Source organism: Nocardioides sp. NPDC127503 (genome assembly GCF_040302165.1).
Classification (GTDB): Bacteria; Actinomycetota; Actinomycetes; order Propionibacteriales; family Nocardioidaceae; genus Nocardioides.
The window spans coordinates 1-84,413 of record NZ_JBEORH010000018.1 but is presented as its reverse complement, the minus strand read 5'-3'; the positions used below and the strand labels follow the sequence as shown (position 1 = coordinate 84,413).

Below are 84,413 nucleotides of genomic sequence, written 5' to 3'. Positions count from 1 at the left end.
GCCGAGTGGGCACAATGATGCCCACTCGGCCGACGTACCTGACGCCTCGGCCGACGCGGGTGACGCCTCGGCGGTGGCTAGGCTTCGCGGGGTGAAGCTTCGTGTCCATCAGCAGCGTGCGCTCTCCGCACTGAGCGCGGCCTGGGACGCGGGGCGCTCCCGGGCGTGGGTGGTGCTGCCGCCGGGGGCCGGGAAGACGCTCGTCGGACTGGAGACGGCACGCGATGCGATATCGGATGGGGCGAAGGTCGTCGTACTCAGCCCCAACACGGCCATCCAAGGGCAGTGGCTGCGGCAGGCGGCCGCGCTGGGTCTCACGGCGTCCTCGTCGCGAGATCTGGACGCGCCGCTGACCTCGCTGACCTACCAGTCGGTCGCGGTCTTCGGCGACCCCGACAACGAGGCGGAGACCGGCGAGAGCCACCTGGCCAGGCTGCACGACAACGGCCGGGCGCTGGTCTCGGCGCTGCGTACGTCCGGACCGCTGCTGCTCGTGCTGGACGAGTGCCACCACCTGCTCGAGGTCTGGGGTGAGCTGCTGGGCGAGATCCTGCTGTTGCTGCCGGACGCGCGGGTGCTGGGACTGACCGCGACTCCGCCCGAAGCGCTGACCAAGGAGGAGTCCGCGCTGGTCGGGCTGCTGTTCGGGGAGATCGTCTTCTCGACCTCGATCCCGGCGGTGGTGCGCGAGGGCGACCTGGCGCCGTTCGCGGACCTGGTCTGGCTGACCGCGCCGACGCCGAGCGAGCGGGAGTGGCTGCGGGGGAGCGCGGAGCGGTTCGAGGAGCTGCTCACCGCACTGACCTCGGCCGATCTGGGCAGCGTGCCGTTCTTGACCTGGCTGGACCGGCGGTACGTGTCGCGGCCGGCCGGAGCTCCGTCCTGGGCCGAGCTCGCGAAGGCGTGGCCCGACCTGGCCACGGCGGCCCTGCGTGCGCACCATCGCGGGCTGCTCGCCCTGCCCGAGGGGGCGACCCTGACCGAGGCGCACCGTCGCGACCCGTCGGCCGAGGACTGGGTGACGCTGATCGGCGACTGGGTACGCGGACACCTGGCCGTCTCCGAGTCGGAGGCCGACCAGGAGGCGCTGGCCGCGATCAAGCAGGCGCTGCCGGCGGTCGGCTACTCGCTGACCCGACGCGGCATCCGGGCCGGGCGCTCACCCGTCGACCGGGTGCTGGCGCGCTCGGAGGCGAAGACGACGGCGACCGCGGCCATCGTGGACCACGAGCGACTGGCGCACGGCGATTCGCTGCGGCTGCTGGTCGTCACCGACCACGAGCGGGCCTCGGCAACCCTGCCGGTCGACCTGCGTGGGGTGATCGCCGAGCAGTCCGGCTCCGCTCGTGCGGTGCTCGCGACTCTGTGCGGGTCCCACGAGGACGTCGTGCTGGTCACGGGCGCCACAGTCGCCGGGCCGGCGGCGACCCTCGCCGCGCTGGTCGCGCACATCGCCGAGACCGACCCCGCTCTGGCCGAGGGTCTGGTGGTCGAGCCCGGGGAGGCGTACGCCACGCTCGTCGGGCGCTGGGGCAGCCGGCAGTGGGTGGGGCACGTGACCCGGTTCTTCGAGGCCGGCGGCTGCCGGGTGCTGGTCGGCACGCGCGGGCTGCTCGGGGAGGGCTGGGACGCCCGGTCGGTCACCGGGATCGTCGACCTCACCGCGGCCACGACCACGACGGCGGTCGTGCAGCTGCGCGGGCGCTCGCTGCGTACGGATCCCGCTCGGCCCGACAAGGTCGCGGTCAACTGGACGGTCGTCTGCGTCGAGGAGGAGCACCCGCGCGGCGACAACGACTGGAAGCGCCTGGTCCGCAAGCACACCGGCTTCTTCGGCGCCGACGAGGACGGCTCGGTCGTCGACGGCGTCGGCCACATCGACGAGTCCTTCTCCCGTACGCCGCGCCGCCGGAGTCCGACTTCGACACGGTCAACGCCCGCATGGTCGCGCGTTCGGAGGACCGCGCCGCGATCCGGGAGCGGTGGCGGATCGGGGAGCCGTACGCCGACGTCGCCGGCCGCACGGTCAGGATCCGGCTGCGGCGGGCGGGTGCGTTGCGCGTGCCGTCGGGGGTCGTGCTAGCTCCCCGGCCACCGGGGTTCCGGCTGCTGGAGGGACGGGTGCCGGAGTGGCGACTGCCGGCCAAACCCGTCCTCGCGCCCGCGGTGCTGCTGAGCATCGCGCTGCTCTTGACGCTCGTCCTCGGCGCCGGGATCGCGGGAGCGGTCGGCGGCGTGGTCGGTGGGTTGTGGGCGCTGTGGGCCGCGTACGTCTATCGCGACGGAACCCGGATCGCCTCCCAGCTGCGCCGGCGCCCGACCGTCGGAGCGGTCGGTGCGGCCGTCGCCGACGCGCTGCACACGACCGGACAGACCTCGGTCGGCGCCGATGGGCTCGAGATCGCGGTGGACACCGACGGCAGCTACCGCGTCCATCTCGCCGGGGTGCCCGAGGAGGAGTCGACGCTCTTCGCCACCTCGCTCGAGGAGTCGCTGGCGCCCATCGCCGCACCCCGCTACCTGGTCTCGCGTCCGGTCGTAGGTGACCTGGACGCACTCCAGAGGCTGTGGCTCGGGGTCTCGGGCAGGCACACCGCGAACGCCGAGGCCTGGCACACCGTCCCCGCCGCCCTCGGCCGTCGAGCCGCCGACGCGAAGTCGTACCTCGCCGCCTGGGAGCACTGGGTCGGCGGCTCCGGCCTGCTCTACACCGGCTCACCCGAGGGCGCCGGCGTCCTAACCGCCCAACGCGGCGCCGACCCCTTCGACGTCACCGCCGTCATCCGCCGCCACTGGTCCTGAACCCGAGAAGGCACCTACGTCGGCCGAGACGGCACCCGCGTCGGCCGAGACGGCAGTTGCGTCGGCCGAGATGGCAGTTGCGTCGGCCGAGATGGCAGTTGCGTCGGCCGAGATGGCAGTTGCGTCGGCCGAGATGGCAGTTGCGTCGGCCGAGATGGCAGTTGTGGCGACGTACGAAGGGTATGAGGACCCGTGAACGTCATCTCGTTCCCTACTACTGACGTCTCGGCCGACCTAACTGACGTCTCGGCCGACATAGGTGCCGTCTCGGCCGACCTAACTGACGTCTCGACCGACCTAACCGACGTCTCGGCCGCCATAGGTGCCGTCTCGGCTGGGGTCAGCTGGTGATCGCGGTCCAGGTGGGGAACTTGGCGGTGCGGCCGTCGCCGGAGGAGCGGCCGGTGAGGCGGCGGTGGATCCACGGGCCGACGAACTCGCGGTAGTAGGCCAGACCCTTCTTGCCCGCCGCGGCCTCGAAGTCGAGGTCCCACCAGCCCTCGGGGACCTCGACGCCGAGCGAGTCGAGGACGCGGGCGGCGACGCGGTGGTGGCCGCGGGCGTTCATGTGGAGGCGGTCCTCGGACCAGAATCGGCCATCGGTCAGGGTCGTGTCGGGCCAGTTGTAGGCCCGCACGACGTCGTCGCGGTGGGCGATCCGCTGCTCGACCAGGCCGACGAGCTCGTCGCCGCGACGCTGGAAGACCTTGCCGAGCGGGAGCCGGGCCGAGGGGTTGGCGCCGGAGAGCAGGATCAGCGTGATGCCGTTGGCGTCGCAGGCCTCGATCACGGGCCGGAGGTGGTCGGCGATCGCGTTCGCGTCGGCCTTCGGGCGGAGCATGTCGTTGCCGCCGCCGTTGAAGGAGAGGTGGGTCGGCTTCAGCGCCAGCGCGGCGGGGAGCTGCTCCTCGACGATCGGGCGGATCAGACGCCCCCGGATGGCGAGGTTGGCGTACTCCACCGGGACGCCTGAAGCGGCCCAGCCCTGGGCGACCAGATCGGCCCAGCCGCGTACATGACCGTCAGGAGTCTCGTCGCCGACTCCTTCCGTGAACGAGTCACCGATCGCGACGTAGCGCACTGCCTCCACGAGCCCTCCCAAGCACCATTCAAATCGGCGAAGATCCATCGCCAGCCTCTGGATTCTAGTCCGCCCAGGGTCTGAGGAGCACATCCGTCCCCGGGCTGACGTCGTGGGCGCCTCGGCTCCTCTACGGTGGGGGCGTGGAGGAGTTGGTACGGCCCTGGCGGCTCGGCCCGCGGGGGCGATGGTGGTTCGACGCCCTGCTCGCCGGCACCCTGTTCCTGATCATCCCGTTCTACGCGATCCAGGCCCTGCTGAACGGCGACGCGGCGCAGGACGTCTCCAGCACCAGCCACGTCGCCGACCTGGTGCTCGTGGTCCTCCAGCTGGTGCCGCTGCTGTGGCGCCGCCGGCATCCGGTGATCGTCTACGCCGTCGTGGCCTCCGCGTGCGCGCTGCAGGTGCTCCTCCTCGACTACCCGCTCGTCTCGCAGGTCTCGTTCCCGATCGCCGTCTACTCGGTGGCGCGCTACGCCCGGCCACGCTGGGGCCTGGCGGCGCTCGCCGTGGGCCTTTTCGGGTCCGTCCTCGGCGCCTACGACTGGCTGGGCGCCGTCGATGCCGCCTCGAACGGCACGGGCCAGGACGAGATCAACTGGAGCACCTACGTTCCGGTCGTGCTCTCGCTCGCCACCTTCCCGGTGGCCGCCTGGGCGCTCGGCGCACTGGCGCGCACCCGGACGGCGTACGTCGACTCGCTGATCCAGCGCAACGAGCAGCTGCGCCGCGAGGCCGAGCAGCGTGCCGAGCTCGGGGCGACCCAGGAGCGGGCGCGGATCGCGCGCGAGATGCATGACGTCGTGGCCCACGGGCTGAGCGTGATCGTGGTCCAGGCCGACGGCGCGCGCTACGCCGCCGAGCAGGATCCGGCCCTCGCCCCGAAGGCACTGGAAACCGTCGCGCAGACCGCCCGCGAGGCGCTGGCCGAGATGCGGCAGCTGCTCGGCCTGCTGCGCGACGGCGACACGCTGACCCGTCCGCAGCCACGGCTGGGCGACATCGCGACGCTCGTCGAGGAGACCCGGGCCGGCGGCATGGAGCTGGCCGCGAACCTGCCCGAGCCCGGCCTCGCCGTGCCCGAGGGCGTCGCGCTGACCGCCTTCCGGGTGGTGCAGGAGTCTCTCAGCAACGTACGCAAGCACGCCGGTCCGGGCGCCGCGGCCAGAGTCACCGTGACGGCCGATGACGGCAGCCTCGCGATCGAGGTCACCGACGACGGCCGCGGCGCGGCCGCGGACACCACCGCGCAGTCGGGCGGCCTCGGGCTCGTCGGTATGCAGGAGCGCATTTCCGCCCACAATGGAACGCTCGAGACCGGCCCGGCATCCGGCGGCGGCTTCCGCGTCTACGCCAGGATGCCCCTGTGACGATCAGAGTCTTTCTCGTGGACGACCAAGAGCTCGTCCGGGCCGGCTTCCGCATGCTCATCGACTCCCAGCCCGACCTGAGCGTGGTCGGCGAGGCCGGCGACGGCCAGGAGGCCGTCGCCGCGCTGGGCAGGATCGAGGCCGACGTGGTCCTGATGGACGTACGCATGCCGCGCATGGACGGCGTCGAGGCGACCGGTCTGATCGCCGGCCGCGCGGGTGCACCCCGGGTGATCGTGCTGACCACCTTCGACCTCGATGAGTACGCCTTCGCCGCGATCCGGGCGGGCGCCGCGGCGTTCCTGCTCAAGGACGCCCGCCCCGAGGACCTGCTCACTGCGATCCGCACCGTGCACGCCGGTGACTCGGTCGTGGCGCCGAGCACCACCCGGCGCCTGCTGGAGCACTTCGCCGCCTCCGCGCCCGCGACCGCCGGGCCGGCGATCGAGGGGCGGCTGGAGGCGCTGACCGAGCGTGAGCGCGAGGTGCTCACGCTGGTCGGCCGCGGTCTGTCCAACACCGAGATCGCCGAGACCTTCGTGGTCGCCGAGGCGACCGTGAAGACCCACGTCGGCCGTCTGCTGGCCAAGACCGGCTCTCGTGACCGCGTCCAGCTGGTGGTGCTGGCCTACGAGACCGGCCTGGTCGGCCGCTGACCCCGGAAGGCCCCTAGGCGAGATGATGCACCGGCGCCAGGTTGTAGACCGGTGTCTCGATCCCCTCGAACCGGGCCTTGAGCTGCAGCGCGAGATAGAGCGAGTAGTGGCGCGATTGGTGCAGGTTGCCGCCGTGGAACCACAGCGCCTCCTGCTGGGTCGGCTTCCACATGTTGCGCTGCTCGCCCTCCCACGGGCCGGGGTCCTTGGTCGTCTCGGAGCCGAGACCCCAGCACTTGCCGACGCGGTCGGCGACCTCCTGGCTGATCAGGTCGGCGGCCCAGCCGTTCATGGAGCCGTAGCCGGTGGCGTACACGACCAGGTCGGCGGGGAGCTCGGTGCCGTCCTCGAGCACGACGGCCGACGAGGTCAGGTGGGAGACCTGTCCCTGGGCGAGCTTGACGTCGCCGTTGGCGACCAGCTCGGCCGAGCCCACGTCGATGTAGTAGCCCGAGCCACGGCGGAGGTACTTCATGAACAGCCCGGAGCCGTCGTCGCCCCAGTCGTGCCGGAACCCGGCCTTCTCCAGGCGCTGATAGAAGTCGGCGTCGCGCTCGGCCATCTGCTGGTAGAGCGGGATCTGGAACTCGTGCATGATCCGGTAGGGGAGCGAGGCGAAGACCAGGTCGGCCTTCTCCGTGGTCATCCCGGAGGCGAGCGCGCGCTCGGAGTAGAGGTCGCCGAGGCCGATGTCCATCAGCGTGTCGCTCTTCACGATGTGGGTCGAGGACCGCTGCACCATCGTGACGTCGGCGCCGTGCTCGAACAGCGCCCCGCAGATGTCGAAGGCGGAGTTGTTGGACCCGATCACGACGACCCGCTTGCCCTCGTACGCATCCGGCCCCGGGTGCTTGGAGGAGTGGTGCTGCTCGCCCTCGAAGATGTCCATGCCGGGCAGGTCGGGGATGTTCGGCTTGCCGGACATCCCGGTGGCCATGATCAGCTGCTTCGGGTGCAGCGTGATCTCCTCCCCGCCGCGCGAGACGGTGACCGTCCACTCGCCGGCCGCCTCGTCGTAGGAGGCGTTGGTGGCCGTGGTCGAGGACCAGTAGGGCACCTCCATCACCTTGACGTAGGACTCCAGCCAGTCGCCGATCTTGTCCTTCGGCGCGAAGACGGGCCAGTTGTCGGGGAACTTCAGGTAGGGCAGGTGGTCGTACCAGACCGGGTCGTGCAGGCACAGCGACTTGTAGCGGCCGCGCCACTGGTCCCCGGGCCGCTCGTAGCGGTCGATGACGAGAGACGGCACCCCGAGCTGGCGCAGCCGCGCGCCGAGCGCGATCCCGCCCTGCCCACCACCGATGACCACCGCGTACGGCTGCTCGGTCAGGCCCAGCGTCTCGGCCTCCGCCTGCCGCTTCTCCGCCCAGGTCACCCGGTCACGGTTGACGCCGTGCTCGGCACCCTTCGGGCGACGTACGCCGCGGGGCTCCTCGTGTCCCTTGAGCTCGTAGAGCGTGGTCAGGAACGTCCACGCCTTCGGTCGGTCGTCCTCGACCTTGAGGCGCAGCAGTCCGCGGCCGCGACCGATCGCGGTCTCGAAGGTGAACCACGCCGTGGTCACCCCGTCCGCGGTCGCCTCGGGCTCCTCGAGGGCGAAGCCGGAGGGGTCGACGCGGTTCAGGGTGCTCTCGAGCAGGTCGGTGACCCCGGACGGGTCCTCGACCGTGGTGAGGTTCCAGGAGAAGGCGACCAGGTCGCGCCAGTAGCTCTTCGTGGCGAACAGGCCGACGGCCCGGGGGATGTCGCGTTCCTTCAGGGCGGCCTCGAAGTCGGCGAGCCAGGTCTGCGCCGGGCCGCTCTGGACGGCGCCTGGGGGAGTGGGTTCGAGTGTCTGCGTCATGCCTCCAGCACACCGCCGCGCGGGCGCCGGAGAAAGGGTTGCAGCCGATTGCATGTGGCGCGGGTCACAGCGAGGACCTACCCTCGGAGTCGGAGGTGGACGCCAGATGACAGCGACCGGAGCAGTCCCGGCGGGAGCCGACCTGCCACGCCTCGCCCGTGATCTCGTACGTGTCCACGACGCCGTCCTGTCCGGCGGCCGCCCACCGAGCACACCCCGGATCCTGGTCGAGCGCTCCTGGCGCCGCGTGATGAGCATGGGCCTGGAGCCCGGGAGCAGCAACGGCAGGCGTACGCCGTCGGCAGCCGAGTGCGCGACAAGGAGAGCCCGCTCGCCGCTGGGGATGGTGATCGACGACCTGCGGGCGGTGCTGACCTCGGCGGCGGACGCGGCGACGTACCTGATGGTGGTCACCGACGACGAGGGCGTGGTGCTGTGGCGGGCGGGGTCCGCGCGGGTCCTCAAGATCGCAGACCAACTCGGCTTCGTCGAGGGCGCCCTGTGGACCGAGCGCGCAGTCGGCACCAACGCCATCGGCACCGCGCTTGCCGAGGCGGCGCCGGTCGAGCTCTTCTCCGCGGAGCACTTCGAGCAGGCCCAGCATCCCTGGTACTGCACGGCCGCCCCGATCCACGACCCCCGCACGGGAGCCCTGCTCGGCGTCGTCGACGTCAGCGGGCCGGCCCTGACCCTGCACCCGGCGATCGGTGCCCTGGTCGAGAGCGCGGTGCGGCTGGCCGAGATGTCGCTGTGGCGCCGCCACCAGGAGTGGCTCGAGCGGCTGCGCCGCGAGACCGACCACGTCGTCTCCGGCGTCGAGGGTCCGCTGCTGGTCGTCGACGACGACGGCTGGGTCGCCCACCATGCCGGGATTGCCGCCCGCGACCGGATCGCGGCGCCCCGGCAGGACAAGATGCTGACCGTCCCGGGCCTGGGGCTGTGCCTCCCCGAGCGGGTCGGCGAGCGCGGCTGGCTGGTCCGGCCGACCTCCTCCGACTCCTCGGGCAGCCTGGTGGCCCGGCTCGATCCCGACGGCACCTTGGAGGTGGTCTCGGAGTCGGGTCGCTGGCGCACCACCCTGACCCGGCGGCACGTCGAGATCCTCACCCTCGTCGACCGGGCCGGCCCCGCCGGACTCACCGCGCGCGGGCTCAGCGAGGCCGTCTTCGGCGACGCCGAGCACATCGTCACCGTGCGGGCCGAGGTCTCCCGGCTGCGCCGCTCGATCGGCGCCCTGGTCGCCACGAACCCCTACCGGCTGGCCGACGGAGTGAGCCTCACCCGGGGATGACCCTGAGCCGACCCTTGCCGATCCACCCCAGGTCGTACGCCGGGATCAGCCCCCAGCCCGATGCGGGCTGACGCCTCGCGACGAGAGGCTCGGTGGCATGACACAGACCTCTGTTCCCACGATGACGGCCGCCGCCCGAGCGGTGGGCCTGACCAAGACCTACGGCAAGGGTGCGACCGAGGTGCACGCCCTGCGCGGGGTCGACCTGGAGATCCGCAGCGGCGCCTTCACCGCGATCATGGGCCCGAGCGGCTCGGGCAAGTCGACGCTGATGCACTGCCTGGCCGGCCTCGACCGACCCACCAGCGGTGAGGTGACGGTCGCCGGCCAGCCGCTCCAGAACCTCAACGACGACCAGCTGACCATCTTCCGGCGGGAGAACATCGGCTTCGTCTTCCAGGCGTTCAACCTGCTGCCGATGCTCACCGCCGGGCAGAACATCCAGCTGCCGCTGGAGCTGGCCGGCAGGCGGGTGACCGACGAGACCCGCTCGCGGGCGCAGATGATCGCCGACACCCTCGGCATCGGCCAGCGCCTGGGCCACAAGCCCTCCGAGCTCTCCGGGGGCCAGCAGCAGCGCGTGGCCATCGCCCGTGCGCTGGTCACCCAGCCCGCGATCCTCTTCGCCGACGAGCCCACCGGAAACCTCGACTCCGAGACCTCGGCCGAGGTGCTCGACCACCTCCGTCGCAGCGTCCGCGAGCTCGGTCAGACCGTGGTCATGGTGACCCACGAGGCCTCCGCCGCGGCGTACGCCGACGAGATCGTCATGGTCAAGGACGGACACATCGAAGGGGTGACGCGCTGATGCGGACGGTGCTGTTCGCATCTCTGCGGACATACGCCCGCCGGTACGCCGCGGCTGTCGTCGCGGTCGTCGCCGCGGTCGCGCTGATCGTGGTGGTCAACGCACTCACGTCGGCGACGAAGTCGGGTCTCTTCGCCGGCATCGACGCGCCGTTCCGCAACGCCGTCGGCGCGGTCGACCTCCCGTCCGACGAGATCACCGACAAGTACGTCGAGAAGGGCGGCTGGGCGCTGGCCCTCTCGATGCAGCCGGTCCGCACCGACGAGACCATGCTCGGCCAGGACATCACGGTCGGCGCGGTCTCCACCGAGAAGCGCTGGCAGTGGCAGGACCTGGAGGAGGGCCGGTTCCCGACCCGCGCCGGTGAGGCCGTGGTCGACGCCAACGCCGCCAAGACCAACAAGGTCGCGATCGGCGACACGCTGAAGGTCGGCAGCGGCAAGACCGCGATCGAGACGACCGTCGTCGGTCTGGTGGATGCCCCGTCGATGTGGTCCTCGCCGATCTACGTCACCTGGCCCGAGATGCAGGGCTGGGAGAACCAGTACGTCCAAGCCGTCATGACCGCAGGGACCGGTGCCGAGGCCGACAACTGGCTGAACACCGACGACTACCTCGTCGAGCTGCAGACCCAGCTCAACAAGGAGGTCAACATCGTGGCGTACATGATCCTGATCTTCGCCTTCATCGCGCTGTTCGTCTCCGTGCTGGTCATCACCAACACCTTCTCGATCCTGTTCGCCCAGCGGATGCGCGACTTCGCGCTGCTGCGCGCGATGGGCGCGACGAAGCGTCAGGTCCTGAGATCGGTACGCCGCGAGGCGCTCGCCCTCGGGCTCCTGGCCTCGTTGCTCGGCCTGGTGGTCGGTGTCCTGCTCGGCTGGGGGATCGTCGCGCTGGTGCGCCAGTTCGCCGAGACCGCGCCGCTGGGTGACGTCTCCTTCGAGTGGCCGTGGCTCGTGGGCGCGTTCGTCCTCGGGGTGCTCACCACGCTGGTCGCCTCGTGGCTGCCGACCCGCCGGCTGATGCGGCTGAGCCCGCTGGCCGCGCTGCGGCCGCAGGAGGGCTTCGACGTACGCGGCGCCGGGCTGTTCCGGATCGGCCTCGGCCTGGTCGTGGCACTCGCCGGAATCGCGACGATCTTCGTGGCGGTGGGCTGGGACGACGCGCAGACCGGGATGCTGATCGTGCTGTTCGGCTGTGGGGTCACCTTCATCGGCGTGATGCTCCTCGGTCCCGCGCTCGTGCCGGGCCTGGTGCGCCTGGCCGGGTCGGCGCTGGCCGTCGTCGCCGGCTCTCCGGCGAAGCTCGCTGCGGCCAACGCCGGACGCAACCCGAAGCGCACCGCCGCCACCGCGGCGTCGCTGCTCGTCGGCGTCACCCTCACCACCGGCGTGCTCACTGGGATGGCGACCATCCGCGGCGCCACCCTGGACGAGATGGCGAAGCAGCACCCGATCGACATCGCGCTCCAGTCCGAGTCGAAGCCGCTGGAGGACTCGGTCGTCGGGGACGCGAAGTCGGTCCCGGGGGTCGCGGACGCGGTCGCCGTGCCGGGAGCCATGGCGTCGGTGAAGACCGACGGCAAGCCGGTGTCACTGCCGGTCGTGGCGCCCCCGGCAGGCGACGTCGCGCTCATGGACCTCACCGTGAAGCCCGGCACCATGGTGATCTCCCCGGCGGCCGCCGCGGCCTTCGTGGAGGACGAGTTCGAGGCTTCGGGGGAGAAGGTCGCGCTGCTCGTCGGTGACCGGAGCGTGACGGTGACCCTGGACGTACGCGAGATCGACGGAGCCCCGCAGATCTCCGCGGCCACGCTGGAGAAGCTGACCGGTGACCCGCAGACGTACGCCGTCTGGGTCCGTGCCGATGCCGGCGCCGACCCGGAGGACCTGGCCGGTGCACTGGGGGCGATCGCTCCGGACGCCGAGCTCACCAACGGCAAGAGCCAGCGCGCCTGGGTCGAGCTTCAGCTGGACGTGTTCACCTGGGCGGTGATCGGGCTGCTGGCGATCTCGGTGCTGATCGCGCTGGCCGGCATCGCCAACACGCTGGGCCTCTCGGTGCTCGAGCGCGGTCGTGAGCACGCGCTGCTGCGGGCGCTGGGTCTGACCCGGCGTCAGCTGCGGCGGACGCTGGCCGCCGAGGCGGTGCTGCTCTCGGCCGTGGCGGCTCTCGTCGGCACCGCGCTGGGCGTCTTCTTCGCCTGGGGCGGCAGCGAGATCCTGGTCGGCGACATCATGCCCGACGCCACCTTCCAGCTGCCGGTGCTGCAGCTGGTGGCGGTGGTCGCGGCCGCAGGCCTGGCCGGCCTGGTCTCCTGCGTGGCGCCGTCCAAGCGGGCGACCAAGGTCAGCCCGGCGGAGGGACTCGCGCTGGACTGACCGCGGGTAGGAATGTGTTGGTCTCGACACGGACTCGTTCGTTCCTCACGAGTCCGGCTCGACCGACGGGGCAACCCGTCGGTCGAGCCGCCGGTCCCTCCGCTGGTCGAGCCGCGAGGCCGCCCGCGGCCGAGCGTGTCGAGACCAACACGGTCGCTTACGCGTTCGTCTCCTCCAAGGCCTCGTTCTCCTCACGGGCCTGCGTACGCGCGGAGGCGATCAGGCTGGTGGTGACGGTGACGGCGAGGATGCCGACGATGATCACCAGGGAGAGCCAGGTCGGGACGACCGGGACGCTGTCCCAGAGGCCGTGGGCCCAGTGCAGGCCGAGCTTGACGCCGATGAAGGCGAGGATCGCGGCCAGACCGTAGGAGAGGTGGACCAGCTTGGACAGGGCACCCTCGAGCACGAAGTAGAGGGCCCGCAGGCCGAGCAGCGCGAACGCGTTGGTGGCGAAGACGAGGTAGGGGTCGCCGGTGATGCCGTAGACCGCCGGCACCGAGTCGACGGCGAAGACGATGTCGGTGGCGAAGATGGCGAGCACCACGATGGCCATCGGCTTCAGGCCGATCTTGCGGCCGATACGTACGGCCAGCATCTCCTCGGGATCGACCTTCTGGTCGTGGCCCTGGAGCGCCTCGGTGAAGATCTTCGCGGCGGTGACCAGCAGGATCACGCCGAAGATCAGGAAGACGATGTCCCACTGGGAGAGCGCCGCGGCGCCGAGCGCGATGAAGATGCCGCGCAGCACGAGCGCGCCGACGATGCCGAAGAGCAGGACCTTCTGCTGCAGGTGCCGTGGCACCGCGAAGGCCGCGAGCAGCAGCATGAAGACGAACAGGTTGTCGACGCTGAGCGACTTCTCGACGATGTAGCCGGTGTAGTACTCGAAGCCGGTCTGGCTGCCGTGGGCGTTCCAGACCCAGACACCGAAGGCGAGCGGAAGCGCGATGTAGAAGGCAGACCAGCCCACCGCCTCCTTCATGGAGACGTCGTGGGGCTTGCGGGTCAGGACGAAGTCGAGGGCGATCAGCACCACGACGGCGGCGATGGTCACGGCCCACAGGGTGGGCGTGGCAATGGTATCGAGCATGCAGGTTCCTCAGGCGTGTCGATGAACGTCTGAGGTCTCCCTCACCCCGGATCGGGGTGTCATTCCGGGACGGTGTCGGCACCGACGTACTGACCGGAATGAGCTTGGTGAGGTACTCCCCTCGAGGTAAAGCGTATCGGTATCGTCGAAGGGGTTCGCAATCGGCTGTCTCACGAGAGAATGTCAGGATGACGACGGAGTCACAGCTTTCCCTGGTCGATGACCTCGCCGCCGGCGTCTCCGAGGTGCTGACCGACGAGCTCTCGCTGCTGGCGGCCTCGACCGACCGGTCCGGATCGGTTGCCGCCGGCCTGCCGCTGGCGGTGGTACGGGCCCACAGCATCGCGGACGTCCAAGCGGCGATGCGCGTCGCCTCGGCGCACCGGGTGCCGGTGGTCCCGCGGGGTGCGGGCACCGGGCTGGCCGGGGGAGCGGTGGCCGGTACGGGCCATCTCGTCGTCGACCTCTCCGCGATGGACCGGATCCTCGAGCTCGACCCGGTCGACGAGATCGCGGTCGTCGAGCCCGGCGTGCTCAACGCGCGGCTGGACGCGGCGGCGGCCGAGGTGGGGCTGCGGTACGCACCCGATCCGGCCTCGGCGGCGATCTGCTCGATCGGCGGCAACGTAGCGACCAACGCCGGCGGGCTGCGGTGCGTGAAGTACGGAGTCACCCGGGAGGCGGTCCTCGGCCTCGATGTCGTCCTTGCCGACGGCACCCTGATCCACACCGGCCGCCGCACCATGAAGGGCGTCGCCGGGCTCGATCTCACCGCCCTCTTCGTCGGTTCCGAGGGCACCCTGGGAATCGTCGTCGGCGCGACCCTGCGGCTCAAGCCGCGCCCGGTCTCCACGTTGACGGCGTCGGCTGCGTACGCCTCGGTCGCGGCGGCCGCTCGGGCCTGCGCCGAGATCGCCGCCGCCCGGCGGCTGCCGTCCATGCTGGAATTCATCGACCGGCAGTGCCTCGAGGCGGTCGACCGGTTCGCGGGCACCACCTACGCCGCCCGCGGCGACGCGCTGGTGATCGCCCAGACCGACGGACCCGCGGCGGAAACGGAGATCGAGGCCATCGCGGCCATCCTCGGCAAGGAGGCGACCTGGATCGAGCAGGGCGTCGATGAGGAGTCCTCCGACCGGCTGGTGGAGACCCGTCGCCAGATCCTGCCCGCGATCGAGGCGGAGGGTTCCTGGTTCATCGAGGACATCTGCGTGCCCCGGTCCCGGCTCGCCGAGGCGGTCGACCGGATCTCCGAGATCTCGGAACGGCACGGCGTACGCACCTACACGCTCGCCCACGCCGGCGACGGCAACCTCCACCCGGTCATCGGCTGGGACCCGTCGCCGGACGACGTTCCGGGCGTGATGCCGCCGGCGGAGACCCTCGCCGGTGACGAGATCTTCGCGCTCGCCATCGAGCTCGGTGGCACCACCACCGGCGAGCACGGTGTCGGCCGGCTCAAGCGCAAGTGGCTCGAGCCCGAGATCGGCGCCGACTCCATCGACCTGCAGCATCGGATCAAGGCGGCCCTGGACCCGCTGGGGATTCTCAATCCGGGTGTCGGGTTCTGACCGACGACATGGCACCCTTGGCCCGTGCGTGTCGGAATTGCTGCTGTCGTCCTGACCCTCGGCCTCGCGATCACCCTGATCGCCTGCGGCGGTGAACCGGAGGCGGCCGACCCCACCTCGAACCCCGGCGGATCGACCAACGTGGCGACGGTCGTGACCGCCATCAAGGGCGCCGACGGCACCTCCGCGACCGCGGGCGGCTACACGCTCGGCGACGTCAGCCTGCCCGCCGAGGCCGGCACCCCGGGGAAGGTGAGCTTCACGATCACCAAGGACGCCGGCGATCAAGGGAACAGTCCCGTGACCGACTACATCGAGGAGCAGACCAAGGACCTCCACCTCTACGTCGTACGCGACGACCTGGAGGTCTTCCGTCACCTGCACCCGACCCAGGGCGAGCCCGGGGAATGGTCCGGCGACCTGACGCTGCCCGCGGGCGGCAACTACCGGGTGGTCGTCGAGTTCGCCGCCCGGACGCCCGACGGCAAGGGGGAGCAGGCGATGCTCGGCGCGACGGCGAAGGTCGCGGGGGCTTCCGAGGTCGACGTACCGGGCTCCGACGACGGCACCGTGATCGCTGCCCTGGAGGAGACCCCGAAGCCGGGGATCGACCAGGAGATCGGCGTCCTGATCTCCGACCTGGCCGGCAAGCCGGTCAACCTCGGCACCTACCTCGGGGTCTACGCGCACGTGACCGCGTTCAGCCGCGAGACGGGCGAGGTGATCCACCTGCACCCGCTCGGCGGCCCCGAGAACGGTGAGGACGGCACCCGCCTCGGCATCCACGTGAAGCCGCCGAAGGCGGGTGACTACGTCTTCTTCGTGCAGGTGCGTGTCGACGGGATGATCCACACGCTCCGGCTCCCGGTCACCGTCTGAGCGTCACTGTCTGACGGGGAATTTCACGAGCCCCAGCGGGCTCTCGAACTCGCCCAAGCGCAGCCCGACGGTCGCCTCCCAGACACCGCCCTTGGGGAGTACGACGTCTGCCTCCCAGGTGCCGGCGCCGACCGTCTTCAGGGTCAGACTGCCCAGGTCGACATCGCCGGACCTCAGCTTGGCGGTCGGGACCGCCGCCGCCTCGACGGGCTCGCCGGCCGCGTCCTGGATCTGCAGCCTGAGCACGTTCGGCCCCGGACCCGCCGGCGTCAGCGTCGCGTAGACCCGGTGGTCGTCGCCCAGTTCCGCGGCCTGGGTGTTGGTCTGCGCGACCGTGGCCGAGCCCGTTCCGGTCGAGCCGGCCCCTGCCTGCGGCGGCTGGTCGACCAGGAAGCCGGTGACGCCGAGGACGACGACGAGCACGCCCGCCTCCATCAGCACGGCCCGGCGCAGCATCGAGCCGGCCTCGACGGTGTCGTCGTGGCCGGCCGCCTGACGTACGCGGGGGAGGACCAGCAGCCGATTGCCGGCCGCCATCACCGCCACCGCGACGACCAGCGCGATCTTGGTCATCAGCAGGGTGCCGTACGTGCTGTTGAGCAGGTTGTCCCAGGAGCCGAGGATCCGCCAGCCCATCAGCACGCCCGAGACCGCCAGGGCGGCCAGGGAGGCGGCGGCGAGGGTCGAGAACCGGGTGACGATCTCGGCGGCCACCGTGCCGCGCCGGGTGATCAGCGGCAGGGTCAGCGCGAGACCGACCAGGCCGCCGAGCCAGAGCGCGCCGGCGACGAGGTGGATGACGTCGGTGGCGGTGACCAGCCAGGCGGGTACGACCGCTCGAGAGTGGCCCACCAGGGCCGGGGAGCAGATCGCAATCAGTGCCGCAGCCGCGGCCAGACGCGGGCGCTCGCGCAGCGCGAGCGCGGCCGCGATGCCGATGATCCCCACCAGCGCGCTGAGCCACTCCTTGCCGACCGAGGCCGGCGACCAGGCGTCGAAGGTCAGGATCGCCCCGGGTCCGCTCTCGCTCTGCAGCGCGCCGCTGGCCGGGGCCAGGAGCACCAGCGCGAACACGGCGACCATGCCGGCGAGGACCTCGACCCGCTGCACCCGCGCCGTGGCGCGGTCCGGGATGCGGTGCTCACCAACGATCACGGCGCGGAACCAGACCAGGCCCACGACCAGCAGCAGTGCTGCGTACTGGAGGAACTGGAGCGCCCCGTGGATCACCGCCGTCGCCCTGGACGGCTCGGTGGACGGAGGCGGGGCGACGCTGAGGCTCGGGGCGCCGACCGCGAAGGTCAGCGAGCCCGAGATCGGGTGTCCGTCGGCCGAGACCGCTCGCCAGGCGACGACGTAGGTGCCGTCGCCGAGGCTGCTCGCGTCCGCGAGCGCGACCTGCATCTCGGTGCCGCTCGCGGTCGCCTCGGAGGTGACCTCCTTGCCCTTCGCGTCGTAGACCGTCACGCCCGCCGGAGGCAGCGACACCGCCTCGTCGAAGGTGAAGGTGATCGTCTCCGGCGCCACCTCCAGCACCGCCCCCTCCTCGGGGTCGGTGCCGATCAGCGTCGCGTGCGCCTGGGCGGGGGAGATGCTGAGCAGGACGGCGTACGCAGCGGCAGCAAGCACCACCAGCAACCGCCCCAGGGCGCGCCGGCCCGGGCCCCGGTAGTCGAGGCCGGGCTGGCGCGTCAGGGGAGCAATCACGCCTTACGACGCCCCAGCGCGAGGGCGGTCGCGCCCGCGATCAGGCCGAGGATGCCGGCGCCGGCACCGACAGGACCCCATAGGTTGCTGCTGTCGCCGTCCTCGATATCCGCGGCGACCGGCTCGGCCTTCTCGACGGACTCCTCAGCACCGTGGCCGTGACCGTCCTCGGACTCGGCGGCGGTGACCTCGAAGGACGGAGCCGGGTTCTCCGGCTCCTCGGTGGCGCCCTCGGGAGCCTCCTCGACCCAGGCGGTCTCGCCCTTCACGCAGGTCTGGATGACCGGGAAGGCGAGCGTGCCCTCCTCCTCGGGCAGCTGCAGGGAGACCTCGAAGGCGTCCCGCTGACCGTCGGGCAGCGGCGTCTTCGCGGTGTAGACGACCCTGGCGTCGCGCTCGGTGAGCTTGTTGCCGTGGGCGTCCTCGATCGGCTCGTCGAGCTTCTCGGAGACGACCTTGACGTCGTAGAACGGCTGCCGCGTGGGCGTCACGTCGTTGATCCCCTCGGGGACCTGGATCGTGACCTGCTTGGTCGGCGAGCCTTCGCAGCCGTGGCCGTTGCTGAAGGTCAGCACGGTGTAGGCGCCGGCCGCCGTCTCGGTCGGGGTGACCGTGACGTGCGCGGAGGCCGGAGCGGCGACGAGGAAGGTGACGACCGCGGCAGCGGCAGCGGGCGCGCCGAGGCGCGTGAGGGTACGTCGAGACATGGTTGTTGCTTTCTGTGGAGTGTCTGCTGATGGGCGATGCCCAGTAGTCGGGGTCGGGTCCTCAGGCGAGGACCGGCGGACCCCGGCCGGCAGCGACGTACGTCCACAGTCCGTTGCGCGGCACGACCGGCTGCGCCTGGACCGGCAGGCGGAACGGGATCGGGTTCCAGGGCGTCGTGAGCGCCCGGGAGATGACCTGCCAGGCCCGGCGGTGCAGCAGCCACACGACGACGGTGAGCACCGCGGCCGCGGTGTGCGCGACCAGCATCGAGGTGTCGCCCGAGCCTGCGTTGTGCATATGGGCAGCCGGTGCTGCGTACGCCTCGAAGGCCTCGTGCATCCCCAGCTGCGCCGCTCCGGCGAGCACCGCGCCGAGGACGATCCCGACCCGTCGTTGCAGCACCACGACCCCGGCGCCGAAGGCGGCGAACCCGGTCGCGACCAGCCACAACGCGTCCGGCAGCTCCCCGCCGCCGGCCAGGTGGGCCAAGCTGGACCCGGTGGTGATCTCGATGGCCGCGAGCAACGCCAGCCACACGCTCCCACGCGTAGGCCGCACCACCCTCAAATCCACGCCGCACATTGTCGCAGATGCCGAGAAGGCCCGTACGTCGGCCGAGAAGTCACCCCCGTCGGCCGAGGCGTCACGCACGTCGGCCGAGAGGTCACACCCGTGACATCTCGGCCGACGCAGCTGACGTCTCGGCGATCAGCGGAGGATGGGCGGCTCGGTCTTCTCTTCGACCTCACCGAGCGTGACCCCCGGGGCGAGCTCGACGAGGCGCAGGCCCTCGGGGGTGATGTCGAGGACGCAGAGGTCGGTGATGATGCGCTGCACGACGCCGAGGCCGGTGTAGGGCAGCGAGCACTCGTTCACGATCTTGTAGGAGCCGTCGCGGGCGACGTGCTCCATCAGTACGACGACCTTCTTGGCGCCGTGGACGAGGTCCATCGCGCCGCCCATGCCCTTGACCATCTTGCCGGGGATCATCCAGTTCGCCAGGTCGCCCGACGAGGAGACCTGCATGGCGCCGAGGATGGCGGCGTCGATCTTGCCGGAGCGGATCATGCCGAAGCTCATGGCGGAGTCGAAGAAGCTCGCGCCCTTGCGTACGGTGACCGTCTCCTTGCCGGCGTTGATCAGGTCCGGGTCGACGGCGTCCTCGGTGGGGTAGGCGCCGGTGCCCAGGATGCCGTTCTCGCTCTGCAGCACCAGCTCGACGTCGTCGGGGACGTAGTTGGGCACCAGTGTCGGCAGCCCGATGCCGAGGTTGACGTAGTCGCCGTCGGACAGCTCCGCGGCGGCGCGGGCGGCCATCTCTTCACGTGTCCATGCCATGTCAGCGGACCGTCCTCTTCTCGATGCGCTTGTCGGCGGCCTGTTCGGGGGTCAGTGGAACCACGCGGTGGACGTAGACCCCGGGGAGGTGGATGTCGTTCGGCGCGAGGTCGCCGGGCTCGACGAGCTCCTCGACCTCCGCGATCGTGATCTGCCCGGCCATCGCGGCCAGCGGGTTGAAGTTGCGGGCGGAGTCCTTGAAGACGAGGTTGCCGTGGCGGTCACCCTTCCACGCGCGGATGATGCCGAAGTCGGCGACGATGGCCTCCTCCAGGACGAACTCCTTCTCGCCGTCAGGCGTCTCGAAGGTCATCACCGGCTTCTCGGGCGAGGTCTTGATGACATTGCCGGCGTCGTCGTACTTCCACGGCAGCCCGCCCTGCGCCACCTGCGTGCCGACGCCGGTGCGGGTGTAGAACGCGGCGATGCCGGAGCCGCCGGCGCGCATCCGCTCGGCCAGCGTGCCCTGCGGGGTCAGCTCGACCTCGAGATCGCCGGAGAGGTACTGCCGCGCGAACTCCTTGTTCTCACCGACGTACGAGGCGACGACCCGCCGCAGGCGTCCGGCGCCGAGCAGCAGGCCCAGACCCCAGTCGTCGACGCCGGCGTTGTTGGAGACCACCTCGAGGTCGGTGACGCCGGCCTCGAGCAGAGCATTGATGAGCACCGAAGGGATGCCGCACAGCCCGAAACCGCCGACCGTGAGGGTCGCTCCGTTCGGGATGTCCGCGACCGCCTCGGCAGCTGAGGAGATGACCTTGTCCATGATGATCAGTCAAGGGTGGGCCGGCGGTTCGGTCAATAGATGAGCGCGAGTTCACGCTCGATCTTTCGTTGACCGACCCTGCTGCCGCAGATGCGTTCACTGAGTGGACGTCGCCTATCGTACGTCCCATGGAACCCGGTCCTGGAGCGCAACAGCCCAGCATTCAGCCCAGCGTGATCCGCCGCAGTGCGCACCTGCTGCGGTTGCTCGCCGCGCGCGAGCCGGAGGGTGCAACGACCACCCATCTGGCGACGACCGCTGCCATCCCGCGCCCGACCGCCCACCGCCTGCTCAGTGCCCTCCAGGAAGAGGGGCTGGTCGAGCGCGACAACGACACCGGCACCTGGCACCTGGGCCCGGAGTGCTTCCTGCTCGGCGCCGCCGCGACCACCCGCCACGACATCACCCCGGCGGCCCGGGCGGCCGTGCTGCGCATCGCCCGGGAGACGGGGGAGAGCGCCTTCTTCTCGATCCGGCGCGGCGACGAGACGGTCTGCGTACTGCGCGAGGACGGCAGCTTCCCGATCCGCTCCCACGTGCTCCACGAGGGGATCCGGTTTCCGCTCGGCGTCGCCTCGGCCGGCCTGGCGATCCTCGCCTTCCTGCCGGAGTCGCGGCGCGAGGCCTACCTGGCCCGTACCGACCTCGTCGGCGCCTACGGCGCGCAGCACTCCGCCGAGGCCCTGCGCGAGCGCGTCGCCGCGACCCGCGAGCTCGGTTTCGCGGTCAACCCGGGCCTCATCGTGGTCGGCAGCTGGGGCCTCGGCGCCGCCGTCTTCGACGCCCACGGCCAGCCATACGGAGCGCTGAGCATCACCGGCATCGAGGCCCGCCTCGGACCCCCGCGCCAGCACGAGCTCGGCCGTCTCCTCCTGGAGGCTGCCCACACTCTGACGACTAGCTCCGGGTCGACAGCTGCGGGCGCCCGGTCATGATCCGGGCGAGCGCGGCGTCGGAGGCGAGCTGGGCGTCGCGGTCGTAGGTGGAGGTGAAGGCGAGGAGCTCGTCGGCTCCGGTGGCCTCGGCGAGCTGGTCGAGACGACGCCGGACGGTCTCGGCGGATCCCGCGGTCGTACGCGCCAGGTGCGCCTCGACGCGTTCGCGCAGCTGGTTCGACCATGCTTGGTCGCGGATCGCCGCGACCGGCTCGAGCGGGCCGAACTCGCCGGTCTGCCGTGACCTGGCCATCGCCCAGGCCTCCGGCAGGGCGAGCTCGGCGGCCTCGGCGTCGGTGTCGGCGACCAAGACGTCGACGGAGATCATCACCGAAGGCTCGGCTGCTCGAGAGGAGGGCCGGAAGTCGTTCCGGTACGCCCCCAGCAGCTCGTCCAGCCGAGGGCTGTCGAGCACCGGACCACCCACGACGACCGGCAGCCCGAGCCGAGAAGCGAGCGCGACGCCCTTCCCTGTCGCGAGCACGAACATCGGGATCTGGTGAGCCGCCGCTGGCCGGGCCGTGACCGCCGCGGTGCGGTCGAGATAACCACGGAGCTCCTCGATGTCCTCGGCGAACGTGTCCGGGTCGTCGAGATCCTGCCGCAGGGCGCGGCGTACGGGTGCGGTGAAGCCCAACGTACGTCCCAGACCGAGGTCGATCCGGCCGGGATAGAGCGCGTCGAGCATGAGGAACTGCTCGGCTACGACCAGCGGCTGGTGGTGCGGCAGCATCACCCCGCCCGACCCGAGCCGAATCGTGGAGGTGTGTGCGCCGAGCGCACCGATCAGCACCGGCGGCGACCCCGAGGCGATCCCGGGTACCGCGTGGTGCTCGGCGACCCAGAACCGGTGGTAGCCGAGCCGCTCGGCGGAGACCGCGCGATCGATCGTGTGGGTCAGCGCAGCGCCCTCGGCGTACCCCACCCGCGTGCGGGACCGGTCCAGCATGGAGAGCTTCACGAGAGGTTCAACGACGCAGAGGCCTCGAGGCTTCCCGCAGTGTCCGGTGTGGCGAAGAACGCACTCGACAACGGTGCGATGCGGGACACACATCCGCTGTCGAAGCCCCGGATCTGGCTAGGCTGATGTCTTCGGTAAAAGGATGACAGGAGCGGCTGGGTAATGGATCAAGACGTGCTTCGGCACGCACCGCTTTTCAGCGAGCTGGACGACGAGTCGATGACGGCGATGCTCGCGATGATGGGTCAGGCCCGCCTCAGGCGGGGCGAGGTGTTGTTCCACGAGGACGACGCCGCCGACCGGCTCTACGCCGTCGTGGCCGGCAAGGTGAAGCTGAGCCGTGCCTCGGCCGGCGGTCAGGACAGCCTGCTGGCGATCCTGGGGCCGGGTCAGGTGTTCGGTGAGCTGTCGCTCTTCGACCCCGGCCGGCGCTCCTCGACGGTCACGGCCGTCACCGACGAGGTGGAGCTCGCCTCGCTGTCCCACGACGACCTGCTGCGCCTGCTCGACGGGCGGCCGGGCGTCACCCGTGGGCTGCTCGCCCTGCTGTCGGGTCGCCTGCGCCGGGCCAACGACGTGATCGGCGACCTGGTCTTCGCCGACGCTCCCCGCCGGGTGGCGAAGGCTCTGCTCGACCTCGCCGAGAGGTTCGGCCAGGAGACCGAGGAGGGCGTCCACGTACGCCACGACCTGACCCAGGAGGAGCTCGCGCAGCTCGTGGGCGCGGCTCGGGAGACGGTCAACAAGGCGCTCGCCGACTTCGCGGCCAAGGGCTGGGTCCGGCTGGAGTCGCGTTCGGTGATCATCACCGACATGGAACGGATCGTCCGCCGCGCGGGCTGATTCCGCTGGTCAGAGGCTGACCCGCACCAGCTGGCGGAGCCGGCGAAGGCCCTCGGTGCTCGGCCGTTCGGCCGGGGCCAGGGCCTCCGCGAGGCGCTCCCGGACCGGGTCGGTCTCGAGCTCCAGGCCGATGGCCACGAGCTCGCTCGTCGGCTCGGGCCTACGCGTCGCCGCCACGTGAGCGCTGCGTCCGACCAGGTTCACGTGGTAGCTGCGCGGTCCCTGGCCGGTCGCGACGGCGATGGTCCCCTTGACCCGGTACGCCGTCGCCGGCGGCTCCTCGAGCAGGTCGACCAGTCGAGCCGGCTCGATGGTGCCCGGGGTGGTCACGGTGACCGCTCGGGCGTGCTGATGGGCCTCGTGCGAAGCGGCCGCCTCGCGCAGCAGCGCGGCGATCGGCAGCTCGTCGGGCGGGTCCTCGGGCACCGCGGCGTCGTAGACCAGCCGCGGGTCGATGCGGCCACCCACCGCGTACGCCACATGGACCTCGGGGTTGTGCTCTCGCACGCGCTGCTCGATCCGGGCCAGGACCTCGTCCCGCTCATGAGCCGGCACCAGGTCCGTCTTGTTGACCACGACCAGGGACGCGGCCGCGAAGCGCACCGGCGCCGGGCCACGCCCGTCGTCGAGGGTGTCGAAGTACGCCGAGGCGTCGACGACCTCGATGAGCCCACCGCGGCGTACCCGCTCGACGCCGCTGAACCGGACCAGCCGGGCCAGCGTGCCGGGCTCGGCGATCCCGCTGGCCTCGACGATGACGACGTCGAGCGCGAACCGCGGGTGGGTCAGCTTCTCCAGGGCGTCGTCGAGGCCACCGGCGTCGGGCAGGCAGCACAGGCAGCCGTCGGCGATCGAGGCCGGCTCGTCGACCTGGCCTGTCACTAGGCCGGCGTCGACGTTGATGTCGCCGAAGTCGTTGACGACCACGCCCACCCGCGCGCCGGGCTGGCGCAGCAGATGGTTGAGCAGCGTGGTCTTGCCCGACCCGAGATGGCCGGTGAGGATGACCACGGGGACCCGGGTGCTGGTGGACGGCATCGGGCCATCGTAGGTCGTCAGATCTTGACGGCCGAGGTGGGCAGACCTAGGTTTGCCGCACAACTTCACATCCGCCACTTGAACCGCAGCGGGAGAGTCCTCGCCCATCCGGGGCGAGGCGCCGAAGGAGCAAACCTCCCCAGAATCTCTCAGGCCCAATGACCGCTGTGGTGAGGCGACCTCTGGAAAGACAGGATCCGCTGGATCCTGCACCCACGGTGCAAATCGCCCCTTCCGGGCGGTGAAGCTCTCAGGTAGCGATGACAGAGCGGGGAGGTCACCCGTCCACGGGTGCCGCGATTGACGGCACCCATCAGCAGGGAGCCTCCCGCACATGACCTCACCCGTCCCTACCCCTCTGCACGAGATCCACCAGGCGCTCGGTGCCTCGTTCACCGACTTCGCCGGCTGGAACATGCCGGTCCGCTACGGCTCGGAGACCGCCGAGCACAATGCGGTACGCACCACCGCAGGCCTCTTCGACCTGTCCCACATGGGCGAGATCGAGGTGACCGGCCCCGAGGCGGGACGCGCCCTCGACCGCGCCCTGGTCGGTCGGCCGTCGAAGATCGGCATCGGCCGCGCCCGCTACTCGATGGTCTGCGCCGAGGACGGCGGCATCATCGACGACCTCGTCGTCTACCGGCTTGAGCAGGAGCGCTACCTGGTCGTCGCCAACGCGAGCAACGTCCACGTGGTCGCGCCCGCTCTGGTCGAGCGGGCCGACGGGTACGACGCCGTGGTCCGCGACGCCTCCACGGAGTGGGCGCTGATCGCGGTCCAGGGTCCCGCCTCGGCGGCGATCGTCGCAGCCCTGACCGATCTGGACGTCCCGTCCCTGAAGTACTACGCCATCGACGCCGGCACGGTCGCCGGGATCGACGTCCTACTCGCCCGCACCGGCTACACCGGCGAGGACGGCTTCGAGATCTACTGCGCACCCTCGTCGGCCGCCGCTGTCTGGGAGGCCATCACCGAGGCAGGTACGCCGCACGGCCTGCAGCCCGCCGGGCTCGCCTGCCGCGACACCCTTCGCCTCGAGGCCGGCATGCCGCTCTACGGTCACGAGCTGAACCGCGAGACGACGCCCTTCGAGGCCGGACTCGGCCGGGTCGTCTCCTTCGACAAGCCCGACGGCTTCGTCGGCGATGCCGCCCTGGCCGTACGCCGCGACGAGGGCCCGCGCAGCGTGCTCGTCGGCCTGGTGTCCGCCGGGCGCCGATCCCCGCGGGCCGGCTACGCGGTCGTGGACCCGGCCACTGGCGACGAGATCGGCGTCGTGACCAGCGGCTCCCCGTCGCCGACCCTCGGCCGTCCCATCGCGATGGCGTACGTCAGGCCTGACCTCGCATCCGCCGGCACCAAGGTCCAGGTCGACGTACGCGGCAGCCGCGAGGACGCCGAGATCGTCGACCTTCCGTTCTACTCCAAGAAATGAGCACAGCCATGAGCAACCCGACCAACCTGTCGTACACCGCCGAGCACGAGTGGATCGAGACCCGCGGCGACGTCGCGCGCGTCGGCGTCACCGCCTTCGCCACCGAGGCGCTGGGCGACATCGTCTTCGTCGAGCTGCCCGAGGTGGGCACCAAGATCACCGGGGGAGAGAGCTGCGGCGAGCTGGAGTCGACGAAGTCCGTCAGCGACCTCTTCGCGCCCGCCGACGGCGAGATCCTCGAGATCAACTCGGCCGTCGTCGAGGACCCCGCGCTGATCAACAGCGACCCGTTCGGCGCCGGCTGGCTCTTCGAGATGCGTGTTTCTGGCGCTCCCGACCTTCTCGACGCCGCGGCGTACGACGCTCTGATCGAGGAGTGAACCGTCGTGACCGCTGATCTCAGCGGCGCACCCGCCCCGGTCGTGGCGATGACTTTGAGCACCTTCGACCTGTACTCGATCGGGATCGGTCCCTCCTCCTCCCACACCGTGGGACCGATGCGGGCGGCGAAGATCTTCGTCGACGGCCTTGTCGAGGACGGGCAGCTGGACGCGGTCACGCGGGTGAAGGCGGAGCTGTTCGGGTCGCTCGGCGCGACCGGGCACGGGCACGGCTCGGAGGGTGCGGTGCTGCTCGGCCTCGAGGGGGAGGAGCCGGCGACCGTCGACACCCGAGCCTCGTCCAGGCGGGTGGCGGCCATCCGCGAGCGCAGGGAGCTGTCGCTGGGCGGCCACACGTCGATCCGCTTCGACGGCGACACCGACCTGGTGATGCATCGACGCAAGAGCCTGCCGGGCCACCCCAACGGCATGATCTTCACCGCCTACGACGCCTCAGGACAGGTGAGCCGAGAGCGGACCTACTACTCCGTCGGCGGCGGCTTCGTGGTCGACGAGCACGCGTCCGGCGCCGCCCGGATCGTGCCCGATCACCCGAGCGTCCGGTTCCCCTTCACCACCGGTGCCGAGTTGCTCAGCACCTGCGAGCGCGAGGGGTTCCGGGTCTCCGACCTCATGCGCGCCAACGAGCTGACCTGGCGTACGCACGACGAGGTCCGCGCCGGTCTCCTGGAGATCTGGCGGGTGATGGCCGACTGCGTGCAGGCCGGCTGCGACCGTGATCCGGTCAGTGACGGCGTACTTCCTGGGGGTCCGCGGGTTCCGCGCCGGGCGCCGCTGCTCTACCGTGACTTGGCGTCCGGAGCCGGCGCCCAGGACCCCTTCCGGGTCATGGACTGGGTCAACCTGTTCGCCCTGGCGGTCAACGAGGAGAACGCTTCGGGCGGCCGGGTCGTCACCGCTCCCACCAACGGCGCGGCCGGCATCGTGCCCGCCGTCCTGCACTACTGGGTACGTTTCGTGGCCCCGGCCGCCGGGCTCGACGAGGCAGCGATCGAGGACGGCATCGTCCGCTTCCTGCTCACCGCGGCCGCCATCGGGATCCTGTGCAAGACGAACGCCTCGATCTCCGGCGCCGAGGTCGGCTGCCAGGGCGAGGTCGGCTCGGCCTGCGCGATGGCAGCCGGTGCGCTCTGCGAGGTGCTCGGCGGCACCCCAGAGCAGGTCGAGAACGCCGCCGAGGTCGGCATCGAGCACAACCTCGGCCTCACCTGCGACCCGGTCGGCGGGCTGGTGCAGATCCCGTGCATCGAACGCAACGCCATCGCCAGCGTGAAGGCCATCAACGCCGCCCGCCTCGCCCTCAACGGCGACGGCTCCCACAAGGTCAGCCTGGACAAGGCGCTGAAGACCATGCGCGAGACCGGGGCCGACATGAAGGTCAAGTACAAGGAGACCTCCCGCGGCGGCCTCGCGGTCAACGTCATCGAGTGCTGAGCCGGGAGGGCTGCGTCGACGCAGAGCGCCGTCGCATGAAGTCGTCGTTCACGGGTACCGCTTCCGAGCATGTCGATCACCCTCGTCACCGGAGCATCCAGCGGGATCGGTCTGGCTGTAGCGCGCCTCGCCGCCACACGCGGAGACCACGTCGTCCTGGTCGCCCGGGGTCGTGAGTCGCTGGACGCCGCTGCTCGTGAGTGTGTGCGGCTGGGGGCCGCATCGACCATGGTGCTGCCGCTCGATGTGGGAGACGACGAAGCGGTGCGGGACTGTATCGGGGCGGTGCTCGACCGACATGGGCGACTCGACACGGTCATCAACTGCGCTGGGGTGGTTGCGATGGGTCGCACGGAGTCCCTGCCATCGGAGATCTTCGACGGTGTGCTGCGTACCAACCTCCTCGGCTCGGTCAATGTGGCACGTCATGTGGTGCCTGTGTTTCGCAGTCAGGGCAGCGGAACGCTGGTGCTGGTCGGTTCAGCGCTCGGCCACATCACGGCGCCTTCGATGAGTCCCTACGTCATCAGCAAGTGGGGTGTTCGCGCGTTGGCTCATCAGCTGCGCCTGGAGAACCGCGACCGACCTGACGTCGCGATCGTGTACGTCGCGCCGGCGGGCGTGGACACCCCCATCTATCAGCATGCCGCGAATGTCATCGGTCATGAGGGTCGGCCCCCGCCTCCGGTCTCGAGCCCCCAACGAGCAGCCCGGCAGATCCTGCGCCGGGTCGACCGGGGCCGCGGTCGGCCGCAGCTGAGCATGGCCGCCGAGGTGATACGTCTGGGACACCTGGTGCCCCTCCTCCACGACCGGGTGGTCGCGCCGATCCTCGGCTTCCTGATCACCGACCTCACCCGTCCAGTGGACCCACATCCGGGCAACGTCCTGACCGCCACGAAAGACGAGAACGTCATGCGCGGCGGCCGCGAGAACGCCGTCCTGGGGCTCGTGCGCAACCTGGCCGTCCGCATAACGCGCCAGGGGCAGGGGGTACCGCCAGGTCCAGTGACCCCGAGTCGACGAGGACATCTCGATGAGTAGAAACCGCAGATTGGTCCACGCATCACCCGAGCACGTGTGGGATGTCCTCTCAGACGGTTGGCTGTACCCGCTCTGGGTGGTCGGCGCGTCTCGACTGCGCGATGCCGACAAGGACTGGCCGAAGGTCGGCACTCAGTTGCATCACTCCGTCGGCGTCTGGCCGCTGCTGCTCGACGACAGCACCGAGGTGCTCGAGTGCGAACCCGGGAGCAGGCTGTTGCTCCGTGCGCGCGGCTGGCCCGTAGGTGCTGCGCACGTCGAGATCACTGTGGAGGAAGCAGGAGAGGGCACCGAGATCGGGATTCGCGAACAGGCCGTCGACGGCCCGGGCGCTCTGGTCCCACGGCTGGTGCAGGATCCGCTTCTCCGCTGGCGAAACGTGGAGGCTCTCCGGCGCTTGGCCTACATCGTCGAACACCGCCCATGAGTGACGCCTCATACGACGCGGTCGTCGTTGGTTCCGGACCCAACGGCATGGTCGCGGCCAACCTGCTCGCCGACAAGGGCTGGTCGGTGTTGGTGCTCGAGGCCCAACCCACCACAGGTGGAGCGGTACGCAGCTCCGAGGACGTCCACCCAGGCTTCATCCACGACACCTTCAGCGCGTTCTATCCGCTCGCGGCCGCCTCCCCGACGATCCGCGGGCTCGGCTTGGACGAGTACGGACTGCGGTGGACGCATGCTCCTGCGGTCCTGGGTCACCCCATGCAAGACGGCAGCTGGGCGCTGCTGCACCGCGACCGACACGTCACCGCAGAGCTGCTCGACGCCCAGCACGCCGGCGACGGCCAGGCGTGGTTGGAGCTGTGCGGTCTCTGGGACCACATCGGTGAACCCCTCGTACATGCCCTTCTGACCCCGTTCCCGCCCTTGCGGCCGGGGGTCCACCTGCTCAACGCCCTACGTCGTGCAGGGGGCCTGGCGGCGGTGCGTACGCTGCTCACCCCAGCCGGAGACCTCGCACGCAACCGCTTCGGGGGCGAAGGTGCGCGTCTGCTTCTGGCCGGCAACGCTGGACATGCCGACATCCCGTTGGACTCGCCGGGCTCCGGCACGATGGGGCTTCTGCTCGCCATGCTGGGCCAGACCGTTGGCTTCCCCGTCCCAGAGGGGGGTGCCGGCATGCTCGCCGCAGCGCTGGAGCGCCGCTTCCGTGGGCTTGGTGGTGACGTACGCTGCGGCGCCGAGGTCACCCGCCTCGCTGTCGAGGACGGTCGCGTCACCGAGGTTCGCACCCGGGATGGCCACCGGATCAAGTTGGGCCGGGCCGTGATCGCCGACGTCGCGGCGCCCCATCTGTACGGCCGGCTGCTCGATCCCGCAGACGTGCCGCGACGCGTCGCAGCCGGCATGGCGAACTTCCAGCTGGACCCGGGCACGGTCAAGGTCGACTGGGCCCTGAACGAGCCCATTCCATGGCTCACCGAACCCGCGTACGCGCCCGGCACCTTCCACGTCGCCGACTCGGTCGAGCAGATGACCGAGTCCTTGTCTCAGGTGTCTGCCGGCGTCATCCCGGATGCTCCGTTCCTCCTGGCAGGTCAGATGACCACCACCGATCCGAGCCGCTCGCCGCCGGGGACGGAGTCGGTGTGGGCCTACACGCACGTGCCGCAGACGGTGCTGCGTGATGCGGGACCTGACGGGCTGCGCGGGCGATGGGACGAGGAGGAGTGCGAACGTTTCGCCGACCGCATGCAGGCGCGCATCGAGCGCCTGGCGCCCGGCTTCGGCAGCACCATCGCCGCACGACGCGTACTCGGGCCCCATGAGTTCGAAGCTCTCGACGCCAACCTCATCGGCGGGTCGATCGGCGGCGGCACCTCTCAGCTCCACCAACAGCTGGTCTTTCGACCGGTGCCCGGCATGGGGCGGGCAGAGACCGGCATCCCCGGACTGTTCCTCGGGTCCGCCTCCGCCCACCCCGGAGGAGGCGTGCACGGCGCAGCCGGCAGCAACGCGGCCCGTGCCGCCATCCTGCACGATCGCCTTCGATGGGGCGATCGCCGTCTAGGAAGGCCAACCGCGTGAGTCCCGCCGTCACAGGCTCGATGGCGCGAGCGGGCGGCCGCGTGCTGCAGACCGCTGTCGGCGTGCTCGCCCAGTTGCGATCCGCCGACAAGCCCCTGCACCCGCACGGCAAGGTGCACCTGGCCTTGCTGCAACGGCACCCGGGAGCCACCACGGGCGCAGCGTTCCTCGACGAAGGCGGATCGGACGAGGTGGTGGTACGACTCTCCCGCGCCGTGGGCCTGCCCGAGCCAGTCCCAGATGTCAACGGGCTCGCCCTGCGCGTTCCCACCATCCGCGGCGAACACGGTGACCTCCTGCTCGCCACCACCGGTCACGGTCGATGGACCCGGTTCTTGCTGGCTCCCAGGACCCGTCTGCCCGACGGGTTCTTCAGCACCCTGCTCCCGTACCGCACGCCCACCGGGCCGGTCTGGCTCGGAGCGCAGTTCGTCGGCGGGGCCACGTGGCAGCTGGTGTGGGCGCGGCCGGGGACGGACTGGACGCGGTTCGCGACGCTCGACCTGACCATCGAGTCGGACCCCGACCTGCTGCTCTCCTTCGACCCGACCCGCTCGACACCACCCGGGCTCGAGATCTACGAATCGCACCGCCGCCTACGAGCGCCCGCCTATGAGACGGCGCGGCAGTCGCGAGCTCGGTAGACCCGAGGTGAGCACCAGTCACAGGATCACCATGCGCGAGACCGGGGCCGCGCGAAGGTAGAGGTTCAGGCCGCCCTCAGACGTCTGAGGCGAGCAGCTCGTTCAGGTTCTTGTCGATCTGGGGCATGTACGTCGGTGCGACACCGAACAGGCTGAGGTGTCCGAGGATGTCCTCGACTGGCCTCAGCTCGCTGTTGGGGATCAATGCCTGCTCGGCGGCGCAGTCTCGGACGGGGAAGAACATGTCCTCGGTGATGGGCATCACGAACGTCTTGGCGGTGATCCGACCGAGCGCTGCCGGCAGGTCGCCGTCGGTGTGGCGGGAGACGTCGCCGCGCTGCCACTTCCAGCCGGTTGCGAGCAGGTCGTTGGGGTCCATCGCGGTGAAGTAGGGCTCCAGGAAACCCTCGAGGAAGGCCTCCTTGGACTCGAACTCCAAGGCCCGCCAGACCTCTTGCTTCCAGAACTCGGTGGAGAGGCCCATGATCCCCCATAGGTGGGCGTGCCGGGTCAGGCCGTCCTCCACCTCGGTGTGCGACCGGTATTCACCTCGCTGCCAGCCCGGATCGCTCCAGATCTGCTCGTTGAGGGCCTCTGTGAACAAGAAGTCGTGTGGCGTGTTGCGGGCGGTGCCGGCGATGGGCGCCGCACGGAGGACCTTCTCCGGGAACCGTACGGCCCACTCGTAGGTCTGTTGTGCCCCCATCGAGCCACCGACGACCAGCTGCAGCTGCTCGACGCCGTAGTGCTCGCGCAGCAGACGCTCCTGTGCCACGACGTCGTCCCCGATACGCACGTGCGGGAAGGACGACATCGCGATCGAGGGATCGTCGGCGTTGTGCGGTGAGGTGGACAGTCCGCCGCCGATCTGATTGACCACGACGATGAAGTAGCGGCTCGGGTCCAAGGCGTGGTCCGGCCCGATATAGACGTCGTGCCAGATCTGGTGGCTCCCGGAGAACCAGGTCGGAACGAGAATGACGTTGTCCTTGGCCGCGTCGAGCTCTCCGTACGTTGCCACCGCGAGCTTGCAGTCGGGGATCGTGCCGCCTTCCTCGAGCTGGAGCTCGCCGACGCTGATCAGGTCGAAGTCGCCGTGGACATCTCTGGTGTAGTACGGGTTCTCGATCATGCGCTCACCTTCGGGTTCACTCGACAACGTCGGACCCTGAGATGATCATGTGATCTGCGACGCGCTCGCGGTAGCCCGCAGGTGACCCCAATTCGGGTGATGCACCGGCCAACCGCATGTCATGCGGGCCGGAGCACCCGCGCGACGAACGAGTCGAGGTTGCCGAGCAGACGGTCGACCTGCTCGGCGCTGAGGGTCTCGTGGATGACCGGGGTGTCGAGCTTCCGCTTGTTGCGCGCCTTGAGGGAGCAGTCGAGGTCGGCGCAGATGTAGGTGCCGACGGAGTTGCCGTCCTGCCCGGAGCGGCCGGCGCGGGAGGCGACCAGCAGCGCGACGTCGCCGACCGTGGCGCACAGCGCGCACATCGTCTTCCGCGGCCCTCGCGACTCGCGCGAGGCGCGTAGGGCAATACCGCAGAGCCGGCCGTCGTGCTCGGTGACGAGGTAGTGGTTCTGCGGCGCCTTCGGGTCCTGCCAGCCGAGGTAGTCGAGGTCCTCCCACGGCCGTTCGGCCAGGTCAGCGGGGAGGTTGAGGCGCTTGGTCGCACCCTTGGTGAGGTTGACGAACGATGCGCGTACGTCGGTCTCAGTCAGCGGCTTCATGTCAACCATGCTAGGTTTCCTACAACCGTTAGGCAATTCGTTATCGGGAGGGTTTTGATGGGCCGTCCGGGACTGAACCGGAGCGCCGTGATCGCGGCCGCCGCCGACCTGGCCGACGAGCTGGGCTTCGACGCCGTCACGATCTCGGTCCTCGCGCGGCACCTCGGAGTCAGGTCGCCGACCCTCTACTCCCACATCTCAGGAGCCACCGACCTCCGCACCGCCGTCACCGCGTACGTCCTCGACGAGCTCGCCGACGCCACGAGCACCGCGATTGCCGCGGGGGAGGGCCGCGACCTCCTCGTGGCGTACGCCGACGCCATCCGCGACTTCGCCCGCCGCTCCTCCGGCCGCTACGACGCCACCACCCGCCAGCGCGTCCCACCCGCCTCCGATCCGGCTGCGGAGATCCCGGACTCGGTCACTGCCGCGATCACCGCCGGCCGCCGCAACGCCGACCTGGCCCTCACCGTCGTCCGCAGCTACGGCATCCCCGAGACCAACGAGACGTACGCCGTCCGGCTGATGTCCAGCCTCATCCACGGCTACATCACTCTCGAGCTCGCTGGCACCTTCGCCCACAGCGACCCACCGAGCGAGACCACCTGGCCCGAGGTCCTCGACGACCTGGACCGCACGCTCACCCTGATAGCGACAGCCGAGCGTCACTGATCACGGCAGTTCGGCGAGCGACGAGATCCGTATCGTCGCCATCCCGCCCTCAGTGGCCGGCCGGATGTCGTTTTCGAGCCGGTCGCCGACGTGGGGGCATCCTCCGACGCGAACGGAACGCCTCGACGACGCACTTGAAGAACCTCAGATTCGGGTTGCTCACATCTCAACCGTCAGGCTGGCGCCGAGGCGATCGGACAAGTGTCGAGCAAAGCTCGAGTAACCCCGTCGAGTTACGTAGCCCTGATTATCGACGCCGGTACTTGAGACCAGAAGCAAGACGCTGCCGCGGCTGCGGGTCAGAGCGACGTAGAAGCCGCGCCGCTCCTCCTCGAGAGCTCGTCCGGTCATCGGACGGCGACTACTAGCTGGGCCTTTCCAGGGCGGGACCACACCCTCTGTCAGCCCTGGGATCACGACCGCCGAAAAGGTGCGTCCCTTCGCGCCATGAAACGTGGAAATCACGACCCTTCCAGTTCCCGCGGTGTCCGAAGCAAGGTCAGCGAGCGTGACTTCTTCGGACGTTGAAAGCAGCTCGATCAGTTCATCGACCGACCGGGGGTCACCCGTGTGCTGAGCGAGCACTTCGAGGCCAAGCGTGTCGACGACCCGACGCAACCAGTCACAGACTGCGGTACCTCTCGTCGAGGAGTCGCCCAGCAGGGTGGTGTGCAGGTGCGTCAGCCGTGTGAGCCGAGGCTCGTACGGCGGAGGGGCACCTGCGACTCGGCGCAGCGCCTCCACACGATCCAGCAGTCGACTTGCTCCTATCTCGGGCGGAAAGTTCGGATCAGTCGGCTGTGACATGCACACCGCATAGAGCGCCGCCGCCTCGAGCCACCGGCCGAGCTCGGTAGTAGGGCCCGTCGCGAGGCCGCCATGCTGTACAGGTATCCCCGCGGAGCGTAGTTCCTGTTCGACTAGACGTGCTAGCGGCTTCCGGTTCCGAACAAGCACGGCGACTTCGTGGGCTGCGATCCCAGCTTGGAGGAACTGACGGACAGCGGTCGCGACGTGGTGTGCCTGCTCTGCAGGGCTTCCCTCTATCACTCGGAACTCGAGCAGACCTGGATCGGAGCGCAGCGGATCTGCTCGATAGCCCCTGGCTTGGTCGAGGGTGTGCTCGGCGGCGGTGACAACAGCAGACCCGCAGCGATAGTTCGTGATGAGACGCTGCACCGTGAAATCGCCGCGGCGACCCAATGCCTCGAGATAGACCGGATCGCCGCCGGTGAACCCGAAGATGCTCTGGTCGACGTCTCCAACCGCGGTGATCTCGACTCCGGCGGCTATGAGCAGTTCAACCAGCCGATGCAGGCCTGCGCCGAGGTCCTGGTACTCGTCGACCATCACGACCGGAAACTTCGCTTGGATGATCTCGGCGATCTCCGGGTGGTTCTCAAGCAGCCACACCGAGTTGAGAACGATTCCCTCGAAGTCCCAAATGTCGCGCCGTTTGCACAGTGTCTCGTAGTGCTTGACCGCACGGACGTGCGCGACAGGCACGCCTGAGAGGTCTTCACCCGCGGCGACTCGTCGGCGCAGCCCTGGGAAGTGCTCGCGCATGGACCAGACGTTGAGGCCGACAGCGTCTGCGCATTCCTGCTCCAGGTTCCGGATCTGCGACTTTGTCATCAACCGGTCGAGTGCTGGGAAGTGGACGTCGACCAGAGAGGCGTATGGCAGCACGTGGGCGAGGCAGAAGGCATGCATTGTGCCGGCGAACAGCCGGGCTGCGTCGATGCCGAGTTGGATCAGTCCCCCGCGGAGTTCGGATGCGGCCTGGTTGGTGTAGGTGATGGTTGCCAGACCGCGGAATGGGCTGATCTGGGTTGAGAGCAGGTAGCCGGCGCGAGCCAGGACTGTGCGGGTCTTACCGCTACCCGGGCCCGCCGTGATTACTAGGTTGCCCTCGGCGGCCAGTGCCGAGTGTTGCTCAGCGTCGAGTTCGCCGATTGCCTTGGCCAGACCCCTCGGCAGGCCACGCGGCCTCGTGAAGGCGGCGGTCACTCAGGGCTCCGTCGCTGGGAACAGAGCGGCTTCTCGGACTGCTCGGCTGACGCGGTCGAGCGCACGTAGACAAGCACGAGCCGACCCGCTCGACGCGATCAGTTCGGAGTCCACGTCTTTCCTACCGTTAACGATGTCGGCGTCGACCGTTTGGCCAAAGTCTTTGAGGAGTATCAGTAGCCAATGTTGCAGGTCCACGTCCTCGATGTGGCTCGCCCACCGCTGCGCCACACGGCCCTTTCCTCGCTCTTCCACGCGAGCAAGAATCCTTTTGAGACGCTGCTCGGGCGTGGTGTTTAGGTGCTCCGCGACCGCCTTGTCCGCTAGGCGCTGGGTGTCCCTTGTAACCATCCCCTCTGCTCCCTCGGTGCTGAGGACCAAGCGGATATCGCGGGCCATGCTCTGGGCCCGCCCTTCAGTCGCGAGCTCGGAGTAGGCGACGGCCAACTCGTCGCCGAGCAATGGTAGAAGGTCGAGTTCGAGCGTGCGGTCGCCGACGAATATGTCTTCGGCTGCGCAGGTGTCCTGGAGGGTGCGTCTGAGACAGAGCGCTGACCGGTCCTCGCCCGCACGTTCAAGCCTCTTGAGCTCGTCGATGTCCGTCTCGAGTTGAGCACGAACGGTGTTGTCATCCACCAGCCGCGCGGCCCGGCGTAGGCCAAGTTCGGCGTTCCTCGATCCACGAAGAGGGTCGCCGTCGGTGATGACGACTTGAGGCACGCGTAGGCCGTGCGTGCCGAGCAGTTGGAGGTAGGGTGCGAAGTCGGTCCCTGCGACGTTGACAACCACGACGCCGTACTCATCGAGATCGAACCCGGCGGCCTTGGCGATTGCCGGGACGACGTAGGTTTCCGCAGCCCCCTCGACCAGGATGACGTAGCGCGCGAAGAGCAATTCGGCGCGCGTGACGTCGAGATAACGGCTGATGTCCTGGGACTCATCGTGGCTGAGCCCGGCACCGAGAGTTGTGCTTGTGACCGTCCCTGAGGTGCTCGCTCGCAGCAGAAGTAAGGACGCCAGCGGTGCGACCGCGGCGATGTGAGGACTGTGCGTGGTGAGCAACATCGCTGGCTCGGTAGCCAGCAAATGTCGAAACAGTCGACGCTGAACTGCAACGTGGAGATGGGCCTCGGGCTCCTCGACTCCGAGAATGGTCGTCACGAATGCGGCCGCAGCCCGCCGCACGTCCAGAGCCTCCATGAGCATGCCTAGGTAGAGGACATTGGCCGCGCCGAGGCTCGTGTCGGCGACAGTCCTGGTGCGAGAGGAGTCAACGAACAGACGCAGCCCTCGCAGCAGGGAATCTGGGTCCTTAGAGGCGATGCCGACATGAGGGTCGACCGGAAGCTGTGGCCCGACTAACTTCTTCAGTCTGGTCGCAAGATTCTTCTGCAGGCCATCGACTTCGGGCTCATGAGCCAACCGATCGGCGGCGGCGTCGATATCAGCGGCGACTGACGCCAGGCGGGCCGGATTGAGGGGAAGCTCCTCGAGCAGGGTCCGCAGCGGGCTGCGGTTCCACCTTGCGAGGTCGCTCTCGGCATCGCGGAGGGCAGGCAACACCCGCAAGCTGATGTAGCGCCGCACACGAGAGCCGTCTGTGACCTCGCCGATGCCTTGGGTAAGTTCGAAGTCGTAGTCCAACGGCGTGTACGAGGGAGTGTTGTCTCCAGATGCGTTTGGCGGCTCCTCGAAGTTGAACGGTTGCCTCGGCGCGAACCGGTACACCAGACGTGCACGACGTGGCGGCGTCACCTTTATCAAGGCATCAGACAAGACCGCGAGCGCGTCGTCTTCGTCATCGAAGCCCTCGAACTCGACCTCTACGACGACCTCGGCGCCGCCGGCCAGACCGCGCCCTAGTGGTCCATCGGCCGCGTCGTGGATGTCCTCGTTCCGAAGCCGGCGGGCTGAGTCCGGCAGATCGGGGTCCAGGACGAGCCGGAGAGCGTGCAACAGGTTGCTCTTGCCGACACCGTTCTCCCCGACGATGACCGCGGGCGTAGGAAAGGGATCGATCTCGCACTCGGCAAAGTTGCGGAAGTTCGAGATCCGCAGACGACTGATGTGAAGCGCCATGTTAGTTCCTATTCCTAGTTTCGCCATTGCGCCAATGGCCACACGGTCTCTAGTCAAGTCGAGCCAGCGACGTCTTTCTCCCGACAAAACAAACTTGAGTAAGCAGAGAGTCGTCGGCGGGCCCGAGGCCGAAGTGTCGGGCTACTTCGGCTCATCGACGGTAGTGCTGACGCCCCAAGAAATGGGAGCGGATTCTGCAACGCCAAACTCGGACACCGACTGGAAGTACCACGCGCGCCCCAACTCGCGTACGAGTTGGCCTTGCACGAAGACCGGTCTGTCTTGCGCCGCTGCTTCGTAGACTGTATGCATCTGATCAGCGTTGAGTGGGACTGTGACTGTTCGAGTGCGCCTGCCGATTTGAGTGCGCACCTTGATGGAACCAGCCTGATCGCCGTGCTCGTACTTGGTTTGCCAAACCGTGCCCGACATGACCTGTTCAGCGATCACGTCGCTGCCCCGCAGCTTCTCCGCCATGTTATGGATGACAGGACCTGCCGCCCTCGGGAACTCAACATGGCCGACGTCTGGATGGCGCGCCGCACGGCGTGCCCACGTGAACTTCACATCGAGGTCACCGAAGGACTTCGACGTTAGCGCGCTATCGAGTGCTGAGCACAGCTCGTGGGAAACGCCCCTGGCTACGCTTTCGTTCAGTTCTCGCTGCGATGGTTCGCGGTCCGACGTGACAGCTAACTGTCGGATGGCGTCGAGGGCTTCAGCGAGCTGGGCCATCACCCGGCGCTCGAATGGTTGTGTGCTGACTTCGACATCGAGACGGCCTTGGACCTCATCGACTTGAGCAATCTCGTCCGGTATGTGGCTGACGATCGGGATCACATAACTTCCACGTCGCGTCTGCCCCATACGGACTGACTTGGCATGCTCCCGCGCCGCTTTGAGCGACCCGTGACCGAAGTAGCCGCGTCGATGGATCGTGGCGTTCGCGGCGGCCACGAAGGCGTTGCGAACCGACTGAACGAGGTTGAGCCCGTCCTCCAACGGGATGCTGAAGTCGCGGGCATGAAGGCCACCCGCCCGCCACTCACTAACGTCTGACCGTTCATGAACCATCTCCTCAGCGAGTGCCTCAACGGATCGGCTCGACCATCCAGCAAGGGTGCGAAGCATCTGCGCCATGCGAAGGTCGTAATCGTTGGCATCACGGAGCGTTGGCTGCAATATTTCCTTTTCGCCCAAAGACCAAAGCACCGGCCGTTGCGGGTTCTGGCTGGCTCGCTGCCAGTCATGATCTGCGAGCCAACTCGCAATGTCCTCTGGGCGCGGGTCGTATGCCGGCGCGGTCCGCTCGTCATTCATGCCGAGATCCGCTTCCGCTCCGCCCACATGATTTCTTTGATGCCTGTCACGGTCAGTTTCTGCCGGAGTGGTAGATGGATCCGGACGGTTGCCGTGTTGTTGGTGGGTGCCATGCCGGTGACCTTCTGCCAGTAGCCGCAGTATCGAAGGCTGAGCTCTTTCTCCGAGACTGCGGCCCAGTCGGCGTCGTCTTTCGGCACGACAACTACCCCCAGGTAGCCCGTGGAATTTCGATCACCAACGAACAGGTTGTATGTCCGCACGTCCAGGTCGAAATAAAGCGCGCTCCCGTCGGCGCTGTACTCGGGCGAGGACGTTCCTTTGAGTTGCCAATCGGTACTGATCCCGCCGTCGTGCACCGTCGCATCGACCCCATTGACGTCGTTGAGAGTTAGTTCGACCGGAAACTTCGCGGCGGCCGCGATTCCGACGAGGAAGGAACGACTGAACCACTCCTTCTGCTGACCCGCGACATCGTTGATCGGTCCGGTCATTGTGCACCGACAGTAAAGCAACGGTGCTTGTGGCGTGCGGGAAATCGGGACAAACCCGTGGCCAGCGAGTCACCGGTCGGCCGTACGACGATACGACGCCGACCCATGTGCTCGTGCGTGACGTTTGCTGGATTGACGGCCGCAGATGTCTGACCTCTCGGCATTGCGTCACTCTGGGAGGTGAGGGGCGGCTGGGTCTTCCCCGTCATTCGGGTGCACGTCCCCAGGCGATGGCCCTGCGTACCCCCGGATCGAGGGCCCCTACGAGGGCAGTGTCTGGACGTGCTCCGAGCGCGCCGTTGATGCTGGAGAAGGCCGTGCGCAGCCCGGCGAAGATGGTCAGGGCAACGATCTGTGGTTCCTTGAACCCGGCGTCGCGCAGACGCTGGATGTCTTGCGGCGTGCTGCTGCCAGGGGAGCGGGCGACAGTGCGTGCCCAAGCGGCCAATGCCTGTTCCCGTTCGCTGAACGGCTCGTTGGCGGCTATGAGCGCGGCGACCGCGGTCTGCGGGTCTGCCCAGTCGGACAGGCGCTTGCCCCATGCGACGGCACAGTAGGAGTCGCCGATTGCCGCTGCCTGGGCGATCACGATCACGGCCTTGTCGCGCGGCGTTAGCCCCGCTGCGTCGGCCGTGGAGGCGAACAGCGCCATTAGCTGTTCCTTCGCCTCCGGCTGATGTGCCCATATCCGGGTCAGGTCCCAGACGTAGCCGTGGTCAGCGACGTCGGCGGCGTACAGCCTTTCCTGCCCGGCGCTCGGCGCAGGTTCATCCAAGAAAGTCACGCGCCCAGCACATCGGCGGCTTGTTTACCTTGTGCCGTATTGGTGCTGCACGTCCCCTGTGTTGGGGATGGGAACCTGTAGGTCAGGCGCGGGTGCTGTCGGGCTGGGGAATGGCTTGTGCGAGTGCTAGACAGCGGCGCGCGGCGTCCTGGCCGGTGAGTGCGACCGATGTGAGTGCTTCGGCCCACCGCTCGTATTGGGAGACCTCGGTCGGATCAGCGATCTCCAGGCTGCCGGCCTGGGTCTCGATGGTGACTATTCGGTCGCGCTGGACCCAGCCGTGCCCGAGGAGTACGGGGTACTGATCGAGCGGGATGATCCCAACGGTCGCCCGAGCATTGGTGGCCAGGCCGGCGAGGTGCTCCAACTGTGCGCGCATGACCGTTGGGCCGCCGACGAGCGGGTGGAGCGAAGCCTCGGCGACGAGGACGGTGACCTCGCGCCCGGGCTCGTAGAGGATCGCAGAACGACGCATTCGGGTGGCGATCATTCTGGCCACGTCGTCCTCGCTCGCGCCATGCTCGACCGGGCCACCGACCAGCTTGAGCAGTGCGGTGGCGTAGTCCGCGGTCTGGCACAGGCCGGGCACGCTGGTGGGGTGATAGGTGAAGATCGTTGTCGCGGCGTTCTCGGCTGCCGCGGCTGCACGCTGCAACGCAGCCGCACCGTCTTCGTCTTGGAAGGCGTCTCTGAAGACCGAGTACTCCCACGATGCGCGCTCTTGGATGGCGAGCAGCCGATCTGCGTCGGCGCCGACGGCCGCAGCCCAGGCGCGGACCTCGCCGGTGGTGGGCACCTGGCGGCCGGCTTCGATCTTGGAGATCTTCGGCTGCGACCACGGCTTGCCGGGCTGGTTCAGCTGCTCAGCGAGTGCAATGCCGGTCAGTCCCGCCTCGCGTCGCGCTGTCCGAAGCGCCTCCCCGAGCGCCTCTCGTGCTCGTCGGGTCGGGCCGCCCACGCCGCATCGTCTCCTCGATCATCGTTCGGTCATCCTCGCGCCGTCAGGTCAGGCGTCGCGACCAAGATAGTCGTTCAACGGCACTGCCGCCGCGAGCGCAGTGTCGCGCCAGCGCCGGTATGTCTCGAGCGTCGCGGGGTCCAGGACCTGCTCGGCTCCGTGGAAACCACCGCCCTTGTCATAGTCCATCGCCCACGCGGTGCCGTGGGGCAGCCCGTCGTCGATGAGCCAGAAGTCAGTCTCCCGAGGCAGCCCTTCTGGCCACTGACCGCGAGGCACCGGGATCAGGCGGATGTCCTCACCCGCGGCGTGGTTGCCCACGTACGCGGCGATCTCGTATCGCAGGTAGTCGGTGACCGGCTCCTCGATGACGTGCACACGCCGCAATGAACGGCCCGCGCTCGCGTGCCGCGCGATCAGCGCACGCCATTCCTCCTTGCGACGCGGATCGAGCTGCCCGGTGCGAAGGAACTCCTCGTACTCGTCACGCTCGGATTCGATGCTGTAGACCTGCAGCGTCTCGAGGCGGAACCACGACTCGGTCAGAGCCTGGAACGAATCTGCCCATGACGGGTCGGGTGTCGTCTTCTCTGTCCCCACGCCAGTCAGCCTTGGCCTTCGATGACCCGCGCTGCGCGGAGGATGACGTCGGCCGGGATGGAGACGGCGTCCTCATGATCGGGCAGCGTTCCGCTGAGTTCGGCCCGGGTGGCGGCGTCAAGCTTGTTGCCTTGGACGACCAGGACTCCTGGGTCGTCGGTCGTGTGCACCGACGGGCAGTTGGTGTCGTCGCAATTGTTGACTACCGCGATACGTGTGAGGGCCATGCCGAGTGCCTCCGTGTTCACGCTGTCTCAGCCTGTTCTGAGTCAGCCTGCTGGCAGCAATCATGCTCTTGTGGGCGATGGTCACGCAAGCATGTTTCTTACATTTCGATTGATAATATGATTCACTGATGATGCCTGGGGCGCCGACTGGTTCAGCCAATCGGTCGCCCCGGGACCCATCACTCCAATCACTCGGGACGGAGCAACATGAGTTCCGCAGCCAGCGCCAACCCGCGCCCTCGACCCGGCCGCCCACGCCTCACGCCTCCTCTGCTCGCAGGCTCTCCGCGCGAGCAGGTCCTCGAGGCGGCAGCTCGGCTGTTCACCAGCAAGGGCTACGCCGCCACCTCGACCCGAGAGATCGCCGAAGCTGTCGGGATCCGCCAAGCGAGCCTCTACTACCACTTCGCCGGCAAGGGTGAGATCGTCACCGAGCTCCTGGGCCGGACGATCAGGCCCACCATGGACAGCGTCGCTCGGATCGAATCACTGACCGAGGAGCCGGATGCCGTCCTGTACCTCGTAGCCCTCACAGACGTACGCACTCTGGCGAGCGTGCCGCACAACATCGGCTGGCTCTACCTCGCTCCAGACGTCGCTCAGGTTGAAGGCTTCGACGAGTTCACCTCCGCCCGCGAGGAGTTGGCAGCTACGTACGCCCGCCTGGCAGAGCGGATCACAACGGCCGACGCATGGGCGCCCATCGGGCTAGTCAGGCTCGGGGAGAAACTGGTTCACACGGTTGAGGAAGTGATCGGTCTCCGGAACGCTGGTCACCAGATTGGCATGGATGATGCGGTCTGGATTGCGTCTTCGTGTCTACGCCTGTGTGGCGTCGACAATGACCGAATCGAGCACACTACAAAGACTGCCGAAACGCTCCTGGATCAGGTTGAAGTCGGCGCACTCTGAGGCTGAAATCTGCTCGGCTAGAAGGCGGTCCAACTCCAGGGCCGAGGGACCTCGCCACGCAGGCAGGCAAGGCGGTGGGAAACCTCGGCCGCGGCGTCGGCGTTGTGCGCTGCCTTGACCGCGACGTACGCGGTCCAACGCAGTTCTTGCAGGTCGGCGAGCGCTCGGAACCACGGCGCTTCGCGTACGTCGTAGCCGCCGTAGGCGGTGACGAAGGCGCTGTAGTCCTCGTTGTCGATCCGGGCGAAGTCTTCGTGGTCGACGGCGAGCGGGATCAGGTCCCAGGCCGGGTGCCCGATCGAGATGTTGTCGAAGTCGAGAAGGATCGGTGAGCCGTCGTCCGGCACGACCAGGTTGCCCTGCCAAGCGTCGCCGTGCACGACGTTCCGGGCTTCGAGGACCTCGGTGGCTGCCAGGTCTGCGTCCAGGTTGGCGAGTCGGCCTTGAAGCCAGTCGCGGTCAGAAGCCAGGAGTGCTTGTGCTGACCCGATGCGATCGGCGACATGTTCGACCATGTCGAGGTCCGGCAGGTCAATGGTGGACGGCACCGGAAGGTCGTGGAGCTTGCGGAGCATGGTGCCCAGTTCTGCGGGAGTCGCGTGGCGGTGAGTTGGGATCGGCGTCCACCAGGTCACGGGCCGTCCGGCTGCGGTGACGAGGTCCAATCCTTCGATCGGGAGGTTTGCGTCGATCCCGTTGGCGGAGAGCCAGGAGGCGATCTCGACTTGGCGTATGGCGTTGTCGGCGGTCCCTGGGCGGCCAAGGCGGGCGACGACGTTCGCGTTCGGCAGTAGGAAGACTGCGTTGGTGCCGTTCCTCAACAAACGGGCGTCCGTTGCGTCCAACCCCGCTTGCAGTGCTGCCCGCTGCAGCGCCTCGAGGTCGTCGCTGGTCGAAGGTGTCGCTGTCATCGAAGCCTCTCGAAGCCTGATGGCCTGCCGGGTCGCCTTAGGAATGGCAGCATAGGCACCCCGTCACCAGGAGGCCCCATGCCCACCACAGCCACATTCGTCTCGCCGACCGACGGCACCGCGCTTGCGATCCGGACATGGGGAGAGGAGCTGTCCTCGCCGCGGGGCGTTGTCCAGATCGCCCACGGCATCGCCGAGCACGGGCAGCGTTACGACCGGCTCGCTCGGGCTCTCGTTGGGGCTGGGTACGTCGTGCGGGCGGTCGACCACCGCGGTCACGGCGGGTCCGTCGCGTCGGCCGACCAGCTCGGACACTTCGACTTCGAGGCGCTGGTGGCCGACGTCGCGGCCGTGGGTGTCGCGCTGCGCGATGACTTCTCCGGGATCCCGCTGTTCCTGGTTGCGCACTCGATGGGGTCCTTTGCGGCGCAGACGGTGATCTTGGACCGGGCCGACCTGTACGACGGTGTGGTGCTGTCAGGCTCGACCGCACTCGACGTACTCGCTGGTGCGCTCTCGAGCGCCGAGGGTCCGGTCGGGCTGGAGGCGTTCAACGCCGGGTTCGAGCACCGGACCGGGTATGAGTGGCTCTCGCGCGATGAGGCCGAGGTCGATGCGTACGTCGCAGACCCGTTGTCCGGGTTCGACCTGCCCGACACCGCCGTGCCTCAGCTGTTCGCCGGCGCCGAGCGTCTGGCCGACCCGGCAGTCGTCGGTGGGATCCGCTCCGACCTGCCGATTCTCATCGTCTCTGGCGACGCCGACCCGCTTGCCGGAGGTGGCGCCCTGGTCGAGCTGCTGGGGGAGCGTTATCGCGAGGCCGGATTGAAGGATGTGACGGTGACGCTCTACCCCGAGGCGCGCCACGAGATCTTCAACGAGACCAACCGCGATGCGATCACCGCCGACGTGATCGACTGGCTCACGGCTCATTCCTGACTGCCGCCGGGGCGGCCTCCTTGCGGGAGGCCGCCCCGCACGACAGTTCACCCCCGCGCGTACGGCCGGATGGCGTCGATGATGCGGGACCAGTTCTCCCCGCCGTGGCCGCGGGAGCGGGCCCAGGTGTAGTGGGCCTGGACGGCGCGGGGGAGGTCGACGTCGATGCCGGCTGCCTCGCTGGCCTCGACGAGGTGGTCGGCGGTGGCGCCCATCATCGTGACGGTGCTCAGGTGGCCGGGGTGTTGGCCGGCCTCGAGCTGGGCGCCGAGGTCCTCGCCGGCGGCCAGCATCGGCGGGATGCCGGCGAGGGTCTGCATCAGCTCCGGGATGGCCGCCGACGGCTTGATGCCGCCCGTCTCGAGCAGCGCCACGGCGTGGAGCAGCGAGGAGAGGGAGGTCAGGAAGATGTCCAGGTTGGCCTGGTACATCAGCTGCGCGAGCCCCGGATCCTCACCCAGGTAGCGGACGGACCCGATGCGACCCAGCGCATCCTCGTGCTGCGAGAGCACGTCGGCCGGGCCGCTGACATAGACGTACGCATCGGGTGTCCCGACCATCGGGGCCGGGACCATCACGCCTCCGGTCAGGAAGTCGGCGCCGTGCGAGGCCGCCCACTCAGCGCCCCGACGCGTCCCGTCGGGGGACTCCGAGCTGAGGTTGACGACCGTACGGCCCTTCAGCTCGTCGGTGGCTGAGTCGAGCACGTCGTACATCGCCTGATAGTCGGTCAGGCTGAGGACGACCAGGTCGCTCGCGGCGACGGCCTTCGCCGGCGAGTCGGCCAGCTGGGCGCCCGCGGCGACGACCTCGTCGGCTCGCGATGCCGTGCGGTTCCATACGGTCACCTGATGCCCGGCCGCGAGCAGGCTGTGGACCATCGCCTGACCCATGGGGCCGAGGCCGATGACGGTGACGGGGGTGAGAGGTTGATTCATGAGGACAATCCTCGGGCTTTACGTACGATGGCGGGAGTACCCACTATTTACTGGGGTACTTACCAAAAGGTTCGTGAGGAGCAACCCGTGACGAAGCCGGCCCGAAGCGGTCCCTACATCTGCGGCATCGACGCCGCGCTCGACGTGGTCAGCGGCAAGTGGAAGGGGCTGATCCTGTGGGAGCTCGACAACTATGGCGTACGCCGCTTCGCCGAGCTGCGCCGCGGCTTGCCCGGGGTCAGCGAGAAGATGCTGACCCAGCACCTGCGTGAGATGGAGCAGGACGGGCTGGTGCACCGGGAGGTCTATGCCGAGGTCCCGCCGCGGGTGGAGTATTCGCTGACCGACCACGGGCGCACCCTCAACGCCGCGCTCGGGCCGCTCGGGCGTTGGGGCATGGACCGCATCGCCCGCGAGCGAACCGAGCTCGTCGAACATCGCGACGCAGAATTGCTGCCCCGACCGTCGTAGCCCGGTCAGGCTGGTCGGGCCTCCGACGCAACGGGCCGCGTGGGCAGCCCGGCGGACGCCAGCAGCGCCAGCTTGTCGGCGTCGCTGGAACCGGCGTCGGGGTGGTAGACGACGAGCACCAGATCGTCGGTGCCGTTGATGGCCAGCCGCTCCCGGTTGAGGGTGATCTCGCCGACCTGAGGATGGTTCATCCGGACCGGGGTGCCGATCTGGCCGCGTACGTCATGGCGTGCCCACAGCTGCCGGAAACGGGCGCTGCCCAGGGAGAGCTCGCCGATGAGCTCGATGAAACGCGGGTCGTCGATGTCGGTGCCCACCGCTTGGCGCAGGTTGCCGACGAAGCACTCCGTCATCGGCTCCCAATCCGGGTGGAACGACTGCTGGTCCGGATCGAGGAACTGGTCCCTCATCTGGTTGCCGCCGGCGGCGAGCCGCGGCGAGAGCGCGCGGGCGAGGCTGTTGGCGGCCAGGATGTCGAAGTAGCGCCCCTCGATGAACGCGGGCTGCACCATCGAGTCGAGCAGCTTCAGCACCCCGGGCGGGACGGTCTCCTTGCGCCGGCGCCGACGCTGGCGGCGGGGAGCCTCCGCGACCAACGACATCATGTGGGCGGTGTGGTCGTCGTCCAGCTGGAGCACGCGCGCGATCGATCCGAGCACCTGCGCCGACGGGTTGCGGTCGCGGCCGCGCTCCAGGCGCAGGTAGTAGTCCGCGCTGATACCGGCCAGCATCGCGACCTCCTCGCGGCGCAGCCCGGGGACACGACGTACGCCCGCGGCCGGGATGCCTGCCGCCTCCGGCGTCACCAGCGCCCGCCTGGCCTGCAGGAACGCGCCCAGCGGGTTCGTCACCTCACTCATGTGTGCAGCCTCATGTCTCCAGCCTAGGTCGGTCCCGAGCGGACAGCGGGGGTCCTGTCAGACCCTGGTCTGACCAGGACTCTGGGCGGTGGTCACCGGCGTGCCTAGCGTCGAAGACGGCCCGATCGGGCCGTCCTACGAGAGGAAGAACGACAATGACCGTCGCACTCATCACCGGTGCCAACAAGGGCATCGGATTCGAGACCGCCCGCCAGCTCACCGACGCCGGCTACGACGTCTACGTCGGAGCACGAGACGCCGAGCAAGGCGAGAAGGCGGCTGCCGAGATCGGCGCGCGCGTCGTACAGCTCGATGTCACCGACGACGCGTCGGTCCACGCCGCGCTGGCGGCCGTCGAGGCGGCCGAGGGTCGCCTCGACGTACTCGTGAACAACGCCGGCGTCCTCGTCGCCGAGCCGCTCGACGGCCCGACCGCACTGAGGGTCTTCGACGTCAACGCGGTCGGGATCGTCCGGGTCATCGAGGCCGCCCTGCCGCTGCTGCGTCGCTCGGAGAACCCGCGGGTGGTCAACGTGTCCAGCAGCCTCGGCTCGTTCTGGGTCAACACCAACCCCGACCGGGTCGAGCACGAGATGTTCCTGCCGCTGTACGCCGCCTCCAAGGCCGCCGCGACCATGCTGACCGTCCAGTACGCCAAGGCGAACCCCGAGATCAGGTTCAACGCCGTCGAGCCCGGCCCCACAGCCACCGACATGACCGCAGGTTTCGGCATCGAGGACATCGCCGAGTCGCCCGCGGAGAGCGCCAAGACAGTCGTACGCCTCGCCACCCTGGATCTCGACGTCCCCACCGGAACGCTCCAGGACAAGGACGGACAGCTCGCGTGGTAGTGGTCACATCTGGCGGTTATCGGCCGTTCACGATTTGGGCGAGGAAGCCGAGACTTGTGAACCTGAAGTAATGAGTCAAGTTAAAAGTGAGACCACCGCCGATCCCGGCGAGCGGTCTTTCCTGGGGCAGCCGCGCGTACTGGCCAACCTGTTCGGCGTCGAGCTGTGGGAGCGGTTCAGCTTCTATGGCATGCAGGGCATCCTGGCGATCTACCTCTACTACTCCGCGGCCCAGGGTGGTCTCGGGATCAGCGAGACGGTCGCGCTCGGGATCGTTGGTGCGTACGGCGGCGCGGTCTACCTGTCGACGATCATCGCGGCCTGGATCGCCGACCGCCTGCTCGGCGCGGAGCGTACGCTCTTCGCCTCTGCCTGCCTCGTCGTCCTCGGCCACCTCGGGCTCGCCCTGATCCCGGGGATCGCCGGAGTCGGCGTCGGGCTCGTGCTGATCGCGCTCGGCTCGGGTGGCGTGAAGGCGAACGCCTCGTCCCTGGTCGGCACCTTGTACGCCGCCGATGACGAGCGCCGCGACGCCGGATTCTCCCTCTTCTACCTGGGCATCAACCTGGGTGCCCTGGTCGGCCCGCTGCTGACCGGGCTGCTGCAGAAGCAGTGGGGCTTCCACGTCGGCTTCGGGCTGGCCGCGGTCGGCATGATCCTCGGTCTGGTGCAGTACTCGCTGGGCCGGGGCCGGCTTCCTGCGTCGAGCCGCGTCGTACCCAACCCGCTTCCCGCCAACGAGCGTGGCCGCTGGATCGCCATCGCGGTCGCCGCCGTGGCTGCGATCGTGGTGCTCTGCCTGACCGGCGTCATCACCGCACCTCGGCTGGCCAACATCGTGATCGGCATCAGCGCGGTCGCCGCGGTCGCGCTCTTCGCCGTCATCCTGCTCAGCCGCCAGGTCACCGCCATCGAGCGGAGCCGGGTGTGGGCGATGGTGCCGCTGTTCATCGCCTCGGCGGTCTTCTGGTCGCTCTACCAGCAGCAGTTCACCGTCATGGTGGTCTACTCCGACCAGCGCCTGGACCGAGACATCTTCGGCTGGGAGATGCCGGTCTCGTGGGTCAATTCGATCAACCCGGTCTTCATCATCCTGCTGGCCGGCGTCTTCGCCGCGCTGTGGACCAAGCTCGGCTCCCGCCAGCCGTCGACGCCCGTGAAGTTCGGTCTCGGCACGATCCTGATGGGGCTGGCGTTCTGGGCGTTCCTGCTGATGCCGAGCGGCGCTCACTCGGTGCCGCTGATCGGCCTCGCGTTCATCCTGCTGCTCTTCACCCTCGCCGAGCTGCTGCTCTCCCCGGTCGGACTCTCGCTGGCCACCAAGCTCGCCCCGGCGCGGTTCCAGACCCAGATGATGGCGCTCTTCTTCCTCTCCGTCGCCCTCGGCACCGCGATGTCCGGCCGTCTCGCTGAGTTCTACGACGTCACCGACGACAGCGGCTTCTTCTGGTGGGTCGGCCTCGCCTCCGTCGTCGTAGGTGTCCTGCTGCTCATCGGCAACCGGCCCATCCGCCGGCTGATGGCCGGCGTGCACTGATCCCTTCGACGTACGCGTCCGAACCGCTGTCCCGGGCGAACGAAAATTCGTTCGCCCGGGTCACGACCTGAAATGTGGGTCAGGCGTTCTTCCGGCGACGGGTGAGGAAGGCCCCGATGCCGCCGATGCCGGCGAGCAGCCCGCCGACGGCGAGGAGCACTCCGTTCGGACCGCCCGTGTTCGGCAGGTTCCCAGCCAGACCGGCATCGATCCGGGTCGGGACCTCGGAGTCGGCCTTGGTGCTGGTGCTGGCGGCCTTGACGACCGCCGCGCACTTCTCCGACTTGTTGGTGTTGGTCTCGTAGACAGCCGGGATGACGACCGTGACCGAAGAGGCAGGCGAGTCCTCCACGGTGACGTCCGATGCCGGGCTGTCCTCCACCGTGCGGGTGTCGACCAGGTCCCAACCCTCAGGCTCGTCGGCGGTCCAGGATGCGTCGGCCAGGTTCGTGGTCGGCTCACCGTCCTGGACGAAGTAGACCGTGACGTCGGGGTCGGTGTAGGCCTCCCTGGTGATCACGGTCTGCTCGTACTGCTCGCCGATCTGGGACAGGTTCAGCGGGTTGTCCTCGCCGTCCTGACCGTCCTCATCGGCCGGGGTGCCCGACGTGGTGGTCCAGGTGGTGAAGTGGTCCCACTGCCACGGGCCGAAGACGGCAGGAGTGGCCTCTTCGACCACGATGGTCTCGGTCCAGGCCTCCTTGTCCACTACGGTCTCTGTCCAGGCCTCCTTGTCCACGACCGTCTCGTCCCACGCCTCCTCGTCCACGACGGTGACGGTCTCGGTCAGGTCGCCCCCTGCGAAGCGGACCCAGCCCAGGTCGCCGTGCTCGTCCTCGCCGTTCCAGTCCGGCGTGTTCAGGTAGCGGACCTTGCCGGTCTCCTTCTGCCTGTAGGCGTAGCCCCGGGCCGTGACGCGAGTCTCCTCGTGGGTGACCGCCTCGTGGTGGACGACGTGTGTCTCGGCCGGGTGCTCGACCGTATGTGTCTCAGCCGGGTGCTCGATGGTGTCGGTCACCGCCTCGGTGCCGGGCGTGTAGGTCCGGGTGTAGACCGAGTTGCGGAACTGATCCTCGGTGACAGCCTCGTGGCTCTGACCCTTGACCACCTTCGAGAAGCGGGACTCCTCGTGGGACACCGCGTCGGTGTGCTCCACGTGCGTGACCGCAGGCGTGACCTCGGTGGTCTTCTTCTCGTCGGCGACCTTGACCTGAGAGGTCACGGTGGTCGTCTTGCAGTCCTGCGCGGCCTGAGCCCCAGGGGCTGCCGCGACCGTGGCGACTCCGGCAACGGCTACAGCCGCGAGGCCGATCTTGGTGGAGCGGTGCACGTTCATGGGTTGGTTCCTTCATGGGTCGTCGTGGTCCGTGCCCGTGGTGAGCGGGCAGGGCTGAGGTACCCGAGACCGGGCGGGCGGACAGGGATGCCCGTCGCGGTCGGCCTGGGCCGATCTCGGGTGGATGGTGGGGACCTCTTGAAACCGAGGAGCAAGTGCGGCGCGTGGGCCGCCTCGGCGAGTCCTGTGAGAGGAGGGTCTCCCGGCCCTGTCTCAGCGGGTTGCGGGAGTCATCTTCACCTACCCAATATTGGGGTGGGCTGAACGGGACTTTCGCCCCTTGCGTTGCCTGCCCCGGCTTGGGGTCGGGTAGCGGGCGTAGCCTGGAGACATGAGCGCGGACGACGACCTGTACGCCGAGATCCCATCCCTCGATGAGCGGTCACGGCGAGCGCTGACGGTCGCCGAGAAGTGGATCGGGGAGGGCATCGAAGGAGTCGCGATCGGTGCCGCCGAGGGTGGTGGACCGGCGGTGGTGGTCTACGCCTTCGACCCGGCCTCGGCGGCGGTGCGGTCGTTGCCGCAGGAGTGCGAGGGGCTGCCGGTGCGGGTGAAGACCGGAGACGCCTTCCCAACTGAAAGGTGAGCTGGACGGCGGCGTTCAGTGCGCGCTGGCGACGCAGAACTCGTTGCCCTCGACGTCGCGCAGGACCGTCCACTGGATACCGAACTCGTCGTGCTCGCCGAGGACCGTGGCGCCGAGCTCGACCAGGCGAGCGACCTCCGCCGGGCGGTCATGTGCGACCAGGTCGGGGTGAGCACGGTTCTTGGCCCGGCGCGGCTCGGGGACCTTCGTGAACAGCCACGCCGCTGTGCCGGGCGTGGCCTCCTTCAGGCCGATGGAGCTGAACTCCTCGGTGCTGCCCTCGTCGAGCTTCCGGTCCAGCGCGGCGGCCCAGAACTCGGCGGTACGCAGCGCGTCGGCGCAGTCGAAGCTGATCGCGGCAAGGGTGAGGGTCATGGAGTGTCCTTTCGAGGGGTGAGCGGCCAGACGATGTCGGTCTGGTAGGCCGACGGAGGTACGCCGTCGGAGACGTTGGCGACGTACGCCTCCCGGAGCGGCTGTCCGGTCGGGGTTCCGTGGTGGGCGACCCAGGCGCCGAGGAGCCCGTAGGTGTCGGGGAGGGTCTCGTGGTCCCCGGCGTGGGTGACGACCGCGGCGATCACGGGTGGCAGGTGCAGCAGGGTCGTCCCCGCGGGGGCGACGTCCGCGTCCACGGGAAAGTACGCGGTGACCTCCTGTTCGGCGTCGTCGAGGAACTCCGCGTCGTACAAGGCCGACGATGGGCCGGTGATCTCGACGCCTGCGTCCAGGCAGGCCTGCTCCAGGCGCGCGTACGCCGTCACCAGAAATGCGTCGTACGCGCCGTCTCGGACGACGCCGGTCACCGCGACCGCGCTCATCGCGGGGAGCTCAGCGAGGCGCGGCGGGGTCCAGGACTCCGGTGGGGCCGCGTGCAGGTCGTGGACGATCTGCTCGACCCGCTTGGCGCGCTCGCGCATCTGCTCGGCATGGCGGGCGAGAGTCGCTGCGGTGACCTCCGGGTCACGCGCCGTCAGGATCGTGGCGACGTCGGCGAGCGGAACCTCCAGCTCGCGGAGCCGACGGATCACGCCCGCATCCGCGAGCTGCCCGGCGGCGTACCGACGGAACCCGGTCTCCGGGTCCACCGCGGCCGGTGTGAGCAGGCCTTGCCCGTGATAGGCGCGAAGCGTCTTGACGGACAGGCTGGCGGCGCGCGAAAAGGTCCCGATGGACATCAGGGGGTCGCTCATGCGGCCATCCTCAGGCCTCCCCCTGGGGGAGAGGCAAGCGGTGCGGGGTCAGGTCCGGTTCGGGTCGCCTCGGGTGACGTCGACGTACTCGATCTCGATCGTCGAGAGATCGAGGCCCGGAGCCGGCCCGAGGAGGCCCTCGACGATCTCGAGGATCTGCGGGCGCAGGGTGTCGGCGAGCGGGTGGAGCTCGACGCCGTATCTGGCGACGAGGCGGATCTCTATGCCGATCAGGCGGCTGTCGTCGAGGTGCAGGTCGATGGTGTCCGGGGCGTGGGTGGGGTGCTCCTGGAGCAGCCGGCGCAGCGCCGCGGTGACGACGCGTGCCGAGACGTACGTCTCCGAGCCCTGCTCATCGCGCGCCGGCGTGCCCTGCTCGGTGAAGGTGAGGATCGGCTCGGACGGGATGACGATGGCGCGCACGCGCGACATGATCGAGCCGGCCAGGTCGACCCAACCCGGGGGCTGCTCCGCCCGGGCGGCGCGGATGGCGCGGCCGAGGGGGCTGGGATCTAACGCCATCGAGCCATCCTCTCCGCGAGTGTGCGTCGTCCGCGGTACAGGTGTCCGCGGACGGCGCCGATCGGCATGGCCAGGGCGATGGAGATCTCCTCGTAACTCATCTCTTCGACCTCCCGCAACAGCCAGGTCGCCCTTTGATGCCACGGCAGTTCATTCAATGCTAGCTGCAACGCTTCCAGAAGCTCGGCGTCCAGAACAGACTGCAGCGGGTTGTCCGGCGCGGCCGGAGTCAGCCGCGACATCAGCCCGTCGTCGATGGGTGTCGCGCGTCGGTTGCGCTGGAGATCGGCGGCGCGACGGTGCACGAGACGGATCAACCAGGTACGCAGCGAGGACCGCCCCGCGAAGCTCGACAGGCTCCGCCACGCGGAGACGAACGCCTCCTGGGTCGCCTCGGCGGCGTCGCTGGCGTCGCCGACCATGTGCAGGGCGTAGCGATACATGGCGGGGCCATGACGGTCCACGATCTCCCGGAACGCCTCGTGGTCGCCCAGGCGGGCCGCGCGCACCAGTGCCTCATCCGTCGCCAACGGCTCAGATGAAGCCTGCGATTTCGACATTGCCCCCGAGTTCCTCGTCTGCTGCCACGAGACGGGCAGAGTCTGGATAGGAGAGTTCTACCATCCCCAAGCAAAGAGATGTGATCCAGAACACACCCGAATTCCTGTGACACATCGGCCCGAGGCTGCGACTAACCAGCGTTAGAAGGACCGAACACGATCAGGAAGGTGCCTCTCATGGCGCAGACGAAGTCGGAGACCACGAGCTTGTCGACCACGGGGACCGACGGTCAGCTGGACCGGACGGACTCGGGTGCTCTGGTGAGCGAGTACGGGCGTACCTCGATCGCCGACACGGTGGTCTCGAAGATCGCGGGGATCGCTGCTCGGGAGATCAGCGGTGTGCACGACCTCGGTGGCGGCGCGGCGCGTGCGGCCGGGGCTCTCCGCGAGCGGATCCCGGGCTCGCGGACCAACATGGGTCAGGGCGTTGCGGTCGAGGTGGGGGAGCGGCAGGCAGCCGCCGACCTCGACATCGTCGCCGAGTACGGCACCTCGATCCCCGACCTCGCGACCGCGATCCGTCGCAACGTGAAGGCCTCGGTGGAGCGGATGACCGGTCTCGAGGTCACCGAGGTCAACATCACCGTGCACGACGTCTTCCTCGAGGACGAGGCGCGCGACTCGGACCCGGACGCCGGCCGGCGGGTGGAGTGACCGTGCAGGCCGACCCCGATCCACACGAAGGCGCCGAGCCGGAAGTGGTGGACGTGGTGGCGGCGGCCGTGCTCGCGGTGCCCGGTGTCCATGACCTGCATGCCGGCGTCGCCGGGGAGGTGGCCACGTACCTCCCCGGGCGCCGGGTCAACGGGATCCGGATGCGTGAGCCCGGTTGCTCGGTCCACGTGGTCCTGCACTGGGGAGCACCGGTCATCGGCACCACCGACGCGGTGCGTGACGCGGTCCGGCCGTACGTCTCGGGCCCGGTGGACATCACGGTGGAGGACATCCTCCCGCCCGGCAGCACAGGCTCGGCTACGGCCTGACCGCTTCGACCTCTGAAGGAGAGAACACGTCATGACCAACTCGACACTAGGCCTGGTCGCCGGACTGTTGCTCACGATCGCGATCGTCACCGGGGGCCTCATCGGCCTGCTGCTGGCCGTCGTGCTCGGCGGCGCCGGCTACCTCATCGGTGGCCACGTCGACGGCGAGCTCGACCTGGGCAGCCTGCTGCGAGGACGCCGTGATTGACACCCCGACGCGCCCGATGCCGACCAGCGATGACGGCACGCACGACCCCGACCTCGTCGAGGACCGGGGCACCCTCGATGTGCGCAACAAGGCCCTCCAGCGGATCGTCGAGCACATCGTGCTGCAGGTCCCGGGGACGGTGACCCATCGCAGCACGCTCGGCCGGATCACCGGTATGACGCTGCCGAAGGCCGACATCACCGCCGAGGGCCGCGCCGTCCGGGTGAAGGTCGACGTCGCGATGGCATGGCCCGGCAACATCTCCCAGGTCGCCACGGCAGTGCGGGACACCGTACGTCAGGAGGCGTTCCGCCTCTCGGGCATCCAGATCCGGAGCGTCGACGTCACCGTGCACGCGGTCGACCCGTCGGCCTCCGACGACACCAGCAGGAGGGTGGAATGAGCACGCACACCGCGCCACGCGCCCAACCACGCCGCGCGCCTCTAGCGGTCGCGACGGCCACCGTGCTGGCCCTCGTGCTGATCGCGGTCGCCGTGGTCGCGGTCCGTGATCTCGCGGTCGGCCAGGGGTGGGCGGCCGGTACGCCGCTCGTCCCCGACCTGGTCGAGGGACTCGACGGCGTACGCGCGTCCGTCGGGCTGGCCATCGGCGGCGGGGTCGTTGCGCTCATCGGGCTGGTGCTGCTCTGGCTCGGGCTCAGGCCCGGCAGGCGTACGCACCTGCGTGTCGCCGGCGATGCCGACCTGTGGCTCTCACCCGGCGCGGTCGCGGCGATCGCCCAGGAGACAGCCGACCGGCTCCCCGGAGTGGTCTCGGCCGAGTCATCCCTGAGGTCACGGCGTCGCATCATCGTCGACATCGTCGCGCAGGACGCGGCGACGGTGGCCGAGCACGCGAGTGCCGTACTCGACGACCAGGTCGGCCGACTGACCGGAGCCCGCATCAAGGTACGAGCCACGGAGGTTCCCCGATGACACCCCGCATGATCAGGATCGACCGTGCCCTGACGCTGGTCGTGGCGATCCTTCTGGTCGCCCTGGGTCTGCTGATGGTCGACTGGCACTACCGATGGGTCTTCGGGACCTACCCGACCGAGCTCTCCACCGGGCCGGCCCGCGAGGTCGTGACAGCGGGCTGGTTCCCCTGGGCGCTTGCCGCGGCAGGCATCGTCCTGGGATTCCTCGGCCTGGTGTGGCTGCTGGCGCACCTGCGCCGGCGCGGCCCCTCGACGCTGCGCCTCCGGGCGAGCGACGAGACCGGTCGCGTCCAGGCCGATCTCCGCTCGATCGCCGATACCTCCGGGGGTAGGCTCGAGAACATGGCCGCCCTCACCGGCGTCACCGGAACGGTCGTCACCATCCGGTCGCGACCGGTGATCCTCCTGCGTGGACGGGTCGATCCCGTCGCCTCGACCGCGTCGATCACCGACGCCGCCGAGATCTGCACCCGCGACCTGGCCGCGGCGTTCCCGGACCAGGCGATCACCTGCCGGATCCTGATCGACTCGCCGCGGCGCGGCAAGGCACGGCAACAGTCCAACGTGCGCGTGCGCTGACCGCGCCCTGAACCCCTCACCATCCATCACGACACAACCGAAGGAGACCGACGATGAGCATGATCGACAAGGCCAAGAACGCCGCCAAGGGGGCTTTCGGCAAGGCCAAGGTGGTTGCTGGGAAGACGACGAACGACCACTCCCTCAAGGCCGAGGGAAAGATGGATCAGGCCAAGGCCTCGGCCAAGAACACCGTCGAGGGCGTCAAGGACAAGTTCAAGAAGTAGTCCTCTCGATGCTCCTGATGACGGCGTGACCCGAGCGGGGGCGGGGTCACGCCGTCGCCAGGAGCATCGAGCCTCTGTCCACCTCACCCGGAAGGTGTGGCTCCACCCCCGGAGGCATCGGACACAGCGACCTCACGCCGCCACGTCGCGACGGCAACAGCGCCGAACAGCACCGGCAGGGCGATGGTGAACACGCGCCACACGATCAGGCCGGCGACGGCCGCCGCCTCGACCTCGAGCCCGCCGGCCTCGACCAGTGCGGCGAGGATCAGGGCGTCGACGATCCCGATCCCCCAGAGGGGGAACGCCGTGAACGGGAACGCGAACAGGTACGCGATCGAGACCCACACGAAGCTGACCTCGTCCGCGGAGACCCCGACGAAACGCAGGCACAGCGTGAGCGCGGCGAGGTCGACGGCCATCATGCCGGCCTGGGAGAGCACGGCCAGGGGGAAGCCGCGGTGGAACCGCTCGGCGACGTCTCCACGGAAGCTCTGGCAGGCGTCGGCCCAACGATCGGGGTCGACCGTCCTTCGGAACCGGCGCACGATCAGCGCGGCCCGGGTCCCGACGACGCGCGCGAGCCGGTTGCTGCGTACGACCATCCGGACGGTCACCAGGATGGCGACCGCGAGAGCGATGCTGAGCAGTTCGAGCCACCGGTACGACGGGGACTCGCCGATGGCGAGCAGCACGACGAACCCGAGGAGCGGGGCGCCGAACTTCGCGATGTAGAACGTCAGCGAGTTCATCACCGTGCCGGCGAGGCCCTTGGCGGTGCTGACCCCCCACGACTTGAACATCGCGACCCTGAGCGCCATGTCGCTGGGTGGCGGCGCGACGAGCGCCATCATCGTCGCGCCGAGGTCGTTGATGGTCGCCCGGTAGAACGTCACGCCGGGGATGAAGAAGCTCAGTGGCATCGCCAGCAGGATCTGACGAGCCAGCACGACGACGAGCAGCACGATCGGATGCCACCAGCTGAGCTGGGTCAGCGCGCTCCGGGCCGCATCCCAGTCGACCTGCCCGACCAGGCGCACGATGGTGACGGTGCTGAGCGCCGCCACCACCAGCAGGACGATGCGCGTGATCCAGGCGCGACGTCCGGGGCGGGCGGCGCTGACGTCGGGGGTCTCCTGTGTGCTCACTGCTCGGCCGCGATGGCTCAGAACTCCACGGGATCGCGGACGATCGGGCAGGTCATGCAGTGCCCGCCACCGCGGCCCCGGCCGAGCTCGGCGCCCACGATGGTGATGACCTCGACCCCGGCCTTGCGCAGCAGCGTGTTGGTGAGGGTGTTGCGGTCGTAGGTGAACACCACGCCGGGCTCGAGCGCGACCGCGTTGTTGCCGCTGTCCCACTGCTGCCGCTCGGACTGGTAGACGTCGCCGCCGGTGTCGATCACCTGGATCTCGGGCAGCCCTAGCGCCTTGGCCACGACGTCGACGAAGGCCGCGTCGCCGTGGTCGATCACCTCGACCCCGGGGGACTGGTCGGAGGGCACCAGCGTGAACGTGTGCACCGCGTCCATGATCGTCGGATAGAGCGTGACGATGTCGCGGTCGACGAAGGTGAAGACCGTGTCCAGGTGCATGGCGGCCCGCAGCTTCGGCATCCCGGCGACGATGACCTTCTCCGCGGCGCCCTGCTCGAAGAGGGCCTTGGCGACCTGGGTGATCGCCTGGCGGGAGGTGCGCTCGCTCATGCCGACGAGCACGACCCCGTTGCCGACCGGCATCACGTCGCCGCCCTCGAAGCTGGCCTGCCCCCACTCCTGCTCGGGGTCGCCCCACCACACGGTCGAGCCGACGTAGTCGGGGTGGTGCTGGTAGATCGCCTTGTAGAGGAGCGTCTCGTCCTTGCGCGCCGGCCAGTAGAGCGGGTTCATGGTCAGCCCGCCGTACAGCCAGCAGGTCGTGTCCCGGGTGTAGAGCGTGTTCGGCAGCGGCGGCATCAGATACTCCCGGGCACCGGTCGACTCCCGCGCGAGATTGACGTAGTCGGAGCGGAAGTCGCCGGGCAGGTCGTTGGTCGCGAGGCCGCCGATGAGGAACTCCGCCAGCTGCCGCTCCGAGACCGACTCAAGGTAGGTGCGGGTGTCGTCGACCAGCCCGAGGCCGACCTGGTTCGGCACGATCTTGCGGTCGAGGATCCAGTCTTTTGCGCCAGCGACCGCGAGCGTCTGTGCCAGCAGGTCGTGCAGCTCGACGACCTCGACACCACGCTGGGTCAGCTTGTTCACGAAGTCGGCGTGGTCGCGTTGGGCGTTCTCGACCCACATCACGTCGTCGAAGAGGAGCTCGTCGTTGTTGCTGGGGGTGAGCCGGCGGTGGGCCAGGCCGGGTGCGCAGACGAGCACCTTCCTGAGCCTGCCGACCTCGGAGTGGACGCCGTACGCGGACTCCTGCTCGGACATGGGATGCCTTTCTGTTGAGGACGTGATCAGAGGGAGATCCGGCCGGAGAAAAGGCCGATGACGGCGATCGCCGCTCCAATGAGGATTGCGCCGAACAGCGCGATCTCGGTGGGACTGAAGATCCGCCGGCCATGTTCGCTGCGGGCCTTGATGTACAGCAGCGATGCCGGCGCAAGGATCAGCGTCATCAGCAGCACGAACTTCAGCCCAGCAGCGTCGAAGAGGAAGATCGTGTACGCCGTCGCGATGCCAGCAACGATCGTCTCCTTGCGGCGTACGCCGGCCGGCACCCCTTCGTACGCCTCGCCGGTCAGGCCGAGCTTGAGGGCGTACGCGGCGGCCAGCAGGTAGGGCAGGATCGCGAGGCTCGTGGCGAGATCGAGCATGAAGTTGAGCGCGTCGTTGACGAACAGGGTGAGGGCGAGGAGCCCCTGGACGCCCAGCGACGTCACCACGAGCGCGGTGATCGGGGTGCCGTTGCGGTTCTCCTGGCCCAGGAAGGCGGGCATGTCGTCGGAGCGGGCCGGGATGTACATGACCTCCGCGGCCATCAAGGTCCAAGCGAGGTAGGCACCCAGGACCGACACGATCACCGCGACGCTGATGAACACCTCGCCCCAGTCGCCGACCACTGACTCGAAGACCCCCACCATCGACGGCTGCCGGGTGGCGGCCAGCTCCGGCTGCGGGACGACTGAGTAGCTGGAGAGGGTGACCAGCGCGAAGATCGACAGCACGCTGAGGAAGCCCAGCACGGTCGCCCTCCCGACGTCCTCGCGCTTCTTGGCGTAACGGGAGTAGACGCTGGCCCCTTCGATGCCGATGAAGACGAAGGTGGTGATCAGCATCGTGTTGCGGATCTGCTCGTCGAGGTTGCCGAGATCGCCGTAGCCGGTGGCGACCCAGTTGTCGGCGAAGACGCCGGCGTCGAAGGAGATGAAGAGGACGACGATGAACACCAGGATCGGCAGGACCTTGAAGACCGTGACGATCCGGTTGATCACCGCGGCGTCGCGGACGCCGCGCGCGATCAGGTAGTGGAAGAGCCACACGCCGACCGTCGAGAGCGCGACCGCGAGCACGGTGTCGCCGTCACCGAAGCCTTCGAAGAACGCGCCGATGGTGGCGCCGATGAAGACCCAGTAGAAGGTGTTGCCGGCGATGGAGCTGGCCCAGAAGCCGATCGCGGAGTTGAAGCCGGCGTAGTCGCCGAAGCCGGCCTTGGCGTAGATGAAGACCCCGGAGTCGAGCTCGGGCTTGCGGATCGCGAGGCTCTGGAAGACGAAGGCCAGCATGAGCATCCCGGCGCCCGCGACCGCCCAGGCGATCAGCGAGCCGAGGATGCCGGTGGCTACCCCGAACCGGGCCGGCAGGGAGAAGACGCCGGCGCCGACCATCCCACCCACGACCATCGCGGTCAGGGTGGGAAGACTCATCTTCGCTGCAGCGGGGGCCTCGGTGGTGGCAGCGTCAGAACTCATGCCCTTGATCCGATGCCCGATCCGATCTGTCCACCTCACCCGGAACGTGTGATCCGCCCCGCCTCGTCTGGGGCAACCCTGGGACGGTCCTGTGAAGGGAGACAACGATGGGTTTTCGAGACCGACGCGAGAAGCGCCAAGAGAAACGTGAGGCGTTCGGGCGCGGCGGGAGCGCCAGCCGCTTCCAGATGCGCCAGAAGATGATCTCCATCGGTGACGACTACTGGATCGAGAACGAGGACGGCGACCGCGTCTTCCGCGTCGACGGCAAGGCGTTGCGGCTGCGGGACACGTTCGATCTCGAGGACGCCCACGGCAACAAGATCTGCCGCATCCAGACCAGGGTCCTGCACATCCGGGACTCGATGGCGATCGAGGACGCCGACGGCGAGAAGCTCGCCCTCGTGCACAAGGCCCTCATCTCGCCGCTGCGTGAACGCTGGAAGGTCGACCGCGAGCAGGGTGAGGACTGGACGGTCCAGGGCAACATCGTCGACCACGAGTACGACGTCGAGGCCGACGGCCGCAAGATCGCCGAGGTGTCCAAGAAGTGGTTCCGCGTCCGGGACACCTACGGTGTCGAGGTCGCGCCCGGCGAGGACCCAGCCCTCATCCTCGCCGTGACCGTCGCGGTCGATGCGATGGTTCATCCCGAGAAGTGACTCGGTCGACGTGCTGCGGAAGCGGTTGCGAAGGCAGCTGCGAGCGCCGTTCGCGGCGACGGCCGGCACGGTGGTGCTTCTCTGGGCGTCCCTGACCCCGTCGCTGATGCCGCGGACGGCGCTCTTCCAGGCGCTGCTCACCGCGCTGTGCATGCTGGCCGGGTACGGCGCTGGCGCGCTGGCCGGGTGGCTGGTCCGCAGCTGTGGTGGGCGGTTGGCGGGCCGGGCTCGGGTGATCGCCTGGCGGATTCTCGCCGGCATCGCCGGCGTCGGCACCCTGATCGCGCTGGGGCTGTCGTTGCGGTGGGAGAACGAGGTACGCGACCTGGTCGGGGTCGAACGGGTGGGCTTCTGGCACCTCGTGCTCACCGTGCTGATCACCGCGGCCCTGTTCGCGCTGCTGCTGGGACTGTCGCGGGGGATCAGGGCGCTGGGCGGCTCGATCGGCCGGTTCCTCGGCCGCTTCCTTCCTGCTGCCGCATCGACCGTGATCGGCGGCCTGATCGCTGCCGTCCTGATCTACGAGCTGGCGATCGGGGTGGGTGGCAACCGGCTGCTGGGAGCGCTCGACTCGAGCTTCGCCGCGATCAACGAGGAGTTCACCACCGGCGTACCTCCGCCCACGGCGCCCGAACTCACGGCCGGCCCCGCCTCGTCCCAGAAGTGGGTGGACTTGGGCCGCCAGGGGCGCGTCTTCATCGCGAGCGCGCCGACCGCGGCGGACATCGGCGAGTTCACCCAGGAGCCTGCCGAGCAGCCGGTGCGTGCCTACATCGGGGCCGGAGACGAAGGCGTCCACATCCGCGACGAGGCGCAGGCCGCGGTGGCCGAGCTCGATGCGCTCGGCGGCTTCGACCGCGCGGTGATCAACGTGGTGACCGGCACGGGCCGGGGCTGGATCAACGAGAACCAGGCCCAGGCGCTGGAGTTCATGTGGGGCGGCGACACGGCGACGGTCAGCCTGCAGTACTCCTACCTCCCCAGCTGGATGTCCTTTGTCCTGGACCGGCAGCGTGCGCAGGACGCGGGCCTGGCGCTCTTCGACGCCGTCTACGGACGCTGGCTGGAGATCCCCGAGGCCGATCGTCCGCTGCTGGTCGTGAGCGGGGAGAGCCTGGGGAGCTTCGGTGGCGAGGCAGCCTTCAGCGGAGCCCAGGACCTCGCGACCCGCACCGATGGCGCCCTGTTCGTCGGCCCGACCGCCGACAACCGGCTCTGGAATCGGTTCACCGAGGAACGCGAGCCGGGCACCCCGCAGGTGCTGCCGATCCTGGACGACGGCGAGATCGTACGCTTCGCCGACCGGCCCGAGGAGTGGGCGCTGCCTGGGGCCTGGGACGGCACCCGGATCGGGTATCTCCAGCACGCGAACGACCCCATCACCTGGTGGTCGCCGTCGCTGGCCCTGGAGCGCCCGGACTGGCTGGAGGAGGAGCGCGGCCGCGGCGTCTCCCCGAACGTACGCTGGATCCCGGGGGTGACGATGCTGCAGCTGGGAGTCGACCAGCTCTCCGCCAACTCGGTGCCGCGCGGGCAGGGCCACGAGTTCGGCACCGCACCGGTGTACGCCTGGGCGGCGATCCTGCCGCCTCCGGGATGGACCGATGAGCGCACCGACGAACTCGCCGTGGTGATCGGCGACCGGGTGTGGCTGAGGTGAGGTGTGACGTTGCCGGGTCTCCTGGTCAGACCTGGGGCAGCCGGTTCAGGACTGCACGTAGAGGTGGCCATCGGTCGCGGCCTCGGCGAGTCACGGCATAAGCGCGCAGGCGCACTCTGGGGTCGGTCAGGGGCCGCACGGTGACGCCGCGCCGGGAGGTGCGTCCTCGCGGCAGCAACGCGAGTCCGTGACCGGCGAGGATGAGGTCGTCCACGAGCTCGAGGGCGTCGACGCGGTGGACGACTCGGGGCGTGAATCCCGCCATCGACGCCAGTGTGCGCAGTACGTCCTCGTCGGCGGTGTGGCGCGAGTTCACGATCCAGTCACGGTCGGCGTAGGTCGCGAGCGGAGCACGCGGCTCGTGCGTCGGCACGCCGAGGCCCCATTCGACCTCCCACAGCGCCACGGTGTGGTGGTCGCTGCGCCAGGAGGCGGGGGCGACGTTGTAGTCGTAGACAAGAGCGAGATCTATGTCGTCGCGCGCGAGCAGGGCCAGTGCCTCGGGCGGCTCGTGCTCGTGCACCCGCACCTCGAGGCCGGGGTGAGCCTGCCGGAGACCGTCGATCGCGGGCATGAGGGAGCGCCGGATCGCGGTCGCGAAGCCGGCCACCCTGAGCACGCCGACCGGCTCCGCATCCGGGTCGAGGTCGAGACGCGCGGCATCGACCGCCGCCAGGATGGTGACGGCGTGCTCGGCAAGACGGTGGCCCGCCGGAGTGAGGCGTACGCGCCGGCCATCCGGCTCGATGAGGTCTGTGCCGACGTCCCGTGCCAGCGCCGCGATGGCCTGGGACACGCTCGATGTGCTGGTCCCGACCTCGGCCGCGACCTCGTGCATCGAGCCGAGGCGAGAGAGTTCGAGCAACATCCGGAGCCGACGTACGTCCACAGGACCCATCGTTTCGGATTCATGAACATATTGTCCAGCAATGTCACGTGGACACGAATGGATCTCATCGGGTCGACTGGATGGCATGACCACCGCAGCTCCCCACTCCGCCCGTACCGGCGCCTCCATGGCAATGGCGGCCATGCTCTGTGTCCAACTGGGTCTCGCGGCATCGGTGGGTCTGATCGACCAGCTCGGCGCGGCGGGCGTCGCCTGGCTGCGCCTGTTCTGGGCGGCTCTGCTGCTTCTCGTCCTCGTCCGGCCGCGTCCCTCGGCTTTCGGGCGCGAGACGCTGCTGGCCGGTGTCGCTCTCGGCGTGGTCACCTCCGGCCTGACCCTGCTGTTCATGGCGGCCCTGACCCGGCTTCCGCTCGGCACGGCCGCCGCGCTGGAGTTCCTCGGGCCACTCGGGGTGGCCGTCGTTCGCAGTCGCGGCATCGCCCGGGCGTGGGCGCTCGTGGCGGCCGGTGGCGTGCTGTGCCTGACCCAACCGTGGGATGGCACCGTCGACGTTGTGGGGGTGGGCTTCGCCCTGGGCGCGGCCGCGTGCTGGGCGTCCTACATCTTGCTGACCCAGCGGGTCGGCGACGCGGTCAGCGGCATCGGTGGACTCGCGATCTCCATGCCGGTCGCGGCGGTGGTCGCCACCGTCGTCGTCGGCCCCGGCATCGTGGGACGACTCACCCCGGACCTGGTGCTCGCCGGCCTGGGGTTGGCGCTTCTGGTGCCGGTGGTGCCCTTCGCCCTGGAGATGCTGGCGCTACGTCGCCTCACCGCCGGTGCCTTCGGGACGCTCATGGCGCTCGAGCCGGCGCTCGCGCTGGTGATCGGGTTCGTCGCCCTCCATCAGGTGCCCAACCTCATCGCTGTGCTCGGGATCGGGCTCGTGGTCGCGGCCGGCGTCGGAGCAGAGCGTGCCGGAGGCCGCAGTTCGTCTGGCCCGGCTGACGAGACTCCACACAGCGCCGCGGAGACGACACTCCTGTGCGGCTAGTCCCCGCCTTCGCGTTCAGCCCTGGCTGATCAGGCTCTGGGCGACGGTGCGTACGCGGTCGATGGGGACCGCGAAGCCGATGCCGATGTTGCCGCTGGGTCCGCCGAGGGTTGCGATGGAGGTGTTGATCCCGACGACCCGGCCCTCGAGGTCGACCAGGGGACCGCCCGAGTTGCCGGGGTTGATGGCGGCGTCCGTCTGGATCATCTCGGGCCTCGATCCGGAGGAGCGGTCGGGTGAGCTGACGATGCCGGAGGTGACGGTGCCGTTGAGGCCGAGGGGCGAGCCGACGGCGATCACGGGCTGTCCGATCCGGAGGTTGCCGCTCTGACCGATGGTGGCGGCGCGTACGGCATTGGGGTTCGTGGCGATCACCGCGATGTCGTTGCGCTCGTCGCTGCCGATGACGCGGCCCGAGGTGGTGCTGCCGTCGGCCAGCACCAGGCTCACCGAGTCGGAGCCCTGGACGACGTGGGCGTTGGTGACCACGTGGCCGACGCCATCGATGGCGACGCCGGAGCCGGTGCCGCGGCCGGCGCGGACCTGCACCACGCTGGGCAGGATGCGCTGGGCGGCGGCCTCGGTGGCGTTGGTCGGCGCGCTTCCCTGGGGTCCGGGGGCCGGGGCGGCGATGGTGCCTGCGGTGGGCTCACTGTCGGGGGCGATGAGCGTGATCGCGCCGCTGGTCGCTGCGCCCGCGACGACGGCCGCGGCGAGGGTGAGGGTGAGGGTGCGCGTACGTCGTGGTCGCCTGGCCAGCGCGGCGGGCGGCTCCGGGGGAGTGCCGGTCGGGCGGGTCTGCGGAGAGGCCGTATTGGGGGATTCAGGTTGGGCGACCAGCCGCACCCTGCCGTAGCGGTCACGCACCACACGTCGTGCCGGAGGGGGTGCCGACAGGGGGGTCGGGCTCGGCACGGACGGTGGCGTCGGCGGGGGTGCGACTGGTCGGATCGGGGGTGGTGGTGCGGGCTGGAGCGGGCGGAGGGCGCGGGCGGGCGGCGCCGAGATGGTCCACTGCTGGGGGCCGGTGGGCCGGCCGAGGCCGGGCCCGGGCGATGCGGTGTCGTTCACTAGAGTGCCTTCCTGTCCTGGATCTCGGGGTGGCTAGATGAGCCGGGCGAACCAGCGCAGGGAGAGCGCGGCGGCGACGAAGGCGAGGACCATGGCGCCGACGACGACCCAGACGGTGATCTCGCGGTACTCGACGTGGTAGCCGACGAGGGTGCCGATGTCGTCGTAGACCTCGCGCAGCTCGTCGGCGCTGGAGGCGCGGTAGAACTGGCCGCCGGTGGTGTCGGCGAGCTCCCGCAGCGTGTCTTCGCGGACCTCGACCGACTGCCCGCCGGGTAGGGCGGCGCTGGAGCCCTCGGTGCCGTAGGCGATCGTCGAGACCGGCAGTCCCGCCTCACTGGCGGCCTCGGCCGCGGCCACCGGGTTGCGACCTGCGGAGTTGCCGCCGTCGGAGAGGAGTACGAGGTGGGCCGGCGACCCGTCGGATTCCTCGGAGTCGTCCGCGCCGTTGGGCGAGGGTGAGGCGGATGGACCGTCTGCGGCGGCTTCGTCCAGGATCTGCCGCAGGTCGTTGATCGAGGAGTAGACGGCCTCACCGATGGCGGTGCCGCTGTCGGGCGGGCCGAGACCCTCGATGCTGCGGGCGACCAGGGCGTGGTCGGTGGTCGGGCTGGTGACCACGCGGGCGTTGCTGGAGAAGCTGACGAGCCCGACGTTGTAGCGCGGTGGCAGCTGGTCGATGAAGTCGACGGCGGCGGCCTTGGCGGCCTCGAGGCGGTTGGGTGGCATGTCCTCGGCCGACATCGAGGCGGAGGTGTCGATGGCGACCAGGATCGTGGCGCGCTCGTACGGCACCTGCGCTCGGACCTGGGGCTGGGTGGTGGCGACGGCGAGCAGTGCGAGGGCGCCGACGACCAGCCCGGCGGCCAGGTGGCGGCGCCAGCGCGGACGGTGGGGGACGAGGCGCTCGAGCATGGGCGCGGTGGCAAACCGGAGGGCGTACTTGATCCGGCGGCGCTGCATCACCAGGTAGCCGATGGCGAGCAGGGCGACCGGGACCAGCGCGAGCAGGAACAGGGGCTGCGTGAGTCTCATCGAGGGCTCCTTCCGATCAGTGGGTGGCCGTGGCCGAGCGCGAGCGGGCCGGCCGGGGATGCCGCGCCCGGCGGCGCAGCAGGCGGATGAGCAGGCGTGCCCAGTCGTCGTCGGTGGAGACCCGGAGGTGGTCGGCGCCAGCGGTCCGGACGGCCTCCGCGTTGTGATCGCGCAGCGACCTCATCGCTTCGGCGTACGCCGCCCGCAGCCGCGGGTCGGAGGTGTCGGCCTCGTGCTGACGGCCGGTCTCCGGGTCGAGGATCGTGACGTGGCCGACGGCGGGCAGATCGAGCTCGCGAGGGTCCACGATCTCGACGACGATCACGTCGTGGCGCGCGGTGAGCCGCCGCAGCGCCGGCTCCCAGTCGAAGGGGCGGTCCCAGGTCCCGTCCGTGGGCAGCAGGTCGGAGACGATCACCCGCAGCCCCGGGATCCGGGCGCGCCGGCCGAGCTCGACCAGTGCTGCGGCGAACGTGGCACCGCTCGTCGCTACGTCGCCGGTACGCGGCGAGGGCGGCTCCGAGGTCAGCAGCCGGCGAGCGACCCGGCGACCCGTGGTCGGCGGGCGCCAACGTACGCCGCCGGCATCGAGGATCCCGAGTCCGACCCGGTTGCCGGGCCCGTCGGCCACGATGCCGATCGCGGAGACGGTCGCCTCGGCGACCTCCACCTTCTCAGCGAGGGCGGTCCCGAAGGCCATGCTGGGCGTGCGGTCGACCAGGACCCAGGTCTCGAGCTCGTGCTCGGCCTGGGTGAGCCAGACGTGCGGGTCGCCCAGGCGAGCGGTGGCGTTCCAGTCGATGCGGCGTACGTCGTGGCCGGGGGAGTAGGGCACCAGCTCCTCGGCGTCGCTGCCCGGACCGAGCCGGAGCCCGGCGGTCTCGCCGTTGAGCAGCCCGCTCACCCGGCGTTGGACGGTCAGGTCCAGCCTCCGGAACGCGCCGTCGGGCGAGCGCCGTGCCGGTTTCACGAGGCCAGCTCCGCGTCGGGCGCCGGCTCGGCGGCCTCGGAGTCGTCGTCGCTCGGCGTCGCCCGCGGTTGCGGGACCACCGCGAGGACGGCGTCCACGACGGCACGGGGGTCGACCCCGTCGGCCTCCGCGTCGAAGGTGAGCACCAGCCGGTGGGCGAGGATGTCGCCGGCCAGGTCGGCGACATCGGCGGGCAGCACGTAGTCGCGTCCGCGCAGCAGTGCCAGGGCACGACCTGCGGTGATGAGGCCGAGGCTGCCTCGGGCGCTGACGCCGTAGGCGAGCAGGCCGTCGAGGTGGCGGAGCCCGTAGGCGTGCGGCGTACGCGTCGCCATGACGAGCTTGACGGCGTACTGCGCGACGGTGTGATGGACGAAGACCTGGTCAGCTCGTGCCTGGAGGTGCCGCAGCGCGGTGGCGTCGAGGATCTGCTCGGCGTGCGGCGGCTGGGTGCCCATCCGCTGGATGATGGTCATCTCCTCGAGCTCGTCGACGTGGCCGACGTCGACCTTCAGCAGGAACCGGTCGCGCTGGGCCTCGGGCAGCCGGTAGACGCCGTCGTTCTCGATCGGGTTCTGGGTGGCGAGGACGAGGAACGGGTCGGGCAGACGATGGCTGGTGCCACCGATGCTGACCTGGCGCTCCGCCATCGCCTCCAGCAGCGCCGACTGCACCTTGGCCGGAGCCCGGTTGATCTCGTCGGCGAGGACGAGGTTGGCGAAGACCGGTCCCAGCTCGGTGTCGAACTGCTCCGCCGACGGGCGCCACACCCGGGTGCCGACGATGTCGGAGGGCATCAGGTCCGGGGTGAACTGGAGCCGGGCGAACGAGCCGCCGACGACGCCGGCGAGGGTGCGTACGGCCAAGGTCTTGGCGACTCCCGGCACACCCTCGAGCAGCACATGGCCACGGGCGAGCAGCCCGACCAGCATCCGCTCGATCATCAGGTCCTGGCCCACCACGACCCTCTTGACCTCGAACAGCACTCGCTCGAGGACGGCCGTGGTTCCGATGTCGGAATGGATCGGGTGCGTGATCGGCTGCTCGTGCTCTGTCTCCCACATGGGGACCTCCCTGGCTGGCTGTGTCCTGGATGGGTCTGCTGAGCACCGATCACATCGAAGAAGGGCGAAAACCAGCGGAAACGGCACCGAAAGCGATCCGAAAGAGCTGGGCGGAACCGATACAGAGCGATTACGTCCTACGCATGGGCGCCAGCCGGGCCACGCGCTACCGTTCTTGAGCGTGAGGGTCTTGATCGTCGAGGACCAGGCGGGCCTGGTCAGCGCCCTGCGGGTCGCGCTGCAGCGGGAGGGGTACGCCGTCGACGGGGCCGGATCCGTCGCAGACGCCCTGGAGAAGCTCGGCGTGAACGCCTACGACCTCGTCGTCCTGGACATCAACCTGCCCGACGGCAGCGGCTTCGAGGTCGCCGCGGCGCTGCGTACGGGTGATGTGGAGATCCCCGGCGACGAGGCCCCGCGGATCCTGATGCTCACCGCCCGCAACCGACTCGACGACCGGGTCCGCGGTCTCGACGTCGGCGCTGACGACTACCTGACCAAGCCGTTCGAGCTGGCCGAACTGACCGCTCGGCTTCGTGCGCTGCTGCGCCGGCCGAGCAGCGATGGCACCGCCGTGCTGACGCACGGACCGATCCGGCTCGACACCGCCCGCCAGCTGGCCCGGCGGGGCGACCGGGAGCTCGGGCTGACGCTCAAGGAGTTCTCCGTCCTGCGCTATCTGATGACCCGGCCGGCCTATATCGTCTCGGCCGAGGAGCTTCTGGAGCACGTGTGGGACGAGAACGCCGACCCGTTCACCCAGACCGTGCGGGTCACCGTCGGGACCCTGCGACGCAAGCTCACGGTCGGCGAGGAGCCTCCGGCCCTGGAGACCGTCGTCGGCCGCGGCTACCGGCTCCGTGATCTGCCCGAGCTCGACCAGGGCGCGACCGCATGAGCGAGGGTCGGGGTCGGTTGGTGCCCCGTTGGCTCCGTACGGTGCGGGTGCGGCTGGCCCTGACGTACTCCTCGCTCCTGTTCGGGGTGACCGCGCTGCTGCTCGCCGGGGTGTATCTCGCGCTCTCCAGCAGCATCAGCGCCGCGCCGCTGGACCCGGTGACGGTCAAGAAGTTCGAGACCGAGGACGGCCACATCGTCTACAAGCCCGGGCAGGAGTTCCAGGCCGCGGACTTCGCCGATGTCCAGGAGGCGGTCAACTACGCCTCGCTCCAGACGCTGCGCAACTACTCGATCATCGCGCTGATCGTGATGTTCGTCCTCAGCCTGGCGATCGGCTGGTGGGTGGCCGGGCGGGCGCTGCGGCCGGTCGGCGCGATCACCCGCACCGCCCAGGAGATCAACGCCTCCGACCTCACCCGGCGCATCGGCGCGACCGGACCGCACGACGAGCTGCGTACGCTCGCCGACACCATCGACTCCATGCTCGCCCGCCTCGACCGGGCGTTCTCCGACCAGCGCCGGTTCGTCGAGGACGTCTCCCACGAGCTGCGCAACCCGGTCTCCCTCATCCACACCAACGTGGAGGCCGTCCTCGCCAATGACCGTTCCACCATCCCCGAACGGCGCGAGGCCAGCCTGGTCGTGCTCCAGGCGACCCGCCGGATGCGCCGCCTCCTCGAGGACCTGCTGGCCATCGCCCGCAGCCGCTCGGAGGCCTTCACCGATCGTCAGGTCGACCTGGCTGCGGCTGTCACTGCGGCGGTCCGGGAGTATCGGCTGCCGGCAGAGGCGCGCGGACTCAGCGTGGCCGAGCGCAGCCATGGTGGACCGGTCGTCGTCGGCGACCCCGACGCGCTGCAGCGCGTCATGGCCAACCTGCTGTCCAACGCGGTCAGACTCGCCCCGGCCGGCTCGACGCTCACCGTCGGCATGGGCAGCCGCGACGGCTGGGCCTGGGCCGCGGTGGCAGACGAGGGACCGGGGATCGATGAGGCGAACCAAGACCGCGTCTTCGACCGGTTCTACCGAGGCAACGGTACGTCCGGGGATGACGCGGTCACCGACGGATCAGGCCTCGGCCTCTCCATCGCCCGCCAGATCGCCGAGAGCCACGAGGGCCGGCTCGTGCTGGTCAGCCATGGCCCGGCCGGGAGCACCTTCGTGCTCTGGCTCCCTGACCACGCCATGAACCGTTCCGCCGGGCGCACCGACGCGCCACCAGAAGGTGACCCGCTGCTTGGGCTGCGCACGGACCCACCATTTGAGGAGTGAGCATGAGAACAGCATCGACGTGGCTCGGCGTACGAGCTCTCGCCCCCGTGGTTCTGCTCGGAGCCGTCACCAGCGCCTGCATGAACGTCACCGTCCAGGTGGACCCGGCGCCCACGCCTCCCACCAAGCCGACGACCTACTACGGCACGGTCGAGACCGTCGAGGAAGCCCGCTGGTCCACGACGTACGCCGACGACCGGACGTACGAGACGTGGGGTGACTGCTGGGAGAGCTGAGTCGGCACCGCCGGTGCGCGGCTAACGCGTCCCCAGCAGCTGGCGTGCCATCACGAGGCGCTGGATCTGGTTGGTGCCTTCGTAGATCTGGGTGATCTTGGCGTCGCGCATCATCCGCTCGAGGGGGAAGTCCTGGGTGTAGCCGGCTCCGCCGAGGAGCTGGACGGCGTCGACGGTGATCTCCATGGCGGTGTCGCTGGCGAAGCACTTGGCGGCCGCTCCGAAGAAGGACAGGTCGCTGGAGTCTCGTTCGGACTTGGCGGCGGCGATGTAGACGAGCTGGCGGGCGGCCTCGAGCTTCATGGCCATGTCGGCGAGCATGAACTGGATCCCCTGGAAGTCGGCGATGTGCTTGCCGAACTGCTTGCGTTCCTGGACGTACGCCAGGGCGTGGTCGAGGGCGCCCTGGGCGATGCCGACGGCCTGGGCGGCGATGGTGATGCGGGTGTGGTCCAGGGTGCGGAGGGCGAGCTGGAGACCGGTGCCGGGCTCGCCGATGATGCGGTCGCCGGGCAGGTAGACGGCGTCGAAGATCAGCTCGCAGGTGGGGGAGCCCTTGATGCCCAGCTTCTTCTCGGGCGCACCGATGGTGAACCCCTCGTCGCTCTTCTCCACGACGAAGGCGCTGACGTTGCGGCCTCGCTGGCCGTTGGGGTCGGTGACGGCCAGGACGGTGTAGTAGTCGGAGATCCCGGCGTTGCTGATCCACGACTTCTGGCCGCTCAGCACCCAGTGGTCGCCGTCGAGGACGGCACGGGTCTTCATGGAGGCGGTGTCGGAGCCGGCCTCGCGCTCGGAGAGTGCGTAGGAGAACGCCGAGGTGCCCGCGGCGAGCGGCGGGAGATAACGCTGGTTGAGGCTCTCCGAGCCGGCGAGGATGAGCGGGAGGCTGCCGAGCTTGTTGACCGCGGGGATCAGCGAGGAGGAGGCGCACACGCGCGCGATCTCCTCGATGATGATGCAGGTCGCCAGGGCGTCGGCGCCCTCGCCGCCGTACTCCTCGGGCACGTGCGCCGCGTGGAACCCGGAGGCGACGAGCGCGTCGTACGCCTCGGTCGGGAACCTGGCCGCGGCGTCGACCTCTGCGGCGTGGGGAGCGATCTTGTTCTCGGCGATCGCGCGCACGGCCTCGCGCAGGTCGAGGTGGTGGTCGGCGAGCTCGAGGTAGGGAAAGTCGTCGGACATGGTGCCTCCTTGATCGGTCGGTCAGTAGTGGTAGAAGCCGCGGCCGGTCTTGCGGCCCAGCAGACCGGCATCGACCATGCGCGCGAGGAGCGGCGGCGGGGCGTAGAGCGGCTCCTTGAACTCCTCGTAGAGCGACTCGGCCACGGCCTTGGTCGTGTCCAAACCGATGAGGTCCGCGAGCGCCAGCGGTCCCTGGGGGTGGGCGGCGCCGCGTACGAGGCCCTGGTCGATGTCCTCGGCGGTGGCGAACCCGGACTCGAGCATCCGGATCGCGGAGAGCACGAACGGGATCAGCAGCGCGTTGACCACGAAGCCCGCCCGGTCCTGGGAGTCGATGGGGTGCTTGCCGAGGTCCTGCTCGACGAACGTACGCACGCGGTCGGCGGTGTCTTGCGCGGTGAGCAGGCTGGGCACGAGCTCCACGAGGGAGAGCACGGGGACCGGGTTGAAGAAGTGCAGCCCGATCACCTGCGCGGGCCGCTCGGTGGCGACGGCGAGCTTCATGATCGGGATGGAGGAGGTGTTGGAGGCCAGCACGGCCTCGGGGTCGGTGACGATCGCGTCGAGCTGCGTGAACAGCGTCGTCTTGGCGGCTTCGTCCTCGACGATCGCTTCGATGACCAGGTCGCGGTCGGCGAGTGTTTCGAGGTCGCTGCTGACGGTGATGCGCTTCAGCACCTCGGCGGCGTCGGTGATCTTTCCGCGCTGCTCGGCCCGTTCGAGGGAGGCCCTCAGGCGGTCGTGGCCGGCCTCGGCGGCAGCCGGGTTGGCGTCGATGAGGACGACGTCCTTGCCGGCGCGTGCGGCGACTTCGGCGATGCCGGCGCCCATCAGTCCCGCGCCGACGACGCCGATGTGGTTGAACCCGTTCATGTGCAGCCTCCTGGTTGGTACTCCGTACCTTATAGACGGAACGGCGTACCAACAAGTAGATTCAAGTCATGAGCGAGAAGCCTCGATCAGCGACGACGAAGGACCGCCTGGTCGCTGCGGCGTACGAACTGTTCGAGGAACGAGGGTTCGAGGCGACGACCGCCGAGGACATCGCGCGCCGAGCCGGCGTTGGGCGTACGACCTTCTTCCGCGCGTTCGGGTCCAAGGACGACGTGATCTTCCCCGAGCACGACCTGCTGCTCGGTCGCATCGACGAGCGTCTGGCCGCGGCGACCCCAGCCACGCGTGCGCTCGCGCTGAGCGAGGCCACTCGCGTCGTGCTGCGTCACTACCTCGACGAGGGGGAGCTGGCGCGAGCGCGCTACCGCCTCGTCGGGTCGGTGCCGGCCCTTCGTGCCCGAGAGACGGGTGGGATCCAGCAGTACCAGCGGCTGTTCGCGCGCTGGCTTCGCGAGTGGCTGTCCGACCTGCCCGACGGGCAGCTTCGAGCTCATCTCCTGGCAGCCGACCTCGTCGCCGCGCACAACTACGTGCTCCGGCGCTGGCTCCGGGACCAGACCTCCGACCCCGAGAGCGAGCTCGACCAGGCGATGCGGGTCGCCCTCGAGCGCTATCAGCCCTCGGGGCTCGAGCCGTCCTCCGCCGTGGTCGTGCTGCGCACCTCGGCCACCTCCGCGGCCATCCAGGCGCAGCTGCAGCCCCTGCTCGACAACGAAACGCCCTGAGCCGAGAGGGGCGTCGGTCTATCTGGTCGTGATCTCCGCGAACGGCAGCGGGCAGCAGTTGCTGCTCGCGCACTCGTGCAGGTCGTCGCAGCCGGCGTCGAGGGCGGCGCGAAGGTTGTCCCGGATCGCCGTGAGGTCTGCCATCCGGGCCTCGACCTCGGCCAGCTTGGCTCGAGCGCGCACCTGCAGCCCGGAGTCTCGCCCACGACGCCGGCCGACCTCGATCAGGTCGGCCACCTCGTCGAGGGTGAATCCGAGCCGTTGGGCAGCCTTGATGATCCGCAGAGTCTGTACGGCCCGCTCGTCATAGAGCCGATGCCCGCCTGGGCTTCGGTCCGGCTGGTCGATCAGCCCGCGACGTTCGTAGTAGCGCAGCGTCTCCTTGTTGACGCCTGCTGCCTGGGCGACGTCGTTGATCCGCAGGCTCATGCCGACAGCTCCTCGGCTCGTTCGGCCAGGGCGTCCAGGATCTCTTGGCGCGCGGGCGGCACCGAGATGTCGAGGGTGAGGTCCTGGTCGGTGCCCTCGATGGTGAAGGTGAAGAACGAGCAGCACGCGCTTTCGCGTGCGGTGAGGTCGCGGACCCGCTCGAGGAGACCTGCCCTGCCGGCGAGGTGCAGGCGTACGTCGTTGCCGTGGCGTCGAACGCTGCGGACCGACGTGGCGAACAGGGCATCGAACTCCGCCAGCCGTAGCGGGCGCTCGGCGGTCGGCATCGTGCACGCGTCGGTGGTCAGCAACTGCTCCATACCGGCAACGGTAAACCCGGACCTGGGTACAGGTTGCAAGTCCGGGCACCGTTGTCGTCGTCAGCGCTTGGCCAGGACGAGCGCGTACGCCTCCTCCGGATCGGCCCACCAGCGAAGGTCGCGGAAGCCCGCCGCGGTGAGCTCGAGAGCGGCGGTGCTTCGGCGGAACTTGCAGGACAGCTCGGTGAGGAGCTCTTCACCCTCGTCGAACTTGATGTCGAGGTCGAGCTCGCGCAGCTCCACGCGGGAGGACTCCTGCGCGACGAGCCGCATCTCGATCCGTTCCTCCTCGGTGTTCCAGAGCGCCAGGTGCCGGAACCCGTCGAGGTCGAAGTCGGCGCCCAGACTCTGGTTGAGAACGCGCAGCGCGTTGAGGTTGAACTCGGCGGTCACACCTGCGGAATCGTCGTAGGCGGCGACCAGCTGCTTGGGGTCCTTGACCAGGTCCAGCCCGAGCAGCAGACCTTCCCCGGGGCTCATGGCGGCGGCGACCGAACCCAGGATCCGTTCGCGTCCGGGGCGGTCGTAGTTGCCCAGCGTGCTGCCGAGCAGTGCGATCAGCCGACGTCCCGGCGTCGGCAGCTGCCCGAGATGCTGGTCGAAGTCGGCGACGACGCCCTCCAGAGCGAGGTCCGGCCGCTCCTCGGCGAGCGCGTCCATCGCCTGGGTGAGCGCGCTGGCGCTGACATCGACAGGGACGTACGTCGTCAGCCGACCGGTCTGGGTCAGCGCGTCGAGCAGGAGCCGGGTCTTCTCCGAGGAGCCGGATCCGAGCTCGAGAAGCACCTCGGCGTCGGAGGCCTCGGCGATCTCCCGGGCATGCTCGGTCAGCAGGGCCCGTTCGGTGCGGGTCGGGTAGTACTCCGGCAGCCGGGTGATCTCCTCGAACAGCTCCGATCCACGCTCGTCATAGAAGTACTTCGGTGGAAGCCACTTCGGTGCCGCGCTCAAGCCGGTGCGCGCATCCTCCGCGAGGCTCTGACGCAGGTCCTCGGCGGTCAACAGGGTGGTGAGCCTGCCTCGTGCTGGTGTGCTGGTCTGGCCGTTGGGGTCGAGGGTCACGCGGGGTTCTCCTTCGAGTTGTGTTGAGGTGTGTCGAGCCGCCACCAGGTGGGCCCGCACGGGCTGAGGACCCCGATGGTGCGCGGCGGGATCGAGGTGGATGGAGCGCCTGCGAGCGGACGGTTGCTGACGACGTACTCCCAGGACGCGGGCTCGACCAGGTGGCTGCCCTCGTCGCCGGTCAGCAGGGCAAGGTCCTCTCCGTCGCTGAGGAGAACCGAGAAGCCACCGACCTCCAGCTCGTTGGCGAGCTGGACCACGGCAGAGCCGACCGGCAGGCGCTCCTCGTGCGCCTTGTCGAGGACGAGCTCCCATGACGCGTCGATGGTGCCGTCGATCGCGACGGTCCAGGAGCCGAGCCGCACCGGAGCGGGGCAGTAGTCGTGATCACAGGCCCACTCGACATGCGTCTTGGGCGGTCCGAGGATGCCGCGATGGGCACACGTGATGGCAGCCGACCAGGTCACGCATGACGCCCGTCGTCGGCGAGCCGGAGCCCCGTGACGGGCCAGCGTGCGCCGGGCGGGAAGAAGTTGCGGTACGACGCGCGGGTGTGTCCGGGCGGGGTGAGCGCGCAGCCGCCGCGAAGGACCATCTGGCTCGACATGAACTTCCCGTTGTACTCGCCGATCGCGCCGGCGGCGGGGTGGAAGCCCGGGTAGGGCAGGTACGCCGAGGAGGTCCACTCCCAGCAGTCACCGAAGAGCTGTCGCAGGCCTCCGGTCGAGGGGCCGGCCGCGCGCGGGTGGAAGCTGTCCCGGTCGGCGAGGTTGCCGGACACCTCGTAGGTCCGGGCGGCGTGCTCCCACTCGGCCTCGGTCGGCAGGCGCTTGCCGGCCCAGGTGGCGTACGCGTCTGCCTCGTAGTGGCTCAGGTGGCAGACCGGCAGGCCCGGGTCGAGCGGCGACGTGCCGTGCAGGGTGTGCTCGAACCACTCTCCGTCGAGCTCGCGCCAGTAGAACGGCGCGTCCCAGCCCTCGGCGTTGACCCGCGCCCACCCGTCCGAGAGCCACAGTTCAGGGCGCCGGTAGCCGCCGTCGGCCATGAACTCCAGCCACTCGCCATTGGTGATCAACCGATCGGCGAGCCGGTACGGCTCCAGCCACTGCTGATGCCGTGGCAGCTCGTTGTCGAAGCAGAACCCACCGCCTTCGGACCCGATCTCGACCAGGCCGCCGTCGAGATCGACCCATCCGAGCCGGTCGACCCCGGCGCCCGCGACCGGACGCCCGGCGTACGTCGGCTGCAGCGGGTTGAGCGACAGCACGTGCTTGATGTCCATCAGCAGCAGCTCCTGGTGCTGCTGCTCGTGGTGGAAGCCGAGCTCGATGGTCGGGGCGAGCTTGGCGAAGGTGCCCTCGTCCACGCGGTCGAGCAGGTCCCTGACCCGGTCGTCGACGTTGCGCCGGTAGTCGCCGACCTCGTACGCCCCGGGGCGGCTGATCACGCCACGCAGCGGCCGCGAGTACCTCGGCCCGACCTGCTCGTAGTAGCTGTTGAAGAGGAACCAGTACTTGTCCTGGAACGGTGTGAAGTCGGGCTCGTTCTCCGCCAGCACGAAGGTCTCGAAGAACCAGGTGACGTGCGCGCGATGCCATTTGGTCGGTGAGACATCCGGCATCGACTGGACCGTTTGATCCTCGGGGGAGAGCGGTGCTGCGAGGCGTTCGGTGTCGGCCCGGACTTCGTCGAAGCGGGCGATCGCGGTGGTCGTGTCCATCTCACGTCTCCTGACGGTGGAAGGTCGAGTACGCCAAGTGCTACGAACCACTCTGCCTGGTCGCCCAACCCGTGCCACGCCCTTTTTGTGGCTGCCGCGACCGGGTCGATACCGGCCCCGGTGTGCAGTCAGCAGCCTCGTGTCACGGCATCCGTCGGTCGATCCACCGCAGGATCGGGCCGATCACCGGACGGTCGTGCCAGCCATGGCCGATCACGGCGGCACGCATCTGAGCCACGACTCGACGCAGCCCCACCCGCATCCCGCGGCGACCCGCGTCGGCGCGCAGGATCGCCCGGCGGCGTACCCATCGGGCGCAGTCGAAGCAGAGCGCGACCTCGGGATGGGCGCCCAGGTGGACGAGCTCCTCGTCAGGAAAGTCGTTGTCACAGCACCAGCAGAGCCGCCGTTCGTCGGCCTCCGGCTGTGCGTGCGTCGCCATGGATCCACCATCCTCCGCGCCGCCGACGTGCGCAACCACGGCACGAGCCGGGCATTCTCCGTGGCTCATGGATTTGCGGGCCATCTAAGATCTGAGTCGTGCAGGACCATCGGACGGCGGCGTGGACACGCGGCGCGCGCTTTGCCTTGTCGTGGCAAGCCGATGAGTAAGCACCGCGCTGCACCTCGCCGGAGAGGTCGAAGACGTACGGCGGGCGGCTTCGCCGTTCTCGCCGTCTTCGTCACGGGAACGGCCGTGGCCGTCCCGCTGGTCTCGATGGCGCAGGACGGCGACCCCCGCGAGAGCACCGAACGCGTCACGGTCGCATCGGATGCGACCTCGCCCACTGCGTCTCCGACGCCGAGGGCCAAGGAGCTCAACGGCGAGGTCGCCGCAGTCGAGGGTCGCGTACCCCGACCGAGCGGACCACCAGCATCGCCGGTGTCGATACCCGAGCGCGGGCCGGGCAGGTTCGACGTCGCAGCCGCCCCATCCAGCCCGATCGAGAACGCGACGACGTACCGGGTCGAGGTGGAAGAGGGAGTGCCCTACGCGACCGACGAGGTCGCACGCTTCATCCAGGCCACACTCGCCGACAAGCGCGGCTGGGCGGCCAAGCACCGGCTCGTACGCGTCGACGGTCCCGCCGACCTGCGGATCGTTCTCGCCACACCCGAGACCACCGACGCACTGTGTGCGCCGCTCGACACCGATGGCCGGCTGTCCTGCCGCAACGGCAGCAACGTCGTACTCAATGCCTGGCGGTGGCACTTCGGCGCCGACGGCTACGCCGACAACCTGGCCGACTATCGGCGATACGTGGTCAACCATGAGACCGGCCACGCCCTCGGCTACCCGCACGTGGAGTGCCCGGGCGACGCCGAGCCCGCCCCGGTGATGCTGCAACAGACCAAGGGGCTGGACGGCTGCGCCGCCAATCCGTGGCCGGCCCGCGCGGATCTCGCGGGGCACTGATCATCCATGTCAGCACGGCGCGCATCCGGTCGGCGTCGGTGGCCGGGCGAACGCAGAGGGGCGTTCGCCCGGCCACTGCGGGAGCCGGACCTGGAACGGTCAGGGCGGGAGCGTCAGCGTGCGATGAGCGGCAGATTGACTCTGCTGGGGTGGTCGGGACCGGTGAGGATCGCGTTGGTGGCGGTGACCGCCTCGTCAAGGCCTTCGTAGTTGATTCGTCCGCCGGTGTTGGTGTTGCGGTCGAAGCGGGGGAAGTTGCTGCTGGAGACATCGACTCGGATGCGGTGTCCGGCCAGGAAGACGTTGGAGGTCACCGCCATGTCGACCTCTACCTCGTAAACCTCGCCAGGCGTCATCAGTTCAGGGCTCTCGAGGCCGTTGCGGTAGCGCATGCGGAGGATCCCGTCGCAGAGGTTGATCGCCTTGCCGTCGGGAAAGACGTCGATGAGCTTGGCGGTGAAGTCGGTGTCGAGGGCGTTGGAGGTGACGTACAGGGTAGCGGTGATGTAACCGGTGGCCTCGATGTCGTGCTCCAGGGGCGGTGTGGTGAAGGAGAGCACGTCTGGGCGCTGTTCTACCGTGCGCTGATCGACAGGTCCGGAGAAGCCGAACCCGACCGGCATGTGTGAGCCGCCCGTGGTGGGTACGGGGTCGGCTGGGTCGTAGGTGTAGGAGATCGAGGACGCAGTGGTCGGGGGTTGTTCGCTGAGCAGGCCGTCGAAGTCGGTGGCGGCCTGGCCGGCGGTGCCGGCGAGGTAGTAGCTCTGGTACCGCGTGTCGGGGAGTGGCCAGTCCTGCTCGTCACGCCACTGATCGATGCCCATGACGAACAAGCGCACTCGGGCCGGGGCCTCGGATCGCGGCGCCTCGGGCCGCATCCAGCGGTCGAAGTGCTGCAGGTGCTCGCCGGTCAGATTGCAGGTGTTGCCGGGGGCGGTCGGGCCGAAGTCGCGGTCGGGAGTCTTGGCTGTGAAGACCTGGTCGTGCTCCCACGGCCCGACGATGAGCCGGGAGCCGTCACGCGCTTCGGGCGTGGCAGCGTGATGGCGGTAGCGTTCGAAGTCGCGAAGTGTCTGGACGATGAACACGTCGTACCACCCGGCGATGCTGAGAACCGGGGCGGACATCTGCGAGATGTCCTTGGTGAAGTCCTGGGCCTTCCAGAAGTCGTCGTACTCGGGGTGGGCGATGATTTCGGGGAGCTCGCCGCCTGGCGGCAGGAGCGGGTGCTTGGCGACCGGCGTGTGGTCGTACAGTGCGGGCCCGCTCGTGAGCCCGGCCCCCAACGCCTGGATCGCCTCGGGGTCGCCGTTGCCCGCCTTGAGGTCCCGAAGACGATCGTTGATGTCCATGACGAGGTGCCAGAACAACGCGACCGACAAGGACATCGCGCCCCCGGGGTGATACCAGATTCCCGTGTACCAGTCCATGGCCGAAACCAGAGGGACCATTGCCCGCAATGAAGGGTGAGCCTGGGTGGCGGTGGCCCACTGGGTCATGCCCAGGTAGGACGCGCCATAGGTCCCGACCGCCCCGTCGGACCACGGCTGGGAGACGATCCACTCCACCGTGTCGTAGCCGTCGCGAGGCTCGTTGACCTTGGGCATGAACGTGCCCTCCGATGCGAAAGCCCCCCGACACTCCACCCAGACGACGGCGTAGCCGGCATCTAGGAAGGCGAGCAGGCTGGGAAAGGTGTTGCCGTTCCCCGCCGTACCCATCTCGGGCTCCTTGATCCCGTAGGGACTGCGCACCAGCAAGGTCGGCGCCTGGCCATCCGCGGGCCGAAAGACCATGGCGGTCAGTTTCACGCCGTCCCGCATCGGGATGACGACGTCGCTTTCGTACACGTGAGTCATGAGTGTTCCTCCTTGAGGTGGGTGAGGTGAGAGATGCCGGGCGAGTGGGACTCAGGCATTCGACTGCCGAAGCCGAAACCGCTGGATCTTTCCGCTGGGCGTCTTGGGCAGGGACTGCACGAAGTGGACGCGGCGGGGGTAGGCGTGCGCTGAGTAGCCGGTCCGGACTTGCTGTTGCAGCTCTTCGACGAGCGCGTCGGTGCCCTGAGCCCCGTCCGCTAGCACGACGAACGCTTCCAGGACTTCGCCGCGCAACTCGTCAGGGCGACCCACGGCGGCTACTTCGGCGACGGCCGGGTGTGAGGCCAGCGCACTCTCGACGTCGAAGGGCGAGATCCGGTAGCCGGCCATGAGGATCAGGTCGTCGTCGCGGGAGGAGAAGAAGATGTACCCATCCTCATCAACGGCACCGACGTCGCCGGTCAGGTACCAGCGGGAGTCTGCCGTGAACCGCTCGGCGGTCTTTTCGGGAGCGTCGTCATATCCTCGGAACCACATGAGGGGGCTGGCGGTGCAGTCGACCGCGATCGCTCCGTCGACGATCCCGGCCGTGAAGCCGGGCAGTTCTCGGCCCATGGAGCCGGCCTTCACGGGTGTGGCCACCTCTGGGTGCCAAGCGTTGACGATCAGCATGCCGTGTTCGGTCTGCCCGTAGTGGTCGCGGACCTCGGTGCCGAGCGTGCGCGCGGCCCATTGCGAGATCTCGGGTGTCAGTGGTTCCCCAGCCGAGGAGGCATGGCGCAAGCGGATGCTGCCGCCAGAGTCTCCCTGGCGCAGGGCTCGGTACACCGTCGGTGCGGCCGTGAAGTTCGTGACCTGGAACTTTCTGAGTACCTCGTAGGTGCTCTCGGCGGTGAAACCAGCGTTGAGCAGCAGATTTCGGCGGCCCGCGGCCAGAGGGCCGACGATCCCGTAGTACAGGCCGTAGGCCCATCCCGGGTCGGCGGCGTTCCAGAACACGTCCTCAGGGGTGACGTCGAGTCCGTAGCGCATGTAGCTGGAGAACGCGGCGAGCGCCCGCAATGGCACAGGCACTCCCTTGGGCTTGCCGGTGGTGCCGCTGGTGAACAACCGGATGAGGGTTCCGTCGCCACCCACGTGCTCCGCCCGGGCCAGCGGCTCGCTGGTGGACACCAGCTCGTCGAGTTCTGGACCGGTCACCAGCGCGGACACATCGTCCCCGAGCAGACCTTCGATCTTGCCGTATTGGGACGGTTCAGTGACGATCAGCCGGACCCCGGCGGCGTTGACACGCATCTCGACGGCGGGGGTGGCGAACGCAGTGAACAAGGGAACGTGCACCGCGCCCAGCCGCCAGAGCGCCATCAGCGTCACGACGAGTTCGACTCGCTTGCCCATCAGGACCGCGACGTTGTCCCCGGCACTCACTCCGCGTCCGGCCAGTGCCGTGGCCATCCGCGCAGATGTCCGCGCCAACTCTCCGAAGGTCAGGTCGCGCGAGCTCAGATCGGGCGCGATGAAGGTGAATGCCACTGCCGATGGATCGTGGCGGTCGCACAGCAGTTCTGCCGCGCACGCCTCCGGTGAGTCGAACTTTGCCAGCCACGCGGCGACTTGTGCCGAGACGTCCCCGATCCCGTCCGTCACGTCAGCCTGTGCGTTGTTAGATGTTGTGCCCATGGGCCACACTGTCGACTGTGATGCACGACACGAACACCCTCCGAAGAGGGTTGTGATGACAGTCGGAAGGCCTCTGTCCGATCGGCTTCAGGCGACCGTCGCCAAGACCAGATCGAACACAGGCGTGTCGTTGGCGTTCGGCGGAGTCGTCGACCAGGCAGGTGTCCTGCTCAAGAACTTCGACGGCCCGCTCGTCGGTCCGTTGTCAGGAGTGCAGCTCGATGCGGGGCACGGGCTGGGCGGCAAGGTGGCCTCGATGCGCACGCCCATGGTGGTCAACGACTACGTATCCGCATCTCGCATCACCCACAGATACGACCGAATCATCCAGGCCGAGGGGCTGCGCTCCATGATTGCGGTCCCTGTCGTGGTTCGCGACCGGACGATCGCCGTCGTATATGGCGCCTTTCGTGGGCACGAGGTCGTTGGCAATCGCATCTACGACGCCGTCATCAGTGAAGCACGCAGACTGGAGCATGCCCTCGTGGCGGCCGAACTCGTCGAGACGGCCGAAGTCCCCAACGCCGATGACAAGATTCGCGAAGAGAACCGGCGGCTGCAGGCGATGACACGTGACGCCTACACGCGCCTGCGGCTCCTGGCGGCGCGTACCACCGACCCAGGAGTGCGCGATGAACTCCTGCATGAAGCCGCACTCCTGGGCGGCCGCGGACATTGCGACCCCGAGCTGCCGTTTGCCCTGACTGTCCGGGAGGGCGACGTTCTGGCCTTGGTGGCCGGCGGAATGGCCAACGCGCGGATCGCCACGACACTCGGACTCACCATCTACACGGTCAAGAGCTACATGAAGTCGATCATGTTCAAGCTCGGCGCTAGCACCAGACATGAGGCAGTGGTCATCGGCAGGAGACATGGCCTCCTGCCCTGACCAAACGGGGGGCGTCCCTCCGAGGAGGCGCAGGGCACCGAGGTTGCTCACAACCGACCTCGATCAGGTGGTCGGGTGCCACCCCGCGTTGGTGCCTCCGCATGTTCGGGTCGCTGACGGAATTCAGCCGGGCGTCTCACTTCCCGTGTCAGCGGATCATTTCGGCCCCGGACAATTCGCAGGCGCTGAGGATCCGCTTGGTGACCTCATCGACCTCGCCGAAACCGTCGACCTCGACGATGAGGCCGCGGTTGCGATAGGCGTCGATGAGCGGCGCGGTCTGCTCGAGGTAGATCTCCTGGCGGCGGCGGATGATGTCCTCGGTGTCATCGGCGCGACCCTCGATCCGGGCACGCTGCAGCAGCCGCTCGACGACCTCGCGCTCGTCGACGACGAGGCTGATCACGGCGTCGAGCTCGTGGCCGCCGGGTCCGATCATCCCGTCGAGCTCCTCGACCTGTGCGAGCGTGCGGGGATAGCCGTCGAGAAGGAAGCCGCCGGCCGCATCGGGCTCGCCGATCCGGTCGCGGACCATGCCGTTGGTGATCTCGTCCGGCACGTACTCGCCGGCGTCGAGGTAGCGCTTGGCATCCAGACCGAGTGGAGTGGCCAGCGATACGTTGGCGCGGAAGATGTCGCCGGTGGAGATGGCCGGGATGCCGAAGTGCTGGGCGAGGTGCTTGGCCTGGGTGCCCTTACCGGCTCCGGGTGGGCCCATGATGATGATCCGCATCAGCGACCCGCCATCGTCGCGTGATCGCCGGCGGCACCTTGAGCGCACGACCGGCACATCTCGGGAGACGTCATGTCGACGGGGAGTTCCCAGAAGGTGTACCAGAGCGCTGTCGGTTCTCCGCAGGCCGTTCGCTGGGAGCCGTTCCTTCGGATGTGGACGGTGCCCCATGGCAGTCGGAGGCGAGAGTGCCGCGGCTGTGTCTGAGGCGCCGTCGCGAGCCACTGCATGCCCACGTTGCCACGTGACCGAGGCCTTGGGAGAGTTGCAGGCGCTGGTGTCATCACGGATCCCTTTGGCTACTTGATCTCGGCGATGACCGCGCCGTTGGCGACGGTCTCGCCGACGGTGGCGTTGAGGCCGGTGATGGTGCCGGTCTTGTGGGCCTTGAGGG

Annotated in this window: 87 protein-coding genes and 2 riboswitches; of the genes, 40 read left to right on the top strand and 47 right to left on the bottom strand. The window is 69.1% G+C overall.

All coding sequences use genetic code 11. The features are described from left to right. The coding region (locus tag ABTW65_RS28450; protein WP_350666464.1) for a DEAD/DEAH box helicase family protein at positions 1-2,083 on the top strand (2,083 nt) is incomplete at its 5' end. 1,059 nt (positions 2,084-3,142) lie between these two features. Here ABTW65_RS28450 and ABTW65_RS28445 read toward each other — a convergent pair. Next, a complete protein-coding gene (locus ABTW65_RS28445; protein ID WP_350666462.1) occupies positions 3,143-3,892 on the bottom strand; it encodes an SGNH/GDSL hydrolase family protein in 750 nt (249 codons plus the stop codon). Between the two features lie 134 nt (positions 3,893-4,026). Here ABTW65_RS28445 and ABTW65_RS28440 point away from each other — a divergent pair, with 134 nt between their 5' ends. Beyond that, positions 4,027-5,253, top strand: coding sequence for a sensor histidine kinase (locus tag ABTW65_RS28440; RefSeq protein ID WP_350666460.1), 1,227 nt, complete (start codon positions 4,027-4,029; stop codon positions 5,251-5,253). A 17-nt stretch (positions 5,254-5,270) separates the two neighbouring features. Then, a complete protein-coding gene (locus ABTW65_RS28435) occupies positions 5,271-5,909 on the top strand; it encodes a response regulator (protein WP_350666458.1) in 639 nt (212 codons plus the stop codon). Positions 5,910-5,922: 13 nt separating this feature from the next. Here ABTW65_RS28435 and ABTW65_RS28430 read toward each other — a convergent pair whose 3' ends face one another. Beyond that, a complete protein-coding gene (locus ABTW65_RS28430) occupies positions 5,923-7,752 on the bottom strand; it encodes a flavin-containing monooxygenase (RefSeq protein WP_350666456.1) in 1,830 nt (609 codons plus the stop codon). Between the two features lie 106 nt (positions 7,753-7,858). Between ABTW65_RS28430 and ABTW65_RS28425 the strand changes: the two genes are divergently transcribed. The 3 genes from ABTW65_RS28425 (at position 7,859) to ABTW65_RS28415 (ending at position 12,235) form a co-directional block, all read left to right on the top strand. Next, positions 7,859-9,043: a GAF domain-containing protein gene (locus ABTW65_RS28425; RefSeq protein ID WP_350666454.1), complete on the top strand. Its 1,185-nt coding sequence runs from the start codon at positions 7,859-7,861 to the stop codon at positions 9,041-9,043. A gap of 97 nt (positions 9,044-9,140) precedes the next feature. After that, positions 9,141-9,851: an ABC transporter ATP-binding protein gene (locus tag ABTW65_RS28420; protein ID WP_350666452.1), complete on the top strand. Its 711-nt coding sequence runs from the start codon at positions 9,141-9,143 to the stop codon at positions 9,849-9,851. Continuing rightward, positions 9,851-12,235 carry an ABC transporter permease gene (locus ABTW65_RS28415; protein WP_350666450.1) on the top strand — a complete coding sequence of 795 codons (2,385 nt, stop codon included), beginning with the start codon at positions 9,851-9,853 and terminating at the stop codon, positions 12,233-12,235. The genes ABTW65_RS28420 and ABTW65_RS28415 overlap by 1 nt, the downstream gene beginning before the upstream one ends. Positions 12,236-12,392: 157 nt before the next feature. Here ABTW65_RS28415 and ABTW65_RS28410 read toward each other — a convergent pair whose 3' ends face one another. Next, positions 12,393-13,328: a TerC family protein gene (locus ABTW65_RS28410; RefSeq protein WP_350666448.1), complete on the bottom strand. Its 936-nt coding sequence runs from the start codon at positions 13,326-13,328 to the stop codon at positions 12,393-12,395. 188 nt (positions 13,329-13,516) lie between these two features. Between ABTW65_RS28410 and ABTW65_RS28405 the strand changes: the two genes are divergently transcribed. Both ABTW65_RS28405 and ABTW65_RS28400 read left to right on the top strand, forming a co-directional pair. Beyond that, positions 13,517-14,899 carry an FAD-binding oxidoreductase gene (locus ABTW65_RS28405; RefSeq protein WP_350666446.1) on the top strand — a complete coding sequence of 461 codons (1,383 nt, stop codon included), beginning with the start codon at positions 13,517-13,519 and terminating at the stop codon, positions 14,897-14,899. A 24-nt stretch (positions 14,900-14,923) separates the two neighbouring features. Continuing rightward, entirely contained in the window at positions 14,924-15,778 is an 855-nt protein-coding gene (locus ABTW65_RS28400) for a DUF8832 domain-containing protein (protein ID WP_350666444.1), read from the top strand. Between the two features lie 3 nt (positions 15,779-15,781). Here ABTW65_RS28400 and ABTW65_RS28395 read toward each other — a convergent pair whose 3' ends face one another. The 5 genes from ABTW65_RS28395 to ABTW65_RS28375 all read right to left on the bottom strand — a co-directional run bounded on the left by ABTW65_RS28395 (position 15,782) and on the right by ABTW65_RS28375 (position 20,297). Further along, on the bottom strand, positions 15,782-17,485 hold the full coding sequence (locus tag ABTW65_RS28395; RefSeq protein ID WP_350666442.1) for a copper resistance CopC/CopD family protein: 1,704 nt from the start codon (positions 17,483-17,485) through the stop codon (positions 15,782-15,784). Further along, on the bottom strand, positions 17,482-18,192 hold the full coding sequence (locus ABTW65_RS28390) for a YcnI family copper-binding membrane protein (protein ID WP_350666440.1): 711 nt from the start codon (positions 18,190-18,192) through the stop codon (positions 17,482-17,484). Before ABTW65_RS28390 ends, ABTW65_RS28395 begins: the two co-directional genes overlap by 4 nt. Before the next feature lie 61 nt (positions 18,193-18,253). Continuing rightward, positions 18,254-18,775, bottom strand: coding sequence for a cell division protein FtsQ (locus tag ABTW65_RS28385; protein WP_350666467.1), 522 nt, complete (start codon positions 18,773-18,775; stop codon positions 18,254-18,256). Between the two features lie 126 nt (positions 18,776-18,901). After that, positions 18,902-19,531 (bottom strand): 3-oxoacid CoA-transferase subunit B, encoded by a 630-nt coding sequence (locus ABTW65_RS28380; protein WP_350666438.1) that lies wholly within the window; start codon positions 19,529-19,531, stop codon positions 18,902-18,904. A 1-nt stretch (position 19,532) separates the two neighbouring features. Next, positions 19,533-20,297: a CoA transferase subunit A gene (locus ABTW65_RS28375; protein WP_350666436.1), complete on the bottom strand. Its 765-nt coding sequence runs from the start codon at positions 20,295-20,297 to the stop codon at positions 19,533-19,535. A 128-nt stretch (positions 20,298-20,425) separates the two neighbouring features. Here ABTW65_RS28375 and ABTW65_RS28370 point away from each other — a divergent pair, with 128 nt between their 5' ends. Further along, a complete protein-coding gene (locus ABTW65_RS28370; protein ID WP_350666434.1) occupies positions 20,426-21,232 on the top strand; it encodes an IclR family transcriptional regulator in 807 nt (268 codons plus the stop codon). On the opposite strand, the gene ABTW65_RS28365 is transcribed toward ABTW65_RS28370, so the two are convergent. Beyond that, complete coding sequence (locus tag ABTW65_RS28365; protein WP_350666432.1) at positions 21,195-22,193, bottom strand: LLM class flavin-dependent oxidoreductase; 999 nt, start codon at positions 22,191-22,193, stop codon at positions 21,195-21,197. The genes ABTW65_RS28370 and ABTW65_RS28365 overlap by 38 nt on opposite strands. 162 nt (positions 22,194-22,355) lie before the next feature. Here ABTW65_RS28365 and ABTW65_RS28360 point away from each other — a divergent pair, with 162 nt between their 5' ends. Beyond that, positions 22,356-23,036 (top strand): Crp/Fnr family transcriptional regulator, encoded by a 681-nt coding sequence (locus tag ABTW65_RS28360; protein WP_350666430.1) that lies wholly within the window; start codon positions 22,356-22,358, stop codon positions 23,034-23,036. A 9-nt stretch (positions 23,037-23,045) separates the two neighbouring features. Here the strand turns inward: ABTW65_RS28360 and ABTW65_RS28355 are convergent, their stop codons facing one another. Then, complete coding sequence (locus ABTW65_RS28355; protein ID WP_350666428.1) at positions 23,046-24,074, bottom strand: CobW family GTP-binding protein; 1,029 nt, start codon at positions 24,072-24,074, stop codon at positions 23,046-23,048. A 79-nt stretch (positions 24,075-24,153) separates the two neighbouring features. Beyond that, positions 24,154-24,249, top strand: a riboswitch (glycine riboswitch). A gap of 1 nt (position 24,250) precedes the next feature. Next, positions 24,251-24,351: riboswitch (glycine riboswitch) on the top strand. 57 nt (positions 24,352-24,408) lie between these two features. Here ABTW65_RS28355 and gcvT point away from each other — a divergent pair. From gcvT to ABTW65_RS28320, 7 genes are all read left to right on the top strand, one after another. Continuing rightward, positions 24,409-25,512, top strand: a complete 1,104-nt coding sequence (gene gcvT, locus ABTW65_RS28350; RefSeq protein WP_350666427.1) for a glycine cleavage system aminomethyltransferase GcvT — start codon at positions 24,409-24,411, stop codon at positions 25,510-25,512. Positions 25,513-25,520: 8 nt separating this feature from the next. After that, complete coding sequence (gcvH, locus tag ABTW65_RS28345) at positions 25,521-25,892, top strand: glycine cleavage system protein GcvH (protein WP_350666425.1); 372 nt, start codon at positions 25,521-25,523, stop codon at positions 25,890-25,892. Positions 25,893-25,940: 48 nt separating this feature from the next. Further along, a complete protein-coding gene (locus ABTW65_RS28340; RefSeq protein ID WP_350666466.1) occupies positions 25,941-27,347 on the top strand; it encodes an L-serine ammonia-lyase in 1,407 nt (468 codons plus the stop codon). 69 nt (positions 27,348-27,416) lie between these two features. Beyond that, the gene (locus tag ABTW65_RS28335; protein WP_350666423.1) at positions 27,417-28,391 is read left to right on the top strand and encodes an SDR family NAD(P)-dependent oxidoreductase; all 975 of its coding nucleotides are present in this window, start codon (positions 27,417-27,419) and stop codon (positions 28,389-28,391) included. Between the two features lie 10 nt (positions 28,392-28,401). Next, positions 28,402-28,818, top strand: a complete 417-nt coding sequence (locus tag ABTW65_RS28330; protein WP_350666421.1) for an SRPBCC family protein — start codon at positions 28,402-28,404, stop codon at positions 28,816-28,818. Continuing rightward, complete coding sequence (locus tag ABTW65_RS28325; protein ID WP_350666420.1) at positions 28,815-30,422, top strand: phytoene desaturase family protein; 1,608 nt, start codon at positions 28,815-28,817, stop codon at positions 30,420-30,422. The genes ABTW65_RS28330 and ABTW65_RS28325 overlap by 4 nt, the downstream gene beginning before the upstream one ends. Further along, entirely contained in the window at positions 30,419-31,066 is a 648-nt protein-coding gene (locus ABTW65_RS28320; RefSeq protein WP_350666419.1) for a hypothetical protein, read from the top strand. The genes ABTW65_RS28325 and ABTW65_RS28320 overlap by 4 nt, the downstream gene beginning before the upstream one ends. A gap of 76 nt (positions 31,067-31,142) precedes the next feature. Here ABTW65_RS28320 and ABTW65_RS28315 read toward each other — a convergent pair whose 3' ends face one another. Both ABTW65_RS28315 and ABTW65_RS28310 read right to left on the bottom strand, forming a co-directional pair. Beyond that, positions 31,143-32,198: an alpha/beta fold hydrolase gene (locus ABTW65_RS28315; protein WP_350666417.1), complete on the bottom strand. Its 1,056-nt coding sequence runs from the start codon at positions 32,196-32,198 to the stop codon at positions 31,143-31,145. 119 nt (positions 32,199-32,317) lie between these two features. Further along, positions 32,318-32,800: an FBP domain-containing protein gene (locus ABTW65_RS28310; protein ID WP_350666415.1), complete on the bottom strand. Its 483-nt coding sequence runs from the start codon at positions 32,798-32,800 to the stop codon at positions 32,318-32,320. Between the two features lie 57 nt (positions 32,801-32,857). On the opposite strand from ABTW65_RS28310, the gene ABTW65_RS28305 reads away from it, so the two are divergent. After that, positions 32,858-33,472, top strand: coding sequence for a TetR/AcrR family transcriptional regulator (locus tag ABTW65_RS28305; protein WP_350666413.1), 615 nt, complete (start codon positions 32,858-32,860; stop codon positions 33,470-33,472). Positions 33,473-33,631: 159 nt separating this feature from the next. Here ABTW65_RS28305 and ABTW65_RS28300 read toward each other — a convergent pair whose 3' ends face one another. The 8 genes from ABTW65_RS28300 to ABTW65_RS28265 all read right to left on the bottom strand — a co-directional run bounded on the left by ABTW65_RS28300 (position 33,632) and on the right by ABTW65_RS28265 (position 41,944). Beyond that, a complete protein-coding gene (locus ABTW65_RS28300; RefSeq protein WP_350666411.1) occupies positions 33,632-35,482 on the bottom strand; it encodes an ATP-dependent helicase in 1,851 nt (616 codons plus the stop codon). Next, a complete protein-coding gene (locus ABTW65_RS28295; RefSeq protein WP_350666409.1) occupies positions 35,483-37,561 on the bottom strand; it encodes an ATP-dependent nuclease in 2,079 nt (692 codons plus the stop codon). 141 nt (positions 37,562-37,702) lie between these two features. After that, positions 37,703-38,881, bottom strand: coding sequence for a hypothetical protein (locus ABTW65_RS28290; protein WP_350666408.1), 1,179 nt, complete (start codon positions 38,879-38,881; stop codon positions 37,703-37,705). Beyond that, complete coding sequence (locus ABTW65_RS28285; RefSeq protein ID WP_350666406.1) at positions 38,878-39,375, bottom strand: DUF4365 domain-containing protein; 498 nt, start codon at positions 39,373-39,375, stop codon at positions 38,878-38,880. Before ABTW65_RS28285 ends, ABTW65_RS28290 begins: the two co-directional genes overlap by 4 nt. A gap of 205 nt (positions 39,376-39,580) precedes the next feature. Beyond that, positions 39,581-40,159: a carboxymuconolactone decarboxylase family protein gene (locus ABTW65_RS28280; RefSeq protein WP_350666404.1), complete on the bottom strand. Its 579-nt coding sequence runs from the start codon at positions 40,157-40,159 to the stop codon at positions 39,581-39,583. Between the two features lie 82 nt (positions 40,160-40,241). Then, positions 40,242-41,117, bottom strand: a complete 876-nt coding sequence (locus tag ABTW65_RS28275; protein ID WP_350666402.1) for a helix-turn-helix domain-containing protein — start codon at positions 41,115-41,117, stop codon at positions 40,242-40,244. Between the two features lie 48 nt (positions 41,118-41,165). Next, positions 41,166-41,717 carry a DUF6879 family protein gene (locus ABTW65_RS28270; protein ID WP_350666400.1) on the bottom strand — a complete coding sequence of 184 codons (552 nt, stop codon included), beginning with the start codon at positions 41,715-41,717 and terminating at the stop codon, positions 41,166-41,168. A gap of 5 nt (positions 41,718-41,722) precedes the next feature. Further along, complete coding sequence (locus ABTW65_RS28265) at positions 41,723-41,944, bottom strand: hypothetical protein (RefSeq protein WP_350666398.1); 222 nt, start codon at positions 41,942-41,944, stop codon at positions 41,723-41,725. Positions 41,945-42,151: 207 nt separating this feature from the next. On the opposite strand from ABTW65_RS28265, the gene ABTW65_RS28260 reads away from it, so the two are divergent. After that, positions 42,152-42,856 carry a TetR/AcrR family transcriptional regulator gene (locus ABTW65_RS28260; protein ID WP_350666396.1) on the top strand — a complete coding sequence of 235 codons (705 nt, stop codon included), beginning with the start codon at positions 42,152-42,154 and terminating at the stop codon, positions 42,854-42,856. A 17-nt stretch (positions 42,857-42,873) separates the two neighbouring features. Here ABTW65_RS28260 and ABTW65_RS28255 read toward each other — a convergent pair whose 3' ends face one another. Continuing rightward, positions 42,874-43,767, bottom strand: coding sequence for a phosphotransferase enzyme family protein (locus ABTW65_RS28255; RefSeq protein ID WP_350666394.1), 894 nt, complete (start codon positions 43,765-43,767; stop codon positions 42,874-42,876). A 78-nt stretch (positions 43,768-43,845) separates the two neighbouring features. Here ABTW65_RS28255 and ABTW65_RS28250 point away from each other — a divergent pair, with 78 nt between their 5' ends. After that, positions 43,846-44,706 (top strand): alpha/beta fold hydrolase, encoded by an 861-nt coding sequence (locus ABTW65_RS28250; protein ID WP_350666392.1) that lies wholly within the window; start codon positions 43,846-43,848, stop codon positions 44,704-44,706. A gap of 47 nt (positions 44,707-44,753) precedes the next feature. Here the strand turns inward: ABTW65_RS28250 and ABTW65_RS28245 are convergent, their stop codons facing one another. After that, complete coding sequence (locus ABTW65_RS28245) at positions 44,754-45,644, bottom strand: NAD(P)-dependent oxidoreductase (RefSeq protein ID WP_350666390.1); 891 nt, start codon at positions 45,642-45,644, stop codon at positions 44,754-44,756. 87 nt (positions 45,645-45,731) lie between these two features. Here ABTW65_RS28245 and ABTW65_RS28240 point away from each other — a divergent pair, with 87 nt between their 5' ends. After that, the gene (locus ABTW65_RS28240; RefSeq protein ID WP_350666388.1) at positions 45,732-46,115 is read left to right on the top strand and encodes a winged helix-turn-helix transcriptional regulator; all 384 of its coding nucleotides are present in this window, start codon (positions 45,732-45,734) and stop codon (positions 46,113-46,115) included. Between the two features lie 5 nt (positions 46,116-46,120). Here the strand turns inward: ABTW65_RS28240 and ABTW65_RS28235 are convergent, their stop codons facing one another. Beyond that, complete coding sequence (locus ABTW65_RS28235) at positions 46,121-46,975, bottom strand: helix-turn-helix domain-containing protein (protein WP_350666387.1); 855 nt, start codon at positions 46,973-46,975, stop codon at positions 46,121-46,123. A 155-nt stretch (positions 46,976-47,130) separates the two neighbouring features. Between ABTW65_RS28235 and ABTW65_RS28230 the strand changes: the two genes are divergently transcribed. Together ABTW65_RS28230 and ABTW65_RS28225 are read left to right on the top strand one after the other, a co-directional pair. Next, positions 47,131-47,826: an SDR family NAD(P)-dependent oxidoreductase gene (locus ABTW65_RS28230; protein WP_350666385.1), complete on the top strand. Its 696-nt coding sequence runs from the start codon at positions 47,131-47,133 to the stop codon at positions 47,824-47,826. A gap of 70 nt (positions 47,827-47,896) precedes the next feature. Further along, entirely contained in the window at positions 47,897-49,363 is a 1,467-nt protein-coding gene (locus ABTW65_RS28225) for a peptide MFS transporter (RefSeq protein WP_350666383.1), read from the top strand. Between the two features lie 79 nt (positions 49,364-49,442). Here the strand turns inward: ABTW65_RS28225 and ABTW65_RS28220 are convergent, their stop codons facing one another. Continuing rightward, complete coding sequence (locus ABTW65_RS28220) at positions 49,443-50,699, bottom strand: LPXTG cell wall anchor domain-containing protein (protein WP_350666381.1); 1,257 nt, start codon at positions 50,697-50,699, stop codon at positions 49,443-49,445. Between the two features lie 331 nt (positions 50,700-51,030). Here ABTW65_RS28220 and ABTW65_RS28215 point away from each other — a divergent pair, with 331 nt between their 5' ends. After that, positions 51,031-51,285 carry a hypothetical protein gene (locus ABTW65_RS28215; protein WP_350666379.1) on the top strand — a complete coding sequence of 85 codons (255 nt, stop codon included), beginning with the start codon at positions 51,031-51,033 and terminating at the stop codon, positions 51,283-51,285. 15 nt (positions 51,286-51,300) lie between these two features. Here the strand turns inward: ABTW65_RS28215 and ABTW65_RS28210 are convergent, their stop codons facing one another. From ABTW65_RS28210 to ABTW65_RS28195, 4 genes are read right to left on the bottom strand one after another with little or no spacing between them, the layout of a single operon-like run. Further along, positions 51,301-51,660 (bottom strand): VOC family protein, encoded by a 360-nt coding sequence (locus ABTW65_RS28210; RefSeq protein ID WP_350666377.1) that lies wholly within the window; start codon positions 51,658-51,660, stop codon positions 51,301-51,303. After that, positions 51,657-52,475 (bottom strand): MerR family transcriptional regulator, encoded by an 819-nt coding sequence (locus ABTW65_RS28205; RefSeq protein ID WP_350666375.1) that lies wholly within the window; start codon positions 52,473-52,475, stop codon positions 51,657-51,659. Before ABTW65_RS28205 ends, ABTW65_RS28210 begins: the two co-directional genes overlap by 4 nt. A gap of 48 nt (positions 52,476-52,523) precedes the next feature. Beyond that, complete coding sequence (locus tag ABTW65_RS28200; protein WP_350666373.1) at positions 52,524-52,997, bottom strand: hypothetical protein; 474 nt, start codon at positions 52,995-52,997, stop codon at positions 52,524-52,526. Beyond that, entirely contained in the window at positions 52,988-53,557 is a 570-nt protein-coding gene (locus tag ABTW65_RS28195; protein ID WP_350666371.1) for an RNA polymerase sigma factor, read from the bottom strand. The genes ABTW65_RS28200 and ABTW65_RS28195 overlap by 10 nt, the downstream gene beginning before the upstream one ends. Before the next feature lie 177 nt (positions 53,558-53,734). Between ABTW65_RS28195 and ABTW65_RS28190 the strand changes: the two genes are divergently transcribed. The 7 genes from ABTW65_RS28190 to ABTW65_RS28160 are packed head-to-tail and all read left to right on the top strand — an operon-like array spanning position 53,735 to position 56,495. Continuing rightward, positions 53,735-54,214: an Asp23/Gls24 family envelope stress response protein gene (locus tag ABTW65_RS28190; RefSeq protein ID WP_350666369.1), complete on the top strand. Its 480-nt coding sequence runs from the start codon at positions 53,735-53,737 to the stop codon at positions 54,212-54,214. A 2-nt stretch (positions 54,215-54,216) separates the two neighbouring features. Then, on the top strand, positions 54,217-54,543 hold the full coding sequence (locus ABTW65_RS28185) for a hypothetical protein (RefSeq protein ID WP_350666367.1): 327 nt from the start codon (positions 54,217-54,219) through the stop codon (positions 54,541-54,543). 31 nt (positions 54,544-54,574) lie between these two features. Next, positions 54,575-54,751, top strand: coding sequence for a DUF2273 domain-containing protein (locus ABTW65_RS28180; RefSeq protein WP_141805347.1), 177 nt, complete (start codon positions 54,575-54,577; stop codon positions 54,749-54,751). Further along, the gene (locus ABTW65_RS28175; RefSeq protein WP_350666365.1) at positions 54,744-55,154 is read left to right on the top strand and encodes an Asp23/Gls24 family envelope stress response protein; all 411 of its coding nucleotides are present in this window, start codon (positions 54,744-54,746) and stop codon (positions 55,152-55,154) included. Before ABTW65_RS28180 ends, ABTW65_RS28175 begins: the two co-directional genes overlap by 8 nt. Continuing rightward, a complete protein-coding gene (locus ABTW65_RS28170; protein ID WP_350666363.1) occupies positions 55,151-55,687 on the top strand; it encodes a DUF6286 domain-containing protein in 537 nt (178 codons plus the stop codon). Before ABTW65_RS28175 ends, ABTW65_RS28170 begins: the two co-directional genes overlap by 4 nt. Then, positions 55,684-56,268, top strand: a complete 585-nt coding sequence (locus tag ABTW65_RS28165; RefSeq protein ID WP_350666362.1) for an Asp23/Gls24 family envelope stress response protein — start codon at positions 55,684-55,686, stop codon at positions 56,266-56,268. Before ABTW65_RS28170 ends, ABTW65_RS28165 begins: the two co-directional genes overlap by 4 nt. Positions 56,269-56,321: 53 nt before the next feature. Beyond that, positions 56,322-56,495, top strand: a complete 174-nt coding sequence (locus ABTW65_RS28160; RefSeq protein WP_350666360.1) for a CsbD family protein — start codon at positions 56,322-56,324, stop codon at positions 56,493-56,495. A gap of 83 nt (positions 56,496-56,578) precedes the next feature. Here ABTW65_RS28160 and ABTW65_RS28155 read toward each other — a convergent pair whose 3' ends face one another. Genes ABTW65_RS28155 through ABTW65_RS28145 form a run of 3 tightly spaced genes read right to left on the bottom strand, consistent with a single transcriptional unit; the run spans position 56,579 to position 60,392 of the window. Further along, complete coding sequence (locus tag ABTW65_RS28155) at positions 56,579-57,643, bottom strand: hypothetical protein (RefSeq protein ID WP_350666358.1); 1,065 nt, start codon at positions 57,641-57,643, stop codon at positions 56,579-56,581. A 17-nt stretch (positions 57,644-57,660) separates the two neighbouring features. Beyond that, positions 57,661-58,911, bottom strand: a complete 1,251-nt coding sequence (gene arcA, locus ABTW65_RS28150; protein WP_350666356.1) for an arginine deiminase — start codon at positions 58,909-58,911, stop codon at positions 57,661-57,663. Positions 58,912-58,937: 26 nt separating this feature from the next. Continuing rightward, complete coding sequence (locus ABTW65_RS28145) at positions 58,938-60,392, bottom strand: basic amino acid/polyamine antiporter (protein ID WP_350666354.1); 1,455 nt, start codon at positions 60,390-60,392, stop codon at positions 58,938-58,940. A gap of 107 nt (positions 60,393-60,499) precedes the next feature. On the opposite strand from ABTW65_RS28145, the gene ABTW65_RS28140 reads away from it, so the two are divergent. After that, positions 60,500-61,054 carry an LURP-one-related/scramblase family protein gene (locus ABTW65_RS28140; RefSeq protein WP_350666352.1) on the top strand — a complete coding sequence of 185 codons (555 nt, stop codon included), beginning with the start codon at positions 60,500-60,502 and terminating at the stop codon, positions 61,052-61,054. After that, complete coding sequence (locus ABTW65_RS28135) at positions 61,029-62,714, top strand: alpha/beta hydrolase (protein ID WP_350666350.1); 1,686 nt, start codon at positions 61,029-61,031, stop codon at positions 62,712-62,714. The genes ABTW65_RS28140 and ABTW65_RS28135 overlap by 26 nt, the downstream gene beginning before the upstream one ends. Before the next feature lie 25 nt (positions 62,715-62,739). Here the strand turns inward: ABTW65_RS28135 and ABTW65_RS28130 are convergent, their stop codons facing one another. Then, a complete protein-coding gene (locus ABTW65_RS28130) occupies positions 62,740-63,612 on the bottom strand; it encodes a LysR family transcriptional regulator (RefSeq protein ID WP_350666348.1) in 873 nt (290 codons plus the stop codon). Between the two features lie 76 nt (positions 63,613-63,688). Between ABTW65_RS28130 and ABTW65_RS28125 the strand changes: the two genes are divergently transcribed. Next, complete coding sequence (locus tag ABTW65_RS28125; RefSeq protein ID WP_350666346.1) at positions 63,689-64,597, top strand: EamA family transporter; 909 nt, start codon at positions 63,689-63,691, stop codon at positions 64,595-64,597. Positions 64,598-64,612: 15 nt separating this feature from the next. On the opposite strand, the gene ABTW65_RS28120 is transcribed toward ABTW65_RS28125, so the two are convergent. The 4 genes from ABTW65_RS28120 to ABTW65_RS28105 form a co-directional block, all read right to left on the bottom strand. Continuing rightward, positions 64,613-65,464 (bottom strand): S1C family serine protease, encoded by an 852-nt coding sequence (locus ABTW65_RS28120; RefSeq protein ID WP_350666345.1) that lies wholly within the window; start codon positions 65,462-65,464, stop codon positions 64,613-64,615. 237 nt (positions 65,465-65,701) lie between these two features. Beyond that, positions 65,702-66,703 (bottom strand): VWA domain-containing protein, encoded by a 1,002-nt coding sequence (locus tag ABTW65_RS28115; RefSeq protein ID WP_350666343.1) that lies wholly within the window; start codon positions 66,701-66,703, stop codon positions 65,702-65,704. 16 nt (positions 66,704-66,719) lie between these two features. Continuing rightward, entirely contained in the window at positions 66,720-67,673 is a 954-nt protein-coding gene (locus tag ABTW65_RS28110; protein WP_350666341.1) for a DUF58 domain-containing protein, read from the bottom strand. After that, positions 67,670-68,737 carry an AAA family ATPase gene (locus tag ABTW65_RS28105; protein WP_350666339.1) on the bottom strand — a complete coding sequence of 356 codons (1,068 nt, stop codon included), beginning with the start codon at positions 68,735-68,737 and terminating at the stop codon, positions 67,670-67,672. Before ABTW65_RS28105 ends, ABTW65_RS28110 begins: the two co-directional genes overlap by 4 nt. 181 nt (positions 68,738-68,918) lie before the next feature. On the opposite strand from ABTW65_RS28105, the gene ABTW65_RS28100 reads away from it, so the two are divergent. The 3 genes from ABTW65_RS28100 to ABTW65_RS28090 are packed head-to-tail and all read left to right on the top strand — an operon-like array spanning position 68,919 to position 71,145. Beyond that, positions 68,919-69,635 carry a response regulator transcription factor gene (locus tag ABTW65_RS28100; RefSeq protein WP_350666337.1) on the top strand — a complete coding sequence of 239 codons (717 nt, stop codon included), beginning with the start codon at positions 68,919-68,921 and terminating at the stop codon, positions 69,633-69,635. Then, the gene (locus ABTW65_RS28095) at positions 69,632-70,909 is read left to right on the top strand and encodes a sensor histidine kinase (RefSeq protein WP_350666335.1); all 1,278 of its coding nucleotides are present in this window, start codon (positions 69,632-69,634) and stop codon (positions 70,907-70,909) included. The genes ABTW65_RS28100 and ABTW65_RS28095 overlap by 4 nt, the downstream gene beginning before the upstream one ends. Before the next feature lie 2 nt (positions 70,910-70,911). After that, a complete protein-coding gene (locus ABTW65_RS28090) occupies positions 70,912-71,145 on the top strand; it encodes a hypothetical protein (RefSeq protein ID WP_350666333.1) in 234 nt (77 codons plus the stop codon). Positions 71,146-71,166: 21 nt separating this feature from the next. Here the strand turns inward: ABTW65_RS28090 and ABTW65_RS28085 are convergent, their stop codons facing one another. Together ABTW65_RS28085 and ABTW65_RS28080 are read right to left on the bottom strand one after the other, a co-directional pair. Further along, the gene (locus ABTW65_RS28085) at positions 71,167-72,330 is read right to left on the bottom strand and encodes an acyl-CoA dehydrogenase family protein (protein ID WP_350666332.1); all 1,164 of its coding nucleotides are present in this window, start codon (positions 72,328-72,330) and stop codon (positions 71,167-71,169) included. 21 nt (positions 72,331-72,351) lie between these two features. Next, positions 72,352-73,203 (bottom strand): 3-hydroxybutyryl-CoA dehydrogenase, encoded by an 852-nt coding sequence (locus ABTW65_RS28080; protein ID WP_350666330.1) that lies wholly within the window; start codon positions 73,201-73,203, stop codon positions 72,352-72,354. A gap of 68 nt (positions 73,204-73,271) precedes the next feature. Between ABTW65_RS28080 and ABTW65_RS28075 the strand changes: the two genes are divergently transcribed. After that, positions 73,272-73,949 carry a TetR family transcriptional regulator gene (locus tag ABTW65_RS28075; RefSeq protein WP_350666328.1) on the top strand — a complete coding sequence of 226 codons (678 nt, stop codon included), beginning with the start codon at positions 73,272-73,274 and terminating at the stop codon, positions 73,947-73,949. Between the two features lie 18 nt (positions 73,950-73,967). Here the strand turns inward: ABTW65_RS28075 and ABTW65_RS28070 are convergent, their stop codons facing one another. The 6 genes from ABTW65_RS28070 to ABTW65_RS28045 form a co-directional block, all read right to left on the bottom strand. Next, positions 73,968-74,378 (bottom strand): MerR family transcriptional regulator, encoded by a 411-nt coding sequence (locus ABTW65_RS28070; protein ID WP_350666326.1) that lies wholly within the window; start codon positions 74,376-74,378, stop codon positions 73,968-73,970. Continuing rightward, a complete protein-coding gene (locus tag ABTW65_RS28065) occupies positions 74,375-74,698 on the bottom strand; it encodes a hypothetical protein (RefSeq protein WP_350666324.1) in 324 nt (107 codons plus the stop codon). The genes ABTW65_RS28070 and ABTW65_RS28065 overlap by 4 nt, the downstream gene beginning before the upstream one ends. 60 nt (positions 74,699-74,758) lie before the next feature. Then, positions 74,759-75,760 (bottom strand): L-histidine N(alpha)-methyltransferase, encoded by a 1,002-nt coding sequence (gene egtD, locus ABTW65_RS28060; protein WP_350666322.1) that lies wholly within the window; start codon positions 75,758-75,760, stop codon positions 74,759-74,761. Next, complete coding sequence (locus tag ABTW65_RS28055) at positions 75,757-76,227, bottom strand: hypothetical protein (RefSeq protein ID WP_350666320.1); 471 nt, start codon at positions 76,225-76,227, stop codon at positions 75,757-75,759. The genes egtD and ABTW65_RS28055 overlap by 4 nt, the downstream gene beginning before the upstream one ends. Then, entirely contained in the window at positions 76,224-77,480 is a 1,257-nt protein-coding gene (egtB, locus tag ABTW65_RS28050; RefSeq protein ID WP_350666319.1) for an ergothioneine biosynthesis protein EgtB, read from the bottom strand. The genes ABTW65_RS28055 and egtB overlap by 4 nt, the downstream gene beginning before the upstream one ends. Positions 77,481-77,622: 142 nt before the next feature. Beyond that, complete coding sequence (locus ABTW65_RS28045) at positions 77,623-77,922, bottom strand: hypothetical protein (protein WP_350666317.1); 300 nt, start codon at positions 77,920-77,922, stop codon at positions 77,623-77,625. 162 nt (positions 77,923-78,084) lie between these two features. Here ABTW65_RS28045 and ABTW65_RS28040 point away from each other — a divergent pair, with 162 nt between their 5' ends. Continuing rightward, positions 78,085-78,897: a DUF3152 domain-containing protein gene (locus ABTW65_RS28040; RefSeq protein ID WP_350666315.1), complete on the top strand. Its 813-nt coding sequence runs from the start codon at positions 78,085-78,087 to the stop codon at positions 78,895-78,897. Positions 78,898-79,010: 113 nt separating this feature from the next. On the opposite strand, the gene ABTW65_RS28035 is transcribed toward ABTW65_RS28040, so the two are convergent. Both ABTW65_RS28035 and ABTW65_RS28030 read right to left on the bottom strand, forming a co-directional pair. After that, positions 79,011-80,756, bottom strand: a complete 1,746-nt coding sequence (locus ABTW65_RS28035) for a CocE/NonD family hydrolase (protein WP_350666313.1) — start codon at positions 80,754-80,756, stop codon at positions 79,011-79,013. A 51-nt stretch (positions 80,757-80,807) separates the two neighbouring features. Continuing rightward, positions 80,808-82,397: an AMP-binding protein gene (locus tag ABTW65_RS28030; RefSeq protein ID WP_350666311.1), complete on the bottom strand. Its 1,590-nt coding sequence runs from the start codon at positions 82,395-82,397 to the stop codon at positions 80,808-80,810. 55 nt (positions 82,398-82,452) lie between these two features. Here ABTW65_RS28030 and ABTW65_RS28025 point away from each other — a divergent pair, with 55 nt between their 5' ends. Continuing rightward, a complete protein-coding gene (locus tag ABTW65_RS28025) occupies positions 82,453-83,286 on the top strand; it encodes a helix-turn-helix transcriptional regulator (RefSeq protein ID WP_350666309.1) in 834 nt (277 codons plus the stop codon). A 148-nt stretch (positions 83,287-83,434) separates the two neighbouring features. Here ABTW65_RS28025 and ABTW65_RS28020 read toward each other — a convergent pair whose 3' ends face one another. Then, positions 83,435-84,019 (bottom strand): adenylate kinase, encoded by a 585-nt coding sequence (locus tag ABTW65_RS28020; RefSeq protein ID WP_350666307.1) that lies wholly within the window; start codon positions 84,017-84,019, stop codon positions 83,435-83,437. Positions 84,020-84,413 lie beyond the last annotated feature (394 nt).

Coding starts and splice junctions, on each gene's coding strand:
- ABTW65_RS28225 (WP_350666383.1), top strand. CDS start 47,897: ATGAGTCAAGTTAAAAGTGAGACCACCGCCGATCCCGGCGAGCGGTCT.
- ABTW65_RS28375 (WP_350666436.1), bottom strand. CDS start 20,297: ATGGACAAGGTCATCTCCTCAGCTGCCGAGGCGGTCGCGGACATCCCG.
- ABTW65_RS28355 (WP_350666428.1), bottom strand. CDS start 24,074: ATGCCGTCCACCAGCACCCGGGTCCCCGTGGTCATCCTCACCGGCCAT.
- ABTW65_RS28370 (WP_350666434.1), top strand. CDS start 20,426: ATGGAACCCGGTCCTGGAGCGCAACAGCCCAGCATTCAGCCCAGCGTG.
- ABTW65_RS28315 (WP_350666417.1), bottom strand. CDS start 32,198: ATGATCGAGAACCCGTACTACACCAGAGATGTCCACGGCGACTTCGAC.
- ABTW65_RS28245 (WP_350666390.1), bottom strand. CDS start 45,644: ATGAATCAACCTCTCACCCCCGTCACCGTCATCGGCCTCGGCCCCATG.
- ABTW65_RS28130 (WP_350666348.1), bottom strand. CDS start 63,612: ATGGGTCCTGTGGACGTACGTCGGCTCCGGATGTTGCTCGAACTCTCT.
- gcvH (WP_350666425.1), top strand. CDS start 25,521: ATGAGCAACCCGACCAACCTGTCGTACACCGCCGAGCACGAGTGGATC.
- ABTW65_RS28390 (WP_350666440.1), bottom strand. CDS start 18,192: ATGTCTCGACGTACCCTCACGCGCCTCGGCGCGCCCGCTGCCGCTGCC.
- ABTW65_RS28040 (WP_350666315.1), top strand. CDS start 78,085: ATGAGTAAGCACCGCGCTGCACCTCGCCGGAGAGGTCGAAGACGTACG.
- ABTW65_RS28030 (WP_350666311.1), bottom strand. CDS start 82,397: ATGGGCACAACATCTAACAACGCACAGGCTGACGTGACGGACGGGATC.
- ABTW65_RS28210 (WP_350666377.1), bottom strand. CDS start 51,660: ATGACCCTCACCCTTGCCGCGATCAGCTTCGACTGCGCCGACGCGCTG.
- ABTW65_RS28405 (WP_350666446.1), top strand. CDS start 13,517: ATGACGACGGAGTCACAGCTTTCCCTGGTCGATGACCTCGCCGCCGGC.
- ABTW65_RS28045 (WP_350666317.1), bottom strand. CDS start 77,922: ATGGCGACGCACGCACAGCCGGAGGCCGACGAACGGCGGCTCTGCTGG.
- ABTW65_RS28135 (WP_350666350.1), top strand. CDS start 61,029: ATGCGATGGTTCATCCCGAGAAGTGACTCGGTCGACGTGCTGCGGAAG.
- ABTW65_RS28420 (WP_350666452.1), top strand. CDS start 9,141: ATGACACAGACCTCTGTTCCCACGATGACGGCCGCCGCCCGAGCGGTG.
- ABTW65_RS28195 (WP_350666371.1), bottom strand. CDS start 53,557: ATGTCGAAATCGCAGGCTTCATCTGAGCCGTTGGCGACGGATGAGGCA.
- ABTW65_RS28325 (WP_350666420.1), top strand. CDS start 28,815: ATGAGTGACGCCTCATACGACGCGGTCGTCGTTGGTTCCGGACCCAAC.
- ABTW65_RS28090 (WP_350666333.1), top strand. CDS start 70,912: ATGAGAACAGCATCGACGTGGCTCGGCGTACGAGCTCTCGCCCCCGTG.
- ABTW65_RS28145 (WP_350666354.1), bottom strand. CDS start 60,392: ATGAGTTCTGACGCTGCCACCACCGAGGCCCCCGCTGCAGCGAAGATG.
- ABTW65_RS28160 (WP_350666360.1), top strand. CDS start 56,322: ATGAGCATGATCGACAAGGCCAAGAACGCCGCCAAGGGGGCTTTCGGC.
- ABTW65_RS28410 (WP_350666448.1), bottom strand. CDS start 13,328: ATGCTCGATACCATTGCCACGCCCACCCTGTGGGCCGTGACCATCGCC.
- ABTW65_RS28265 (WP_350666398.1), bottom strand. CDS start 41,944: ATGGCCCTCACACGTATCGCGGTAGTCAACAATTGCGACGACACCAAC.
- arcA (WP_350666356.1), bottom strand. CDS start 58,911: ATGTCCGAGCAGGAGTCCGCGTACGGCGTCCACTCCGAGGTCGGCAGG.
- ABTW65_RS28075 (WP_350666328.1), top strand. CDS start 73,272: ATGAGCGAGAAGCCTCGATCAGCGACGACGAAGGACCGCCTGGTCGCT.
- ABTW65_RS28095 (WP_350666335.1), top strand. CDS start 69,632: ATGAGCGAGGGTCGGGGTCGGTTGGTGCCCCGTTGGCTCCGTACGGTG.
- ABTW65_RS28340 (WP_350666466.1), top strand. CDS start 25,941: ATGACTTTGAGCACCTTCGACCTGTACTCGATCGGGATCGGTCCCTCC.
- ABTW65_RS28415 (WP_350666450.1), top strand. CDS start 9,851: ATGCGGACGGTGCTGTTCGCATCTCTGCGGACATACGCCCGCCGGTAC.
- ABTW65_RS28250 (WP_350666392.1), top strand. CDS start 43,846: ATGCCCACCACAGCCACATTCGTCTCGCCGACCGACGGCACCGCGCTT.
- egtB (WP_350666319.1), bottom strand. CDS start 77,480: ATGGACACGACCACCGCGATCGCCCGCTTCGACGAAGTCCGGGCCGAC.
- ABTW65_RS28125 (WP_350666346.1), top strand. CDS start 63,689: ATGACCACCGCAGCTCCCCACTCCGCCCGTACCGGCGCCTCCATGGCA.
- ABTW65_RS28305 (WP_350666413.1), top strand. CDS start 32,858: ATGGGCCGTCCGGGACTGAACCGGAGCGCCGTGATCGCGGCCGCCGCC.
- ABTW65_RS28105 (WP_350666339.1), bottom strand. CDS start 68,737: ATGTGGGAGACAGAGCACGAGCAGCCGATCACGCACCCGATCCATTCC.
- ABTW65_RS28220 (WP_350666381.1), bottom strand. CDS start 50,699: ATGAACGTGCACCGCTCCACCAAGATCGGCCTCGCGGCTGTAGCCGTT.
- ABTW65_RS28260 (WP_350666396.1), top strand. CDS start 42,152: ATGAGTTCCGCAGCCAGCGCCAACCCGCGCCCTCGACCCGGCCGCCCA.
- ABTW65_RS28425 (WP_350666454.1), top strand. CDS start 7,859: ATGACAGCGACCGGAGCAGTCCCGGCGGGAGCCGACCTGCCACGCCTC.
- ABTW65_RS28165 (WP_350666362.1), top strand. CDS start 55,684: ATGACACCCCGCATGATCAGGATCGACCGTGCCCTGACGCTGGTCGTG.
- ABTW65_RS28140 (WP_350666352.1), top strand. CDS start 60,500: ATGGGTTTTCGAGACCGACGCGAGAAGCGCCAAGAGAAACGTGAGGCG.
- ABTW65_RS28200 (WP_350666373.1), bottom strand. CDS start 52,997: ATGGCGTTAGATCCCAGCCCCCTCGGCCGCGCCATCCGCGCCGCCCGG.
- ABTW65_RS28335 (WP_350666423.1), top strand. CDS start 27,417: ATGTCGATCACCCTCGTCACCGGAGCATCCAGCGGGATCGGTCTGGCT.
- ABTW65_RS28360 (WP_350666430.1), top strand. CDS start 22,356: ATGGATCAAGACGTGCTTCGGCACGCACCGCTTTTCAGCGAGCTGGAC.
- ABTW65_RS28115 (WP_350666343.1), bottom strand. CDS start 66,703: ATGAGACTCACGCAGCCCCTGTTCCTGCTCGCGCTGGTCCCGGTCGCC.
- ABTW65_RS28205 (WP_350666375.1), bottom strand. CDS start 52,475: ATGAGCGACCCCCTGATGTCCATCGGGACCTTTTCGCGCGCCGCCAGC.
- ABTW65_RS28020 (WP_350666307.1), bottom strand. CDS start 84,019: ATGCGGATCATCATCATGGGCCCACCCGGAGCCGGTAAGGGCACCCAG.
- ABTW65_RS28230 (WP_350666385.1), top strand. CDS start 47,131: ATGACCGTCGCACTCATCACCGGTGCCAACAAGGGCATCGGATTCGAG.
- ABTW65_RS28070 (WP_350666326.1), bottom strand. CDS start 74,378: ATGAGCCTGCGGATCAACGACGTCGCCCAGGCAGCAGGCGTCAACAAG.
- ABTW65_RS28215 (WP_350666379.1), top strand. CDS start 51,031: ATGAGCGCGGACGACGACCTGTACGCCGAGATCCCATCCCTCGATGAG.
- ABTW65_RS28310 (WP_350666415.1), bottom strand. CDS start 32,800: ATGAAGCCGCTGACTGAGACCGACGTACGCGCATCGTTCGTCAACCTC.
- ABTW65_RS28035 (WP_350666313.1), bottom strand. CDS start 80,756: ATGACTCACGTGTACGAAAGCGACGTCGTCATCCCGATGCGGGACGGC.
- ABTW65_RS28180 (WP_141805347.1), top strand. CDS start 54,575: ATGACCAACTCGACACTAGGCCTGGTCGCCGGACTGTTGCTCACGATC.
- ABTW65_RS28235 (WP_350666387.1), bottom strand. CDS start 46,975: ATGAGTGAGGTGACGAACCCGCTGGGCGCGTTCCTGCAGGCCAGGCGG.
- ABTW65_RS28380 (WP_350666438.1), bottom strand. CDS start 19,531: ATGGCATGGACACGTGAAGAGATGGCCGCCCGCGCCGCCGCGGAGCTG.
- ABTW65_RS28290 (WP_350666408.1), bottom strand. CDS start 38,881: ATGAATGACGAGCGGACCGCGCCGGCATACGACCCGCGCCCAGAGGAC.
- ABTW65_RS28295 (WP_350666409.1), bottom strand. CDS start 37,561: ATGGCGCTTCACATCAGTCGTCTGCGGATCTCGAACTTCCGCAACTTT.
- ABTW65_RS28430 (WP_350666456.1), bottom strand. CDS start 7,752: ATGACGCAGACACTCGAACCCACTCCCCCAGGCGCCGTCCAGAGCGGC.
- ABTW65_RS28065 (WP_350666324.1), bottom strand. CDS start 74,698: ATGGAGCAGTTGCTGACCACCGACGCGTGCACGATGCCGACCGCCGAG.
- ABTW65_RS28085 (WP_350666332.1), bottom strand. CDS start 72,330: ATGTCCGACGACTTTCCCTACCTCGAGCTCGCCGACCACCACCTCGAC.
- gcvT (WP_350666427.1), top strand. CDS start 24,409: ATGACCTCACCCGTCCCTACCCCTCTGCACGAGATCCACCAGGCGCTC.
- ABTW65_RS28255 (WP_350666394.1), bottom strand. CDS start 43,767: ATGACAGCGACACCTTCGACCAGCGACGACCTCGAGGCGCTGCAGCGG.
- ABTW65_RS28285 (WP_350666406.1), bottom strand. CDS start 39,375: ATGACCGGACCGATCAACGATGTCGCGGGTCAGCAGAAGGAGTGGTTC.
- ABTW65_RS28385 (WP_350666467.1), bottom strand. CDS start 18,775: ATGTGCGGCGTGGATTTGAGGGTGGTGCGGCCTACGCGTGGGAGCGTG.
- ABTW65_RS28080 (WP_350666330.1), bottom strand. CDS start 73,203: ATGAACGGGTTCAACCACATCGGCGTCGTCGGCGCGGGACTGATGGGC.
- ABTW65_RS28170 (WP_350666363.1), top strand. CDS start 55,151: ATGAGCACGCACACCGCGCCACGCGCCCAACCACGCCGCGCGCCTCTA.
- ABTW65_RS28190 (WP_350666369.1), top strand. CDS start 53,735: ATGGCGCAGACGAAGTCGGAGACCACGAGCTTGTCGACCACGGGGACC.
- ABTW65_RS28025 (WP_350666309.1), top strand. CDS start 82,453: ATGACAGTCGGAAGGCCTCTGTCCGATCGGCTTCAGGCGACCGTCGCC.